This is a genomic window from Paracoccus aestuarii (assembly GCF_028553885.1).
Classification (GTDB): domain Bacteria; phylum Pseudomonadota; class Alphaproteobacteria; order Rhodobacterales; family Rhodobacteraceae; genus Paracoccus; species Paracoccus aestuarii.
The window spans coordinates 55,121-168,181 of record NZ_CP067169.1 but is presented as its reverse complement, the minus strand read 5'-3'; the positions used below and the strand labels follow the sequence as shown (position 1 = coordinate 168,181).

Annotated in this window: 98 protein-coding genes, 1 tRNA gene, 6 pseudogenes and 1 other annotated feature (1 of these 106 running past the window's edge); of the genes and pseudogenes, 48 read left to right on the top strand and 57 right to left on the bottom strand. The window is 69.1% G+C overall.

The annotated features are described in order from the left end of the window. Positions 1-15: 15 nt before the first annotated feature. Positions 16-130: a sequence feature (AL1L pseudoknot), on the bottom strand. Together JHW48_RS00825 and JHW48_RS00820 are read right to left on the bottom strand one after the other, a co-directional pair. Continuing rightward, positions 91-453: pseudogene (locus tag JHW48_RS00825) on the bottom strand (transposase); the annotation flags it as partial. Its footprint overlaps the feature before it by 40 nt. Before the next feature lie 313 nt (positions 454-766). After that, positions 767-1,454, bottom strand: a pseudogene (locus tag JHW48_RS00820) (IS3 family transposase); the annotation flags it as partial. Here JHW48_RS00820 and JHW48_RS18610 point away from each other — a divergent pair. Next, complete coding sequence (locus tag JHW48_RS18610) at positions 1,437-1,829, top strand: IS110 family transposase (protein WP_119885265.1); 393 nt, start codon at positions 1,437-1,439, stop codon at positions 1,827-1,829. The pseudogene JHW48_RS00820 and the gene JHW48_RS18610 sit on opposite strands and share 18 nt — an antisense overlap. 54 nt (positions 1,830-1,883) lie before the next feature. Beyond that, positions 1,884-2,291 carry a transposase gene (locus JHW48_RS18605; RefSeq protein ID WP_419182422.1) on the top strand — a complete coding sequence of 136 codons (408 nt, stop codon included), beginning with the start codon at positions 1,884-1,886 and terminating at the stop codon, positions 2,289-2,291. Between the two features lie 54 nt (positions 2,292-2,345). On the opposite strand, the pseudogene JHW48_RS00815 reads toward JHW48_RS18605, so the two are convergent. From JHW48_RS00815 to JHW48_RS00790, 6 genes and pseudogenes are all read right to left on the bottom strand, one after another. Next, positions 2,346-3,011, bottom strand: a pseudogene (locus tag JHW48_RS00815) (transposase); the annotation flags it as partial. Positions 3,012-3,103: 92 nt separating this feature from the next. After that, on the bottom strand, positions 3,104-3,760 hold the full coding sequence (pdeM, locus tag JHW48_RS00810; protein ID WP_119885263.1) for a ligase-associated DNA damage response endonuclease PdeM: 657 nt from the start codon (positions 3,758-3,760) through the stop codon (positions 3,104-3,106). Beyond that, the gene (locus JHW48_RS00805) at positions 3,757-6,138 is read right to left on the bottom strand and encodes a ligase-associated DNA damage response DEXH box helicase (RefSeq protein ID WP_119885262.1); all 2,382 of its coding nucleotides are present in this window, start codon (positions 6,136-6,138) and stop codon (positions 3,757-3,759) included. Before JHW48_RS00805 ends, pdeM begins: the two co-directional genes overlap by 4 nt. Further along, a complete protein-coding gene (locus JHW48_RS00800; RefSeq protein ID WP_119885261.1) occupies positions 6,135-7,685 on the bottom strand; it encodes a cisplatin damage response ATP-dependent DNA ligase in 1,551 nt (516 codons plus the stop codon). Before JHW48_RS00800 ends, JHW48_RS00805 begins: the two co-directional genes overlap by 4 nt. Beyond that, positions 7,682-8,674 (bottom strand): ligase-associated DNA damage response exonuclease, encoded by a 993-nt coding sequence (locus tag JHW48_RS00795; RefSeq protein WP_119885260.1) that lies wholly within the window; start codon positions 8,672-8,674, stop codon positions 7,682-7,684. The genes JHW48_RS00800 and JHW48_RS00795 overlap by 4 nt, the downstream gene beginning before the upstream one ends. A gap of 18 nt (positions 8,675-8,692) precedes the next feature. Further along, positions 8,693-9,412: a helix-turn-helix transcriptional regulator gene (locus JHW48_RS00790; RefSeq protein ID WP_119885259.1), complete on the bottom strand. Its 720-nt coding sequence runs from the start codon at positions 9,410-9,412 to the stop codon at positions 8,693-8,695. A 62-nt stretch (positions 9,413-9,474) separates the two neighbouring features. Between JHW48_RS00790 and JHW48_RS00785 the strand changes: the two genes are divergently transcribed. Then, positions 9,475-10,041, top strand: a complete 567-nt coding sequence (locus JHW48_RS00785) for a glutathione S-transferase family protein (protein WP_119885258.1) — start codon at positions 9,475-9,477, stop codon at positions 10,039-10,041. Here JHW48_RS00785 and JHW48_RS00780 read toward each other — a convergent pair. The 3 genes from JHW48_RS00780 to JHW48_RS00770 all read right to left on the bottom strand — a co-directional run bounded on the left by JHW48_RS00780 (position 10,038) and on the right by JHW48_RS00770 (position 12,985). Beyond that, positions 10,038-10,928, bottom strand: a complete 891-nt coding sequence (locus JHW48_RS00780) for a DMT family transporter (RefSeq protein ID WP_119885257.1) — start codon at positions 10,926-10,928, stop codon at positions 10,038-10,040. The two genes, JHW48_RS00785 and JHW48_RS00780, sit on opposite strands and share 4 nt — an antisense overlap. A 126-nt stretch (positions 10,929-11,054) precedes the next feature. Continuing rightward, a complete protein-coding gene (locus JHW48_RS00775) occupies positions 11,055-11,354 on the bottom strand; it encodes an HU family DNA-binding protein (RefSeq protein ID WP_119885256.1) in 300 nt (99 codons plus the stop codon). A 146-nt stretch (positions 11,355-11,500) separates the two neighbouring features. After that, the gene (locus JHW48_RS00770; RefSeq protein ID WP_119885255.1) at positions 11,501-12,985 is read right to left on the bottom strand and encodes an AMP nucleosidase; all 1,485 of its coding nucleotides are present in this window, start codon (positions 12,983-12,985) and stop codon (positions 11,501-11,503) included. Between the two features lie 93 nt (positions 12,986-13,078). Here JHW48_RS00770 and JHW48_RS00765 point away from each other — a divergent pair, with 93 nt between their 5' ends. From JHW48_RS00765 to JHW48_RS00755, 3 genes and pseudogenes are all read left to right on the top strand, one after another. Continuing rightward, a complete protein-coding gene (locus JHW48_RS00765; RefSeq protein WP_119885254.1) occupies positions 13,079-13,930 on the top strand; it encodes an SDR family oxidoreductase in 852 nt (283 codons plus the stop codon). Between the two features lie 49 nt (positions 13,931-13,979). Then, the gene (locus JHW48_RS00760; protein WP_119885253.1) at positions 13,980-15,203 is read left to right on the top strand and encodes a UbiH/UbiF/VisC/COQ6 family ubiquinone biosynthesis hydroxylase; all 1,224 of its coding nucleotides are present in this window, start codon (positions 13,980-13,982) and stop codon (positions 15,201-15,203) included. A gap of 55 nt (positions 15,204-15,258) precedes the next feature. Continuing rightward, positions 15,259-16,169: pseudogene (locus JHW48_RS00755) on the top strand (glutaminase). A 4-nt stretch (positions 16,170-16,173) separates the two neighbouring features. Here JHW48_RS00755 and JHW48_RS00750 read toward each other — a convergent pair. Next, complete coding sequence (locus JHW48_RS00750; protein WP_119885252.1) at positions 16,174-17,595, bottom strand: UdgX family uracil-DNA binding protein; 1,422 nt, start codon at positions 17,593-17,595, stop codon at positions 16,174-16,176. Further along, positions 17,595-18,827: a putative DNA modification/repair radical SAM protein gene (locus JHW48_RS00745; RefSeq protein ID WP_119885251.1), complete on the bottom strand. Its 1,233-nt coding sequence runs from the start codon at positions 18,825-18,827 to the stop codon at positions 17,595-17,597. The genes JHW48_RS00750 and JHW48_RS00745 overlap by 1 nt, the downstream gene beginning before the upstream one ends. 151 nt (positions 18,828-18,978) lie before the next feature. On the opposite strand from JHW48_RS00745, the gene JHW48_RS00740 reads away from it, so the two are divergent. Beyond that, on the top strand, positions 18,979-19,569 hold the full coding sequence (locus tag JHW48_RS00740; RefSeq protein ID WP_119885250.1) for a LolA family protein: 591 nt from the start codon (positions 18,979-18,981) through the stop codon (positions 19,567-19,569). 80 nt (positions 19,570-19,649) lie between these two features. Further along, positions 19,650-20,894, top strand: coding sequence for an MFS transporter (locus JHW48_RS00735; RefSeq protein WP_119885249.1), 1,245 nt, complete (start codon positions 19,650-19,652; stop codon positions 20,892-20,894). 10 nt (positions 20,895-20,904) lie between these two features. On the opposite strand, the pseudogene JHW48_RS00730 reads toward JHW48_RS00735, so the two are convergent. The 4 genes and pseudogenes from JHW48_RS00730 to JHW48_RS00715 all read right to left on the bottom strand — a co-directional run bounded on the left by JHW48_RS00730 (position 20,905) and on the right by JHW48_RS00715 (position 26,716). After that, a pseudogene (locus JHW48_RS00730) lies at positions 20,905-21,727 on the bottom strand (IS5 family transposase). Between the two features lie 1,002 nt (positions 21,728-22,729). Continuing rightward, entirely contained in the window at positions 22,730-24,625 is a 1,896-nt protein-coding gene (locus tag JHW48_RS00725; protein WP_119885248.1) for a TRAP transporter permease, read from the bottom strand. Between the two features lie 88 nt (positions 24,626-24,713). Beyond that, complete coding sequence (locus JHW48_RS00720; protein WP_119885247.1) at positions 24,714-25,712, bottom strand: TAXI family TRAP transporter solute-binding subunit; 999 nt, start codon at positions 25,710-25,712, stop codon at positions 24,714-24,716. Between the two features lie 56 nt (positions 25,713-25,768). Then, complete coding sequence (locus JHW48_RS00715; RefSeq protein ID WP_170152228.1) at positions 25,769-26,716, bottom strand: dihydrodipicolinate synthase family protein; 948 nt, start codon at positions 26,714-26,716, stop codon at positions 25,769-25,771. 147 nt (positions 26,717-26,863) lie between these two features. On the opposite strand from JHW48_RS00715, the gene JHW48_RS00710 reads away from it, so the two are divergent. Beyond that, positions 26,864-27,898, top strand: coding sequence for a LacI family DNA-binding transcriptional regulator (locus tag JHW48_RS00710; RefSeq protein ID WP_119885246.1), 1,035 nt, complete (start codon positions 26,864-26,866; stop codon positions 27,896-27,898). 13 nt (positions 27,899-27,911) lie between these two features. On the opposite strand, the gene JHW48_RS00705 is transcribed toward JHW48_RS00710, so the two are convergent. From JHW48_RS00705 to leuB, 5 genes are all read right to left on the bottom strand, one after another. Further along, positions 27,912-28,871, bottom strand: coding sequence for an IS481 family transposase (locus JHW48_RS00705; RefSeq protein ID WP_272835848.1), 960 nt, complete (start codon positions 28,869-28,871; stop codon positions 27,912-27,914). Between the two features lie 229 nt (positions 28,872-29,100). Next, the gene (argC, locus tag JHW48_RS00700; RefSeq protein WP_119886408.1) at positions 29,101-30,078 is read right to left on the bottom strand and encodes an N-acetyl-gamma-glutamyl-phosphate reductase; all 978 of its coding nucleotides are present in this window, start codon (positions 30,076-30,078) and stop codon (positions 29,101-29,103) included. 443 nt (positions 30,079-30,521) lie between these two features. Beyond that, positions 30,522-30,598: transfer RNA gene (locus JHW48_RS00695), tRNA-Pro, on the bottom strand. A 46-nt stretch (positions 30,599-30,644) separates the two neighbouring features. Then, positions 30,645-31,598, bottom strand: coding sequence for a DMT family transporter (locus JHW48_RS00690; protein WP_119886431.1), 954 nt, complete (start codon positions 31,596-31,598; stop codon positions 30,645-30,647). A 6-nt stretch (positions 31,599-31,604) separates the two neighbouring features. Next, positions 31,605-32,726: a 3-isopropylmalate dehydrogenase gene (leuB, locus tag JHW48_RS00685; RefSeq protein ID WP_119886409.1), complete on the bottom strand. Its 1,122-nt coding sequence runs from the start codon at positions 32,724-32,726 to the stop codon at positions 31,605-31,607. 159 nt (positions 32,727-32,885) lie between these two features. Between leuB and JHW48_RS00680 the strand changes: the two genes are divergently transcribed. From JHW48_RS00680 to JHW48_RS00655, 6 genes are all read left to right on the top strand, one after another. Beyond that, a complete protein-coding gene (locus JHW48_RS00680) occupies positions 32,886-33,377 on the top strand; it encodes a hypothetical protein (RefSeq protein ID WP_119886410.1) in 492 nt (163 codons plus the stop codon). Positions 33,378-33,476: 99 nt separating this feature from the next. After that, a complete protein-coding gene (locus tag JHW48_RS00675) occupies positions 33,477-34,667 on the top strand; it encodes an MFS transporter (protein ID WP_119886411.1) in 1,191 nt (396 codons plus the stop codon). Further along, positions 34,660-35,703 carry a glycosyltransferase family 4 protein gene (locus JHW48_RS00670; RefSeq protein WP_119886412.1) on the top strand — a complete coding sequence of 348 codons (1,044 nt, stop codon included), beginning with the start codon at positions 34,660-34,662 and terminating at the stop codon, positions 35,701-35,703. Before JHW48_RS00675 ends, JHW48_RS00670 begins: the two co-directional genes overlap by 8 nt. After that, positions 35,700-36,317 carry a glycosyltransferase family 29 protein gene (locus tag JHW48_RS00665; RefSeq protein WP_119886413.1) on the top strand — a complete coding sequence of 206 codons (618 nt, stop codon included), beginning with the start codon at positions 35,700-35,702 and terminating at the stop codon, positions 36,315-36,317. The genes JHW48_RS00670 and JHW48_RS00665 overlap by 4 nt, the downstream gene beginning before the upstream one ends. Positions 36,318-36,400: 83 nt before the next feature. Continuing rightward, the gene (locus JHW48_RS00660; protein ID WP_119886414.1) at positions 36,401-38,365 is read left to right on the top strand and encodes an autotransporter domain-containing protein; all 1,965 of its coding nucleotides are present in this window, start codon (positions 36,401-36,403) and stop codon (positions 38,363-38,365) included. Between the two features lie 109 nt (positions 38,366-38,474). Further along, on the top strand, positions 38,475-39,497 hold the full coding sequence (locus tag JHW48_RS00655; protein ID WP_119886415.1) for an aspartate-semialdehyde dehydrogenase: 1,023 nt from the start codon (positions 38,475-38,477) through the stop codon (positions 39,495-39,497). A 24-nt stretch (positions 39,498-39,521) separates the two neighbouring features. Here JHW48_RS00655 and JHW48_RS00650 read toward each other — a convergent pair whose 3' ends face one another. Next, positions 39,522-40,169 (bottom strand): carbonic anhydrase, encoded by a 648-nt coding sequence (locus JHW48_RS00650; protein WP_119886416.1) that lies wholly within the window; start codon positions 40,167-40,169, stop codon positions 39,522-39,524. 140 nt (positions 40,170-40,309) lie between these two features. Here JHW48_RS00650 and JHW48_RS00645 point away from each other — a divergent pair, with 140 nt between their 5' ends. The 5 genes from JHW48_RS00645 (at position 40,310) to JHW48_RS00625 (ending at position 44,332) form a co-directional block, all read left to right on the top strand. Then, a complete protein-coding gene (locus JHW48_RS00645) occupies positions 40,310-40,687 on the top strand; it encodes a hypothetical protein (RefSeq protein ID WP_119886417.1) in 378 nt (125 codons plus the stop codon). Positions 40,688-40,799: 112 nt separating this feature from the next. Then, a complete protein-coding gene (locus JHW48_RS00640) occupies positions 40,800-42,170 on the top strand; it encodes a leucyl aminopeptidase family protein (RefSeq protein WP_119886418.1) in 1,371 nt (456 codons plus the stop codon). Between the two features lie 14 nt (positions 42,171-42,184). Further along, on the top strand, positions 42,185-42,997 hold the full coding sequence (locus JHW48_RS00635; RefSeq protein WP_170152302.1) for a C40 family peptidase: 813 nt from the start codon (positions 42,185-42,187) through the stop codon (positions 42,995-42,997). A 214-nt stretch (positions 42,998-43,211) separates the two neighbouring features. Further along, positions 43,212-43,969 (top strand): IS5-like element ISPaes2 family transposase gene (locus JHW48_RS00630; RefSeq protein WP_119886420.1). Its coding sequence is split into 2 segments (ribosomal slippage): positions 43,212-43,536 and positions 43,536-43,969, totalling 759 coding nucleotides; the frame shifts between segments, so codons are not numbered across the junction. A 45-nt stretch (positions 43,970-44,014) separates the two neighbouring features. Further along, positions 44,015-44,332: a M10 family metallopeptidase C-terminal domain-containing protein gene (locus JHW48_RS00625; RefSeq protein ID WP_205961910.1), complete on the top strand. Its 318-nt coding sequence runs from the start codon at positions 44,015-44,017 to the stop codon at positions 44,330-44,332. Positions 44,333-44,353: 21 nt separating this feature from the next. Here the strand turns inward: JHW48_RS00625 and JHW48_RS00620 are convergent, their stop codons facing one another. The 4 genes from JHW48_RS00620 to rbfA all read right to left on the bottom strand — a co-directional run bounded on the left by JHW48_RS00620 (position 44,354) and on the right by rbfA (position 48,712). Further along, the gene (locus JHW48_RS00620) at positions 44,354-46,396 is read right to left on the bottom strand and encodes a TonB-dependent receptor domain-containing protein (protein ID WP_119886422.1); all 2,043 of its coding nucleotides are present in this window, start codon (positions 46,394-46,396) and stop codon (positions 44,354-44,356) included. 167 nt (positions 46,397-46,563) lie between these two features. Then, a complete protein-coding gene (gene truB, locus JHW48_RS00615) occupies positions 46,564-47,457 on the bottom strand; it encodes a tRNA pseudouridine(55) synthase TruB (protein ID WP_119886423.1) in 894 nt (297 codons plus the stop codon). 81 nt (positions 47,458-47,538) lie between these two features. Continuing rightward, a complete protein-coding gene (locus JHW48_RS00610) occupies positions 47,539-48,306 on the bottom strand; it encodes a phosphodiester glycosidase family protein (RefSeq protein ID WP_119886424.1) in 768 nt (255 codons plus the stop codon). Beyond that, complete coding sequence (rbfA, locus tag JHW48_RS00605; protein WP_119886425.1) at positions 48,293-48,712, bottom strand: 30S ribosome-binding factor RbfA; 420 nt, start codon at positions 48,710-48,712, stop codon at positions 48,293-48,295. Before rbfA ends, JHW48_RS00610 begins: the two co-directional genes overlap by 14 nt. Before the next feature lie 74 nt (positions 48,713-48,786). On the opposite strand from rbfA, the gene dapB reads away from it, so the two are divergent. Then, complete coding sequence (gene dapB, locus JHW48_RS00600) at positions 48,787-49,620, top strand: 4-hydroxy-tetrahydrodipicolinate reductase (RefSeq protein ID WP_119886426.1); 834 nt, start codon at positions 48,787-48,789, stop codon at positions 49,618-49,620. Here dapB and JHW48_RS00595 read toward each other — a convergent pair. Next, positions 49,617-50,222 carry a COG3650 family protein gene (locus JHW48_RS00595; RefSeq protein WP_119886427.1) on the bottom strand — a complete coding sequence of 202 codons (606 nt, stop codon included), beginning with the start codon at positions 50,220-50,222 and terminating at the stop codon, positions 49,617-49,619. The two genes, dapB and JHW48_RS00595, sit on opposite strands and share 4 nt — an antisense overlap. A gap of 99 nt (positions 50,223-50,321) precedes the next feature. Here JHW48_RS00595 and tsaE point away from each other — a divergent pair, with 99 nt between their 5' ends. The 5 genes from tsaE to trxA all read left to right on the top strand — a co-directional run bounded on the left by tsaE (position 50,322) and on the right by trxA (position 59,056). Further along, positions 50,322-51,707 carry a tRNA (adenosine(37)-N6)-threonylcarbamoyltransferase complex ATPase subunit type 1 TsaE gene (gene tsaE / locus JHW48_RS00590; protein WP_119886428.1) on the top strand — a complete coding sequence of 462 codons (1,386 nt, stop codon included), beginning with the start codon at positions 50,322-50,324 and terminating at the stop codon, positions 51,705-51,707. Then, complete coding sequence (locus JHW48_RS00585; protein ID WP_119886429.1) at positions 51,695-52,360, top strand: nucleotidyltransferase family protein; 666 nt, start codon at positions 51,695-51,697, stop codon at positions 52,358-52,360. Before tsaE ends, JHW48_RS00585 begins: the two co-directional genes overlap by 13 nt. A 1-nt stretch (position 52,361) precedes the next feature. Continuing rightward, positions 52,362-55,292 (top strand): double-strand break repair protein AddB, encoded by a 2,931-nt coding sequence (gene addB, locus JHW48_RS00580; protein ID WP_272835860.1) that lies wholly within the window; start codon positions 52,362-52,364, stop codon positions 55,290-55,292. Continuing rightward, positions 55,285-58,656, top strand: coding sequence for a double-strand break repair helicase AddA (addA, locus tag JHW48_RS00575; RefSeq protein WP_119887580.1), 3,372 nt, complete (start codon positions 55,285-55,287; stop codon positions 58,654-58,656). The genes addB and addA overlap by 8 nt, the downstream gene beginning before the upstream one ends. A 79-nt stretch (positions 58,657-58,735) precedes the next feature. Beyond that, positions 58,736-59,056, top strand: coding sequence for a thioredoxin (gene trxA, locus JHW48_RS00570; RefSeq protein ID WP_119887581.1), 321 nt, complete (start codon positions 58,736-58,738; stop codon positions 59,054-59,056). A gap of 33 nt (positions 59,057-59,089) precedes the next feature. Here the strand turns inward: trxA and JHW48_RS00565 are convergent, their stop codons facing one another. Continuing rightward, positions 59,090-59,992 carry a capsular polysaccharide export protein, LipB/KpsS family gene (locus JHW48_RS00565; RefSeq protein ID WP_119887582.1) on the bottom strand — a complete coding sequence of 301 codons (903 nt, stop codon included), beginning with the start codon at positions 59,990-59,992 and terminating at the stop codon, positions 59,090-59,092. Between the two features lie 98 nt (positions 59,993-60,090). On the opposite strand from JHW48_RS00565, the gene hslV reads away from it, so the two are divergent. From hslV to JHW48_RS00550, 3 genes are all read left to right on the top strand, one after another. Further along, complete coding sequence (gene hslV / locus JHW48_RS00560) at positions 60,091-60,645, top strand: ATP-dependent protease subunit HslV (protein WP_119887583.1); 555 nt, start codon at positions 60,091-60,093, stop codon at positions 60,643-60,645. 63 nt (positions 60,646-60,708) lie between these two features. Then, on the top strand, positions 60,709-62,016 hold the full coding sequence (hslU, locus tag JHW48_RS00555) for an ATP-dependent protease ATPase subunit HslU (protein ID WP_119887586.1): 1,308 nt from the start codon (positions 60,709-60,711) through the stop codon (positions 62,014-62,016). Positions 62,017-62,079: 63 nt separating this feature from the next. Continuing rightward, positions 62,080-62,259: a PLDc N-terminal domain-containing protein gene (locus tag JHW48_RS00550; RefSeq protein ID WP_119887584.1), complete on the top strand. Its 180-nt coding sequence runs from the start codon at positions 62,080-62,082 to the stop codon at positions 62,257-62,259. 6 nt (positions 62,260-62,265) lie between these two features. On the opposite strand, the gene JHW48_RS00545 is transcribed toward JHW48_RS00550, so the two are convergent. Continuing rightward, positions 62,266-62,742 carry a Smr/MutS family protein gene (locus tag JHW48_RS00545; RefSeq protein ID WP_272835677.1) on the bottom strand — a complete coding sequence of 159 codons (477 nt, stop codon included), beginning with the start codon at positions 62,740-62,742 and terminating at the stop codon, positions 62,266-62,268. A 142-nt stretch (positions 62,743-62,884) separates the two neighbouring features. Beyond that, positions 62,885-63,541: a Tim44/TimA family putative adaptor protein gene (locus JHW48_RS00540; RefSeq protein WP_119887951.1), complete on the bottom strand. Its 657-nt coding sequence runs from the start codon at positions 63,539-63,541 to the stop codon at positions 62,885-62,887. Positions 63,542-63,652: 111 nt separating this feature from the next. Between JHW48_RS00540 and JHW48_RS00535 the strand changes: the two are divergent. The 3 genes and pseudogenes from JHW48_RS00535 to JHW48_RS00525 form a co-directional block, all read left to right on the top strand. After that, a pseudogene (locus JHW48_RS00535) lies at positions 63,653-63,931 on the top strand (FxsA family protein); the annotation flags it as partial. A 293-nt stretch (positions 63,932-64,224) separates the two neighbouring features. Further along, positions 64,225-64,773: a protein-export chaperone SecB gene (secB, locus tag JHW48_RS00530; protein WP_119886362.1), complete on the top strand. Its 549-nt coding sequence runs from the start codon at positions 64,225-64,227 to the stop codon at positions 64,771-64,773. Positions 64,774-64,780: 7 nt separating this feature from the next. After that, the gene (locus JHW48_RS00525; protein ID WP_119886361.1) at positions 64,781-65,392 is read left to right on the top strand and encodes an HD domain-containing protein; all 612 of its coding nucleotides are present in this window, start codon (positions 64,781-64,783) and stop codon (positions 65,390-65,392) included. Here the strand turns inward: JHW48_RS00525 and JHW48_RS00520 are convergent. From JHW48_RS00520 to JHW48_RS00510, 3 genes are all read right to left on the bottom strand, one after another. Continuing rightward, the gene (locus JHW48_RS00520) at positions 65,382-65,693 is read right to left on the bottom strand and encodes an H-NS histone family protein (protein ID WP_119886360.1); all 312 of its coding nucleotides are present in this window, start codon (positions 65,691-65,693) and stop codon (positions 65,382-65,384) included. The genes JHW48_RS00525 and JHW48_RS00520 overlap by 11 nt on opposite strands. An 86-nt stretch (positions 65,694-65,779) precedes the next feature. Next, the gene (locus JHW48_RS00515; protein WP_119886359.1) at positions 65,780-66,331 is read right to left on the bottom strand and encodes an ActR/PrrA/RegA family redox response regulator transcription factor; all 552 of its coding nucleotides are present in this window, start codon (positions 66,329-66,331) and stop codon (positions 65,780-65,782) included. A 77-nt stretch (positions 66,332-66,408) separates the two neighbouring features. Beyond that, positions 66,409-67,035, bottom strand: a complete 627-nt coding sequence (locus JHW48_RS00510) for an SCO family protein (RefSeq protein ID WP_119886358.1) — start codon at positions 67,033-67,035, stop codon at positions 66,409-66,411. Positions 67,036-67,126: 91 nt separating this feature from the next. Between JHW48_RS00510 and JHW48_RS00505 the strand changes: the two genes are divergently transcribed. Both JHW48_RS00505 and JHW48_RS00500 read left to right on the top strand, forming a co-directional pair. Then, the gene (locus tag JHW48_RS00505) at positions 67,127-68,455 is read left to right on the top strand and encodes an ActS/PrrB/RegB family redox-sensitive histidine kinase (protein ID WP_119886364.1); all 1,329 of its coding nucleotides are present in this window, start codon (positions 67,127-67,129) and stop codon (positions 68,453-68,455) included. A 65-nt stretch (positions 68,456-68,520) separates the two neighbouring features. Continuing rightward, positions 68,521-70,134, top strand: a complete 1,614-nt coding sequence (locus JHW48_RS00500) for a PAS-domain containing protein (protein ID WP_240637854.1) — start codon at positions 68,521-68,523, stop codon at positions 70,132-70,134. A 16-nt stretch (positions 70,135-70,150) separates the two neighbouring features. On the opposite strand, the gene JHW48_RS00495 is transcribed toward JHW48_RS00500, so the two are convergent. The 7 genes from JHW48_RS00495 to JHW48_RS00465 all read right to left on the bottom strand — a co-directional run bounded on the left by JHW48_RS00495 (position 70,151) and on the right by JHW48_RS00465 (position 81,670). After that, on the bottom strand, positions 70,151-74,626 hold the full coding sequence (locus tag JHW48_RS00495) for a translocation/assembly module TamB domain-containing protein (protein WP_119886357.1): 4,476 nt from the start codon (positions 74,624-74,626) through the stop codon (positions 70,151-70,153). After that, positions 74,626-76,476, bottom strand: a complete 1,851-nt coding sequence (locus JHW48_RS00490; RefSeq protein WP_119886356.1) for an autotransporter assembly complex protein TamA — start codon at positions 76,474-76,476, stop codon at positions 74,626-74,628. Before JHW48_RS00490 ends, JHW48_RS00495 begins: the two co-directional genes overlap by 1 nt. Before the next feature lie 122 nt (positions 76,477-76,598). Then, on the bottom strand, positions 76,599-77,522 hold the full coding sequence (locus tag JHW48_RS00485; protein ID WP_119886355.1) for a glucokinase: 924 nt from the start codon (positions 77,520-77,522) through the stop codon (positions 76,599-76,601). Positions 77,523-77,535: 13 nt separating this feature from the next. After that, positions 77,536-78,642, bottom strand: a complete 1,107-nt coding sequence (locus tag JHW48_RS00480; RefSeq protein ID WP_119886354.1) for an ABC transporter ATP-binding protein — start codon at positions 78,640-78,642, stop codon at positions 77,536-77,538. Between the two features lie 4 nt (positions 78,643-78,646). Then, complete coding sequence (locus JHW48_RS00475) at positions 78,647-79,501, bottom strand: carbohydrate ABC transporter permease (protein ID WP_119886353.1); 855 nt, start codon at positions 79,499-79,501, stop codon at positions 78,647-78,649. After that, entirely contained in the window at positions 79,491-80,363 is an 873-nt protein-coding gene (locus JHW48_RS00470; RefSeq protein WP_119886352.1) for a carbohydrate ABC transporter permease, read from the bottom strand. The genes JHW48_RS00475 and JHW48_RS00470 overlap by 11 nt, the downstream gene beginning before the upstream one ends. 65 nt (positions 80,364-80,428) lie before the next feature. Next, positions 80,429-81,670: an ABC transporter substrate-binding protein gene (locus JHW48_RS00465; protein ID WP_119886351.1), complete on the bottom strand. Its 1,242-nt coding sequence runs from the start codon at positions 81,668-81,670 to the stop codon at positions 80,429-80,431. A 182-nt stretch (positions 81,671-81,852) separates the two neighbouring features. On the opposite strand from JHW48_RS00465, the gene JHW48_RS00460 reads away from it, so the two are divergent. From JHW48_RS00460 to JHW48_RS00450, 3 genes are all read left to right on the top strand, one after another. Continuing rightward, entirely contained in the window at positions 81,853-82,572 is a 720-nt protein-coding gene (locus JHW48_RS00460) for a response regulator transcription factor (protein WP_119886350.1), read from the top strand. After that, positions 82,562-83,962 carry a sensor histidine kinase gene (locus JHW48_RS00455; RefSeq protein ID WP_119886349.1) on the top strand — a complete coding sequence of 467 codons (1,401 nt, stop codon included), beginning with the start codon at positions 82,562-82,564 and terminating at the stop codon, positions 83,960-83,962. The genes JHW48_RS00460 and JHW48_RS00455 overlap by 11 nt, the downstream gene beginning before the upstream one ends. Before the next feature lie 94 nt (positions 83,963-84,056). Beyond that, on the top strand, positions 84,057-84,467 hold the full coding sequence (locus JHW48_RS00450; protein ID WP_119886348.1) for a hypothetical protein: 411 nt from the start codon (positions 84,057-84,059) through the stop codon (positions 84,465-84,467). Here JHW48_RS00450 and JHW48_RS00445 read toward each other — a convergent pair. Further along, a complete protein-coding gene (locus tag JHW48_RS00445) occupies positions 84,443-85,084 on the bottom strand; it encodes an enoyl-CoA hydratase/isomerase family protein (RefSeq protein ID WP_119886347.1) in 642 nt (213 codons plus the stop codon). The genes JHW48_RS00450 and JHW48_RS00445 overlap by 25 nt on opposite strands. Positions 85,085-85,160: 76 nt before the next feature. Here JHW48_RS00445 and JHW48_RS00440 point away from each other — a divergent pair, with 76 nt between their 5' ends. From JHW48_RS00440 to JHW48_RS00430, 3 genes are all read left to right on the top strand, one after another. Then, positions 85,161-86,738 (top strand): DUF2125 domain-containing protein, encoded by a 1,578-nt coding sequence (locus JHW48_RS00440; RefSeq protein ID WP_119886346.1) that lies wholly within the window; start codon positions 85,161-85,163, stop codon positions 86,736-86,738. Between the two features lie 72 nt (positions 86,739-86,810). Next, a complete protein-coding gene (locus tag JHW48_RS00435; protein ID WP_119886345.1) occupies positions 86,811-88,175 on the top strand; it encodes a TldD/PmbA family protein in 1,365 nt (454 codons plus the stop codon). A 68-nt stretch (positions 88,176-88,243) separates the two neighbouring features. Further along, complete coding sequence (locus JHW48_RS00430; RefSeq protein ID WP_240637855.1) at positions 88,244-88,954, top strand: 3'(2'),5'-bisphosphate nucleotidase CysQ; 711 nt, start codon at positions 88,244-88,246, stop codon at positions 88,952-88,954. A 5-nt stretch (positions 88,955-88,959) separates the two neighbouring features. Here JHW48_RS00430 and JHW48_RS00425 read toward each other — a convergent pair whose 3' ends face one another. Further along, positions 88,960-90,489 (bottom strand): AfsR/SARP family transcriptional regulator, encoded by a 1,530-nt coding sequence (locus tag JHW48_RS00425; RefSeq protein ID WP_147388095.1) that lies wholly within the window; start codon positions 90,487-90,489, stop codon positions 88,960-88,962. A 97-nt stretch (positions 90,490-90,586) separates the two neighbouring features. Here JHW48_RS00425 and JHW48_RS00420 point away from each other — a divergent pair, with 97 nt between their 5' ends. From JHW48_RS00420 to JHW48_RS00400, 5 genes are all read left to right on the top strand, one after another. Then, positions 90,587-91,594: a phosphatase PAP2 family protein gene (locus tag JHW48_RS00420; protein ID WP_272835675.1), complete on the top strand. Its 1,008-nt coding sequence runs from the start codon at positions 90,587-90,589 to the stop codon at positions 91,592-91,594. Next, on the top strand, positions 91,591-92,058 hold the full coding sequence (locus JHW48_RS00415; RefSeq protein WP_272835674.1) for a hypothetical protein: 468 nt from the start codon (positions 91,591-91,593) through the stop codon (positions 92,056-92,058). Before JHW48_RS00420 ends, JHW48_RS00415 begins: the two co-directional genes overlap by 4 nt. Positions 92,059-92,168: 110 nt before the next feature. Continuing rightward, on the top strand, positions 92,169-92,636 hold the full coding sequence (locus tag JHW48_RS00410) for a hypothetical protein (RefSeq protein WP_272835673.1): 468 nt from the start codon (positions 92,169-92,171) through the stop codon (positions 92,634-92,636). Beyond that, positions 92,603-93,373: a hypothetical protein gene (locus tag JHW48_RS00405; protein ID WP_272835672.1), complete on the top strand. Its 771-nt coding sequence runs from the start codon at positions 92,603-92,605 to the stop codon at positions 93,371-93,373. Before JHW48_RS00410 ends, JHW48_RS00405 begins: the two co-directional genes overlap by 34 nt. Before the next feature lie 83 nt (positions 93,374-93,456). Then, positions 93,457-93,792, top strand: coding sequence for a hypothetical protein (locus JHW48_RS00400; protein ID WP_119886518.1), 336 nt, complete (start codon positions 93,457-93,459; stop codon positions 93,790-93,792). A gap of 118 nt (positions 93,793-93,910) precedes the next feature. Here the strand turns inward: JHW48_RS00400 and JHW48_RS00395 are convergent, their stop codons facing one another. The 7 genes from JHW48_RS00395 to JHW48_RS00365 form a co-directional block, all read right to left on the bottom strand. Next, positions 93,911-94,546, bottom strand: a complete 636-nt coding sequence (locus tag JHW48_RS00395; RefSeq protein WP_119886517.1) for a PqiC family protein — start codon at positions 94,544-94,546, stop codon at positions 93,911-93,913. Between the two features lie 3 nt (positions 94,547-94,549). Then, positions 94,550-96,610 (bottom strand): PqiB family protein, encoded by a 2,061-nt coding sequence (locus JHW48_RS00390; protein WP_119886516.1) that lies wholly within the window; start codon positions 96,608-96,610, stop codon positions 94,550-94,552. 35 nt (positions 96,611-96,645) lie between these two features. Further along, positions 96,646-97,305 (bottom strand): paraquat-inducible protein A, encoded by a 660-nt coding sequence (locus tag JHW48_RS00385; RefSeq protein ID WP_119886515.1) that lies wholly within the window; start codon positions 97,303-97,305, stop codon positions 96,646-96,648. Then, positions 97,302-97,976 carry a paraquat-inducible protein A gene (locus JHW48_RS00380; protein ID WP_119886514.1) on the bottom strand — a complete coding sequence of 225 codons (675 nt, stop codon included), beginning with the start codon at positions 97,974-97,976 and terminating at the stop codon, positions 97,302-97,304. Before JHW48_RS00380 ends, JHW48_RS00385 begins: the two co-directional genes overlap by 4 nt. Positions 97,977-98,054: 78 nt before the next feature. Next, positions 98,055-99,851, bottom strand: a complete 1,797-nt coding sequence (locus JHW48_RS00375) for a histidine kinase dimerization/phosphoacceptor domain -containing protein (protein WP_240637867.1) — start codon at positions 99,849-99,851, stop codon at positions 98,055-98,057. 9 nt (positions 99,852-99,860) lie between these two features. Then, a complete protein-coding gene (locus JHW48_RS00370; protein WP_119886513.1) occupies positions 99,861-100,427 on the bottom strand; it encodes an RNA polymerase sigma factor in 567 nt (188 codons plus the stop codon). 49 nt (positions 100,428-100,476) lie between these two features. After that, positions 100,477-100,587: a NepR family anti-sigma factor gene (locus JHW48_RS00365; RefSeq protein ID WP_240637866.1), complete on the bottom strand. Its 111-nt coding sequence runs from the start codon at positions 100,585-100,587 to the stop codon at positions 100,477-100,479. A gap of 131 nt (positions 100,588-100,718) precedes the next feature. Here JHW48_RS00365 and JHW48_RS00360 point away from each other — a divergent pair, with 131 nt between their 5' ends. After that, a complete protein-coding gene (locus JHW48_RS00360) occupies positions 100,719-101,522 on the top strand; it encodes a response regulator (RefSeq protein WP_119886511.1) in 804 nt (267 codons plus the stop codon). Between the two features lie 36 nt (positions 101,523-101,558). On the opposite strand, the gene JHW48_RS00355 is transcribed toward JHW48_RS00360, so the two are convergent. From JHW48_RS00355 to JHW48_RS00335, 5 genes are all read right to left on the bottom strand, one after another. Next, on the bottom strand, positions 101,559-103,268 hold the full coding sequence (locus tag JHW48_RS00355) for a SulP family inorganic anion transporter (protein WP_119886510.1): 1,710 nt from the start codon (positions 103,266-103,268) through the stop codon (positions 101,559-101,561). A 24-nt stretch (positions 103,269-103,292) separates the two neighbouring features. Then, positions 103,293-104,966: a bifunctional protein tyrosine phosphatase family protein/NAD(P)/FAD-dependent oxidoreductase gene (locus JHW48_RS00350; protein WP_119886509.1), complete on the bottom strand. Its 1,674-nt coding sequence runs from the start codon at positions 104,964-104,966 to the stop codon at positions 103,293-103,295. A 21-nt stretch (positions 104,967-104,987) separates the two neighbouring features. After that, the gene (locus tag JHW48_RS00345; RefSeq protein WP_119886508.1) at positions 104,988-105,872 is read right to left on the bottom strand and encodes an MBL fold metallo-hydrolase; all 885 of its coding nucleotides are present in this window, start codon (positions 105,870-105,872) and stop codon (positions 104,988-104,990) included. Positions 105,873-105,883: 11 nt separating this feature from the next. After that, positions 105,884-106,084 (bottom strand): YgaP family membrane protein, encoded by a 201-nt coding sequence (locus tag JHW48_RS00340; protein WP_119886507.1) that lies wholly within the window; start codon positions 106,082-106,084, stop codon positions 105,884-105,886. A gap of 61 nt (positions 106,085-106,145) precedes the next feature. Continuing rightward, positions 106,146-106,862 carry a Crp/Fnr family transcriptional regulator gene (locus tag JHW48_RS00335; protein WP_240637865.1) on the bottom strand — a complete coding sequence of 239 codons (717 nt, stop codon included), beginning with the start codon at positions 106,860-106,862 and terminating at the stop codon, positions 106,146-106,148. A 107-nt stretch (positions 106,863-106,969) separates the two neighbouring features. Here JHW48_RS00335 and JHW48_RS00330 point away from each other — a divergent pair, with 107 nt between their 5' ends. After that, the gene (locus JHW48_RS00330) at positions 106,970-108,139 is read left to right on the top strand and encodes an E22 family MetX-like putative esterase (RefSeq protein WP_119886506.1); all 1,170 of its coding nucleotides are present in this window, start codon (positions 106,970-106,972) and stop codon (positions 108,137-108,139) included. An 83-nt stretch (positions 108,140-108,222) separates the two neighbouring features. Further along, complete coding sequence (locus tag JHW48_RS00325; RefSeq protein ID WP_119886505.1) at positions 108,223-109,968, top strand: choice-of-anchor I family protein; 1,746 nt, start codon at positions 108,223-108,225, stop codon at positions 109,966-109,968. A gap of 35 nt (positions 109,969-110,003) precedes the next feature. Here the strand turns inward: JHW48_RS00325 and JHW48_RS00320 are convergent, their stop codons facing one another. Both JHW48_RS00320 and JHW48_RS00315 read right to left on the bottom strand, forming a co-directional pair. After that, complete coding sequence (locus JHW48_RS00320) at positions 110,004-112,181, bottom strand: TonB-dependent receptor (RefSeq protein WP_119886504.1); 2,178 nt, start codon at positions 112,179-112,181, stop codon at positions 110,004-110,006. Between the two features lie 145 nt (positions 112,182-112,326). Further along, positions 112,327-113,061 carry the 3' portion of an alkaline phosphatase gene (locus JHW48_RS00315; protein ID WP_119886503.1) on the bottom strand. The gene runs 726 nt beyond the window's last position, so the window shows 735 of its 1,461 coding nt (coding positions 727-1,461); its start codon lies beyond the right edge, outside the window; the stop codon is at positions 112,327-112,329.

Genomic DNA, 113,061 nt, shown 5'->3' with positions numbered 1-113,061 from the left:
ATCGGCCTTCTCTATCGGGGTCGGACCGATGGCGTCGCGATGGCCAAGCCCCGTGCGCATCCCGTTGCGCGTCGATGAAACCCACCGTCACTTCGACCGACGGTCGAGCTCCGCCATCGCAAAATATGCTGACGCCTTGCGAAGGATCTCGTTCGTCGGGAAAACAGGCCGCCGGACTGTTTTCTGATCCTCCTCACCCTGGCGCAGCTCGCGGTTCTCGCATTCCAGCGCCTTCACCTTCTCGGACATCTCGCTGGAGATGCCGAGACGTTTGCCGCTATCAACCTCGGCCTTCTGGACCCAATCGTTCAGGGCCTGCGGCGCACAGCCGATCTTCGTCGAAATTGACATGACCGCCTGCCACCGAGATCCATGCTGACCCTCATTGTCCCGAACAAACCGCACCGCGCGTTCACGAACTTCTGAGGAAAATTTGTTCGTTGTCTTGCTCATGATGCTCCATCCTTGTCTGTGCAAGGCCGGGCATACTGGGACCTGAAGTTGGGACCCCGTTCCATCCCAGGGAGGACGATCCCGCTGAGTAGCATGGGGCCTATCTGCGCAGCCGCCACGTGAACCTGAACAGTTGCAAGTGGCGCTTTAGTGCCGACCCCGCAGATCAAGGACAGGACAGTGAATTTGCCCCACACCTATATCGGCGTCGACGTCGCGAAAGACTGGATCGACGTGTTCGACCCTATACGCTCCCGGCATGAAAGGATTCCAACTGGACCTGCGCCGGCTCTGTTCCGGTCAGGCGCTCATGTTAAGCGGCCCTTTGTTCGAAGGCCACGGGTGATTTGCAGCCGAGGGCTGAGTGTTTCCGGCGCGGATTGTAGAAGCCGTTGATGTATTCGAAGAGGGCGATCTCGACCTCGCGACGGGTTTGCCAGTTGCGGCGCCAGACGAGTTCGGCCTTGAGCGACTTGAAGAAGCTCTCGACGGCGGAATTGTCATAGCAGTTGCCTTTCCCGCTCATCGACACCTTGAACCCGTGCTTGCGCAGCAGCTTCTGATAGTCGTGAGCGCAGTATTGCGACCCGCGATCCGTGTGATGAATGCAACCTGGTGGTGGCCTTCGGATCGCGATCGCCATGTTCAGGGCCCGCAAGGCCAGATCCTGCTTCATGCGGTTGCTGATGGCCCAGCCCACGACCCGCCTTGAGAAGAGATCGATGATCACGGCCAGATAAACCCACCCCTCGCGCGTCCAGAGTCGCCATTGTTGCGCCATCGGTCCGAGCGACAATGGCGACGGTGATGTCACCAGCCCCCTTCTGGTTCGGCCCGCTCGCCGTGAAATCCTGCTGCAGGAGATTGGGCGCGATGTTGAAGGCGTGATCGCTGTCGGTGGTGCGCCTGAACTTTCGGCTGCGAATGCCATATCCGGTCTCCTTGATGACGACTATCGCTCTCAAAAGACCGGAACGAAACCGATGCAGGTCCAATCCGACAGCAGGTCGTTGCGCAGGTTCGCACTTGCCGCTGGCCAATCCATTGTCGTTCTCGAGGCGTCAGGTGGATATGAGCGACCGATCATCGCAGCCCTCTCGGAAGCTTGGGGCCAGGCGGCTTGCGTGAACCCTCGGCAGGCCCGAGAATTTGCTCGTGCCACAGGGCGTCTGGCCAAGAGTGACCGTGTCGATGGGCAGGCTCTGGCCGAGATGGGGAGAGCGCTCCAGCTGGTTCCAGCTCACCCTCACTCTGCCGAACGCCAGCGTTTGTCTGACCTGACCGCCCACCGCAACGACATCACCGCCATGATCGTCGCAGAGAAGAACCAGTTGAGAATCACACAGGACCAATGGATCCGACGCAGCCTCCTATAGCACATCCGGGCCTTGCAGGGCGGCCTGGCGAAAGTCGAAGCAGAGAAGGAAACCGTGATCCAAAGCCAGGACGAGCTGCGCGATCAAGCGGTGCGTCTTCGCAGCGTCAAGGGGATCGGACCTGTCGTCTCGGCCACTCTGATCGCACAACTCCCTGAACTTGGTCAGCTCGATCGACGGCGGGTCGCCGCTCTCGCGGGGTTGGCGCCACACGCGAATGATTCAGGACACCAACGCGGCAAGCGCAGCATATGGGGCGGACGTGGATCGCTACGCCGGTGCCTCTATCTCGCAGCCCTCACCGCCAGCAGGTTCGATCCAGTCTTCCGGGCCTTCAAAGAGCGGCTCATCGCCGCCGGAAAAACCACGAAAGCTGGTCATCGCGGCCTGCGCCCGCAAGCTGCTGACCGTTCTCAATGCGATGACAAAGCCAGAACGCCGTATCGGGACGCCCCCGCCTGAAACACATTTGCTACTCAGGAGTTGGAGCCTCTGGCAAACCCGGTGCGGTTCAGTTCGCATCGGGACCACCGGCAGGATGCTGCGCGCCTCCAAGGCTTTGCGAACCTTGTCGAAGTCATGGCTGCGATCGGCCAGCGGGATACAAGGCTCCGGCAGGTTGTCGTTCATGACCAGAGCAAAGCCCAGGTAGCCCGATGTCTGTCCCGGCGCGATGTCCGAACTCATTGGCAGCCCGGCAGCATTGACGTGCAGGTGGACCTTGGTCGTGAAAATGGGAGGTGGTCCAGAAAACGATCCAGTGGATCGTTTTCCCACCGGACGTTCTCGAACGGCCAGAACCCTGTCTTGGTGTCCCCCTTTGGCGCCCGCTGCCTGATGAGGGGGCGGATCACAGCGCTGTCGATCATCTGGAGCGCATCCGGCACGATACGACTTTCGTTCGGCGCTTCGAGGATCTGCTCTCACAACCCCGCCAAGGTCCAGCGCCGGAACTGGCGGTAGACACTGGAACACTTCACGAACTCTTACGGGAGGTCACGCCAGGGAGAGCCGGTCCGCGCTCGGCATGGCCTTGAACCAGTGGCGGCTCATGCCTCACTCCAGAACAACGCGGTGATTTGCGGGCTTGCGTCCGTTCGGGGCGCGCACGGCCAGAATGAAGCACTCGTAAAACGCCCATTCCTCATCCGAAATCAGGTCTCGTGCCAAGCTGGCCTTCATCGCAGATACCAGCTTGAATCACGATCAGCCCACCCCGTGAATCCCTTTCGTCAACGCCGCTTAGGGCAAGACCCCGGCCCAATGGGTGGAGATCATGGCCACATGCCCACCGGCACCGGCAGGGCGCGGGCGGTGCAGGCGATGGCGATGCCCTGCGGGACCAGCGCGGCCAAGGCGCGGTCGGTGACCTCCAGCCCGCCCGTATAGGTGCCGAAGGCGGGCAGGATCAGGTGGTCGCGCCCGACCAGGAAACAGCGCCGCCGCTGTCCGGCCAGCCGGATGCAGGGGTGGTAATGCCCCGAGATGTCGGGCCCCTGCCCCGCCAACGCCTCGTGGCGCAGGGTCAGGCCGTCGCGGATCTGATCCAGGCTTTCGCCCGGCAGGCGCGCGCAGATCCGGCCCGGATCGTGATTGCCCGCCACCCAGATCCAGCGCCGCCCGGCGGCCATCGCGGCCAGCCGGGCGCAGGTCTCGTCATCCAGCGCCTGGCCCGCCGCATCGTCGTCGAAGCCGTCGCCCAGGCTGACCACGGTGCTGGGATCGGTGGCGGCGATCTCGGCCTCCATCCGGTCCAGCGAGGCGCGGGTCTCATAGGGGGGCAGCAGGGCGCCGCCGCGCCGGGCCATGCGTTCGGCCTTGCCCAGATGCAGGTCGGCCAGGATCAGCCAGCGCCGCGCCGGCCAGAACAGCGCGCCCGAGGGCCGGGCCAGCAGCGCCTGGCCCGCGAAATCGAAGGGGTGGTCGGTCACGTCTCGCTCAATCCTGCCTCGGCCATCAGGGCCGCCGCCTCGGCCTCGGCCAGGCGTTCCCGGCCTTGGCCCGCGATGGGCACGCGCCCGACCTCCAGCAGCAGCGGCGCGGCGAAGGGGGATACGCGGTCCAGCATCCGGTGGTCGCGATGCGGCGAATGGGACAGCATCTCCTCGATCCGGCCAAAATCCACAAGGCCCCGGCGCGCCTCCTCGGCGGTGATCCGCAGCATCAGGTGGTCGGGATCGTATTTCCGCAGCGTGTCATAGAGGATGTCGCTGGAAAACGTCGCCTGCCGCCCGGATTTGCGCGTGCCCGGCATGTTGCGCTGGATCAGCCCCGCGATCACCGCGACATTGCGGAAGGTCCGCTTCATCACCGCATTGCCCGCCAGCCATTCGCCCAGCCCCTCGCGCAGGCCCTCGGGGTCCAGAAGCGCGGCGGGGTCGGTCACAGGCTCCAGCGACCAGACCAGCAGCGCGTAATCGGTGGCCAGAAAGCCCAAGGGGGCCAGGCCCGCCTCCTCCATCAGGCGGGTCATCAACAGGCCCAAGGTCTGCAGCGCGTTGCGCCCCGCGAAGCCATAGAGCGCGAAATGCCAGCGGTTCTGGTGGATGAAGCTCTCGCTGACCAGCACGCCGTCGCGGGGCAGCGTGCTGACGCGGGCCTGCATGGCCAACCAGTCGCGGGTGTCCGGGGGCAGGGCGGCATGGGCGGCCGGATCGCCGATCAGCGCTTGGACCCTGTGCGACAGCTGGGTGGATGTGGCCAGCTTGATGCCGGAGAAGACCGCGATGCGCGGCTCCTTGGCGGGCTGTTTCGTCACCTCGACCGTCATCTCGCGCAGCCCGTCATAGCGGACGGTCTGGCCGCCGATCAGGAAGGTGTCGCCGGGCAGCAGCGTCGCGGCAAAGCTTTCCTCGACCTCGCCCAGGGGGGCGCCGCCGCGGCCGCGGAAGCGGACCTTGAGCATCTCGGCCTCGACGATGGTGCCGATATTCATGCGCAGATCGCGCGCCGCACGCGGGTCGCGCAGGCGCCAGAACCCGTCACGCAGCATCAGCCGCTGCCAGCGGTCATAGGCGCGCAGCGCATAGCCCCCCGTCGCCGCGAATTCCAGGCAGGCGTCGAAATCGGTCCGCGAGAGGGCGCGATAGGGGCCCGCCTCGCGAACCTCGCGGAACAGGTCGTCGGCATCGAAGGGGGCTGCGCAGGCGGTCAGCAGGATATGCTGGCAGAGGACATCCAGCGGCCCCGGCCCGCGCGGATCGCCGTCCAGATCGCGCTCGGTCACGGCCTGAAGGGCGGCGACGCATTCGATCACCTCGAAGCGGTTGGCGGGCACGATCCGGGCCTTGGAGGGCGCGTTGTAGCGGTGGTTCGCCCGCCCGATCCGCTGGACCAGCCGCTTGACGTTGCGCGGCGCGCCGACCTGGATCACCAGGTCCACCGCGCCCCAATCGATGCCCAGATCGAGGCTGCCGGTGGCCACGACGGCGCGCAATTCGCCCGCGGCCATGGCGGCCTCGACCCGCTGGCGGGCCTCGCGCGCGAGGCTGCCGTGATGCAAGCCGATGGGCAGGTTCGCGTCATTCGCGGCCCAGAGCGCTTGGAAGAACAGCTCGGCCTGGGCGCGGGTGTTGATGAAAACGATGGTGGTGCGTGCGCCCGCGATGGCCTCCAGCACGTCGGGGACGGCGTAATGGCCGCCCGCCCCGGCCCAAGGCGGCGCGCGGCGGGTGGGCAGCATGGCGATGTCGGGATCGGGGCCGGGATCGGCATGGATCACCTGCGCGCCCCCCATGAAGCGGGCCAGCGCGTCCGGGTCCTCGACCGTGGCCGAAAGCCCCGTGGCGATCAGACCGGGGGCGAGGCTCCGCAGCCGCGCTAGGCACAGCATCAGCTGGTCGCCGCGCTTGTTTTCGGCAAGCGCGTGCAGTTCGTCCAGCACCACCCGGCGCAGGCTGCCGAAGATCTGCGGGGCCTGCGGATAGGACAGCATCAGCGCCAGCGATTCCGGCGTGGTCAGCAGGATATGCGGCGGATCGACCCGCTGGCGGGCGCGCTGCGCGGGGCGCGTGTCGCCGGTGCGGTCCTCGATGCGGATCTCCAGCCCCAGATCGGCCACGGGGCGCGACAGGTTGCGCGCGATATCCGCCGTCAGCGCCTTCAGCGGCGAGACATAGAGTGTGTGCAGCCCCGGCCCCGCATCCACCAGATCGACCAAGCTGGGCAGGAACCCGGCCAAGGTCTTGCCGCCGCCGGTGGGGGCGACCAGCAGGCTGTCGCGATCCGCCTCCAGCAGCGCCAGCTGATGGGGATGGGGCTGCCAGCCCTGACCCGCGAACCAGTCCCGGAAGGCCTGGGGCAGGGTCACGGGATCATCCCGCGCAGGGTCTCGATGCGGTCGGCCTCGGGCGCGGGCTTGTCCCACCGGATGCGGCTGATGCGGGGAAAGCGCATGGCGACGCCGGATTTATGGCGCGCGGATTCGTTCAGCCCCTCGAAGGCGACCTCCAGGACCAGCTTGGGGGCGACCGCCCGGACCGGGCCGAAGCGTTCGGTCGTGTTCTGGCGCACGAAGCGGTCCAGGTCGCGCAGCTCCTCATCGGTGAAGCCGAAATAGGCCTTGCCGACCGGCACCAGCTGGTCCCCGTCCCACAGGCCGAAGGTGAAGTCGCTGTAAAATCCCGACCGCTTGCCATGCCCGCGCTGCGCATAGAGCATCACCGCATCCACCACCATCGGATCGCGTTTCCACTTGAACCACGGCCCGCGCGGGCGGCCGCCGACATAGGCGCTGTCGCGGCGCTTCAGCATGATCCCCTCGATCACCACGCTTGGCGGGTCGGCCCGCAGGGCGGCCAGATCGTCCCAGGTTTCAAACTCCAGGACCGGCGACAGGTCCAGCCGCAGATCGCCCAGATCGGCGCCCTCCAGCACCGCGCGGCGTTCGACCAAGGGCAGGTCGCGCAGGTCGCGCCCCTGCCAGATCAGTGCGTCATAGACCCGCATCACAGCCGGGTGGCTGTCCAGCATCGCCCGGCTGACCGCCTTGCGGCCGAGGCGTTTCTGCAGATCGCCGAAGGGCGCCACTTGCGCGCCGCGCCGGATCAGCAGCTCGCCATCCAGCGCGCCGTCGAAATTCAGCGCCTCGATCACGTCGGGAAAGGCGGCGGACACGTCCTCTCCGGTGCGGGAATAGAGGCGGCGCGTGCCCTGATCGTTGATCGCCTGCACGCGGATGCCGTCCCATTTCCATTCGGCGATGTAATCCCCCGGATCAAAGTCGCGCAGCTGATCCAGATCGACGGGCGTGGACAGCATCACGGGCCGGAAGGGCGCGCGGGCCGCCTGTTCGGGCCGATCCCCGCCCGCGATCCAGTCAAACAGCGGCTGATAGGGCGGGGTCAGGCCGTGCCAGATCTCCTCGAGATCCTTGACCTCGGGGGTGCCCATCTCGGCCAAGGCCATGCGGGCCATGCGCGCCGACAGGCCCACGCGCATGTTGCCAGTGGCCAGCTTCAGGAAGGCCAGCCGCTGCGACGGCCCAAGGCGGTCCAAGGCCGCCGTGATCGCCGCAGGCAGGGCCGCGCGCCCGGTATCCCGCAGCAGGGCGACCGCATCGCGCAGGGGCATGTCCTCATCGGCCTCGGCATCCCACAAAAGCGCGATGGTCTCGGCCAGATCGCCCACGAAATCATAGGACAGCGCGAAAAGCTGCCCGTCGATCCGGTCAGTCATCAGCCCGCGCAGCAGGCCAGGCGTGACGGCGCGCAGCTTCAGATTGCCGGTCAGCGCGGCCAAGGCATAGCCGCGATCCGGGTCGGGGGTCTGTTCCAGATAGTGGCGCAGGATGCGCAGCTTGGCGTTTCTGGCAGGCGTGAAGGCCAGCCGTTCCAGCAGGGTGGCGAAAGCCCTCATTCCGGCTCGTCCTCATAGCCGACAAGGCGCAGGGGGCGGGCGGTGCGGCCCTCCAGCGCGCACCAGCGCATCAACCCGTCCTCGGTGCCATGGGTGATCCAGACCTCCTCGGGGTTCAGCTCGCGGATGGTCTGGGTGACCTGCGGCCAGTCCACATGGTCGCTGATGACCAAGGGCAGCTCCACCCCACGCTGGCGGGCCCGCGCCCGGACCGCCATCCAGCCCGAGGCGAAGCCGATCACCGGGTCGCGGAACCGCTGCACCCATGCGCTGGCAAAGGCCGAGGGCGGGGCCACGACCAGCTGCGCATCCACCTGATCGGCGGTGGCCGGGACCATCGGGCCAAGGTCGATCCCCTGTTCCACGTGGAACCGGCTCAGCCGTTCCAGCGCGCCGTGGATGGCGATGGGACCGTCGATGCCCGCCTGCCGCGCCAGCGCGATGACGCGCTGCGCCTTGCCAAGCGCATAGGCCCCGATCAGATGCGGGCGTTCGGGAAATTCCGCCATGCTGGCCTTCAGGCGTTCCATCTCCAGCAGCGGGTCGGGGTGGCGAAAGACCGGCAGGCCGAAGGTCGCCTCGGTCACAAAGATGTCGCAGGGCACCGGCTCGTAGGGCGCGCAGACGGGGTTCGGCGCGCGGCAGTAATCGCCCGAGACGACAATCTTGGGCCCGCTATCCGGCATGACCGCAATCTGGGCCGAGCCGAGGATATGGCCCGCCGGATGAAAGCTGACCCGCACATCGCCGATCCGCATGACGCCCTCGGCGGGCTGGCGGCTGGCGGTGAAATCCTCGCCATAGCGGATCGCCATGATGTCCAGCGTCTGCTGCGTCGCCATGACCGCGCCATGGCCGGACCGCGCATGATCGCCATGGCCATGCGTGATCAGCGCCCGCAGCACCGGGCGCACCGGGTCGATGAAGAAATCGCCCGGCGGGCAATAGAGGCCCGCCTCGGTCGGGTGCAGGATCTGGTCGGCGCGCATGGGTCTGGGATCACCCCCCTATGAAGCAGGCTCAACGCAGGCGGCCTGCCGGTGTTCCGCCGCCCGCGCCGCCGCGTAATCGCGCACCAGCGCCACCCGGCGCGGGCGAAAGCCGTCGCCGGTCCGCGCGGCCTCGGTGATGCCCGCCGCGTGAAAGATGCGGAAATCCATCCGCATGCGGCAATGGGCCAGCAGCATCAGGCTGCGATCGGTATAGGACAGGGCCAAGGGCCAGATCACCCGATGCGTCAGCCGCCCCTGCCGGTCGGTATAGGCGATGCGCAGCGCGGCCTCGTCCCAGCAGGCGGCGCGCAGCAGGGCCAGATCGACCTGCGGCAGGGCGCGCCGCGGCGGCGTGGTGAAGGCGCGCAGGATCGCGTGCTGGGCGTGGCGGGCCTGCCCCTGGGGCAAGGTCGCGACGATCCGGGCCAGCGCGCCCTGCCCCGCCGCGACCAGCGCCGGATCGCCGATCCCCGCCAAGGCCTCGACCGACAGGCGCAGCGCCTCGATTTCCAGGCGGGAGAAGCTTTGCGGCGGCAGGGCCGGATCCTCGGTCAGGCGATAGCCGACGCCCGCCTCGCCGTCGATCAGCGCGCCGCCCGCGCGCAGGGTCGCGATGTCGCGGTAAAGCTGGCGGCGCGACACGCCGCTCTCCTCGGCCAGCCGCGCGGCGGTGACCGGCGCGGGCAGGCGGCGCAGCGCATCCATCAGGCGCATCAGGCGGTCGGTGCGGGACATGCTGCCTCGTTCTGTCAGCAGGGTGGGCGCATGGTGGCCCCGTCGACAACAGGAGGCAAGCGATGCCGACGATCTTCCATTCCCCCGACAGCCGATCGGACGGGGTCATGACATTGCTGCGCCTGATGGGCGTGGCCGATGACTACGAGATCCGCGAGGTGACCATTCCCCGCCAGGATGGCAGCGGCGCGCGCGATCCGGCCAATCCGCATCCCGAGGGCAAGGTCCCCTATCTGGTCGACGGCGCGGATCATGTCCGCGAACGGGGAGCCATCATGCTGTGGCTGACCGACCGCCATGATTCGCCGCTCGGCCGGCCGGTCGGGCACCCGCAGCGCGGGCGCTATCTGTCCTGGCTGTTCCACTATCAGGGGGTGATGGAGCCGGTGATGATCCTGGACTGGGTCGGGATCGCCCATCCCGCGATCCAGGCCAGCCTGCGCGACATGCCCACCGCGATGGCGCAGCTGGAGGCCGCGCTGGCGCAGGGGCCGTTCCTGCTGGGGCAGGAGTTTTCGGCAGCCGACATCCTGTGTTCGGGGGTGTTCCTGTGGTTCGGCGACCAGATGGAGCTGAGCCCGGCGGTCCGGGACTGGGCGGCGCGCTGCGGGGCGCGGATGGCGGACTAGCTGGGGGGCGGGCGCTTGACCGGCGGGGCCTTGGACAGCTGGACCAGCAGGATGCCGACCATGATGATGGCGACGCCCAGCACGTCGCCCGCGCCAAGCGCCTCGCCCAGCAGCAGGGCGGCGGTGGCGACCCCGAAGAAGGGCGTCAGGAAATGGAAGGTCGCCGCCCGGACCGCCCCGATCCGGCCCACCAGCAGGAACCAGACCCAGGTCGCCAGCAGCCCCGGCACGATCACCGTATAGGCGAAGGCCCAAACCAGGCGCGGCGACCATGCGACCTGCCAGGTCTCAAGGAACGGGGCCAGGATGCCCAGGGTCACGGACCCCACCAGCATCTGCAGCCCCACGACCATCATCACGTTCCCGCCCGAACTGGCGCCCCGCACGGTCAGCGTCGCCACCGCCAGGGCCAGCGCCGCCACGAAGCACATCACGATGCCGGTCACGTCGCTGCCCCCCTGCAGGCGCGCGCCCATGATGATCGCCACCCCCGCCACGCCCAAGGCCAGACCGGCCGTGCCCATGGGCCGCAGCCGTTCCCCCATCAGGGTCCAGCCAAGGGCCGCGACCATCAGCGGCATGGTCGCGGCGATGATGGATGCCAGCCCCGCCTCGATCCATTGCATCGCCGTCCAGTTCAACCCCAGATAGAGCGCGTTCTGGCACAGGCCCAGGACCACCACCGCCCGCCACTGGGCCCGGGTCAGGCCGCGCCATGTCTCGCCCATGGCCAGCGCGATGGCCACGCCCACCAGGCCCGACAGCGCGAAGCGCAGTGACAGCGCCATCAGCGGCGGCGCCTCGGTCACGATCATCCGGGTCGAGGTGAAGGCCGATGCCCACATGACCGCAAAGGCCAGCCCCATCAGGATCGCGCGAATGTCCATGCCGGGGGCCTTTCCTGCAATATCTGCAAATTGCTAGCAGGCCGCAGAGGACCGCGAAAGAGGTAAACGAAAAGGGCCGCGCCCTGCGGCGCGACCCCCTTGCATCCGGCGCATGGCGCAGCGGATTCAGCTGTTGACGCTGTCCTTCAGCGCCTTGGCGATGGTGACCTTGACCTGCTTGTCGGCCGGCTTGGTCATCATTTCCTGGGTCTGCGGGTTGCGCACCTGGCGTTCCGGGCGGGCGCGGCAGGCGATCTTGCCGATGCCGGGCAGGGTCACGGCACCGCCGGCGGCGACTTCGCGGGTCACGATCGCCACGATCGCGTCCAGGGCGGCCGAGGCCGATTTCTTGTCCGAACCCATTTCCTCGGCGAGCGTCGCCACCAGCTGGGTCTTGGTCATCGGTTTGGCAGAAGCCGTAGCCATGGTCTGTCTCCTCTTGCCCTGTTCCACCGGGCCAAAATTAGCGCCTTTCGCGGCATATCGCCTGCTACACACGGTTTTGCGCGGCAGATCAAGCCTTTTTCGCCCCGCGCGCGAAAACCCGCGTTTGCTGGCGTTTCGGCGTCACGTCACAGGAAGGCGGTCTCGCTGAAGGACCGCAGCTTGCGGGAATGGATCTTCTCCAAGGGCATCTCGCGCAGCTTCTCCATGGCGCGGATTCCGATCAGCAGGTGGTTGGCCACCTGGGTGCGATAGAAATCCGTGGCCATGCCCGGCAGCTTCAATTCGCCATGCAGCGGCTTGTCGCTGACACAGAGCAGCGTGCCATAGGGCACCCGGAACCGGAACCCGTTGGCGGCGATGGTGGCGCTTTCCATGTCCAGCGCCACGGCGCGCGACAGCGACAGGCGGTGGACCGGGCCGGAATGATCGCGCAATTCCCAGTTGCGGTTGTCGATGGTCGCGACGGTGCCGGTGCGCATGATGCGCTTCAGCTCGTAGCCTTCCAGCTTGGTGACCTCGGCCACGGCCTCCTGCAGGGCGACCTGCACCTCGGCCAGGGCGGGAATGGGCACCCAGACCGGCAGATCGTCGTCCAGCACGTGATCCTCGCGCAGATAGGCATGGGCCAGGACGAAATCGCCCAGGGACTGGCCGTTGCGCAGCCCCGCGCAATGGCCGACCATCAGCCAGGCATGCGGGCGCAGCACCGCGATATGGTCGGTGGCGGTCTTGGCGTTGGACGGCCCCACCCCGATATTGACCAGGGTGATCCCCTGCCCGTTCGGGCGCTTGAGGTGATAGGTCGGCATCTGCGGCATCTTGGGCAGGGGCGCGATCACGCCCTCCGGCCCGTCGATCACCTGGTTGCCCGGCGCCACGAAGCCGGTATAGCCCAGGCCCGGCTCGGCCAGCACCCGCCGGGCATAGGCCTCGAATTCGTCCACATAGAACTGATAGTTGGTGAACAGCACGAAGTTCTGGAAATGCTCGGGCGCGGTGGCGGTGTAATGCGACAGCCGCGCCAGCGAATAATCCACCCGCTGCGCGGTGAAGGCCGCCAGGTGCTGGCTGCCATCGGGCATCGGCCCCGCGACGCCGTTCACGATGTCGTCGTTCATCGTGTTCAGGTCCGGCACGTCGAAGACGTCGCGCAGGCTGAAGCCCAGCACCCCCTCCTGCGGGACGGCCAGGTCGCTCTGGGCGGCGACGGCGAAATGGACCGGCATGGGCGTGTCCGACGGGCCGATGCTGACCGGCACGCCGTGATTGCGCATCAGCAGGGCGACCTGTTCCTCCAGGTAGCGGCCGAAGAGGTCGGGCCGGGTGATCGTCGCGGCATAGACCCCCGGCGCCACCACATGGCCGAAGGACAGGCGGCTGTCGAACTTGCCATGGGTCGGGACGGTCAGCCGGATCTCGGGGTAGAAGGCGCGATAGCGGGCCTCGGGCTGGGCCCCTTCCAGAACGCGCATGAAATGCCCCAGCAGGAACTGCGTCGCCTGGTCATAGAGCGCGCGCAGCCGGGCCACCGCCTCGGCGGCATCGGTGAAGCTGTGGCGGTCGGCGGCATCGGGGGTGGTGGTCGGCAGGAAGCGGGGATCGGTCGTCATCGGCATCGTCCTTCTTTGCCCAAGACCCTGCCAGCGCGGCGTGCGGCAGGCAAGCGTCTGGCGCAGCCCCGCGCGCCCCGTTACGGTGCCGTCATGAAGATGCTCGTTTTCGGTCACGGCTATTCCGCCGGCTATCTGACGCCCCTGCTGACCGCCCGCGGCTGGCAGGTCACCGGCACGACGCGCGACGACCCGGCCCGGGTCGCGGCCGCCGGGGCCGATCCGCTGATCTGGCCCGGCGCCGAGGATGCGCTGCGCGCGCATATCGCCCATGCCGACGCCATCCTGGTCAGCACCGCGCCCACCGCGGGCGGCGACCCGGTCCTGGCCGCCTTTCGCGACGATCTGGCCCGGGCGCGGCCGCGCTGGCTGGGCTATCTGTCCACGACCGGGGTCTATGGCGACCGCGACGGGGGCTGGGTGGACGAGGATTCCGCTCTGGACGGATCCGGCCCCCGCGGCCAGGCCCGCATCCGCGCCGAGGGCGACTGGCAGGATCTGGCCCGCGCCCATGACCTGCCCTTGCACATCTTCCGGCTGGCGGGGATCTACGGCCCCGGACGCGGCCCCTTCCAGAAGGTCCGCGACGGCACCGCGCGGCGCATCATCAAGCCGGGCCAGGTCTTCTCGCGCATCCATGTCGAGGATATCGCCCAGGTCCTGCTGGCCTCGATCGAGGCGCCCGCGCCCATCGGCATCTACAATGTCTGCGACGACGACCCGGCCCCGCCCCAGGACGTGATCGGCCATGCGGCCACCCTGCTGGGCCTGCCTTTGCCGCCCGAGGTGCGATTTGACCAAGCGCAGATGTCGCCCATGGCGCGGTCCTTCTATGCCGACAGCAAGCGGGTCCGGAACGACCGCATCAAGCGCGATCTGGGCGTGACCCTGCGCCACCCCGATTACCGCAGCGGGCTGGCCGCGCTGCTGGCGGCGGAATCCTGAGGCCGCGCGCCGCATTGCCTTTGCCCCGCGTCCGTGCAAGCTGCCCGGCATGACACAGGATTTCGACGTTCTGATTGCCGGGGGCGGGCTGAACGGCCCGACGCTGGCCCTGGCGCTGGCCCAGGTCGGGCTGCGCGTGGCGGTGGTTGATCCGCGCCCCGCGCGGGCGCGGTCGGGGGCGGGCTTCGACGGGCGGGCCTATTCGCTGGCCATCGCCTCGGTGCGGGTGCTGGGGGCGCTTGGGCTTTGGGACCGGCTGGCCCCCGACGCCCAGCCCATCCATCAGATCAAGGCCAGCCAAGGCCAACCCGGCGAAGGCGCGGGCCATTTCCTGCTGCATTTCGACAGCGCCGAGCTGGGCGAGGGGCCCGTGGGCCACATGCTGGAGGACCGCTTCCTGCACGCCGCCCTGACCGAGGCGATGGAGGGCGCGGTCACCACCCTGCCCGGCCTGTCGGTCACCGGCCAGGAGGTCGGCCCGGCGGGCGTCACCGCCATCCTGTCCGACGGTCAGCGGCTGACGGCGCGCCTGCTGGTCGGCGCGGACGGGCGCGGATCGGGGGTTGCCACCCGGGCGGGCATCCGGCGTCAGGGCTGGGATTACGGCCAGACCGCGCTGGTCGCGGCCATCGACCATGCCCTGCCCCATCAGGGCATCGCGCATCAGTATTTCATGGCGACGGGTCCCTTGGCGATCCTGCCTTTGCCCGGCAATCGCAGCAACATCGTCTGGTCCGAGACGACCGCCAACGCCACCGCCATCTCCACACTGGAGGACGACGCCTTCCTAGAGGTCCTGCGCCCGCGCTTCGGCGATTTCCTGGGCGATCTGTCGCTGGCCGGGCCGCGCTTCACCTATCCGCTGTCGATCTCGCTGGCCGAGACCTATGCGCTGGACCGCATCGCGCTGGTCGGCGATGCGGCGCATGGGGTCCATCCCATCGCGGGCCAGGGCCTCAACCTGGGCCTGCGCGACGTCGCCGCCCTGGCCGAAGTGCTGGTCGATGCCGCCCGCCGGGGCGAGGATATCGGCAGCCTGCTGGTCCTCGAACGCTATCAGGCCTGGCGCAGGCCGGATGCGACGGCGCTGGCCTTGGGCATGGATGCGGTGAACCGGCTGTTCGCGACCGCCGCGCCGGTCGTGGCGGGGATGCGGGGCCTGGGGATGGGCCTGGTCCAGGCGCTGCCGGGCCTGCGCCGCGGCTTCATGCGCCAGGCGGCGGGGCTGGCCGTGGCGCCCATGCCACGGCTGCTGGCGGGCCAGCCGCTTTAGGCGTTTCCCGGCGGCCCGTTTCACGGCATAGGCGGACCAGCAACAGGGGGGCGCCATGACGCTGGAACGATTTCTGCAGGATCTGGACCGCGACATCCGCAAGGCCGCCGATTGGGGTAAGGTCGCCGATTACATCCCCGAACTGGCCGGCATCGCCCCCGACCAGTTCGGCATCGCGGTCGCCCTGGCGGACGGGCAGGTCCTGACCGCGGGACAGGCCGATCAGCGCTTCTCGATCCAGTCGGTCAGCAAGGTCTTCGCGCTGGCCTGCGTCCTGGGCCGCATCGGCGAACAGCTGTGGCTGCGCGTGGGCCGCGAACCCTCGGGCGACCGCTTCGATTCCATTCTGCTGCTGGAGCAGGAGAAGGGCCGCCCCCGCAACCCCTTCATCAATGCGGGCGCCATCGTCGTCACCGACGAATTGCTGCGCGGCCGCAGCCCCCAGCTGACCCTGTCCGAGATCCTGGGCTTCATCCGCACCGCCGCCGAGGATGACGACATCCATATCGACAAGGCCGTCGCCCGGTCCGAGGCCCGGACCGGATACCGCAACGCGGCCTTGGCCCATTACCTGCGCAGCTTCGGCAACCTGCGCAATCCGCCGGACCATGTGATCGGCACCTATGTCCACAATGCGCGATCGAGATGTCCTGCATCCAGCTGGCCCGCGCGGGCCGGGTCATCGCCGGGCTGTCCTGCGCGCCGGACCTGCTGGCCCCGGTGAAACAGCGGCGCATCAACGCGCTGATGATGACCTGCGGGCAATATGACGGGTCGGGCAATTTCGCCTTCCGCGTGGGCATGCCCGCGAAATCAGGCGTGGGCGGCGGGCTGCTGGTCATCGCGCCGGGCAAGGCCTCGATCGCGATCTGGTCGCCGGGGCTGGATGGCTGGGGCAATTCCCAGATGGGGACCCTGGCCGCCGAACGGCTGTCGGAATTCACCGGCTGGTCGGTCTTCGGCTGAGGTCTCAGGCCACCATCCGCGCCGCCTGCGCCAGATCGCCGCGCAGCTCCTCCAGCGCCGCGGGCGCGCGGTCCGGCGGCAGGCGCAGGATCAGGCTGGGATGCCAGGTGATCAGGACCGGGCCGCCGTCGAATGCGGTCTCGACCCTGCCCCGGCGCGGGGTCAGGGGGGCGCGATTGCCGGTCAGCGCCTGCGCCGCCGTCGCGCCCAAGGCCAAGGTCAGGCGCGGCGTGATCAGGCGACGTTCCTGTTCCAGCCACCAGCGGCACTGATCCACATGGCTGCGGTCGGGCGACTGGTGCAAACGCCGCTTGCCGCGGGGGGTGAAGCGGAAATGCTTGACCGCATTGGTCATCCAGGCGCGGTCGGGGGACAGCCCGGCCTCGGCCATGGTGCGTTCTAGAAGCTGCCCGGCGGGCCCCACGAAAGCGCGCCCGGCCAGATCCTCCTGGTCGCCCGGCGCCTCGCCCACCATCATCAGGGATGCCGCGGGATCGCCCCGGCCCCAGACGGTCTGGGTCGCGGCATGGCACAATTCGCAGCGCGTGCAGCGCGCGGCCTGCGCGGCGGCTTGGTCCAGCGTCTGCGGCGGGCTGTTATCGGGGGCTTGGCGGATGCGGGCGGTGACCTTGGGGGCAAAGGCCGGGGCCTCGGTCGCGCCCGCCTCGCGCATGGCCTGGACGCGGCGGGGGGCGTCGGACAGCATCTCGGGGATCAGCCGCGTCTCGGGCAGGTTCTTCCAGTATTTCTTGGGCATCTCGGACCGCATCGCTTGGGTCTTGATGCGCGCCGGGTTGAAGATATTGGCGAAATAGGTCTGCCACAGGCCGTGGCTGGCATCATCGGGCAGGTCGGGGCGCGGGGCCGGATCGTCATAGGCGATGGCCCCGCCGGCAAAGCGTGCCGTGCCCTCGGGCGTCGCGATCAGCCAGTCCATGTCGGCGAAGCGCTTGGCAAAGAAGGGCGTGCCCGCCTCCAGGATGGGATGTTCGGGCTCGAACCAAGCCCCGAAGGCCCGGCGCGGCCCCTCCGAGGGCAGTTCGTGGAACCGCACGAAGGCATGCATCTTGTGGATGTCGCGCCGCACCGATTTCGCCATGCGCGTCATCCGGTCCAGCATCGGATCGGCGGGGTTCGACAGGAACCGCCGATCCGCCTGCGCCCGCATCAAGGCCGCATAGATCAGCGACCAGCGTTCGGGGTCGGAATGGCTGGCGACCTGGCGGGCAAGCTGCAGGAAATCCCGGGTGGCGGTGACCGGGTGATCGCCCGGCGGCGGCGCGGGATCGGCGCCGAACAGGTCGGGCGGCGTGTCCGGATCGGCCCAGGTCACGTCCTGGGGCGCGATGCGGGCGCTGGCAAGATCGCGCGCCGCCGCCCGCCAGGCGTCGAAACGGCCAAAGCGGGGCAGCGTGACCCGGATCATCAGAACAGCGACAATTGCTCGGGCGCGGGGGCGAAGCGCGCACGCAGGCCCGCGCTGTCGGTCAGCGCGCCGGGGGACCAGTCCGGCAGCGTCACGAAGGGCTGCGCCTTGGACATGATCGCCCCCATCCGCAGCAGGTCCTGATAGCGCACCGGCCCGCTGCGCCGCGCCGCCAGGATGCGGGTGACCGTCTTGGTGCCGAAACCCGGCACGCGCAGCAGCATCTCGCGCGGGGCGCGGGCCACATCGACCGGGAATTGCGCGCGATTGGCCAAGGCCCAGGCCAGCTTGGGGTCGATGGCCAGATCCAGATTGCCCGAGGGATGCGCCGCCCCGATCTCCTCGGCATCGAAGCCGTAAAAGCGCATCAGCCAATCCGCCTGATAGAGGCGATGTTCCCGCATCAGGGGCGGCTTGATGAGCGGCAGCGCGGCCGAGCTATCGGGGATGGGCGAGAAGGCCGAATAATAGACCCGCTTCAGCTGATACCCGGAATAGAGATTGGCCGAGGTCCGCAGGATGTCGCGATCCGTCGCCTGATCGGCCCCCACGATCATCTGCGTGGACTGGCCCGCGGGCGCAAACCGCGGCGGGCGCTTGCCGGTGAAGGTCCGGTCCTTGGCGGCCTCGCGGCCCAAGCGCACATCGGCCATGGCGGCGCGGATCGTCTCGGGGCGCTTTTCGGGGGCCAGCTGGCGCAGGCTGGCATCCTGGGGCAGCTCGATATTGATGGAGAGCCGGTCGGCATAGAGCCCCGCCTCGGCCACCAGGTCCGGGGCCGCGTCGGGAATGGTCTTGAGGTGGATGTATCCCTTGAACCCGTGATCGACCCGCAGCATCCGCGCGATGCGCACCATGTCGCCCATGGTCTGGTCAGGGCTGCGGATGATGCCCGAGGACAAAAACAACCCCTCGATCATGTTGCGGCGATAGAATTCCAGCGTCAGCCGCACCACCTCCTCGGGCGAGAACCGGGCGCGTTCGACATTGCTGCTGACGCGGTTGATGCAATAGGCGCAGTCGAAGATGCAGAAATTCGTCATAAGGATCTTCAGCAGGCTGATGCAGCGCCCGTCCGGCGTATAGGCGTGACAGATCCCGCTGCCCCCCGCCGATCCGATCCCGCCCGAACGCGAATCGCGCCGGGTTGTCCCGCTGGATGCGCAGGAGGCGTCGTATTTCGCGGCATCCGACAGGATTGCCAGCTTCTGCTGAAGGGTGCGTTGTGCCATGACGCCAAGATATGTTCGCGCCTTGTTCCATGCAAGACGGTGCGGCTGAAACAATCAGCCCGGAACCGTCACGGCGGCGCGATCATTGGGGGCCCAAGCCGTCCGCCACTCGTGATGTGCAAGATTTCCAAAGAAGGATAAGAATGGCGCCATGAACATCAGATCGCTCGCCCTCGCGCCCGTCCTCGCCCTCGCCATGGCCTTCCCCGCCCTGGCCGAGAGAATCCCGCTCAACGATATCTCGCGATATCTCAATGGCCTGACCACGGTCACGTCGGACTTTACCCAGATCAACCCGGACGGCACCGTGTCCACCGGAACGGTCTATATCCAGCGCCCGGGCCGGGTGCGGTTCGAATACAACAACGACCGCACGCTGGTCCTGGCCTCGGGCGGGAACGTCGCGGTGTTCGACGCGAAATCGAACAGCGGGCCGCAGCAATATCCGCTGTCGCAGACGCCCTTGGCGATCATCCTGGACGCGAACGTCAATCTGGGCCGTCCGGGCGTGGTGACGAACCACACCGAACAGAACAACGCCACCGTGGTCACCGCCCAGGACCCGCAGCGCCCGCAGAACGGCAATATCCAGATGGTCTTCACCGCGCCCACGGAGCTGCGCCAGTGGATCGTCACCGATGACAGCGGCCAGAAGACGACCGTGATCCTGGGCGAGATGCGCAAGGGCGGCTCGATCCCCTCCTCGCGCTTCTCGATCCAGGCCGAACTGGGCCGCCGCTGATTGCATCCCCACAATTGCGTGATTGACGTTGCCCCCGACCGGGGGCAACGCTCGGGGCCTGGTCAGCCACGGTCCCGCCCATGTCCCAAGCCCGTCTGTTCACGCCCGTCCTGATCGGCGGATCGCTGATCCTGCTGATCAACTTTGCCCTGCGGGCCAGCTTCGGGATGTTCCAGATCCCCATCGCCGAGGATTTCGGCTGGCCCCGCGCGGAATTCAGCCTGGCCATCGCCATCCAGAACCTGGCTTGGGGCATCGGCCAGCCGATCTTCGGCGCCTTGGCGGAACGGTGGGGCGACCGATGGGCGATCATCCTGGGCGCGATCCTCTACAGCGCCGGGCTGATCCTAACGGCCTTCGCCACCACCCCCGCCGGCATCCAGCTGCTGGAGGTGATGGTCGGCTTCGGCATCGCCGGCACCGGCTTCGGCGTCATCCTGGCCGTGGTGGGCCGCGCCGCCAGCGACGAGAATCGCAGCCTGGCCTTGGGCATCGCCACCGCCGCCGGTTCGGCAGGCCAGGTCTTCGGCGCCCCCCTGGCCGAGATCCTGCTGGCCTTCTACAGCTGGCAGGCGATCTTCGTGATCTTCGGCGTGATCGTGCTGGGCACGATGCTGTTCCTGCCGATGCTGGGCGACGGCCGCCCCGCCACCCGGTCCCAGCTGGAGGACAGCATGGGCACCGTCCTGGCCCGCGCCTTCCGCGACCCGTCCTATCTGATGATCTTCGCGGGGTTCTTTTCCTGCGGCTATCAGCTGGGTTTCATCACCGCGCATTTCCCCGCCATGATCACCGAGATGTGCGGCCCGATCGATCCGGGCGGCATGCTGGCGGGCCTTGGCATCACCACGACATCGGCGCTTGGCGCGGTGGCGATCAGCCTGATCGGGCTGGCCAATATCGGCGGCGCGATCCTGGCCGGGTGGCTGGGCAAGCGCTATACCAAGAAATACCTGCTGGCGGGGATCTATACCCTGCGCACCATCGCGGCGGCCGCCTTCATCCTGACGCCGATCACTCCCGCGACGGTCATCGTCTTTTCGCTGGTGATGGGGGGGCTGTGGCTGGCCACGGTGCCGCTGACCTCGGGACTGGTCGCCTATATCTACGGGCTGCGCTACATGGCGACGCTTTACGGGTTCGTCTTCCTGTCCCACCAGATCGGGTCCTTCATGGGGGTCTGGCTGGGCGGGTGGCTCTATGACACGTCGGGGGATTACCTGCTGGTCTGGTGGATCGGCGTGGGCGTCGGCGCCTTCAGCGCGTTGATCCATCTGCCCGTGCGCGAGGCGCCGCTGCGCATGCCCGCCCCGGCCGCCTCTTGATCCACCTAGGTCATGTTGACAAATGGCGGACCCAAAGGCGTATCGACGTGATATCGATGAAGCCCAGGAAGCTCTCCGCAGTCTTGTCGTAACGGGTGGCAACGCGGCGGGCGTTCTTGAGCTTGTTGAAGCACCGTTCGACAAGGTTTCGAAGACGATACAAGGACCGGTCGACGGCAATACGCTTTTTTCGCGATTTGCGCATGGGGATGACGGGCAAGACATCGCGTTTTCCCATGGACTTTCGAATGCTGTCAGCGTCATAGCCTCGGTCGGCCAGCAGAACACTTGGTATCGGCAGATTGTCGGCCATGACCAGATCGAAGCCGAGATAGTCGGAGGTTTGCCCGGCGGTGATCTCCGTCCTCATAGGCAGCCCTGCTGCATTGACGAGGAGGTGGATCTTGGTCGTGAAGCCCCCACGCGAACGGCCAAAACCCTGTCGCCTTCGCCATGGGCTTGAACCAGTGGCGCCTCATGGCTCAGCCCCCTTTAGCGCCCGCTGCCTGATGATGGGCGCGGACCACGGTGCTGTCGATCATTTGCAGTGCATGCGGGACCGCGCCGCTTTCGTTCAGGGCGTCCATGATCTGCTCCCAGAGCCCCGCCAGCGTCCAACGCCGGAACTGGCGGTAGACGCTTGACCACTTCCCGAACCCTTCCGGCAGATCGCGCCAGGGAGAGCCCGTGCGCGCGATCCAGAAAATCCTATCAAGAACAAGGCGGTGGTTGGTAGCTTTGCGTCCGTTCGGGGCGCGGACTGTCAGGATGAACCGTTCAAAGAACTTCCATTCCTCGTCCGACATCAGGTCTCGTGCCAAGCTGGCCTCCATTGCAGATACCAGCTTGAATCACGCCCACACTGCGGTGTGAATCCATTTTGTCAACAGAGCCTAGTAGATCTCTGTTTCAGGTAGTCACTGCAGCGCAGGCTACGCCCTGTAAAGCTTCCAAACTACGTCACCTTTGCTGCCGCAAAGGAAGAGTAGTGGACATTTGAGGAAGACTTCAGTGGCAATCCACAACACCGGGTGGCAGGCGTCAGATAGTTCTGCCTTCAGCGGTGAGAAAAATTTCGTGAAATCAGTGGGGCCTGTTCCCGATGCGAAGGCATGCTTGCCTTTCCTGTCACAAAGGTCTGCCTCTGATGGGCCGCAGCCCAATCTCTGGCCCGTGTTCCGAACTGGTCCGACATGTCGCGGCGCTCCTTCCTGTTCCGCCAGTGGCGAAGCCATCGGTGCTTTTCACTTTGGATGACCTCATGTCATCCGAAGGGCAAAGCAGGGTGGGCGCAGCCCGACCTGCGGCCGGGCGGCGATCAGACACACGGGGCCGGAGCGGTGAAATTGGGAGGGACCCGCGCGCTTGTGCGTGGGAGGAACCGGATATCTCCGTGGAGGCTGACGCTCAGCGGCACCAGAGCCCGTGTTCGGATCGCTGGCCGGATGGCAGGCGGAAAAAAGAAATGAAAAATCGCCAGCCGTGCCAGAGCGCAGCGGAACCGCGGCTGTCCATTGGATCAGCGATCGCGGTGCCCGCGATCACCATATCTCTGAAAAAAGCAGCTTCTCAGCTGCCAGGCAGCATCGACGCGAAAAGCCCAATGCCGACACTCGTCACTTCCGCAGAGACTGCAGGTGCAGCATCGCTTATAAGCTGGAACTTTGCGGGGAAGCTTGCTGTCTTGCACTGTGCAAGTGCTGCAAAGCAGACGTTCCGGTAACCTCCTTGGATCGCCGGAACACCAGGTGAGATTGGGGTCGCTTGCCGCATGTGCTTTGCGTTACCAGTAAAACCTAGGCGGTTCACGAGCGCTTTGAAGAATGCGCCGGCTGTCACTCTGCAGGACTGACAGCCATTCCCTTTCGCGTCTGCCGCGACAGCAATCCGATCGCTGCGACCATGCTCCAGCCGAGACCCATCGCCATCAGCCATGCGCCGCTGCCGGCAGGTAGGATCACCGAGGCGAGGCCGGCCACCCCGATGGGCAGGCGCCACGCCCAGGTCAGAGGGCGTCCGCACCAGCCGCCGAAGGCCACGGCCCATAGGGCTGTCGAGGCGAAAAGTCCGGCCGCGCTGAGGGTGACCTGGGCGAGACCGCCCTGGCCCAACACCCCTGGATCGAAGACGAAGCCGAAGGGCACGAAGAAGGCGACGAGGCTGAGCCCGAAGGCCGAGAAGCTTGTCTTGGCGGTCGAGGCCTGCCCAACGGCCGCGGCAGCGAACGAGGCCAAGGCCACGGGCGGAGTCACCATCGACAGCACGCAGTAGTAGAAGACGAAGAAATGCGCGGCCAGCGGCTGAATGCCCAGCTCCTGCAAGGCGGGCACGAACAGGACCGCACCGATGATGTAGGCCGCGACTGTGGGCAAGCCCATGCCCATGACGATGCAGCCGAACATCGCCAGCGCCAGCGAGGCATAGAGCGAGCCCTCGGACAAAGACAAAAGCGAAGCCGCGAACTTCAGCGCCAGGTTCGATTGGACCGCCACCGCGATCACCAGGCCGATGGCCGCGATCGGGACGGCCACGTCGGCAACCTGCCGGGGCGCGTCACGCAGCGCCGTAGCCAGCTCAGACCAGCCGATGCGGGTCGACGGGCGCAGGAAGGGCACGATCAGGCACGAGGCCGAGGCCGCGACGGCGGAATAGGCCGCCGAATAGCCCGTGACCAGCAGCGCGATCAGCACCAGGGGTGGCAGGATCAGGTGCAGGCGCGGAGCGATGGCCGGGGTGGCATTGACCTCTTCGCGGGTCAGGCTGCGCAGGCCGTCGCGCCGCGCCGAAAGGTCCACCACCAGAAGCAGCGCCAGGTAGAAGGCCAGCGCCGGGATCAGCCCTGCCAGCGCCAGGTTGACATAGGGCATGCCCAGCATCTCGGCCATGACGAAGGCGGCGACGCCCATAACCGGTGGCATCAACTGGCCGCCGGTCGAGGCGATGGCCTCGATCCCCGCCGCGCGATGGGGCGCAAAGCCCGTGCGCTTCATCAGCGGGATGGTGAAGACCCCGGTCGAGACGACATTGGCCACCGCGCTGCCCGAGATCGAGCCCATCAGGCTGGAGCCGATGATTGCCGCCTTGGCCGTGCCGCCGGTCGCGCGCCCGGCCAGCCGGACCGCCAGGTCGATGAACAGTTGCCCGCCGCCGACCGCCGCGTAGAAGGCCCCGAAAAGGATGAAATAGAAGATGAAGTTGACCGAGGTCGAGGTGGTGATCCCCAGGACGCCCGCCGTGGTCATGGTCGCGATCTCGACCGCGGCCTCGGCGTCGAAGCCGCGAAAGCCCAGCCATCCCGGCAGCAGGTTGCCCCAGAAGGCATAGAGGATGAAGACCAGCAGCACCCAGACCAGGATCATGCCGACGGCCCGGCGCGCGCCCTCCAGCAGCAGTAGGACCAGCGCCGCCCCGGCGGCCATGTCCACGGGAAGGACAGGCGAGACGTTCTCCATCCGCGTGGTCAGCCGGGGAAACTCGATGAGGTAATAGGCGGTGACGGCCAGCGTCGCCGCGATCAACGCGGCGTCGATGGCAAGGCGCAAGCCGCGCGGCCAGGACGGCGCCTCGAGCGGGCGATAGAGAAACAGCAGGACCAGTGCGAGGCCCAGATGGATGGGCCGTTCAAACAGCGGTTGCTGCGGGGCCAGAAGCAGCCAGATCTGGAACAGGATGAGACCGGTGCCGATGAGGAAGGCGGCCGTCTGGACGGGGTGGCGGGGTGCTGCGGACATGGGCTCCTCCCGGATGTCGCGGATGATCGCCGCTCTCCCTGCGGCGGTGGTCTTGGGCCGGCGCGGGACGGCGCCGGCCTCGGGGCCGTCACATCAGCCCGGCTTCCTGGTAGTAGCGTGCGGCGCCCGGATGAAGCGGAATGCCAGTCCGTTCGGGCAGCATTGCGGTCGCAGGATCAAACTGAGACCATGCACCGTGCGAGGCCTTCAGCGCCTCCGCATTCTCGATGATCGTCTTGGTGATCGTGTAGGCGGTGTCCTCATCCAGATCGTTGTTCGCGATGAGCACGGTGCCGAGGTTGGCGCCGCTGGTCGGCTCGGTCTGGCCCTCGAACCACGGGCCGTATTCGCCGATGGTCATGCCGTTCTGTGACAGCATTTCCTGTGCCTCCGGCGGCAGGTCGAGGAAGGCCACGCGGGTCGTCAGTCCGACCTCGGTGATCGTCGGGTGGCCTTGGATGATCGTGTCGATATAGATGTCTGCCCCGCCATTGCGTAGCTGATCGGCGATCTGGTTGGTGTCCAGCTGGATCACGTCGCCGCCACGCGCGCGGATATCGTCCATGCTGACGCCGAGGGATTCGAAGATCATTTCGGCCGCAGGCACTGCGGACGATCCGACGGGCTTGATCAGCAGGCGGAATGGAATATCGGACTGGGCGATCTCTTTGAGGTCGCGCGTGCCGGCACGCTGCAGGAATTCCTCGCGCGCGATAACGCCGATATAAACGTCGTTCAGCCCTCCCACGAGCGCCGAGATATCGGGTGCAGCCATGCCGTCATAGACGTCGCTGCCCTGCTGAGCCCAGACAGCCGACGCGACGTTGGAGAGCGCAATCTCGGCCCGGCCGCTCTGGACGACCATTGGATTGGCGATGCCGCCGCCGCGCGCGATGATCTCGGTCGAGTTGGGCCCGAGGATCGGCTCGATCATCTGCTGCAGGGTCGCTGCAAAGACGTACCAGGACGAGCCTTCGCGCATCGCGCCGATCCGCACGTCCTGCGCGGCTGCGGGCAGCGCAGCGGTTGCCAGCAGGACGGCCGACAGCGCGGCGCCGCGCATGGCGGTGGTGAACTTGTGAAACATCAGATCCTCCTCCCCTGAAAGGTGCGGCCCCCCTTATGGCCGGGGGGCCTGCGATGTTACTCGGCCGCCATCAGCTGGCGAACCGGCTCGATCCCCGCCGCGTCAAATGCGGCAAAAATCTCGGCCTCGGCGGCCTCGCCCAAATTCTTCAGCGGCTCGCGGATCGTCGCGTGATCCAGAACCCCGCGCTTCACCAGACCCAGCTTCAGCGCCACCGTGCCTTCCATGTGCGAGCCGCGATGATAGACGGCCTTGGTCACCGGCAGAAGCTGGTCATGGATCTTGCGGGCGCGGGTGTAGTCCTGCGCCTTGCCGGCGTCGATCAGGTCGACCAGCAGCTCGGGCGCGATGTTGCCGTAGCCGACCAGCAGGCCGTCCACGTCGAACATCGTCGGCAGCAGCCATTCGTCATGGCAGGACAGGATCTGCAGGTCCGGGTTCGCGGCCTTCAGCTGCGGGATCTCGGTATACCAGCGCTTCATGTTGCGCACGCCGTTCTTGGTAGCTACGACGCCTTCCTGCGTGGCGATCTCGAGCTGGGTGTCCAGATCATAGCTGGCCTTGGTCGCGTCGGGATACTGGAACAGGATGCACTGCAGCCCTGACTCCTGCCAGATCGCCTTGTAGCGGTCCTGCGGGGCGCCTTTCTGGAAGCCGAAGCGCAGCCAGCCGTGGTTGGGATAGACCAACGCGCCGGTCGCACCGGCGGCCTTGCACTTCTTGGCCTCTTCGGCGGCGACCTTGGTGCCTTCGCCGGTGATGCCCGCGATGATTGGCACCGCGCCGTCCACGGCTTCCACATAGGTGCGGATCAGGTCCAAACGCTCGGCTTCCGTCAGGAAGGTGCCCTCGCCGGCATGGCCCAGGATGACCAGCGCCTTGACACCGCGCACCGATACCAACCAGCGGGCGATGCGGGCATTGGCCTCATGATCGACGGCGCCGTCCTTGGTGAAGGCGGTCACGGGAGCGGGGCTGAGGCCGCGAAGATCCATCGGTTGCATATCTGAACTCCTCCTGATGCGTCCGGTAACGTTTGCCGTTCCCTCTATCGCTGTTTGGGAACGATTGTGGGAACGTTCCCAAAAAACCATTGCCGCAGCGATCCGTCAAGTGTTAAACTTGGGCTGCAACCGAAAAGGGGTTTCGTCGTGAACCTAGACGACCATTCTCACCAGGCCGCCCGCGCACGGGTGACGCTTCATGATGTCGCTCGAGAGGCCGGCGTGTCGAAGTCCACCGTCTCGCGGATGCTGGACGAGCGTCTGCCCAAGTCCGACAGCGCCACCGCGCAGCGGGTGCGCGAAATCGCGTTGCGCTTGGGATACATGCGTGACGTCTCGGCCGCGGCCCTTAGGCGGGGTAGCACGGGAATGATCGGCGTCATTGTACCGCGCCTGACCGACACAGTCATGGCGATGCTTTACGAGGCGCTTGCCAAGGCGGCCGCGCGGGCAGGTCAGTTCACTATCGTCGCCACAACCGATGACGAGCCCGACGCGGACCGCCGCGCCGCCGAGGCGCTGCTGCGCCGCGGGGTGGACGGTCTGATTCTGGCAACCGCCCGCGAGGGTAGCGACTTCACTTATGAACTTGCCGCACGGGGGGTGCGCTACGTCCTGGCGCTGCGGCATAATGGTAGCAGCCTTGCTGCCGTGGGGGACGATCAGCTTGGCGGCTATCTCGCCACCCGGCACCTGATTGACTTGGGCCATCGGGACATCGCGGTGCTGACTGGGCCAGGCTATGCGACCAGCGCGCGCGGACGTGTTGCAGGCTATCATCAGGCCATGCAACAGGCAGGCCTGTCGGTGCGTGCCAATCTGGTCGTTCCGTCAACCTTCAGTATCGAGTCTGGCGCCGAAGCTGCAGCTCACCTACTCGCTCTGCCGCAACGGCCGAGTGCGATCTTTGCCATCAACGACAACACTGCGATCGGCGCGCTCTCGACCCTAGTCCAACATGGAATGGCGGTTCCCGGCGAAATATCGGTGGTTGGCTACAACGACATTCCTATCGTCCGGCGGCTCCCCACGCCGCTGACCACAGTGCGTGTCCCATTCGACCAGATTGCGGCCGCCGCGCTCGATCTGTTTATGGCCGAGGATGTTACGGATGCAGACCGAGTTCGTGCGGTAGCGCCAACCTTGATCCCGCGGGCAACGACCGCACGGCTGCAAGAATAAGGTTCGTGGCAGCCTAGGTGTTCAGTCCCGGCATCTGGTGGATCGGATTGACGATGAATCTGTCTGGCTCTGAAGTCCAGACCTTGCAGATGTATTCGTAGGGTGTGACACCGCTCAGCGTCTTGAGCCTGCGTGCGAAATTGTAGGCGGCGATGAAATCGGCGAGGTGCGTGCGCAGCTGGCTGTGGCTGTCGTAGTGGTAGCGCTTGACGGTCGCGTCCTTGATCGTCCTGTTCATCCGCTCGACTTGGCCATTCGTCCACGGGTGGTTGGGCTTGGTCAGCCGATGCTCGATCCCGTTTGCCTCGCAAATCATGTCGAACCGCATTTGCCGAGAGTAAGGAGTGTTACGGTTTCGAGGCTGCTCTGCGAACTGGATGCCATTATCGGTCAGGATCGTGTGGATGCGGTAGGGCACGACGTCCAGAAGGTGCTCCAGGAACTCCCAAGCGGTTTTCCTGTTGGCCTTTTCCGCCAATTGAACGACAGCAAATTTGCTGGTGCGATCAATGGCTACGAAGAGGAAGAGCTTGCCTTCGGCCGTCTGCACCTCGGCGATGTCGATATGGAAGAAACCTATCGGGTAGCGCTTGAACTTCGCACGCTTGGGCTTGTCCCCGCCCACGTCCGGCAGTCGCGAAATGCCATTCCGCTGCAGGCATCGGTGCAGCGCCGAGCGCGTCAGATGTGGGATAGAGGGCTGAAGAGCGTAGAGGCAGTCGTCCAACGGCAGCAGCGTATGGCGCCGAAACGCGACGATTGTTGCTTCCTCGGCCTCACTCAAGACCGTGGAGCGTGGCTCCTTCGGCCCAGTCTTACGGTCCTCAACTGTCTCGCGCTTGCGCCACTTCGCGACAGTCTTTGGGTTGATGCCGAGCTCCCGGCTCAGCTGCGCGAGCGAAGCTTGCGATCGCTGTATTGCAGCTCTGACAGCGTGCGTGGTCGTGGCGCTCCCGTGACGAACTTGTCCCATAATGCTTCCTTCCATTCCTGCGAAAGGATTGCACCATCAAACCATGGGATCAAACACCTAGATCAACGTTCATTTGTCGATCTTCATGGGCATCGATACCGGTGCCCATGAAGAGCACCTTGTCCCGCAGAGCTGCCGCTTGCCCGTCGCCTTGGTCCGTCTGCTCTGCGGGACGAAGCGGACGCTCGCAAAGATGCCAGCGTCCGGGTGAGGGGGAGCCTACTATAGATCAAGGCCAGACAGGTGCGCCTTCCAGACCGGCAGTCACAGGAAGACCGCAAATCAGATTTGCGTTCTGGATTGCTTGGCCGGCAGCCCCCTTGCCGAGGTTGTCGACCACTCCGATCGCGATCACCAGGTTGCGTTCCGGATCGGCAGCATAAGAAACAAAGCAGAGGTTCGAGCCATTCGCCCATTTGCTTTGTGGCGGCATGGTCGTGACACGAACGAACGGCCGGTCAGCGTAGAAGCTCCGAGCTGCGTCCAGGCATTGCTCTGTCGTCGCGGTGCCGCGGCAGTAGATGGTAACCAGCTCCCCGCGGGTCATCGGCACGAGGTGCGGTGTAAACACCAAGCCGGCGGCGCTACCGCCGCTGAGTTGTTCGATGGTCTTGGCGATCTCGGGCATGTGGACGTGCTTCAGCAGGCCGTAGGGCTGCACGTTCTCGTTGCTTTCAGCATAGCCGAACTTGCTGGCGCCACCGCCCCGTCCTGCACCGGAGATGCCGGTCTTGGCGTCGATGATGATGTTGCTGGGCTCGATCAGCCTTTGGGTCAAAAGCGGCGCCAGCGCGTTCAGGGTCGCGGCGGGAAAGCAGCCGGGGTTGGCAATGCGGCTTCGGCCTTGGATCTGGTCCGGCCAGACGTCAGCCAGGCCATAGCTCCAGCCCTCGATATAGCGGTGGTCGCCGCCAATATCGACGATCTTCACTTCCTCAGGGACACGCGCCAGCGCCTCGGCCGAGCTGCCCGTGGGCAGCGAAGCAAAAAGCACGTCGAGCTTCGGCAGGGCCGTGGGGTCCCACTTCTCGATCACCAGTTCAGAAAGCTTATCCGGCACGCCAGGGAAGCGGTCCATCAACGGGCTGCCGGCGCTTCCCTCGCCTGCGGCATAGACCAGCTCGAAAGACGGGTGGCTGGCGATCAGGCGCAGCGCTTCGCCGCCGCCGAAACCGCTGATGCCGACGATGCCGACGCGAATGTTCATGATGGTGTCCTTTTCAGGTTCGGGAAAAACAAAAGCCCCCGGAGCCAAGGGCTGCGGAGGTTCAGTAAGGCGGGTCGTATCTGCTTGTGGGGGAGTGGGCGCTACGGTGAGCCCGTTATCATGCCACAATACGCTGATCGACGCGCAGCCCAAAGAGCCGCCGCATATGGGCGCGGCGTCGGCGTCGATCGGAGAGGATATGGCTCTTGGGCATGCCTGCAGCAATGTCGCTATCAACGTGGACGGTCAAGAAAAATGAATGCTCTTCCGAATATGAACCTTGCGAGGTTGCTGGAAGCTCTAAGGGTCCAATTACGGCTTTGGGCTCTTCGCGTCGATGCTGCGCCGATCTCTGACCGTCCGCTTTCGTCAAGCTGACAAGCTAGAGAGGCAGACCGCCTGACACAAAAGGCAGAACTATGTGCCACAGAACACCGGGAAATTGGTCGGAGCGAGAGGATTCGAACCTCCGACCCCCTGCTCCCGAAGCAGGTGCGCTACCAGGCTGCGCTACGCTCCGACCGTAGGACGGGCAGTTAGCGCGCCGCCCGTCCGAATGCAAGCCCTCAGCTGCGGGGCGGCCACAATCTTTGCAGGATCGTGGATTTTGGGGCCGTCACCGTCTCGGTCCGCAGGCGGGCGCTGGTGGCGGGGCGGTTCGCGCTGACGCCGCCGCGGCTCTCGCGCCAGACGATGTAGATGCCGGAGCCGATGATCACCGCGGCGCCCAGCAGGGTCGCGGGGTCGACGCCCTCTCCGAACAGGAACCAGCCATAGGCGGTGGCCCAGAGGATCTGCGAATACTGCATCGGCGCAACGATCGCGGCCTCGCCCGCGCGATAGGCCATGATCACCAGGAACCCGCCCATCAGGCCGAGGGCCGCGATGACGCCGGTCATGGCCAGGTGGATCAGCTCCATCGGCTGATAGCTGATCGACAGGGCCGCGCCGGTCGCGAAGAAGTTGCCCAGCATCGGCCACATCATCAGGACCATGGGTCGTTCGGCCCGGCCCAGGCGGCGGATGATGACGGCGGCCATGGCGCTGGCCACGGCGCCGGCCATCGCCGCGACATGACCCAGCTGCAGGTCCTGGCCGCCGGGGCGCAGGACGATCAGCACGCCGGACAGGCCCACCACGACCGCCGCCCAGCGGTGCAGCCCGACCCTTTCCCCCAGCAGCGGGATGGACAGGATCGTGATCAGCAGGGGCGTCGTGAACAGGATCGCATAGACCTGGGTCAGCGGCAGGGTCGAGAAGGCATAGAACCCCGCCATCCCCGCCACCACGGCACACATCGTACGCAGAATCACCCAGCCCGGATTGACCGGGCGCAGCGTCCCGGGCTGGGGGTCGCGCATCAGCACGATGCTGACCAGCGGGAATGACAGCAGGGATGCGAAGAACAGGATCTGCAGCGCCGGATAGGTGGCGCCCAGCGACTTGATCACCACGTCATGCGTCGCATAGAGGCCCATCGCCGCCAGCTGCAGCAGCGCGCCCTTGACGTTGCCGGTCAGCGCCAATCAGGCCCCCAGCGCGGCGATGATCGCATCGCCCATCTGGGCGGTGCTGACCGGAGTGCCGCCCTCGGGGCCCATCAGGTCGGCGGTGCGCACACCGTCTGCCAGCACGCGCTCCACCGCGGCCTCCAGCTGGTCTGCCGCCGCGCCCTCGCCGAAGGAATAGCGCAGCGCCATCGCGAAGCTGAGGATGCAGGCGATGGGGTTGGCCTTTCCCTGCCCCGCGATGTCGGGCGCCGATCCGTGCACGGGCTCATAGAGCGCCTTGGGACGGCCGTTGGGCATCACCGCGCCCAAGGATGCTGAGGGCAGCATCCCCAGCGACCCGGTCAGCATCGCCGCCGCATCCGACAGGATGTCGCCGAAGAGGTTGTCCGTCACGATCACGTCGAACTGGCGCGGCGCGCGCACCAGTTGCATCGCACCGTTGTCGGCATACATATGCGACAGTTCCACATCGGGATATTCGTTGTCATGCACCCACTGGACCTCCTCGCGCCAGAGGATGCCCGATTCCATCACATTGGCCTTTTCCATCGAACAGACCCGGTTGCCGCGCGCGCGGGCCAGCTCGAAGGCGGCGCGGGCGACGCGGCGGACCTCGCCGCTGGTATAGCGTTGGGTGTTGATGCCGACGCGGCCGCCCTCGTTCTGGGCGTTGTTGTCGTCGGAATGGATGCCGCGCGGCTCGCCGAAATAGACGCCCGAGGTCAGCTCGCGCACGATCAGGATGTCCAGCCCTGCCACGACCTCGCGCTTCAGCGACGAGAAATCGGCCAGGGCGTCGAAACATTGCGCCGGGCGCAGGTTGGCGAACAGGTCCATCTCCTTGCGCAGGCGCAGCAGGCCCCGTTCGGGTTTGACGCTGAAATCCAGCACATCGTATTTCGGGCCGCCCACCGCGCCCAGCAGGACCGCATCCACCGCCTGCGCCCGCGCCATGGTCGCATCGGCCAGCGGCACGCCATGCGCGTCATAGGCCGCCCCGCCCACCAGGTCATGGGCCACGTCGAACCGCATGCCCCTGTTCGCCCCGAACCAGTCGATGACCTTGACCACCTCGGCCATCACCTCGGGGCCGATCCCGTCGCCGGGCAGGATGAGAAGCGAATAGGCGTCGGACATGGTTCCTCCGGTCGGTCAAGGGATGTGCCCGCTCTGGCTAGACCCGGCCTGCCGCGGGGTCAAGCGCGGGCCCCCGCTCACGACAGTTTGCCTTGCGCGGACGGGGCTTGTGACACACCCTTCGCGCCGACTGGCCACATGGCGAAGAAGAGGCAGGCGATGAACAGCTTGACGACGACGATGATCCTGGCGGCGGCCCTGCTGCCGCAGACGGTCCTGGCGCAGGACGCGAACGGTGTGCCGGGCGACCGGCTGGTGGTGCCGGTGCCGGATGTCTCGGCCCTGTCCGACGACGAGGCGCGCGCCCTGCTGCAGGACCTGGCGCGGATGAACGTCGTCACCTCGGAATGTCCCGATTACGACGTGTCGGACCCCGAATGGCAGCTGATGACCGATACGACCGACGCGGTGACCGGGCGCTTGGGCCTGGACGCGCTGGCCTTCGACCGGGAATATTTCCGCCCCGCCTTCAACGAGCTGGACGACCCCGCCGCATGTGACAGGCTGGGCCCCGAGGCCGCCCGCCTGATCGAGCGGCTGGAGGCCATGGGCGGCAGCACCCAGCCCGTCACCCCGCCGGGCCTGGAACAGCCCGCCGATGACGGCGACACCCCCGAAACCGGGCCCGAAACCGAAACCGAACAGGGCTGATCCCGCCCCGGGCGGATTTGCACATCTTGCAGCTTTCGCGCTTCTGCCGCAGCTTGGCGGCAGGACGCCCCGCCCCCCGGCGGGGCCGCGGAGGAAATCATGCGCCTGTTCACGGCCGGACTGGTCAGCCTCGTGCTGGCCTATATGCTGTCGCAATTCTATCGCGCCTTCCTGGCGGTGATGTCGCCGGTGCTGCAATCCGAGCTGGGCGCCAGCCCGGGCGATCTGGCGCTGTCATCGGGGCTGTGGTTCGTGGCCTTCGCGCTGATGCAGCTGCCGGTGGGGGCGGCGCTGGACCGGATCGGGCCGCGCCGCACGGTGGCTTGGCTGATGGCCGTGGGGGGCGCGGGGGGGGCGGTGATCTTTGCGCTGGCCGATGCGCCGTGGCACTTGCATCTGGCGATGACGGCCTTGGGCATCGGCTGCTCGCCGGCGCTGATGGGGCCCTATTTCATCTTTGCGCGGGATTATCCGCCCGCCTCCTTCGGGATGCTGGCGGGGCTGCTGGTCGGGTTCGGGTCCCTGGGCAACATCCTGGGCGCATCGCCCCTGGTCTGGGTGATCGAGGCCGCGGGCTGGCGCGAGACGCTCTGGGGGCTGGCGGTGCTGACCTTGGCGGTGGCGGCGCTGGTCCTGGCCTTCGTGCGCGATCCGGCGCGTTTGGGGGACGACCATCCCCAAGGCTCGATCGGCCAGATCCTGCGGCTGCGCGCGCTGTGGTTCATCCTGCCGCTGTTCGCGGTGAACTATGCGGTGACGGGGGCGATCCGGGGGCTGTGGGCGGCGCCATGGCTGGAACAGGTGCATGGCGCGGATGCGGTCCAGATCGGGCGGGTGACGCTGGCCATGGGGCTGGCCATGGTCGCGGGCAGCTTTGCCGTCGGCCCCGCCGCCCGGCTGGCCGGCAGCGCGCGCCGCGCGGCGCTGGTCTTCTCGGCGGTGATGGTGGTCACGCTGCTGGTGATGATCCTGGCGCCCGCCCTGCCCTTGGCGGCGGTCACCGGACTGCTGGTGGTGCTGGGCTTCTTCGGATCGGCCTATCCGCTGCTGATGGCGCATGGGCGGTCCTTTCTGCCGCCGCATCTGGTGGGGCGGGGGGTGACATTCCTCAACATGTTCTCGATCGGCGGGGTGGGGGTGATGCAGTTCGCCTCGCGCCCGGTCTATGCCGCCGCCGAAGCCGCCTATGCCCCGGCCCAGGCCTTCGCTATGCTGTGGCTGTTCTTCCTGCTGCCCTTGGCGGTGGGGACGCTGCTTTACCTGCTGACCCCCGAGGCATCCCGTGACTGACCGCCCCGCCGCCGCGCCCCTGGTCGTGGCCCCCAACCTCAAGCGCCGCCTGTCGGGGGTGACGGCCACCGTGCTGCGGCTGATCCCGGTCCAGGCGGGGATGATCGACATCCGCGCGACCGGCCCCGGCCTGCCGCCGGGCATCCCGCACATCCCGCTGTGGCGCGCCGCCCTGATGCCGCGCGACCGCTGGCGCGTCTGGCACGCGCGGCGCAACACCGAGATGGCCCTGGGCCTGATCCTGCGCGGCCTGCTGCGGCGGCGATACCGGCTGCTGTTCACATCGGCGGCGCAGCGGCGCCATACCGGCTTCACCCGCTGGCTGATCCGCCGGCAGGACGCGCTGATCGCGACATCGCCCCAGGCGGCGGGCTATCTGGAACGGCCCGCCACGGTGATCCTGCACGGGGTCGACACGACGGTCTTCCGCCCCGCCCCCGACCGCGCAGCCCTGCGCGCCGAACTGGGGCTGGACCCGGAGGCGGTGCTGATCGGCTGCTTCGGGCGGGTGCGCGCGCAGAAAGGGGTCGATCTGCTGGTCGAGGCGGGGCTGGCGCTGCTGCCCGACCGCCCGCGCGCCCAGATCATCTTCACCGGCCGCATCACCGCCGACAACCGCGCCTTCGCCGACGAATTGCAGGCGCGCATCCGCGCCGCCGGCCTGCAGGACCGCATCCGCTTTCTGGGCGAGCTGCCTTGGGACCGGCTGGTCGCTCATTACCAGGCGCTGAACCTCTTCGCCGCCCCCGCCCGGTGGGAGGGCTTCGGCCTGACGCCCCTGGAGGCCGCCGCCTGTGCCGTCCCCACCGTGGCCGCCCGCGTCGGCGCCTATGAATCGCTGATCCTGGAGGGCGACACCGGCAGCCTGGTGCCGCGCGACGACGCGCCCGCCCTGACCGCCGCCTTGGCGCGCTGGCTGGACGACGATGCGGGCCGCGCCGCCGCGGGCCGCGCCGCGCGCGACCATGTCACGGCCAACCACGCCATCGAGGCCGAGGCCCGCGCCATCACCGCCGTCTATCGGTCGCTGCTGTGACCCGGCTGGCCTTTCTGGCCGCGCGGCTGATGCGGCGCGAGAGCCCGCTGGCCGCCCTGTCCGTCGACCAGCCCGCGCTGCTGGCCGACCTGGCCGGGTGCCATGTCGCGCTGATCGGCAATGCCCGCGCGCTGGCCCAAGGCGATCACGGCGCGGCGATCGACGCCGCCGACCGGGTGATCCGCATCAACCGCGCGCCCATGCCCGCGCCGCGCAGCCATGGCCGCCGCACCGACTGGCTGGCCTTGGCCACCCGCCTGCCCGATGCGGACCGCGCGCGTCTGGCCCCCGGGCGCATCCTGTGGATGTCGCCCAAGCGCAAGCGGCTGGACTGGACCACCGCGCGCAGCCCGGGCTTCTATCTGCATCCCTTGGACGACATCACCGCCCTGCGCGACAGGCTGGGGGCACCGCCCACCACGGGGGCGATGATGATCGAGCTCTGCCTGCGGGCGGATCTGGCCTCGCTGACGCTCTACGGGTTCGATTTCTTTGCCAGCCTGTCGCTGTCGGGCGGGCGCGGCGCCGCCCAGGTGCCGCATGATTTCGCAGCCGAGGGCGATTGGGTCGCCGACCTGCTGCGACAGGATGCCCGGCTGCGCCTGATCCGCTGATCGGGGCTTGCGTGCCCTGCACGATCTGCAATCCTGACGGCTTCCCGAAAACGGGACACCAAGCAGAAACGAGGGAGAACCCGATGACCACCTTACGCGCCATCCTGGCCACGACCGCGCTGATCGCCGCCCCCGCGGCGGCGCAGGATTTCGGCCAATACGGCTATCAGACCATGCGCGATCTGGCGCTCAGCTATCCGGGCCGCTTCACCGGCGCCCCCGAGACCGGCACCACCTTCTTCGCGGCATCCGACTACATGGCCGACCGCCTGTCGCGGGCGGGCGCGGTCCGCGTGCAGGACTTCAATGCAGGCGTCGGACCATCGCAGAATTTGGTCGTCTCCTTGCCGGGCGTTGACGGGCGCACCTTGGTCGTGGGCGCACATTTCGACACGGCAGGTACCTCGCCCGACCTCCAGGGGGTGGATGACAACGCCTCGGGTGCAGGCGTCCTTACCGAACTGGCCGCCCATATGTCCGGGTTGCAGACCCAGACGGGCCTGGAGTTCGTGGCGTTCGGTGCCGAAGAGTTCGTGTCCACGCCAGGCGATGGGGGAAGGCGCAGCCTCCAAGGCGCAAAGCACTATGTCGACAACCTGACCGACGCGCAGCGCGCCAATCTGGCGGGCATGATCAACATCGACAGCCTGATCACCGGCGATTTCATGTATGGCCATGCCGGCGTGAACTATCTGGACAATTCCGACCTGCTGTCCCTGCGCAACCGCGCGCATGAGATCGCGCGCGAGCTGGGCATCGACCTGCGCAGCAATCCCGGCCTGAACCCGGCCTATCCGATCCTGACGGGCTGCTGTTCGGATGCGGCGGTCTTCGAACAGTTCGACATCCCGATCCTGTGGCTGGAGGCCACCAACTGGGAGATCGGCGACCTGGACGGCTATGACCAGACCACCAATCCCGCCATCCCCGGCGGCCGCACCTGGCACGATGCCGAGCTGGACAGCTGGGACTTCCTGCGCGAGGCCCTGGGCGAGGAGCGGTTCGAGCAGCGCACCCGCGACTATGCCCGCATCCTGACCCGCCTGCTGGCCGAGGAGACCGGCGCAGACCTGATCGCCAGCGCCCGCGACGCGGGCCTGACCGCCGCCCAGATCGCCGATCTGGCGCTGCGCCAGGATGCCGACCTGTCCGCCCTGTCGATGCGCGCCGCGCGCGACCGGCTGGATGCCGACCTGCCGATGGGCCGGATCGTATCCGACGTGGCGGTCCAGGGCCTGCTGACCCCCGACAGCAGCGGCACCTTCGACCGCAATGGCGGGGCCGCGCTGATGGCGCGGGTCGGCGGGGCCTATGGGCTGATGGACGGCCTGTCGGTCGGCACCAGCCTGGCCTATGCCCGCAGCGGCGACCGGCTGCGCGACGGCGATATCGAGGCGACCGGCTATCAGCTGTCCGCCGACGCGGCCTGGCGCATGGGCCAGGACTGGGTGACCGGCGCGGTCAGCTGGGGCAAGTCGGACCTGTCGGGCACGCGCGACTTCGCCCTGGTCTCCGGGCTGGGGGCGGTCATCGCCCAGAGCGACCTGGACTGGTCCACCAACGCCTATACCTTGGGCGCGCGCGTCCAGGCGGGCCGCGACATGGACCTGGCGCCGGGCGTGACCTGGGGCCCGGTGGCGGGGCTGGATTACAGCCGCACCCGGATCTCAGGCTTCGGCGAGACGGGCGATGCCCGCACAGCCATCGGCTATGCCGGCCAGGCGATCGAAAGCTTCGAGGTCCAGCTGGGCGCCCGCATCGGCACCACCCTGGCCGCCGCGGGCCGCGACCTGGCCCTGTCGGCGCAGGGCAGCCTGGTCCATGACCTGGCCGAGGGCGCGCCCTCGCGCATCGACGTGACCGACAGCGGCGGGACCGCGCGCCGCGTGTCGCTGGCGGGCCAGGACCGCAGCTTCGCCCGCATCGGCCTGGCGGTCAGCACCGCCCTGTCGGACCAGGCCCAGGCCTGGGTGACGCTGGACAGCCGCGTGGGCCATGACGCCGGATCGCAGGCGACCCTGGGCGCGGGCCTGGGCCTGCGGTTCTAGCGACCCCTGGGCGCGCGGGTCCCGACCCGCGCGCCTGCACGCCCCGGCTGGCATTGCGGCCGGTTTTGCGGTAAACGCCCCGGACCGCAGAAAAAGGAGTCCCCCCGAAATGGGTTACAAAGTCGTCGTCGCCGGCGCCACGGGCAATGTGGGCCGCGAAATGCTGAACATCCTCGATGAACGCCAGTTCCCCGTGGACGAGATCGCCGTCCTGGCCTCGCGCCGCAGCCAGGGGACCGAGGTCAGCTTTGGCGACAAGACCCTGAAGATCAAGGATATCGAACAGTTCGACTGGACCGGGTGGGACATCGCGCTGTTCGCCATCGGATCGGACGCGACCAAGATCCACGCCCCCAAGGCGGCGGCGGCGGGCTGCGTGGTGATCGACAACTCCTCGCTCTATCGCTACGACCCCGACATCCCGCTGATCGTGCCGGAGGTGAACCCGGACGCGATCCACGGCTATGCCAAGAAGAACATCATCGCCAACCCCAACTGCTCGACCGCGCAGATGGTCGTGGCGCTGAAGCCCTTGCATGACCGCGCGCGCATCAAGCGCGTCGTTGTCTCGACCTATCAATCGGTCAGCGGCGCGGGCAAGGACGGCATGGACGAGCTGTGGGACCAGACCAAGGGCATGTATGTCCCCGGACAGGAAAAGCCCGCCAAGAAGTTCCAGAAGCAGATCGCCTTCAACGTCATCCCCCAGATCGACGTCTTCATGGAAGACGGCTCGACCAAGGAGGAATGGAAGATGGTGGTCGAGACCAAGAAGATCGTCGACCCCGCCATCAAGGTCAGCGCGACCTGCGTGCGCGTGCCGGTCTTTGTCGGCCATTCGGAATCGATCAACATCGAATTCGAGGATTTCCTGGACGAGGACGAGGCTCGCGACATCCTGCGCGAGGCGCCGGGCATCATGGTCGTCGACAAGCGCGAGCCCGGCGGCTACACGACGCCGGTCGAATGCGTGGGTGAATATGCCACCTATATCAGCCGCATCCGCCAGGACGGCACGGTCGAGAACGGCCTGAACCTGTGGTGCGTCAGCGACAACCTGCGCAAGGGCGCGGCGCTGAACGCGGTGCAGATCGCCGAACTGCTGGGCAACAAGGTCCTGAAGAAGGGCTGACCGGCCCGGGCGGTGCGGGGTCCCTCAGATCTGGACCCAGCGCCGCCCCCCCTCCTCGGCCTGCAGCAGCGTGCCCTCGGCGATGTCGTTGACCAGCGCATGCAGCGACAATTCCCCCGATTCGACGGCCGCCCTGACGAAGGGAAAGGTCATCAGGTTCTCGATCGAGACCAGCACCGCCTCGCGTTCCAGCGCGGCGACCTGATCCTCGGCCGGCAGGTCCTTCACCCGGTCATAGCCGGGCCGCAGGATGTCCATCCAGCGCCCGACGAAGCTGGTCTTCTCCTCCAGCTCGGGGGCGGCGCCGGAACACATGGCATGGCACCCCGCCACGCCGCCGCAGCGGGTATGACCCACCACGATCAGATGCGCGACCTTCAGCGCCTGGACCGCATATTCGATCGCGGCCGAGGTGCCGTGCTGCAGCCCGTCGGGCGCATAGGGCGGCACCAGGTTGGCGATGTTGCGATGGATGAAGAACTCGCCCGAATCGGCGCCGAAGATGCTGGTCACATGGACGCGCGAATCGCAGCATGAAATCACCATGGCCCGCGGGCGCTGGCCCTCGTTCGCCAGGCGGCGGAACCAGCTGCTGTTCTCGGCATAGGACGTGGCCTTCCAGCCGTGATAGCGCTTGGTCAGGTATTGCGGCAAAGGGGACAGGGTCTGCATCCGGAAACCTCGCTTTCTGACCGGGTGATAGGCCGGGATTGAGACAAATTCGAGCCTTTTCTGCCGCCCGTCTCAAGGGTTTCTTCACCGCTGCGGGTCATGGTCGGCCGGTGCGGGGACAGTTCCCTTCGGAGGTGCGGATGGCACATATCGCGGCCTTGGCCATATCAGAGCATGTCCGGGTGGACAGCCGCCGCGTGGCGGAAATCGTGGCGGAGCTGGGCGAGACGGCGGCCCAGCATGTGATCGGGCTGGCCCTGGAACAGCTGGCATCGGCCTTGGCATCGGTCGATGCCGCCCTGCAGGACGGGCGCATGGCCGAGGCCGTGGCCCATGCCGAACGCATGTCGCGGCTGGCCTGGCAGATCGGGCTTTTGTCGCTGGCGGGGGTGGCGATGGATCTGGGCAGCATCGCCGAACGCGGCGACATGGCGGCGCTGGCCGCGATCCGGGCGCGGCTGCTGCGGGTGGGCAACCGGTCGCTGACGGCGATCTGGGACCGCACGGCGCTGGCCTGACCAGACGGACGCGGCTTCGGCCCGCCGGGTTGCAGCCCGTGCAAGGTGTAGTAGGGTGGCGGGCGATCCGCGGGGCCGCCCGGCCGGCCCCCGTCAAGCCGAAGGACATGCCATGACGCCCGAATTCGCCCCCGCCTCCGACGCGACCCTGCCGCTCTGGGCGGTCTGGTCCGACGACCCGTTGCCCCCGGATGCCGGACCTTGGCCCGCGGCGGCGGGCTTCAAGGCGCAGGCGGGCCAGATCTGCCTGCTGCCCGGTGCCGACGGCGCGCTGCGCGGCGCGATCCTGGGCCTGGGCGACCGGGCGCGCGCCGGGCGCGACCGCTTCGCCCTGGCCCGCGCCCAATCCCTGCCCGCGGGCGACTGGCACCTGGCCGCCCTGCCCCAAGGCCTCGACCCCGACGAGGCCGCGCTCGGCTGGCTGCTGGGCCAGTACCGCTTCACCCGCTACAAGGGCACGCCCGGCCCCTCGGCCCGGCTGGTCTGCCCCGAGGGCGTGGATGCCGACCGCGGCCTGGCCATCGCCAAGGGCGAATTCACCACGCGCGACCTGATCAACACCCCCGCCAGCGACCTCGGCCCCGACAAGCTGGAGGCCGCGGCCCGCGCCCTGGCCAACGAGGTCGGCGCCAAGGTCGAGGTGATCTGCGGCGCCGCGCTGCTGAAGCAGAACTTTCCCCTGATCCACGCGGTCGGGCGCGCCGCGGCCAGCGATCCGCGGCTGATCGACATCCGCCTCGGGGATGAGGGTCCGATGGTCACCATCGTCGGCAAGGGGGTCTGCTTCGACACGGGCGGGCTGAACCTGAAGCCCGGCGGCTCGATGGGGCTGATGAAGAAGGACATGGGCGGGGCCGCCACCGCGCTCGGCCTGCTGCAGATGCTGGCCCGCAGCGGCGATGCGGCGGGGCTGCGGCTGCGCGTGCTGATCCCGGCGGTCGAGAACAGCGTCGCGGGCAATGCCATGCGCCCGGGCGACGTGCTGGCCAGCCGCAAGGGCCTGTCGGTCGAGGTGAACAACACCGATGCCGAGGGTCGCCTGGTCTTGGCCGATGCGATGGCCTATGCGGCCGAGGAACAGCCCGACCTGATGATCAGCCTGGCCACGCTGACCGGGGCCGCGCGGGTGGCGCTCGGGCCGGACCTGCCGCCTTTCTACTGCGATGACGACGCGGCGGCGCAGGCGATCCAGGCGGCGGGGATGCGGGTCGCGGACCCGGTCTGGCGCATGCCCTTCTGGGACCCCTACGAGGCGATGATCGAACCGGGCATCGCCGATCTGGACAACGCGCCCTCGGGCGGGATGGCGGGGTCGATCACCGCCGCCCTGTTCCTGCGCCGCTTTGCCGAAGGCGCCGGGCGCTACGCGCATTTCGACATCTATGGCTGGCAGCCCGCCGCCGCGCCCGGCCGCCCCAAGGGGGGCGTGGGCCAGGCCGCCCGCGCGATCATGGCCGCCCTGCCCCAGCTGACCGGCCGCTGATGGCACCCCCGCAGATGGATCGGCGCCTGACCCCCGCCACCGACCGCGTCGCGCTGGAGGATCTGCGCGGCCTGCTGGACCGCCCCGCCTGGACGGCGGGCCGCCCGGCGCGGCTGGTCCGGCCCTTGGCCGACCTCTGCAGCGATCCCGGCGGCGCGCGGGACCGCCAGGTGAATTTCGGCGCGCCCCTGACGGTGATCGAGGATCGCGGCGATCACAGCTTTGTCCGCGCGGATCGCGACGGCTATTGCGGCTGGCTGGACCGGGCGGCGATCGGGCCCGCGGATCCCGCGCCCACGCATCGGGTGACGGCCCCCGCCACCCATGTCTATCCCCGCCCCGACATGAAGACGCGCGAGGTGATGTCCCTGTCCATGGGTGCCGAACTGGCCGGCGCCGGGCCCGAGGGCCGGTTCCTGCGCCTGGCCACCGGCGGCTTCGTCCCGATCGGCCATGTCGGTCAGGACCCGGCGACCGATCCGGTCGCGGTGGCGCGTTCGCTGCTGGGCACCCCCTATCTGTGGGGCGGCAACAGCCGGTGGGGGATCGACTGTTCGGGGCTGGTCCAGGCCGCCCTGGGGGCCTGCGGGATCGCCTGTCCGGGCGACAGCGACCTGCAGCGCCAGGCCTTTCCAGAAAGCCCCGCCATCGACCGCGGCGACCTGCTGTTCTGGCCCGGCCATGTCGCGATGGCCGTGTCACCGCAGGTCATGATCCATGCCACCGCATGGACCATGTCCGTCACGTTGGAGCCCATCGCCGACGCCTTGGCCCGCATCGACGCCGCGGGCGAGGGGCCGTTCCTGGGCGCGCACCGGCCGGGCTGACCCGGCAGATGCTTTTCATGCGCAAGGATCCACGCGCGGGAATATTCAGTTAATTCCTCATTATCAGCCCATTCGGGTATTCCACTATTCCTGCTACTTTGCCCGGTAAAAAGTTTTGATAAGGCTGCGCAATTCGCAATATATCTTTCTAGGCTCCAGACCCATTGATCTTACGGTCTTTGCATGATTCAGGCTCCTCAAGGAGACCTGATCGATGAGTGATCTTTACTGGCTGAGCGACGCCCAAATGGAGCGTCTGAAACCGTTCTTTCCCAAGAGCCATGGCAAGCCCCGGGTCGATGATCGTCGCGTCCTCAGCGGCATAATTTTCATCAATCGTAATGGGTTGCGGTGGTGTGACGCGCCGAAGGAATACGGCCCGGCCAAAACCCTCTACAACCGCTGGAAGCGCTGGAGCGATAACGGGGTTTTTGCCCGGATCATGGTCGGCCTTGCCGCCGAGAGCGCCGAGCACAAGACGATCATGAATGACGCGACCTATCTCACGGCACACCGCACGGCCTCGAGCCTTGGGGTGAAAAAGGGGGGCGCGGGCGCCAGATCGGGCGCACCAAAGGCGGTATGAACACCAAGTTGCACGCTGTCGCCGATGCGAAGGGGCGGCCGATCGGGTTCTTCATGTCGGCCGGCCAGGTTAGCGATTACACCGGCGCGGCGGCGCTGCTGGGCAGCCTGCCGAAGGCTGAGTGGCCTCTGGCCGACAGGGGCTACGACGCTGACTGGTTCAGAGACGCTTTGAAAGACAAGGGGATAAAGGTTTGCATCCCCGGACGGAGGTCCCGCAAGAAGGTCGTCAAATACGACAAGCGGCGTTACAAAAGGCGTAACCGCATCGAAATCATGTTCGGACGTCTGAAGGACTGGAGGCGCGTCGCAACCCGTTATGACCGCTGCCCGGAAACGTTCTTCTCAGCGATCATGCTCGCCGCAACCGTCTTGTTCTGGCTGTGAAACTTAATGAGTCTGGAGCCTAAAGACTCGGAATGAATCCCTCACGTGATTGATGAAATAAAGCTTTCCGCCGCCGATAGCCGCCCCGGTGCGAGCCAGCGCGACCTGATCACCGATTTCAATCGTGGGCAAGGCGACCGGATCGACCTGTCCGCGATCGACGCCGATCTGCGACTGGCGGGCGACCAGGCCTTTTCCTTCCTGGGCACCCGCGCCTTCACCGGCGATGCGGGGCAGCTGCGGTTCCTGCAATCGGGCAATAAAACCATCGTGCTGGCCGATCAGGACGGTGACCGTCAGGCCGATTTCGGGTTCGAGATGTCCGGGCGGCTGATGCTGATGGCGACGGATTTCATCCTCTGACGCCGCCCGGCCGGCGGCCCTTCAGAAATCCGTGGACAGGCCCAGCCACAGGCTGCGGCCTTGGCCCACGGTGTTGTTCGCCTCCATCGTGATGTCGCGGTCCAGGATGTTGTGGATCGCGCCGTTCAGCGTGACCGACGGCGCCACCTGCCAGGACGCGCCCAGATCGGCGGTCAGGGCCGATCCGTATTCATAGGCGATGACCGCCCCCGTCTCGTCCGTGGCATAGGGCCGCCCGTTCGTGCCGACCCGCGCCCCGGCCGCGATCTCGCGCCCGTGATAGGTGACGCGGCCCCAGGCCTCCAGCCCGTCCACCGGGGTGATCCAGTCGGCGGTCAGGCTGGCCGTGTGGCGCGGCGTCCGGGTCAGCGGCAGGCCCGACAGCGCGCCGCTGCGCTGTTCGGAATCCACCAGGCTGTAGGCGGCGCGCAGGGTCACGTCCGCGCCCGCATCCCAATCGGCGGTCAGCTCGACCCCCTGCAGGCGGGCGCGGCCGATATTGCGCCAATCCCACCGGTTGAAGCCCTGGCCGCCGACCGTGATCCGGTCATCGGTCTTGAAGCTTTCGATCCGGTCGCGGAAATCGGTGCGGAACAGCGTCGCGCCCAGGCTGACGGCGCCCCCCTCGTGCAGGACGGCCAGCTCATAGCTGGTGCTTTCCTCGGGGCTGAGGCCGGGATTGGAGACGATCACCCCCGCCCCCCGCTCGGTCGTGTAGAAATAGCCGGGCACGATCGCGCGCACATCCGGCGCCCGGAACCCGGTCGAGACCCCGCCCTTGACCGTCAGCGACGGGCCGGCCTGCCAGACGGCATAGGCGCGCGGGGTGACATGGCGGCCGAATTCGCGATGCTCGATCGCGCGGGCGCCCAGGGTCAGGGCCAGGTCGGGGGTGATGCGCCATTCGTCCTCGGCAAAGATCGCCGATTGGCGCGTGCCGAAATCATGGACCGCCCCGTCGCCCAGCCCGGGATTCTGGTCGCGCACCCGCGCCCGGTCGATCTGGCCGCCGAAGGTCACGACATGGCTGCCGCGCCAGGACAGCGGCGCGGTCAGCTTGGCGTCATAGACGGTGTTGCGCACCTCGGGCGCGCGGTCGGCGGGCGACAGGCCCACCGCGCCATTGCCCGACGCGGTGCGGCGGGTGCCGGTCTCGCGCTGGACGGACAGGTCGGCGCGCAGATCGCCCCAGGTCCCGCCATAGCTCAGCCGGCGATGGTTACGGTCATGCGTCTGCAGGCTGTCATTCTGGGGGGTGCCGCGGAAATCGACGGCGGGGATGGTGCGGCCCACGCGGCCCAGATCCTCGATCCGGGTGCGCCCGCCCTCCAGCCGGATGTCATGGCCGGGGGCGGCGGTCCAGGTCAGGCGCCCGGCGATGTCGGTCAGGTCGCGGTCGCGCGCGCCGTCGATGACCCGCGCCTCGCTGCGCTGCAGGCTGCGGCCCCAGACCTGCAGGCCCAGAACATCCGCCACGACCGGCCCGCCCGCGGAAAAGGACAGCTGCCGCGTGCCGCCGTCGCGGTCGCGCTGCGGCACCGTCACCTCGGCCGAGACGCTGCCGCCCCACCGGGCGGGCACCGGGCGGGTGATGATGTTGATCACCCCGCCCATCGCGTCCGACCCATAGAGCGACGACATCGGACCGCGCACGACCTCGATGCGCTCGATCGCGGCGACGGGGGGGATGAAGCTCTGTTCGTATCCCGCGTCGCCATTGGTGCGGGACTGCCGCGTGCCTTGGCGCACGCCGTCCACCAGGATCAGCGTGTATTGGCCCGGCAGGCCGCGGATGGTGATGTCCTGTTCATTGGCGATGCCGGTCGTGGCCACGCCCTGCACATCGCGCAGCGCGTCGGACAGGCTGGTGACGTTGCGGCGGCGCAATTCGTCGCCCGACAGGACGGTGATGCTGGCGGGTGCGTCGGCGATGGATTGGGCAAAGCCGGACGCGGTGATGACGATCTCGTCCAGCAGGATGGGGGCGGCGTCCTGGGCCAAGGCAGGGCCGACGGTCGCGGCGCTGATGGCCAAGGCAAGGCTTCGGGGGGTCAGGCGGGTCATGGGATCCTCGGGGCAGTGTGCGGACAACTGCCTGGGGATGCGGACCGAGAGGGGCGGCCCGCTGCCTGGGTGGCGCAGCCTTAGGCCCCGCCTGACCCGAGGGCAACGAAGCCCGCCCGCCGCCCCCCCGCCCTGTGGCATCGCGGCCACAGGGCGGGGGCCGGGGATCAGAGGTTGAACACCCGCTCCGGCTGGACCATGCCGCCTTGGTACCGGCCGATGCAGACCGGCCCTGCCGCGTCGCGGACCCAGACAAGCTCGCCCCATTCGGCGCCGTCGGTCACCTGGCCCGGATTGCCGTTGCGGATGCGGATCGCGCCCTCGGGCGTGGCGCGCAGCATCGGCAGGTCCGACAGGCCCGTCTCCAGCGGGCGGAGGCATTCGTCCAGCCAGGCCTGCTCGGACCGGTCGATGCGATCGAAGGCCACGCCGTCCTGCGCCTCGAAGGGGCCCGACCAGGTGCGGCGCAGATGCGCCACATGGCCCAGGCATCCCAAGGCCCGCCCCAGGTCGCGCGCGATGGACCGGACATAGCCGCCCTTGCCGCAGACCATCTCCAGCCGGGCCGTGTCGGGACCGGCCTCCAGCAGGGTCAGGCTCTCGACCCAGAGCGGGCGGGCGGCCAGCTCCATCTCGACGCCCTCGCGGGCCAGGTCATAGGCGCGTTCGCCATCCACCTTGACGGCGGAAAAGGCCGGGGGGACCTGCATGATCTCGCCCGTCAGGGCGGGCAGGGCGGCGCGGATCGCATCCGCATCCGGGCGCGCATCGGCGCTGCGGATCACATCGCCCGAGGCGTCGTCGGTCGTCGTCTCGGCCCCCCAGGTGACGGTGAAGTCATAGCATTTCAGCGCGTCGGTGACGATGGGCACGGTCTTTGTCGCCTCGCCCAGGGCGACGGCCAGAACGCCCGTGGCGTCGGGGTCCAGCGTGCCGGCATGGCCCGCCTTCTTGGCGTCCAGCGCCCATCTGACCTTGGCCACCACCGCGGTCGAGGTCACCCCGGCGGGCTTGTCCACGATCAGCCAGCCATTGACCTCGCGGCCCTTCTTGCGCGCCATTGCGAACCTCCTGTGCAGTGCAAGGGGCGGGGCATAGCCCTGCGCCCCCGCCGGGTCAACACCGGGCCGGTCGACACGGGCTCAGTCGGGCGTCTGCCCCACCAGGCCGATGATCGGCCCCATGCTGCGCCCGAAATCCGCGCGATTGACCGAGGGCGCATAGAGCCGCGACACCGACCCGTCGAAATAGAGCGCATCCCGCGCCCCCAGCCCGTCGCGGAAGAACCGCCCGAATTCGTGAAACGTCACCGGCCGGTTCGAGATCGCGAACCACGCGGTCTGCCCATCCGCCGACACGCCCACGCCGTTGCGGATATAGCGGCTGGTCGAATCGACCAGGAACCGGGGATGCAGCTCGCCCTCGATGACCAGCATCGGGCCGGATTGCGTGGCCAGGCGGCATTCGGGGCGCGCATCGGCAAAGGCGCGGCTTTCGATCACGTCGAAGGGGCGCGCGCCGCCCGAACAGAAGACCCCGTTGGGCAGCATGCCGAAATTGTCGTTGCTGGCGCCGGTGACGATAGGTGACAGCTCCTCTCCGTCGATGACCAGAAGGCCCACGGCGCGGTAATCGGCATGGAACATCCCGGCATTCATCGCGAAGGCCAGCGCCTCGGACCCGTCCAGGCTGCGGCGCAGGGCGGCGAAGTTGCGCAGCGGCCGCCCGTCGGGGCCGTCCTGCCACAGGCGCAGCGCGGGTTCCTGCGCGGCCGGCACCGCGCAGAGGACATAGCCCTGCCCGTCGTGATCCACCCGGTCGCAGCGCACCGATGCCGATGCCGGCATCGCCCAGGCCACCATCATGCCCAGGGCGACGGCCAGGCGGCGCGACAGGTCAGGCCTGGGCATCGTCGTCATCCGCGCGGCCCGCCTCGACATCGCGGCGGACGCGTTCATCGGCGAACATGCGGCGGGTGTCGTCCATGCGGTCGAAGGTCTCGTCCAGCTGGAACCGCAGCTCGGGCGCGTATTTCAGCGTCATCGCCTTGGCGACCAGGTGGCGCAGCTCGGGCGCGTTGCGGCGCAGGGCGGCCAGCGCCTCGGGCGCCTCGCGGCCGCCCAGGGGCAGGACATAGGCCGTGGCCACCTTCAGGTCGGTGGACATCGACACCTCGGCCACGGTGATGGAATGCCGGTTCAGGTCGGGATCATGCACATCCGCGCGCGACAGCGTGTCGGCCAGCGTGCGGCGGATCAGCTCGCCCACGCGCAGCTGGCGCTGCTTGGGGCCTTGGGAATTGCGGTTCTGTGCCATGCGCCCCGATGTAGGGGGTCGCGGCCCGGCCCGCAACGGGTTATCACGCGGGCAAGCAATGCGGGACCATGCCAATGAGCGATTTTCAGAACACCGATCAGCCGAACCGCCCGGGAATCGTGGTCACGGGCGCATCCGGGCGGATGGGGCGGATGCTGATCGGCCAGATCCTGGCCGATCCCGCGCTGCGGCTGGTGGGCGCGCTGGAACGGCCCGGCCATGACTGGATCGGCCAGGATGTGGGCACGGCCATGGGCGGCGCGCTCGCGGGCGTCGCGGTCAGTGACGACGCGGTGGGCGCCATCGCGCAGGCGCAGGCGGTGATCGACTTCACCAGCCCCGCGGCGACCGTGGCCTTTGCCGAACTGACCGCCCAGGCCCGCGCCGTCCATGTCATCGGCACCACCGGGCTGGAGCCCGCGCATCTGGCCGCCCTGGCCGCCGCCGCCCGCCACGCCCCCATCATCCGCGCCGGCAACATGAGCCTGGGCGTCAACCTGCTGGTCGGGCTGACGCGCAAGGTCGCCGCCGCCCTGGGCACCGATTGGGACATCGAGGTCGTCGAGGCCCATCACCGCCACAAGGTCGACGCGCCCTCGGGCACCGCGCTGATGCTGGGCGAGGCCGCGGCCGAGGGGCGCGGCGCGGCGCTGGACGATCTGCGCAGCCCCGCGCGCGAGGGCATCACCGGCGCCCGCGCGCCGGGCAGCATCGGCTTTTCCGCCATCCGCGGTGGCGACGTGGTGGGCGAACATGACGTGATCTTCGCGGCGGATGGCGAACGCATCGTGCTGCGCCACCTGGCGACGGACCGCGCGATCTTCGCGCGCGGCGCGATCCGCGCGGCGGTCTGGGGCCAGGACAAGGGCCCCGGCGTATACGACATGCACGACGTGCTGGGCCTCTAGCGCCCGATCGCGCAGCAGCCGGTCAGCAGGCGCGGCGTCTCGCCGTCGATGACCACCTCGGCCCGCAGGCCGAACAGCCGGTCCGACATCCCGTCGCTGCATTGCTGCGGGGTCGAGACCAGCGTCAGCCCCTCGGCCACCACCACGCGGGTCGGGTCGCGAAAGACGCCGCGCGACAGGACCGCCCGGACCGGGCGCGCGTCATCCGCCATGTCCGGCCCGCCGAGCACCACGGCCCCGTCCCGGGGCGTGACCGACCAGAAGGGTTCCGTCCCGAAACATTGCCAGCCCGCGGGCAGGGCGCCCTCCTCCCAGACATCGACGCGGTAATCCAGGTATCGCGCGCTGATCCAGCCCGAGCCCTCGCCATGGTTGATGCGCGCCCAGCCCTGCTGTTCATGGACGACCTCGATCCCGGTCGCGTCGGGGGCCAGCGTGCCGATGATCTGTGCGCGGGCGGACGGATCGGCGCGGATGTTCAGCACGTCGTCCGGGGCCACCCGGGCCACGTCGAACAGCGTGGGCAGGATGTATTCCTGGGTGGCGGCGGCGGGCCCGGCCAAGGCCAGCCCGACGGTCAGGGCACAGATCAGACGTGGCATGGGGTCCCTCCCTCGTTGCGGTCGGACCAGCCTAGCGCGGGCGCGGGCCGGGCGCATCTCACGCTTTCGCGCCGGGCGGCAAGCGGCTAGAAGCGGGCCATGACCGTGACCCTGACCGCATCCCAGACCCTGACCGCCGCGCTGGCCCGGATGCTGGCCGCCCAGGCCCTGCCGCCCGCGGCCATCCTGCTGGACGGGCCGGTGGGGGCGGGCAAGACTCATTTCGCCCGCGCCTTCATCCGCGCCCGCCAAGGCCAGGCGGCCGAGGACGTGCCCAGCCCCACCTATACCTTGGTCCAGACCTATGACGACCCGATGGGGACCGAGATCTGGCATGCCGACCTCTATCGCCTGACCGACCCGGCCGAGCTGGCCGAGCTGGGGCTGGAGGATGCGCTGGATCACGCGATCTGCCTGATCGAATGGCCCGACCGGCTGGCCGACCGGCCCCCGGGCGCGATCCTGCTGTCGCTGATGGATCATGCGGATCCCGACCTGCGCTGGATCGTGCTGGACATGCCCGATGCCGCGCGGCTGGCGGCGCGGGCGGTCTTTGTCCATGACGCGGGCTGGGACGAGGCGCGGGTCACGCCCCTGGCGGGCGATGCCTCGGCCCGGCGCTATTTCCGGCTGGAGGGGTCGGGCGGCGCGGTGCTGATGGACGACCCTTCGGGATCGGTCCCGGCCTTCGCGGCGATGACCGGCTGGCTGCGCGATCACGGTTTCGGCGCGCCGCGGATCATGGCCGCCGATCCCGATGCCGGGTTCCTGCTGCTGGAGGATCTGGGCGACGATCTGGTGGCCCGCGTGCTGGCCGACCGCCCCGACCTGGCCCCGCGCATCCAGGACCGCATCACCGACCTGCTGGTTTCGCTGCAGGCCGCGCCCCCGCCCGCGGGGCTGGCGGTTCTGGACGGGCCGGCCATGGGCGATCTGGCGGCGCTGTTCACCCGGACCTATCCCGGGGCCGATCTGCCGGACCTGCCCGCGCTGATCGGTGATCTGCATGATCGCCTCGGCGCGGGGGTCGCACCGGTCCTGTCGCTCCGCGATTTCCATGCCGAGAACCTGATCTGGCGCGGCGAGGACCCGATCGGCCTGCTGGATTACCAGGACGCGGTGCTGGCCCATCCGGCCTATGATCCGGTCTCGGCCTGGCAGGATGCGCGGCGCGACATCGACCCCGGCGTCGAGGCCGCCCAGATCCGCCGCTTTCTGGATGCGACTGGCCATGAGGACGCGGCCTTCCGCGCCGCCTATGCGCTGATCGGGGCGCAGCGGGCGCTGCGGATCCTGGGGGTCTTCGCGCGCTTGGCGATCCGCGACGGCAAGCCGCGATACCTGGATTTCATGCCCCGGGTCTGGGGCAACCTGCAGCGCAACCTGGCCCATCCGGCGCTGGCGCCCCTGCGCGCGGCGCTGCATGACGTGCCCAGCCCCCGGGACGGGGCCATCGAAAGGATCCGCGCCGCATGCCGCCCCTGATGATCTTTGCCGCGGGTCTGGGCACGCGGATGCGGCCCCTGACCGACACGCGCCCCAAGCCCCTGATCGCGGTCGCGGGCCGCAGCCTGCTGGACCGCGCGCTGGATCTGGGCCGGGATGCCGGCTGCGGGCCGGTCGTGGTCAACACCCATTACCTGGGCACCCAGATCGCGGCGCATCTGGCCGGGACGGAGGTCGCCATCAGCCCCGAGCCTGGCCCGATCCTGGACACGGGCGGCGGGCTGCGCCAAGCGCTGCCCCTGCTGGGCGCGGGGCCGGTGATGACGCTGAACCCCGATGTGGTCTGGACCGGGCCGAACGTGCTGACGGCGCTGGCCACAGCCTGGCGCGACGGGATGGAGGGGCTGCTGGCGCTGATCCCCGTGGACCGGGCCACCGCGCGGCAGGGGCCGGGCGATTTCACCCTGCGGGACGGGCGGCTGACCCGGCGGGGCGATCACGTCTATGCCGGGGCCCAGATGATCCGCACCGACCTGCTGGAGGGGATCCCCGACCGCGCCTTTTCGCTGAACCGGTTGTGGGACATGATGATCGACCGCGGCACGCTCCATGGCATGGTCCATCCCGGCGGCTGGTGCGATGTCGGCTATCCGCAGGCGATCCCCCAGGCCGAGGCGCTGATCCGTGGCTGAGATGCGGGGCCTCTATGCGCTGCCGCCGGGGGTGGATTTCGCGGAATGCTTCGTGCGCGGGCTGATGGCGCGCATGGCCCACCGCCCGCCCGAGGACATGGCCGCGGTCACCATCTTCGTCAACGCATCGCCCACCCGGGGGGCGCTGACCCGGGCCTTCGACCGGGTGGGGCCGCTGATCCTGCCCCGGATCCGGTCGATCACCGGGATCGACCCCGGCCCCTTGGTCATGCCCGACCCGCCGGTGCCGCCCTTGGCCCGCCGCCTGCAGCTGGGCCGGCTGATCGACGGGCTGGTCCGGCTGCGCCCCGATCTGGGCGCGGGCCATGCGATTCCCGTCCTGGCCCAGTCCCTGTCCCAGCTGATGGTCGAGATGCAGACCGAGGGCCGCAGCCTGGCGGACCTGGAATCCATCGATACCGGCGATCACGCCCGCCATTGGCAGAACGCGCTGGCCTTCCTTAAGATCGCGGCCGATTTCCACCTGGACGATCCCTCGCGCGATCGCCCCGCCCGCCAGCGCCGCGCGGCCGAGATCGCGGCCGATGCCTGGCCCCGCGGGCTGGACCAGCCGCCCGGGCCGGTGATCGTTGCCGGATCGACCGGATCGCATGGCGCGACGCGGCTCTTCATGCAGGCGGTGGCGGCGCTGCCGCAGGGGGCGGTGGTGCTGCCGGGCTTCGACTTCCACCAGCCCGCGCAGGTCTGGGACGGGCTGGACCAAGGCGGCGACGACCATCCCCAGGCCCGCTTCGCGCCGCTGCGCGCGGCCGGGCCGGTCCGGCTCTGGACCGACGACGCCCCCCCGTCCGAGGCGCGCAACCGCGTCGTCTCGCTGGCGCTGCGGCCCGCGCCCGTCACCGATCAGTGGATCGCCGAGGGGCCGGACCTGCCCGATCTGGTCGAGGCGACCCGCGCCATCACCCTGATCGAGGCCGACCAGCCCGGCGACGAGGCCGAGGCCATCGCCCTGATCATGCGCGAGGCCGCCGAACATGGCCGCCTGATGACCCTGATCGCCGCCGATAGCGGGCTGATCCGCCGCGTCACCGCCGCGCTGGACCGCTGGCACATCCGCCCCGATGACAGCGCGGGCCGGCCGCTGCCGCTGACCGCGCCGGGCCTGCTGCTGCGGCAGGTGGCGGGGCTGTGGGGCCAGCCCCTGACCATCGACCGGCTGCTGATCCTGCTGAAGCATCCCCTGACCGCGACCGGATCGCCCCTGCTGGGCCGCAACGAGATGCTGCGCCAGACCCGCGAGCTGGAGTTGCATCTGCGCCGCAACGGCCCGGCCTTTCCCGATGCGGATTGCCTGGCCGAATGGGGTGCCAAGGGCGACGATCAGCGCCGCATCTGGGCCGATTGGCTGGCCGCGACCCTGGACCGCCTGACGCCCCTTGGCCGCCAGCGCGGCCCCTGCCCGCTGCCCGAACGGCTGGACATGCTGATCCGGCTGACCGAGGCCTTGGCCGCCGGTCCCGGGGGCGACGCGGCCCGATCGCTGCTGTGGCAGGACAAGGCCGGGCAGATGTCGCGCGCCGTGCTGGACCACCTGGCCGAACATGCGCCCTTGGGCCCCGATCTGGGGCCCGCCGATTTCTGCGCCCTGCTGGTCACCGAATTGCAGGCCAAGGCCGTGCGCGAGGACGTGGCGGACCATCCCTGCCTGCGCATCCGCGGCCCGCGCGAGGCGCGGCTCTATGGTCACGGCACCGTCATCCTGTCGGGCCTGAACGAGGGCGGCTGGCCCCAGCCTTTGTCCCCCGACCCCTGGCTATCGCGCCAGATGCGGGCGCAGGCGGGCCTGCCCCTGCCGGAACGCCAGATCGGGCTGGCCGCGCATGACTTCCAGCAGGCCATCGCCGCCGAGCGGGTGATCCTGACCCGCGCCCGCCGCGATGCCGAGGCCGAGACGATCCCCTCGCGCTGGCTGAACCGGATGCTGAACCTGATGGGCGGGCTGCCGGACCGCGACGGCCCGCGCGCCGTGGCTCTGATGCGCGACCGGGGCGCGCGCTGGCTGGCCATGGCCCAGGCCGTGTCGCGCCCCCCCGCGCCGGTCCCGCCCGCGGCCCGCCCCTCGCCCATCCCGCCGGGGCCGCCCTTCCGCGAATTGCCGGTGACGGATGTGGCGCTGCTGATCCGCGACCCCTATGCGATCTATGCCAAGCGGGTCTTGGGCCTGCGCCCGCTGCCGCCGCTGCGCCCCGGCCCGGATGCGCTGCGCGGCCAGACGCTGCATGCCATCGTCGAGGCGCTGCTGAACAGCCACCCCGCCCCCAACCCCCCGCCCGAACGGCTGCGCGACGATTTCCTGCGCCTGACCGATGCGGTGCTGGCCCGCGACGTGCCTTGGCCCGCCGCCCGCGCCTTCTGGGCGGCGCGGATCGCGCGCATCGCCGACCGCATCGTCGCGGACGAACTGGCCCGCCTGGCCGAGGGCCGCCCGATGGTCGTGGAAAACCGCGGCCGCGTGCCGGTGGCCGGGATGGATTTCACCCTGACCGCCAAGCCCGACCGGATCGACCTGCTGAATGACGGGCGGGTGATGGTCTATGACTACAAGTCCGGCACCCCGCCCAGTGACGCGGCCATCGCCAAGTTCGACAAGCAGCTGCTGCTGGAGGCCGCGATGGCTCGGCGCGGCGGCTTCGACGCCTTGGGGCCCGTGGATGTCGCGGGCATCCGCTACATCCAGCTGGGCGGCGAGGGCGCGACCTTTCCCCGAAAACATGACGACGCGCTGGAGGGCGAGACCTGGGACGGCTTCGTGCGGCTGGTCGCGTCCTATCTGACGGGGGATGCGGGCTTCACCGCGATGCGGGCGCCGCAATTGACGACCTATGCCGGGGATTACGACCATCTGGCGCGGTTCGGGGAATGGTCCCTGACCGATCCGGCCCGGCCGCGAAAGGTGGGCGATCATGGATGAGGCGACGCTGAACCAGATCGCCGCCGCCGACCCGCAGCGGTCGACCTGGCTGACGGCCAATGCGGGCTCGGGCAAGACGCGGGTCCTGACCGACCGGGTGGCGCGGCTTTTGCTGGCGGGCACGCCGCCCGAACGCATCCTGTGCCTGACCTATACCAAGGCCGCCGCGACCGAGATGCAGAACCGCCTGCTGGCGCGGCTTGGGCGGTGGGCGATGCTGCCCGCCCGCGACCTGCGCGCCGAACTGGCCGAGCTGGGCGAGGCGGGCGATCCCGATCTGGCCGCCGCGCGCCGCCTGTTCGCCCGCGCGATCGAGACACCGGGCGGGCTGAAGGTTCAGACCATCCACAGCTTCTGCGCCGCCGTCCTGCGCCGCTTTCCGCTGGAGGCGGGCGTGCCGATGGGATTCGCCGAACTGGACGACCGCAGCGCCCGCGCGCTGCGCGCCCAGATCATCGAGGATATGGCCGAAACCGCCCATCCCGCCATGGCCGACCTGACCGCGCTGCAATCGGGCGACGATCTGGACGGGTTTCTGGCCGGGCTGTCGATGGCCGATTACGCGGCCGAACCCGATGCGGAGGCGATCTGGGCCGCCCATGACCTGCCGCCCGGCCTGACCGGCGACCGCCTGCTGGCCCAGGTCTTCCTGGGGGCCGAGGGCGATCTGGCCGATGCGCTGATCCCGCCCCTTCGGGGCAGTTCGGCCAATGACGTCAAGCTGGCCCAGGCCCTGTCGCAGGTGCGTTGGCGCGATCCCGGCCTGGACGATCTGGACCGGCTGGCGGGCTGCCTGCTGTTCGGGGCCAAGGCGGCGGCGCCCTTCGCCGCCAAGACCGGCAAGATCCCCACCAAGGGGATGGCCGCCGGGCCCTGCGCGCCCTTCATGCCCGATCTGGACGCGCTGATGATCCGGGTCGAGGCCGCCCGCCCCCAGGCCCAGGCCCTGCGCGGCGCGACCCGCACCCTGGCGCTGCATCGGTTCGGCCATGCCTTCGCCGTCCGGATGCAGGCCGCCAAATCGGCCCAGGGCTGGCTGGATTTCGACGACCTGATCCGCCGCACCGCCGAGCTGCTGGAGGAATCCAGCATGGCCCAATGGGTGCTGTGGCGTCTGGATGGCGGCATCGACCATATCCTGGTCGACGAGGCCCAGGACACCAGCCCCGAGCAATGGCGCGTCATCCGCCGCCTGACCGACGAATTCACCAGCGGCGCGGGCGCCCATGACCGGCCCCGCACCCTGTTCGTGGTGGGCGATCCGAAACAGTCGATCTATTCCTTCCAAGGCGCCGACATCGCGGTCTTCGAGGCGATGCGCGACCGCTTCGCCCGCGATTTCGATGCGGCCGAGGCGCCCATGCAGCAGCGCGGGCTGACCCACAGCTTCCGGTCATCGCCCGCGATCCTGACGCTGGTGGATGCGGTCTTCCAGGGCGAGGCCGCGCGGGGCTTGGGCGATCCGCCCCGGCATGTGGCCTTTCGCGCGGCCCTGCCCGGCCGGGTGGACATCTGGCCGCCTTTGGCCCAGCCCGAGGACGACGCCCCCCAGGACTGGACACGCCCCGTCGACGCCCCGGGCGAGAACGACGCCGACACGCAGCTGGCCCGCCAGATCGCCGCCCGCATCCGCGCCATGCTGGGCAGCCCCCTGCCCGATCCGCGCAGCGGCGGCGCCCGGCCCTTGGCGCCCGGCGACATCCAGATCCTGGTCCAGCGGCGCGGCGCGCTGTTCGGGGCGCTGATCGGCGCGCTGAAGGCCGCGGGCCTGCCCGTGGCCGGGGCCGACCGCCTGCGCCTGGCGGGCGAGCTGGCCGTGCGCGACATCCTGGCCACCCTGTCGGTCCTGGCCACCCCCGAGGACGACCTGTCCCTGGCCGCGGCCCTGCGATCGCCGCTGTTCGGGCTGACCGAGGATGACCTCTATCGCCTGTCGGCCGGGCGGGGGCCGCGGGAATACCTGTGGCGGCGGCTGCGCGCATCGCCCCATCAGGACGCGCAGGCGGTGCTGAACGACCTGGCGGGCCAGGCGGACTATCTGCGCCCCCATGACCTGATCGCGCGGCTGCTGACCCGCCATGGCGGGCGCGCCGCCCTGCTGGCGCGCCTTGGCCCCGAGGCGGTGGACGGCATCGACGAGCTGCTGTCCCAGGCCCTGGCCTATGAACAGGTCGAGACGCCGTCCCTGACCGGCTTTCTGGTCTGGCTGGCCAGCGACGAGGTCGAGGTCAAGCGCCAGCTGCCCGGCGGCGGCGGCGGGCTGATCCGGGTGATGACGGTGCATGGCTCCAAGGGTCTGGAAAGCCCCGTGGTCATCCTGCCGGAAACCCAGAAGCGCCGCCCGAACAACCGCCAGACCCTGGTGCGGCTGGACGGGGTGCCGGTCTGGCGGGGGGCGGCGGCGGATCGCTGCGACCAGGTGGCCATGGCGGTGGCCGATCACGACCGCCGCCAGGACGAGGAACGCCGCCGGCTGCTCTATGTCGCGATGACGCGGGCGGAATGCTGGCTGATCGCCGCCGCCGCGGGCGAGACGGGCGAGGGGCTGGACAGCTGGCACGCGATGATCGCCGAGGGCGCGGGGCGCGCCGCGCTGGACCGCGCCGACCTGCCGCTGGAGGGGATGGGCACCGGGCTGCGCCTGTCCTGGGGCGACTGGCCCGCCGAGGCGGCCGAGGAACGCGCCCCGGCCCCCGATGCGGTGGAGGCGCCGGACTGGGCCCATCGCCTGCCGCCGCCCGCGCCGGAATTCCACGCCCCCGTCGCCGCCAGCGGCCTGGGCGGGGCCAAGGTGCTGGGCGCCGCGACCGATGGCGACCGCGACGCGGCGATGCTGCGCGGCACACGGCTGCATCTGCTGCTGGAACATCTGCCCGCCCATCCGCGCGCGGACTGGCCCGCCATCGCCCGCGCCATCCTGGCCGGGGCCGAGGGCGGCCTGCCCGACGGCCCGGAACAGGACGACCTGCTGGCCGAGGCCGATGCGGTCCTGTCGGCCCCCGACCTGGCCACGATCATCCACCCCCCCGAGGGCGCGCGCATCCTGTCCGAGGTCGCGCTGACCGCCCCCATCGCCGGGCTGGGCACGCTGAACGGGGTGATCGACCGGCTGATCGTGACGCCGGATCTGATCACCGCCATCGACTACAAGACCAATGCCGAACTGCCCGACAGCCCGGATCGCATCCCCGAGGGGATCCTGCGCCAGATGGCCGCCTATCGCGCGGCGCTGGCGGCGATCTGGCCCGGGCGCAGGCTGCGCATGGCGGTGCTGTGGACCGCGTCGCGCAGCGTCATGGACCTGCCCGATGCGCTGCTGGACGGGGTGATGGCGCGCCTGACGGGGGGCGGGACGGCCTCTTGACCCGGGGGCTGCGGGTCCATAGCTGTTGGACATCAATGATTGCCGGTCCCTGCCGGCCCATCCCGAAGGAGCCTTCAGCATGGCCACCGTGCACGTGAACGACGCCGAATTCGACGCCGAAGTGCGTCAGTCCGACACCCCCGTCATCGTCGATTTCTGGGCCGAATGGTGCGGCCCCTGCAAGCAGATCGGCCCCGCGCTGGAGGAGCTGTCGGACGAATATGCCGGCCGCGTCAAGATCGTGAAGGTCAATGTCGACGAGAACCCCGAACAGGCCGCGGCCCTGGGCGTGCGCGGCATCCCCGCGCTGTTCATGTTCAAGGGCGGCGAGGTCGTGTCGAACCGCATGGGCGCGGCCCCCAAGGCGGCGCTGAAAAGCTGGATCGACGAATCCGTCTGATCCCTGTGCGATGACGGCAAAGGCGGCGGCCCCTCAGACGGGCCAGCCGCCTTTTTTAATGGCCGCCAGCAGGCGCGCATCGGCATCGGGGGCCATCATGTCCAGGCTGGTGCGGCGCAGGAACCAGTCGAGGAACTTCTCGACCGGCGGGGCGTGGTCGGGGGCCAGGGCCAGCGCCCGTTCGGCGCCCAGATCGGCGGCGGACAGGGTGACGTGGTGGTAATCCGACTGGCCGAACAGCACCACCGGCTTGCCCAGGATCAGCCCGTCGAACCCGACCGAGCTGTTCTGCGTCACCACGAAGGCGCAGTCGCGCAGAAGCGCCGCGCTGTCGCCCCCGATGGTCAGGTTCGGATGGTCGCGCACCAGCCGGTCCAGCGCGCGGCGGTCGCGGTCGTCCAGAACCTCGCGCGGGTGCAGGGTGGCGATGCAGGGCCGCCCCGTCGCCGCGGCATGGCGGATCATCTGGACCGGGCTTGCGGCCTGAAAGCTGCGCTGGCGGCGGATATGGCCCTGCAGCGGGATCAGCACGTGATCGCCCCGGCGCGGTTCGGGCCCGGGCAGGACCCGCGCGCGCAGCCGGGCGGCGAAACGGCGGGCGGCCTCGTCCTCGATCCGGGCGGGGTCGAAGGCGCTGCGCGCGATGGACCAGCGCCAGCGTTCGGCCTGACGCTCCAGCCGCCAATAGGGGTAGTGATAGGCCAACCGGAAGGTCAGCGCCCGGTCATGGGTCGGACGCTCCATGTTGAAAAGCGCATGGCCCGGCCGGCCCGGCGCCTCGGCCCGGGCCTGGGGGCCGGAGCGGCGGATCTCGATCTGCCAGCCGCGCGGCTCCAGCAGGGCGCGGATGCGGTTCAGGATGCCCAGCCTGCCCGCCTGCGCGGTCTGCAGGATCGGCGGGTGCAGATAGACGGTCAGCATCAGGTCCGGGGCCATGGCCGGACGCTAGGGCGGGCGCGCGGGGTTTTCAACGGGTTGCAAGCGGGGCGGGGCATCCATATCTGCCCCGCAACGGATGACGAACGGAGCGCCCCATGGCAGATGACAGATTTCCCGGCTGGCACGGCACCACCATCCTGGCGGTGCGCCGCGGCGGCAAGGTCGTCGTGGCGGGCGACGGCCAGGTCAGCGTGGGCCCGACCGTCATGAAGGGCACAGCCCGCAAGGTGCGCCGCCTGTCGCCGGGCGGCCATGACGTGGTGGTGGGCTTTGCGGGATCGACCGCCGATGCCTTCACCCTGCTGGAGCGGCTGGAGAAGAAGCTGGAGGCCGCGCCCGGCCAGTTGCAGCGCGCATGCGTCGATCTGGCCAAGGATTGGCGCATGGACAAGTATCTGCGCAACCTGGAGGCGATGCTGATCGTGACCGACGGCACCGAGCTGCTGGTCGTGACCGGCGCGGGCGACGTGCTGGAGCCGGAGCATGACGTGGCGGCCATCGGATCCGGCGGCAATTTCGCGCTGGCCGCGGCGCGGGGCCTGCTGTCGACCGATCTGGATGCCGAGGCGATCGCCCGGCAGGCCATGCAGATCGCGGCGGATATCTGCGTCTATACCAACGGGCGTCTGACCGTCGAAACCGTCGGTTGATGGGTATTTGGGCAACGAAGAAGGGGCGCGCGGTGCAGATGCGCCGACCCCGTGGAGAACGACATGAGTGATCTGACCCCCCGCGAGATCGTGTCCGAGCTGGACCGCTTCATCATCGGGCAGAGCGACGCCAAGCGCGCCGTGGCCGTGGCCCTGCGCAACCGCTGGCGGCGCAAGCAGCTGGGCGACGACCTGCGCGACGAGGTCTATCCCAAGAACATCCTGATGATCGGCCCGACCGGCGTCGGCAAGACCGAGATCAGCCGCCGCCTGGCCAAGCTGGCCAATGCGCCCTTCATCAAGGTCGAGGCGACCAAGTTCACCGAGGTCGGCTATGTCGGTCGCGATGTGGAACAGATCATCCGCGATCTGGCGGATGCCGCGATGATCGACACGCGCGAGCGGATGCGCGAGGCGGTCAAGGCCCGCGCCCACAAGGCCGCCGAGGAGCGGGTCGTCGAGGCCTTGGCCGGCAAGGATGCCCGCGACGGCACCCGCCAGATGTTCCGCGACAAGCTGAAGCGCGGCGAGCTGGACGACACGGTGATCGAGCTCGAGGTGCAGGACAATTCCAACCCTCTGGGCGGGATCGAAATGCCGGGCCAGCCGGGCCAGTCCATGGGCGGCATGATGGACCTGTCGGGCCTGATGAAGGCCTTTGGCGGGCGCCGGGTGCGCCGCAAGGTCACCGTCGCGGAAAGCTACGAGCTGCTGATCGCCGAGGAGGCCGACAAGCTGCTGGATGATGACGCCGTCAAGGCCGCCGCCTTGGAGAATGTCCAGCAGAACGGCATCGTCTTCATCGACGAGATCGACAAGGTCTGCGCGCGCAGCGACGCGCGCGGCGGCGATGTCAGCCGCGAGGGGGTCCAGCGCGACCTGCTGCCGCTGATCGAGGGCACGACGGTCGGCACGAAATACGGGGCGGTCAAGACCGACCACATCCTGTTCATCGCCTCGGGCGCGTTCCATGTGGCGAAACCCTCGGACCTGCTGCCGGAACTGCAGGGCCGCCTGCCGATCCGGGTCGAGCTGCGCGCCCTGACGGTCGAGGATTTCACCCGCATCCTGACCGAGACCGACAATGCCCTGACGCGGCAGTACACCGCCCTGATGCAGACCGAGGGCGTGACGGTCGATTTCACCGAAGACGGCATCGCCGCGCTGGCGCGCATCGCGGCCGAGGTCAACGCATCCGTCGAGAATATCGGCGCGCGCAGGCTCTATACCGTGATCGAGCGGGTCTTCGAGGAGCTGTCCTTCAACGCCCCCGACCGCAGCGGTCAATCGGTCAGCGTGGATGCCGATTTCGTCGAACGGCACCTGGGCGATCTGTCGCGGTCCACGGACCTGTCGCGCTACGTGCTGTGACGTGGCGGAACCCCGGCCCCGGTTGCGGGGTTCGGGGGCTGACACATCAGGGGGACCGGTCCGATGGGATGGCTGTTCAGTATCATCGTCTTCGTTCTGAATGTCTGGGCCATCGCCCAGATCATCAACACGAATGCCGCCATGCAGTCCAAGCTGCTGTGGATCGCGCTGATCCTGATCCTGCCGGTGGTGGGATTCGTGATCTGGTGGTTCGCCGGGCCCAAGGCGAATGTCCGCCTCTGACCCCGGTCAGGCGAAGCGGCGCAGATAGACGTAATAGGCGCCCTCGCCTCCGTGGCGGAAATGGGCGGCGCTGACCTGCTGGACGACCGCCGACAGGGGCGCGCTGTGCAGCCAATAGGGCACCTGATGGCGCAGCGCGCCGGGACGGACCGGCAGCGGGCCGTGATCGCCCCGCCCCTTGCCCGTGATCACCAGCACCAGACGCAGACCCGATGCATGGCAGGACAGCACGAAATGCTGCAGGCGCGGCTGCGCGGCGGCCAGCGTCAGGCCGTGCAGGTCCAGCCGCGCCTCGGGGCGCAGCTTTCCTTGGCTCATCTTGCGATGGGTGCGGGCATCCATGCGCAGATCGGCACGGGCCAGATCATCGGCGGGCGATGAGGGGCGCGGCAGGGCCGGGGCGCCGCGCGGCGCAGCCTGGCCGATGCGGAAGGCGGGCAGCGGGTTGCGCGGCGCGGGGGCCGGGCTGGCCTTGGGGGCCACGGGGGCGTGGTGCCGGCATCATCGGCAAAGGCCGCCAGATCGGCGGCCTTGCCCTTTTGCCTGGGGTCCAGCGGCTGCGCGGTGCGCGCCACGCGGGACCAGATGTCGCGATCCTCGGGCGTCAGCCCCCGCCGGCGCGGCATCAGCCGGTCGCGACGAGCTGCCAGTTCGGGTCGTCCTGACCCATGTGGCGGGCGAAGGTCCACAGGTCCTTCTGCTTGCGGGACGCCTTGGGGTCGCCCTCGATCACGGTGCCGTCCGCGTCGCGGGTCGCGGCGATCAGCTCGCCCGTGAAGCGGACCGAGATCTCGGCCAGCCCCGAGACAGGGTCGAATTCCGCCGCCGCCAGCGAGGTGTCGCGGGTGCCCAGATACTGGGCCTCGACCGTCTGGTTGTTGGCGGCGCGCTGGTCGATGACCGCCTGCAGCGCCTCGGCCACGGGATCGGCCAGAAAGGGCCGCACCTCGGACAGGTCGCCATGCTCGAAGGCCATCAGGATCATCTCATAGGCCTGGCGCGCGCCGCCCAGAAAGTCGCGGACCCCGAAATCGGGCTCGACCTGCTTCATCGCGGCCAAGGCGGCGGCGGCGGGGGTGCCTTCCTCGGCATGGTCCAGAATGTCGTGATCGACCTCGTCGGCGCGGCCCTCGATCACCTCGAAGCGGGCGGGCGCCTGCTGGGGCTGGTCGACCGGGCCGGGTTCGAAACCGTCACGCGTCCCCAGCACGTTCCTCAGCCTGAGGATGAGGAAAATCGCGATCCCCGCAAGGACGATCAGCTGAAGAAGCGGGTTGGACATGCAGGCAACCTCTGGTCAATTCGGGTCGTTGGTATCGGACGGTCTTTGCAGTATGTAGGGAACGCCTCGGCGCAAGTCCAGTTTCAGCGCCGGCAGGAAGGGGAATTCGCCATGCGGCTGTTGGTCTTGTTTCTGGTGGTGCCGATCGTCGAGATCGCGCTGTTCATCCAGGTGGGCGGTCTGATCGGGCTGTGGCCGACGCTGGCCATCGTCATCCTGACCGCGGTCATCGGCACAACGCTGATGCGCGCCCAGGGGGACCGCGCCTGGCGCGAGATCCAGACCAGTTTCGGCGAGATGCGCGACCCCACCCGCCCGCTGGCTCATGGGGTCATGATCCTGGTGGCCGGGATGCTGCTGCTGACGCCGGGATTCTTCACCGATGCGGTGGGGCTGGCGCTGCTGGTGCCGAGGATCCGCGACGCGGTGATGCGTCAGGTGGCCAAGCGCGTCACCGTGACGCGGGTGGGCCCGCGGCGCGATCCGCATCGCCCGCCCTATGGCGACGGGGTGATCGACGGCGATTACGTCGTCGACGAGCCCGCGCCCCCGCCCCCCGTCGACCTGCCCCCGAGATCGACGAGACGCCCCGCCCGCCCCGCGGCACGAAAGGGTCGGGCTGGACCCGGCATTGACGGGCCTGCTATCAAGCGGGCGAACACGAAAGACCAAGAGGTAGGATCATGGCTGAAGACACCCCGCAGAACGGCACCCCGAACGGCACCCAGAATGGTGCGACCAACGGTCAGGCCGCCCAGCCCGTCCAGCCCCGGATGCAGGTCCTGGCCCAGTTCATCCGCGACCTGTCCTTTGAAAACGCCGTCGCCCAGAAGGGCGCCCCCCAGGGCGAGGTCCAGCCCGAGATCACCGTTCAGGTCAGCCTGGACGCCCGCAAGCGTGGCACCGAGACACAGTTCGAGGTGATCTCGAAATACCGCGTCACCTCGACCAACAAGGCCGACGGCGCGACGCTGTTTTTGGCCGAGCTGGATTACGGCGGGGTCTTCCAGATCGACGGCGTGCCGCAGGATCAGCTGCATGCCTTCCTGATGATCGAATGCCCGCGGATGATGTTCCCCTTCGTGCGCCGGATCATCTCGGATATGACGCGCGACGGCGGCTTCCCGGCCTTCAACATGGATCCGGTGGATTTCGTGGCGCTCTATCGCCAGGAACTGGCGCGCCGGGCGCAGGCGCAGAATCAGGTCCCCGCCGACCAGACCCCGTCCTGATCGCGCCATGGCGGCCCGTCGCCCCCGCGCATGGCAGCGGATGCTGTCGGGCCGCCGCCTGGACCTGCTGGACCCGACCCCCGTCGATATCGAGATCGGCGACATCGCCCATGGTCTGGCCTTCGTCGCGCGCTGGAACGGCCAGACGCGGGGCGACTGGCCTTATTCGGTGGCGGAACATTCGCTGCTGGTGGAACAGATCTTCGCCCGCGACAATCCCGATGCGGAGCCGCGCTGGCGGCTGGCGGCGCTGCTGCATGACGCGCCGGAATATGTCATCGGGGACATGATCTCGCCGGTGAAGGCCGCGCTCGGGGCGGAATACGGGGCGATGGACGAAAGGCTGACATCGGCGATTCACCGGCGCTTCGGCCTGCCCGCGACCCTGCCCATGGCGGTCAAGCGGCGCATCAAGGCGGCGGACCGGATCTCGGCCCGGCTGGAGGCGGTGACCATCGCGGGATTCGCGCCATCCGAGGCGGTGCGCCTGTTTCCCCTGCCCGATGACGACGCGCTGGCGGGGCTGACCATCGCGCTGCGCCCCCCGTCCGAGACGCGGCGGGCCTATCTGGACCGCCACGCCGAACTGATGGGGCTGATCGACGCGATCAGATCTTGAGGTCTTCCAGATCCTTGCCGGCATCCAGGCTTTCCACGACCCAACGCGGTTTGCGGCCGCGGCCGGTCCAGGTCATGGTCGGATCCTCGGGATTGGCGTATTTGGGCGCCACCGAGCCCGCGCGGCGCGGCTTGGCGCCGGTCAGCTCGGCCAGGTTGAAGCCATGTTCGCGGGCCGCTTCCTCGATCGCGTTCAGGGCCTCGCGGCGCTTGCGGTCCTCATAGGAATTGATCGCGCGATCCAGTTTCGTCCGCAGGTCGCGCATTTCCTTCAGGGACATGCTGTCGAAATCGATGCTCATTTTATCCGGTATTCCGTTTTATATGGGTTTATTAAAACCAATATACACCGAATAAGGCGGCAATCAATATGCCGCAAAGAACAGGATTACCGCGGCCCCCGTTTGGCGAGAATACGCTGAAGCGTGCGCCGGTGCATATGCAATCGCCTTGCAGTTTCACTGACATTGCGATCGCATTGTTCATAGACGCGCTGGATATGTTCCCACCGGACCCGATCCGCCGACATCGGGTTTTCCGGCGGGGGCGGCAGCAATTCACCGCTGGATAACAGCGCCGAGGTCACGTCATTCGCATCGGCGGGTTTTGCCAGGTAATCGGTCGCGCCCATTTTCACCGCAGCCACGGCCGTCGCGATGGCGCCATATCCGGTCAGCACGATGATGCGCGCATCGGCGCGCTTGTCGCGCAGCGCCTCGACCACATCCAGCCCGTTGCCGTCCTCCAGCCGCAGATCGACCACGGCATAGGCGGGCGCACGGCGCTCGATCAGCCGCATGGCGCCTGCCACGCTCAGCGAGGTCTCGGGCTGAAAACCGCGCTTTTCCATGGCCCTGGCCAGGCGGGTGACAAAGATCTCGTCGTCATCGACCAACAGCAGCGAGGCGTCAGGGCCGATCTGCAGGTTCATCTCGTCCATAGGGGGCCCTTTCGGAATGTTTCGTTTGCAGATGGGTCCTGACGCGCTTTCGGTCAAACCCCATGCGACAAACTGCCTTATGCGGCTTCGGCATAGCAGGCGACGGTTTCGGCCATGCGTTCGGGATCGGCCTCGCGCGAAAAGAACTCGACGGTTTTTCCGCCGGGCATGACCAGATAGGTATTGGTCATATGATCGACCAAATAGTATTCCTGATCCTCTTCGTCATGGGCCTTGTAGTAATTGCGCCAGCCGCGATTGACGGCGGCGATTTCCTCGTCCGTTCCGGTCAGCCCGATCATCGTGTCGGAAAAGAGTGAGGTGTAATCGGCCAGAACCTCGGGCGTGTCGCGGCGCGGATCGACGGTGACGAAAACCGTCTGCACGTCATGGCCGGCCTCCTGGACCAAGGCCTCGGCCTCGGCATTGCGGGCGGCGTCCAGCGGGCAGACATCGGGGCAGAAGGTATATCCGAAATACAGCAGCGACGGCTTGTCGAAGACCTCGGCCGAGGTCACGCGCCGGCCGTCGTCGCGCGTCAGGGTAAAATCCGTCCCGAAGGCGTCCATGCCCCCCGCCACCGCGCTGCTGGAGCATTGCGCGAAACGGTCGTCGCCGCCGCGCATGGTCAGAAACAGGGCGCCGCCCGCCAGGACGCCGATCGCGGCGGCCGTGCCAATCAGCAGGATTTTCCGGTCAGCCATCGCGGACCTCCTTCGCGTGTCAAATGTGCGCATTGATCGCCCATCCCCGGGCGGGTATCAAGTCCGGGCAATGTCGCAGCCGGGGGACCCGATGACCGCATCCGCCCAGCCCGATGACGCGGCCTTCCAGATCGACCTGCTGGACACGCCCAAGGCCGAACCGATCCGCATGCGCACGCTGGTCCTGCTGCGCTGGTTCGCGATCGGCGGCCAGATGGCGGCGGTGATCGTGGCCTGGACCATGGGCATCGGCTTTCCCAAGCTGCCGGTCCTGCTGCTGGTGGCGGCCTCGGTCACGATGAACCTGTGGCTGTTCCTGCGCCCGCCCAAGCGCACCTCGCCCAAGCGCGCGGTGCTGCAACTGTCCTTCGACCTGGTCCAGATCTCGACCCTGATGGCGCTGACGGGGGGGATGGCCAATCCCTTCGCGCTGCTGGTTCTGGCCCCGGTGACCATCGCCGCCGCCTCGCTGAACGCGCGGCAGGTGCTGGCCTTGGGGCTGGCGACGGTGGCGCTGATCTCGGTCGCGGCGGTCTTCGGCGTGCCGCTGCGCGACCCGGGCGGAGAGATCCTGCGGATGGAGCCGATCCTGGCCTTGGCCCATTGGGTCGCGCTGGTGATCGGGGTGGTGTTCTTCGCGGGCTATGCCCATCGGGTCACGGGCGAGCTGTCGGACACGTCGGGGGCGCTCTTTGCCACGCAGATGGCCTTGGCCCGCGAACAGCGGCTGCAGCATCTGGGCGGCGTCGTCGCCGCCGCCGCGCATGAGATGGGCACCCCCCTGGCCACCATCAAGCTGATCGCGGGCGAGCTGGCGGACGAGTTGCGCGACCGCCCCGACCTGCAGGCCGATGCCGATGCCCTGCGCGACAGCGCCGATCGCTGCGCCGCGATCCTGCGCAGCATGGGGCGCGCGGGCAAGGACGATCTGCACATGCGTGCGGCCCCCCTGCGCGCCGTGCTGGAGGATGCCGCCAGCCCCCATGCCGATCGCGGCCCCGTGGTCGAGATCCTGGGCGACGGCCCCGTCATCCGCCGCGATCCGGGCATCATCCACGCGCTGCGCAACCTGATCCAGAACGCCGTCGATTTCGCCGCCAGCCGCGTGGTGATCGAGGCGCAGGTGACCGCGGGCGCGCTGGTGGTGACGGTGCGCGACGACGGGCCGGGCTATCCGGTGGCGCTGCTGTCGCGGATCGGCGACCCCTATCTAACGCGGCGCGCCGATGCGCAGCGCGGCAGCTACGAGGGAATGGGCCTCGGCCTCTTCATCGCCAAGACCCTGCTGGAGCGGTCGGGCGCGCGGCTGACCTTCGCCAATGGCGGGCCGGGGGCGGTGGTGTCGGTGCGCTGGCCCCTGGACCGCATTCGCGCCCATGACCGCGCCGCCTTGGCGCATAACCCCACCATCGATGCCTGAATGCGTTAACCACCTGTTAAGCCTGCGGCGGGTATCGTGCGAGTGAACTGAACGGGGACGACTCGGTGGATATTCAGGGTGTGGCATTGGTTGTGACGGCGGTCCTGTGCGGGACGGCCTCGGTCATTCTGGCGGTCGCGGCGATCCGGCTGTGGGATGCGTGGCGCCCCGGCCCCCACGGCACCGGCGCCGCCGCGGGGCTGGAGGGCAAGATCCAGCCCATGGTCTTTCTGTTCCGGGCCTCGCGGCTGGTCGATGCCACGCCGCCCGCCCGCGCGTTGCTGGACCGGATCGGCGCGCCGGATGACGACTGGACGCGGCTGATGCGCTGGATCGGGCCGCGCTTTCCCGACGCGCCCGACCGGCTGGCCATGCTGGCGCGCCTTGGCCGGGTCGAACTGATCGGCGAACATGGCACCGGCAGCGCCACCCTGCGCCTGGTGGCCGAGGATCTGGGCGACCGGCTGTGGCGCGTGACCCTGACCGATCCGGGCGCCGATCATGCCGGCATCGTGGTCGACAGCATGACCCTGCAGGCGATGGAGGAGGAATTGCAGCTGCTGCGCGGCGCCTTGGACCAGACCCCGATGCTGGTTTGGCGCCTGGATGCGGATGACCGGGTGACCTGGGCCAATGCTGCCTATCTGCGCCGGGCCGAGGCACGGGCCGACGGCGCCATCGGCTGGCCCTTGCCGCGGCTGATGGATGCGCCGCGACCAGGCACGAACGGCAATATCCGCGGCCGCCGCACCGCGATCGAGGATCAGGGCATCGTGTCCTGGTATGACTGCCACGCCCATCAGATGGGCGATCAGGTGATGATGTTCGCCCTGCCCGCCGATGCGGCGGTGCGCGCCGAACGCAGCCTGCGCGATTTCGTGCAGACCCTGACCAAGACCTTCGCCGACCTGCCGATCGGGCTGGCGATCTTTGACCAGGGGCGGAACCTGCAGCTCTTCAACCCGGCGCTGATCGACCTGACGCGGCTGCCCACGGGGTTCCTGACCGCGCGGCCGTCGCTCTTCGATTTCCTGGACCAGCTGCGCGAACGCCGCATGGTGCCCGAACCCAAGGATTACCGCAGCTGGCGCCAGCATATGGCCAATCTGGAAAGCGCCGCCGCCACCGGCCACCATGTCGAGACATGGTCCCTGCCCGGCGGCCAGACCTATCGCGTCACCGGCCGCCCGCATCCCGACGGGGCCGTGGCGTTCCTCTTCGAGAACATCACCTCCGAGATGTCGCTGACGCGCAAGTTCCGGGCCGAACTGCTGCTGGGGGCGCATGTGCTGGACGGGCTGGACGACGCGCTGGCGGTGTTTTCCAACACCGGCCAGCTGGTCCTGTCGAACCAGGCCTATCGCAGCCTGTGGGGCGCGCCCCCGGCAAACCTGGCCGATGCCGTGGCCGGATGGCAGGCCGCATCCCCCGCGGGACCGGGCTTCCAGGCCCTGCGCGACGCGCTGACGGCGACGGATGCGCCCGCGGCCAGCGGCGCGATGGCCGGACCCCAGGGGGAGTTGCTGGGCTGGACGGTCACCACCCTGTCGGGCGGTCGACGGATGCTGCGCTTCCGCGCGGGATCGGCCCCAGCCATTGCCTCGGCCCAGGCCTTGGCCGCGCTGGATCAGGCGCCCGCGCTGATCCACAGCCTGCCCAATGCGATGGGCGCGGAGTGATCCCCGCGCCCGTCCTTCAGTAATCGCGTTCGAAGAACAACCCGATCGAGCTGCCCCCGTCGCTGCCCACCGATCCCCGCGCGCGCAGCGATTGGGTGATGTCCAGGTTCAGGTTGATGCTGGACCGCCCGCCCTCGCCCACCGACACGTCGGTATAGACGTTTTCCGACAGGTAGCGCCCGGCCCGCAGCTCGATATTGCCGTCATCGTCGGTGGTCAGGTCCAGATCGTCCAGCCCCGCCGATTCGCGCAGGTTGCCAATGATCCCGTCCCCGCCGCGCCCGGCCAGCACCGCGATGGCATTGGCCAGCTGCGCCGCCTGCAGCGGGCTGATGCTGTCCAGGCCCCGCCCGAAGAGCAGCTGGGACAGCACCTCCTCCTGCGGCAGTTCGGGCGAGGATTCGAAGGTGATCTCGGGCTCGCGCACCTCGCCGTCGATGACGATGCGGGTGGTGATGCCGTCGCGCACCGTCTCGGCCACAAGGCGGATCACCGGGACCAGGCTGCCCTGCAGCTCGACCAGGCCCTCGGTCAGGGTGAAGCGGTTGCCCAGCAGATCGACCCGGCCGCGGATCAGCTGCAGGTTGCCCACGGGGATGGCGTCGCGCACCGTCCCCTGGACCCGCAGCCCGCCGCCCAGTTCGGCATCGACACCCCGCCCGCGGATGAAGACGCGGTTCGGTGCGTTGATGACAAGATCCAGCCGCGGCGGATTGGCCGGCGGCGTGGCGGGCGGCCCGGCCAGGCCCGCATCGCGCGCGGCCTGGCTGGGATAGCCCTCCAGCCCGGCGCGGGCGCGGGTGGCGCGGACGGGCGGGCGCTGGCTGCCGACATGGGTGATGTCGGGGATCGGGCGCGATCCGCCCAGACCCGTCGAGGGGATGCGGAACTCGGTCTCGCCCACGTCGATCCGGCCCGACAGCAGCTGGCCCGTGGCCCCGGAACCGCTGAGCCGCAGCTGGCCGTCCAGCACCGTCTGATAGAGCGTCGGGTCACGCACCACGACCTGGTCCAGCACGATGCCGATATCGATCGCGCCATCGGCCAGTGTCACCGGCCCGGACAGGCGGATCCGCCCCCCGGCCGAGACATCCGCCCCACCATCGACCTGGATGCGCCCACCCTGGAACGCCGCGGTGACGTCGATCCCCTCCAGCCGCAGGCCCAGGCCGGGATCGGCCAGCTGGCCGTTCTGCAGGCGGACCTGGCCGGTCAGCGACTGGATCCCCGGCGGGCCCTGCAGGCGCAGGTTGATCGCCAGCGGCCCCGACACGCTGCGGGTCCGCAGCGAGGTATTGGCCAGCGCGGAATCCGCCCCGCCCACGATCCCAAGATCGGCGGTCGATCCGTCGCGCGCCGCGCTGCCTTGGATGCGCAGGTCGGTATTGCCGGGCGCTGTGGCGCGCAGATCGACCAGCACCGTGGGCCCTTGGTCGCGGATCGTGCCCGCCACCGTCACCGGCCCGGGGAATTCCGGCACCAGGATGCCCAGATTGGCCAGCCGCGCATCGACATTCACCCCCGCCGCGGGCGATCCGTCCGCCGTCACCCGCAGCTGCGGGTTGTTGACCAGCAGGCGCTGGACCGACGGCCCGTCCGGCCCGAGCGAGGCCGCCAGATCGAAGCTGGTCTGGCCCGCCAGGACCGGATCGACCTGGGGCTGGCCGATGGACAGGCCGCTGGCCGTGCCCGTCGTCTCGATCCGGCGCAGCGCGCCGTCATCGGTGATCCGCGCATCCGCCTGCACCGCGCCCGAGATCCCGTTGCCCAGGAAACGCAGATCGCCCGCATTCACCGTGGCGGTCAGATCGGTCGCCCCGGCCCCCACCCGGCCCTGCGCCCGCGCGGTCAGGCGCGGGTTCTCGACCTGGGCCTGGCTGATCGTGAAGACGCCGTCGCGTTCCGTGCCGGTCACCGTCAGGCGCGTCTCGCCCGCCAAGGCGCCGTCGACCTGGGCCTGACCGAAGGCCAGGTCGCGCCCGGTGCCCGTCACCTGCAGGTCGCGCGCGCCGTCGCCGGCCTCGCGCAGGCTGCCTTGGGCGTCCAGGCTGCCGCGCCAGCCCGCCCCGAAGGGCGCCAGCGAGGCAATCTGCACATCCCCCGTCAGGTCGGTCACGCCGGGGCCATAGACCCCCGCCACCGTCGCCTGCATCTGGTCATTGTCCAGCCGGCCGCGTTCCACCGTCACCACGCCGTCGCGTTCCGTGGCGCGCAGGTCCAGCCGGGTCGTGCCGGTCAGCGCGCCCGCCGCGGGCCCCAGGGACAGGTTTTGGCCCGTGCCGGACAGGTCGATGATGCGGGCGCCCTCCTCCTCGCGCAGGGTGGCGCGGGCGTCGAAGCCGCCGGACCAGTCGGGCCGCACCGCCGCCAGATCGGCCAGCCGGATCGTCGCCACCGCATCCAGCGCGCCGGGCACCAGATCGCCCTGAACCTGGGCCGAGACCTGCGGATTGCTGATCGCCAGGTCCTGGATGCGAAAACCTTGGGCCTCCTCGGCGGCGTTCACGACCAGGTCGGTCCGGCCCGCCAGCAGGTTGTCCAAGGCCTCGATTCCCACGCGCAGGTCCAGGGCCTGGCCGTTCAGGACCAGGCTGCGCTGGTCGCGGGGCCCGGTCAGACGGGCCTCGGCCTCCAGCGCGCCGCCCAGATCGGCGCCCGCATCCGCCAAGGACGGCATGGACAGCCGCGCGGTCACGTCGCTCAGCTCGGTGGCGATCAGGCCCTGCGCCTCGGCCGAGATGCGGGCCGCGTCGAGCGTGAATTCCTCGATCTCCAGCCCGAATTCGTCGCGCCGCGCCTCCAGCACGATGGTGGACCGCCCGCCCAGCAGGCCGTCGACCTGCGGCTGGTCCAGGGTCAGGTCGCGCCCCTCGACCCGGGCATCCAGGTCGAAGCTGCGGCCCAGTACGATGTAGTAGCCCTGCAGCGCCACATCCGCGGCCCCGGTCAGCGACCGCCCGGCCAAGGTCGACAGGCGCGACAGGTCGGTATAGCGGGCATCGGCATCCACCGACAGCGTGATGCCGCTGCCCAGGCCCGAGACCAGGAAATAGCCGTCGAAGCCGTAATCCGACCCGGTGATGGCGAAATCCTCGATCGCCAAGGCATTGCCGGGGGTGAAGGTGAAGGCGGCGCGTCCCTCGACCGTGCTGCCCACGGCCTCGGCCAGGCCGGGGTCGCGGAAGGTCATCTGGCGGGTCGCGAAATCCAGCTGGCCGGTCACCTCGGACAGGCTGCCGTCGTCCTGCACGACCTGGCCCGCCCCCGACAGATCCACCGCGCCAAGCGCGACCCCGTCCAAGGTCAGCGCGCCGACAAAGCCGTCCAGCGTCCAGCCCTCGCCCTCGGACGCGTCATAGTTCAGCGCCAGGCGCCCCGATTCCACGGTCGTGGCCTCGCCCGCAAAGGGCAGGGGCACGGGGATCACGGTCGCGCCCGCGTCGCGGCCCAAGGTGACCATCAGCTCGGCCAGTTCCGGCGCGGATTGGTCATTGGTGGACAGCGACCCCGCGATGCGCAGGGCATCGGTCCGGATGTCCAGCCGCGGGATGCTGAGCCGCCCGGTCTCGGCCCGGAACCCCTCGGCCAGCAGCTGGGTGTTGGTGCCGAAGAAGGCGCGGTCCTGGGGCCGCAGCAGGCTGGCCACGTCGCCGCCCAGCTCGAACCGGAACCCGGTGCCGGGGGTGGCGTCGGCATCGGTCGTGCCCATGGCGCTGACCTGGCCGGTGATGCGCGGTTGGCCGTCGGTGGCCAGGCTGATATCGGTGACGAAATCGCGCAGCTCGCCCTCGCCGCTGATCTGGGCGGTCAGGGCGGGGCGGTCATGGATGCCGACCAGATTGGCCAGGATGCCGTCCGCGGCCTCGTCCAGCCCCAGGTTCAGCCGCAGGACCTGCGAGACGTTGGAAAAGGCCGTGTCCAGCACGAACTGGCCGCGCGGCCCGTCCAGCCGGTCGATGGTCAGCTGGGCCTGGCCCTCGCCCCCCTCCAGGCTGAGGCCGCCATCGATGCGCAGCGCGGCCTCGACCCCGATCACGGGTTCGCCCAGCATCACCCGGTCGGCGCGGATCTGTTCGATCATCAGCGCGACGGGCAGTTCGGGCAGGGCAAAGACCGGCGCCTCGGCCTGGACGGCGGGGGCGTCGGATTGCGCCATGCGCGGCAGCAGGATCTCGCGCGCGGAGAGTTCGGCGATCTCGATCCGGCGGCGCAGCAGGGCCGAGCGGTTCCACTGGATCGCCCCGTCGCGCAGCGTCAGCCAGGTGCCGTCATCATCCGAGATGCGGATCTCGCGGAAGGTGGCGCGCGAGGAGAGGGCGCCCTCGAACCCCTCGATCACGACCTCGCGCCCGGCATCGGACAGGTTGCGTTCCAGAAGCCCGGTCAGGAAGCCGCGGTCGTCATCGACCGTGGCGCTCAGCTCGGCGACGCTCTGCGCCAGGACCGACAGCGGAAAGACCAGGGCGACGAGGATGATCCAGAACCTGCGCATCAGAATGCCTGCCCCAATCCAAGGTAAAGTTGAACGCCGCTGCCGGTATCGCCGCTGACCGGCCCGGCCACGTCGAAGCGCAGCGGCCCGATCGGCGTGTCATAGCGGATGCCGATGCCGGCGCCGGCGTGATCATCGGCCGTGCCGTCGAACCCGCCCTGAGTCCAGACGCGGCCGTAATCGGCAAAGGCCACCAGGCCGATGCGCTCGCGCAGCTGAAAGCGCAGCTCGGCCGTGGCGCTGGCGACCGACAGGCCGCCGGTCTTGATCGGGCCGTCCGGGCCCTGGATCTCGGTCACGCCGAGCGACTGGAACGGATGGCCGCGCACCGTCCCGCCGCCGCCGGAATAGAACAGATAGTTGCGCGGCGTCGTCTCGATCGCGGTGCCCAGCACGCTGCCCGCGCGGGCCCGGCCCGCCAGCGTCACCCGGTCATCGGCAAAGGAGGCATAGGCCCGCCCCTCGCCCAGCATGCGCAGCCCGGAGCTGGTCTCGGAGAGGCCGGTGAAGGGGGTCACGTCCGCCGACAGCCAGTATCCGCGCCGCGCGTTGTTGGGTTCGTCGCGCTGGTCCCAGATCACGTCCATCGGCAGGGCCAGGACCTTGAAATCGGTTTGGCCATTGGCATCGAACACGCGCGAGAACCGGTATTGCACCGCCCCGTTCGCGGTCAGCCGGTCGCTGAAGATATGGTTCGCGCCGATCCCGATCGTGGCCAGGTCCTCGCTGTAATCCTCCTCGCGCATGCGGGCCAGTTCGGTTTCCACATAGGCGGTGGTGTCGGGGGTCAGCGTCGCGGGCCGGTCCAGGCGGATCGTCAATTCGTCGTCGCGGCCACTGGTCTGGGACCCGATATCCTTGATCCGGCCGTCGATGCGCAGCCGTTCGCCGCCGCCCAGCAGGTTGCGGTGCATCCAGTAGGCCGAACCCTGGAACCCGTCCGTGCTGGAGATCTCGAACCCGAAGCCGACGCGGCGGGGGGCCTGTTCGATCACCGTCAGGTCCACGTCCAGCGTGTCGCCGGGGCCGATATCGTCGGCCTCCTGCAGGGTGATGGCGGAAAAGACGCCGCTGCGGCGCAGGCGGGCGCGGACGCGGTCCAGCTCCTCGGGGTCGAAGCGCCGGCCCTCGGGAAAGCCCGCGATCTTGCGCAGGCGGCGTTCGTTCAGGCGCTGGTTGCCGCTGACCGACATCTGCCCGAAGGTCAGCGACGGGCCGGGGCTCAGCGCGATGCGGCTGTCCACGCGGGAGGCGTCGTGATCGGCCGTGATCTGCTGGTCGGCGATATCGGCCTTGGCATGGCCCACGGCGCGCCAGCCATCCACCCCCGCGATGGCCGCGCGGCGCATGACGCCCGTGCCCGCGACCTGATCCGCGGCATAGCCCGCGGGAATGTCGCTGCCCGGCGCGACCGGCGCGATCTGGGCGCGCGAGAACCGGAAGACCGGGCCGGGATCGACCGCGACCACCACGCGGGCGACCTGGTCGGGACCGTCCAGGGGGGCGACCTCGGCAGCCTCGACCCCGTCCAGGGTGATGCTGACCGAGGCGTCGTAATAGCCCTCGTCATAAAGCAGCCCCAGCACCCGGGCGTAATCGCCCCGCGCGGCGGCCAGGATGTCCTGTCCGGTGATGCGGTCCTCGGCCAGGGCGCCGGTGATCAGCAGGGTCTGGCGCAGCTGGCGCGACAGCCCGTCGGGATCGCCCGCGACACGGACATCCAGCGCGACCGGCCCTTCGTCCTGGGACCGCCCGAACAGGCCCGAAAAGGGCGACGAGCTTTGTGCATGGGCCATGGCCCCGCCCAAGGCCGTCGACGCCACCAGCATCGCCCCAAGATATCGCCGCATCTGCACCCTGCCCCGCCCGTTCTTGTTTGTTCGGGCAATAGGAGCAGGATCGAGCCCGCGAATCCACCCGTCATCGGGGAATTTCGCTCACCATCGCGGCACGGTGACCGCTTGGGCAGAGATCAGCCGAGCGCCGCCAGACAGCCCTGCAGCGCCGCCATGTCGTCGCGGATCAGGAAAACCGGCGTGTTTTCCGGGATGTGGCGCATGTGATCCTCGCACAGGAAGGCCGGCTCGAAGATGCCCATCCGGTCGGCGATGCTGCGGCCCACGCTGCCGGCCAGAAACAGCCCCTCCAGCGGCATGAAGCGCAGCGACAGTTCCCGACAGAGCAGCCCGACCAGTTCCGCGAACAGATCATAGGTCGCCACCGCCTGCGCATCGCCGGATTCGGCGGCGCGGGCGATATCCTCGCTGCGGACCGCGTCGGTGCCGGTCAGGGCCGCGTGCAGACGCGATAGCCCGCGCCCGGCAAAGGTCTCCTCGGTGGAAAAGAAGCCGACCGCCTTGTCGCCGACACGGTCCTGCAGGCGGGCCATGATGTTGGCGGGCAGGTGGGTGTGACCCTCCTCGGCCTCCAGCACGGTGATGGCGCCGCCGGGCAGCACCCGCACCGCGCAGACGTTGAAGCCCGTGCCCAGCCCCACGACCAGTGCCTGGCCGTTGCGGGCCCGGCCTTGGGGCGCCGCGCGCAGCGTCGTCAGCTGATCGCCCGACAGCGCGGGCGTGGAATAGCCCAGGGCCGACAGGTCGTTGATCAGCCGCACCTGGTCGGCATCGGTCAGCCGCGCCAGCGCGTCCTCGTCAAAGGACCAGTCGCGGTTGGTCAGCCGCGCGCGCCCGCCGCTGACCGGCCCCGCCACCGCGATGCACATGGACGAGATGTTGGGCTGATGCTGTTCGGCCATGAACTGGCGCACCACGTCGTCGAAGCTGGCAAAGTCGTCACCCTTGAACCGCGTGACCGTGCCGGCATCGATGGACCCGTTGCGCGCAATCGCCAGACGCGCATTGGTGCCGCCCACATCGCCCAGAAGCATCGCCATCCCGTCATTCCCCTCAGTTCAGTCGCTGCCCATCCTTAGGCGAGAAATACGACACTTTCGAGAGGTCGAATGCCAGCGGGAAGGGCTGGCGCGCCTGGACCGCGCTTTCGGCACGCAGACGCGCGGTGACCGCCTTGCCGCCCAGCTGCGTCACCGCGAAGGTGTCCGCGCCCGCGGGCTCGACGATGTCGATCATCACCTCGCCGCCCGCACCCTGCGCGGTGCCGGGCAGATGGGCGTTGCCGGTCGCCTCGTGGATGTCCTCGGGGCGCACGCCCAGCACGATCTCGGCAGGCAGGTCGCGGGCCACGGGGTCGGTGATGACCAAGGGGGCGGCGCCGTCACGCGCGATCTCGATCCGGGTCTGGCCGCTATCCGCGCGCACGCGGGCCGGGATCAGGTTCATCGCCGGGCTGCCCATGAAATCGGCCACGAACATGTTGGCGGGCTTGTTGTAGATCTCGGCCGGGGTGCCGATCTGCTGGATCACGCCGCCCTTCATCACCACGATCTTGGTGGCCAGGGTCATCGCCTCGATCTGGTCATGGGTGACATAGACGATCGAGGCGTTCAGGTCCTGATGCAGCTTCTTGATCTCGGTCCGCATCGACACGCGCAGTTTCGCGTCAAGGTTGGACAGCGGCTCGTCGAACAGGAACAGTGCCGGGTCGCGGACCAGGGCGCGGCCCATGGCGACGCGCTGGCGCTGGCCGCCCGACAGCTGGCCGGGCTTGCGATGCAAAAGCGGCTCGATCTGCAATTGCCGCGCGACCTCGGCCAGCTTCTTCTCCTGGGTGGGCTTGTCGACGCCGCGGACCTTCATGCCGAAGGTGATGTTCTTGGCCACCGACATGGTCGGGTAGAGCGCATAGGACTGGAACACCATGGCGATGTCGCGGTCCTTGGGGGACACGCCCGTCACGTCGCGATCGGCGATGCGGATGGCGCCGCCGGTGATCGGCTCCAGCCCTGCGATGCAGTTCAGCAGCGTCGATTTCCCGCAGCCCGAGGGCCCGACCAGGACCAGGAAGTCGCCCGGCTCGATCGCGATGTTGATGTCATGCAGGATATGGGTGTCTCCATAGGCTTTCTGCAGATGGTCGATTTCGAGGATCGGCATGGGATCACCCTTTCACGGAACCGGCGGTCAGGCCGCGGATGAAGTATTTCCCGGCGACGACATAGACCAGCAGCGTGGGCAGGGCCGCGATGATCGCAGCCGCCATGTCCACGTTGTAGGCCTTCACGCCGGTGGTGGAGTTGACGATGTTGTTCAGCGCCACGGTCACGGGCTGGCTGCCCGCCCCGCTGAACGACACGCCGAACAGGAAGTCGTTCCAGATCTGCGTGAACTGCCAGATGACCGAGACGGTGATGATCGGCAGCGAGATCGGCAGGAAGATCGACCAGAAGATGCGGAAGAACCCCGCCCCGTCGACCTTGGCCGCGCGGACCAGCTCCTGCGGGATGGTGACATAGTAGTTGCGGAAGAACAGCGTCGTGAAGCCGATGCCGTAGATCACATGGACGAAGATCAGCCCCGGAATGGTGCCCGCCAGCCCCATCAGGCCCAGCATCTGCGCCATGGGCAGCAGCACGACCTGGAACGGGATGAAGCAGCCGAACAGGATCATCGCAAAGAACAGGTTCGCGCCCTTGAAGCGCCATTGCGCGAAGACATAGCCGTTCAGCGCCCCCACCACGGTCGAGATCATCACCGCCGGCACCGCCATCAGCACCGAATTCCAGAAGAACGGGCGCAGGCCTTCGCACTGGGTGCCCGCGCAGGCGGTGGACCAGGCCTCGATCCAGGGGGCGAAGGTGATCTGGCGCGGCAGGGCCAGCAGGCTGCCGGTGCGGATCTCCTCCAGGCTTTTCAGCGAGGTGGTCAGCATGACGAAAAGCGGCATCAGATAGAACAGGGCGAACAGGATCAGCATCCCGTAAAGCCCGATGCGCAGGACGGTGTTACTTGTCATTGCGGGGCCTCAATTCGCTGTAGAGATAGGGGACCACGATGGCGAAGATGACGCCCATCATGACCATCGCGCTGGAGGCCGCCTGGCCCAGATCGCCGCGCGAGAACGCCATCGCATACATGTAGGTCGCGGGCAGGTCGGTCGCATAGCCGGGGCCGCCGCCGGTCAGCGCGATGACCAGATCGAAGGCCTTGATGGCCAGATGCGCCAGCACGATGAAGGCCGACAGGAAGATCGGCGCCATGGTCGGGATGATGATCGCGGAATAGATGCGATGCGTGGGGATGCCGTCCACTTGGGCGGCGCGGATGATCTCGGTGTCCACGGACCGCAGGCCCGCGAGGAACAGCGCCATGACAAAGCCCGAGGCCTGCCAGACCGCCGCCAGCACGATGGTATAGATCGCCATCTCCGGGCGGATCAGCCAGTCGAAGGTGAAGCTTTCCCAGCCCCAGCCCCGGATCGCCTCCTGGATGCCCAGGCCCGGGTTCAGGATCCATTTCCAGGCCGTGCCCGTCACGATCAGCGACAGCGCCATGGGATAGAGATAGATGGTGCGCAGCACGCCCTCGGCGCGGATCTTCTGGTCCAGAAAAATCGCCAGGAACAGCCCGATCGCCATCGAGATCACGATGAAGAGGCCGCCGAAGATGAACAGGTTGTTCATCGCCACGTCCCAACGCGGGGCGGCGAACAGCCGCTCATACTGCGAGAATCCGTCCAGCTCGTAGCGCGGCATCAGCCGCGATCGCGTCAGGCTGATCCAGGCCGTCCAGGCGATGAAGCCGTAGACGAAGACCATGATCGCCACGAAGGACGGCGCCAAGACCAGCTTGGGCACGTTGCGTTCAAGCCATTCCATTTCCGGTAACCCCCAAAGAAAGACCCCGCGCCCGCGATCCGGGGCGCGGGGTCGTCAGGCCGTGATCACATCGCGTTGGCGACGGCGTCGGCCAGCTGCTGCACGGCGTCATCCGACGACATGTCGCTGTTGAAATGCGCGGTCACCACATCGGTGATCGCACCCGCCTGCGCGCCGCGCAGCGCCATGCCATGGGCATAGCTGGGCAGCAGCGAGCCGCTTTCCGCATCCGCCGTCATGTCGGCATTGGACTGTTTCGCGCAATCGTCGAAATCGTCCAGCGCCACGTCGGTGCGCGCCGGGATCGAGCCCTTGTTCAGGTTGAACGTGTGCTGGAATTCCGGCCCCATGATCAGGCTGGCCAGCAGGGCCTGGCCGTCCTGGGCGTCCTGGCCGCTCAGCTCGAAGAAGGCGAAGCTGTCGACATTGTAGAGGAACCCCTCGCCCGGGGTCGGCGCGCAGACGAAATCGACGCCCGGCTCCTTGCCGGCGGCCAGGAATTCGCCCTTGGCCCAGTCACCCATCACCTGGAAGGCGGCCTCGCCGTTCATGACCATGGCGGTGGCCAGGTTCCAGTCGCGCCCCGAGAAGTTCGGGTCCACATGGCCGCGGATCACGCGCATCTGGTCGAAGACGGCCTTCATGGTGTCCGAGGTCAGCGCCTCGGGGTCCAGATCGACCAGCGCCTGCTGGAAGAATTCCGGACCGCCCAGGCCCAGCACGACGGTCTCGAAGACGGTCGCGTCCTGCCAGGACTGGCCGCCATGGGCCAGGGGCGTGACGCCCGCCGCCTGCAGCGTCTCGGCGGCGGCGTTGAATTCCTCCCAGGTGGTGGGCATCTCGATGCCATGCTCGTCCAGGATCTGCTTGTTGCCCCAGATCCAGTTGACGCGGTGCACGTTGACGGGCGCGGCGCACCACTGGCCCTCGCATTTCATGTGCTCGGCGATCTGTGCGGGCAGCACATCGTCCCAGCCATTCTCCTCGGCGACGGTGCCGATATCGGCCAAGCCCGTCTCCTCGTACCATTCCTGGATCGCGGGGCCCTTCAGCTGGACGGCGGTGGGGGCGTTGCCGGACAGGACGCGGGCGCGCAGGGCGGTCATCGCGGCATCGCCGCCGCCGCCGGCCACGGGCATGTCGGTCCAGGTGCCGCCTTCGGCCGCGAACTGTTCCTGCAGGACGGCGACCGAACGGGCCTCGCCGCCCGAGGTCCACCAGTGCAGCACCTCGGCCGTCGGGTTCGCCATGGCGGGCGCGGCCAGCATCACGGCGGTCGAAGCCGCCAGAACGGATTTCATGTTCATGGATCCTCCCAGATCATTCCCGCGCGGATTCGATGATCCGCGTGTGTCCGACACAATGCCAAAGCCCCCGCCATGCGCGCAACGCAGTCCAGCCATGCAAAACCCAGTTTTCCGGGGCATTCGTTACAAACTGTTACGCAACCCCCGCCCCGGTGCTAGAACCCCCGGGGAAGGAGCCGCCGATGAGCCTGCACCGCATCCTGCTGGTCGAAGACGATGCCGACATGGCCGCCATGCTGGCCGCCTATCTGCAGCGCCACGGGCTGCACGTGACCTGCGCCGACAGCCGCGCATCCGCCTTGGCGGCGCTGGCATCGGGGCGGGTGGACCTGATCCTGCTGGACGTGTCCCTGGGCGCGGATGACGGCGTGGCGATCTGCGCCGAGATCCGCCGCGCCATGGACGTGCCCATCATCATGGTCAGCGCGCTGTCGGCCGACCATCAGCGCATGGCCGGATACGAGGTCGGCGCGGACGACTACATCGCCAAGCCCTTCAACCCCGACCTGGCCTTGGCCCGCATCCGCGCGGTGCTGCGCCGGGCGGGTCGCGCCCCCAGCCTGTCGCATCGCCGCCGCGACGGGGTGATGCGCTTCGGCGGCTGGCGCTATGACGCGCGCCATGACGAGGTGACCGCCCCCGGCGGCTGGCAGGTCAGCCTGTCGGCGCGGGAAACCGCCTTGCTGCGGGTCTTTCTGGCCAATCCGCTGGTCCCCCTGACCCGGGACGAGATCGCGGCCGTGATGGATGACGGCGATTCGCCCGCGGGCGCCGCATCGGGCGGGCGCGCAATCGACATGCTGGTGACGCGCCTGCGGCAAAAGACCGACCCCGCGCTGATCCGCACCGAACGCGGCACCGGCTATGTCTGGACGGCCGAGGTCGCGCGCGATGCGCCGTAGCCTGCGGATGCTGGCCAGCCTGTGGGTGGTCCTGGCGATGCTGGCGGGCGGGGCGGCGGTCTGGCTGTGGATGTCCAGCAACGCCGCCTGGCGCGCCCATCTGGACCAGGCCTATATCGCGGGCCTGGCGCTGCATGACAGCGTGGAGAACGGCAGCATGCTGCCCCCCGGCATCCGCATGATCCCCCAGGCCGCGGCGCCCGACCTGCCATCGGGCTGGCGCCAGACGCTGCTGACCCTGACCGGGGGCGGGCGGCCGGACCTGACCCGGGGCCGGCGCATCCAGATCCGCATCCTGTCGCCCGACATCCAGTATCCCGTCGCCGGGGTCCAGAGCTTCGGCGGCGGCAGCCAGGCGGCGGGAATGGCGTCGGTCACCCGCGCGCTGGCGCAATATTGCAGCCAGCCGCGGCTCTACGTCCAGTCGGGGGACGGGCCATGGCTGGCGGTTGACGGATCGCAGGTCTGGGGCTGCGACGCGGCGCCCGCGGACAGGCGGCTCTGGGCGGCGGGGCTGGCAGTGGCGGCGCTGGCCCTGCTGCTGGGCTGGGTGGCCGAGGTCTCGGGCGCCTTCGCGACCTTTGCCGCCGCGCTGCGCGATCACCGGGCGCGCAACGCCGCCCTGCCCGTCGGCGGCGCGGCCGAGCTGCGCCAGACCGCCGAGGCGGTGAACGCCTATGTCGCCCAGGACCGCGCCGCGCTGGAGAACCGCGCCCTGGTCCTGTCGGGGGTCAGCCATGACCTGGGCACCCCCGCCACCCGCCTGCGCCTTCGCTGCGCGATGATCGAGGACGACGCCCTGCGCGGCCGCCTGGAACGCGACATCGACGAGATGACGACCATGATCGACGGCGTGCTGACCTATACCCGCGCCGAGATCGGAGCCGAACCCTTCCGCCGCCTGTCCCTGACATCGCTGGTCGAGGCGGTGGTCGCCGATTACCAGGATGTGGGCCTGCCGGTGACGCAGCGCCCGTCCCCGCCCGCACCCGCCCGTGCGGGGACGCTGTTCTCGCGCACCTCCAGCAGGCCGATGGCGGACGGGGCGGCGCTGCTGATGCGCGGCCAGCCCACCGCGCTCAGGCGGGCGCTGACCAACCTGATCGACAATGCCCTGAAATACGGGCGCGAGGCGCAGGTCGTCACCGGGGCCAGCGCCGACGAGGCCTGGATCGCCGTCACCGATCGCGGATCGGTCCTGACCCGCGACGACATGGAGCGTCTGACCGGGGCCTTTCAGCGCGGTCCCAATGCAGGGACCGCCGGGGGGGTCGGGCTGGGCCTGGCGATCGTGTCCACCATCGCCGCCCAGCATGGCGGACGGCTGGAATTCCACCGCGCGGAATCAGGGCTGGAGGCGCGGCTGATCCTGGCCCGGAACTGGGCCTAGGCGCCCCGCGCAACGCAGCGTCCCGGCACGAACAGGGAACCCCACGGGCGAAATCCGCGTTTTTCCCTGCAATTCGCAAGGAAGGACCACGACCATGACCCGCGCAGACCGCATCGTTCGCCTTGGCCTGGCCGGCGCCGTCGCGCTGCTGGGAACCCTGCCCGCCGCCGCGCAGCCCGTCCAGGCCTGGAGTGCGATGGAGGGCGTCGAACCCGCCACCCTGCTGCAGGACATCCGCGACATGCCCCTGTCCGAGGTGGCCATCGACGACCAGCCCTATTGCGCCGACGATTTCGAGATCGCCTTCACCCTCAGCCATGATTTCGGCGAGGAGCCGATCGAGACCGCCGGCGCCCAAGGCACCGAACTGTGGGGGTCGGACCTACTGGGCACCTGGACCTTGGTCGCGCCCCGCGACAACGAGACCAGCTGCATCATCGCCAGCGGCGTCGGCTATTCCGACGACGAGGGCGTGGATACCTATTTCACTGTAGCAGGCCTCTGACCGCCGCGCGTCATTTCCTTGATCGCCGCCACATGATCCGCCGATGCCGCCAGTGCATCGGCGGTCAGCGTCTGCGCGGTCTCCATCAGGTCGGGCTGAGCGACGATGCGGTCCACCAGGCCCCATGACAGGGCCTCGGGCGCCTCGATCCGCGCGCCCGCCATCAGGATCATCCGCGCCCGCGCCGGACCGACCAGCGCCGCCAGCCGCGCCGGATCGGCGGGCTGCGGCAGGAACCCCAAACGCATCACCGGATAGAAGAACCGCGCCTCCGGCACCGCCAGGCGCAGGTCGCAGGCCAGCGCCATGCCGAAGGCCCCGCCCGCCAGCGTGCCGTTCAGCGCCGCGACCGTCAGCGCGGGCAGGCGGTCGATCGCCGATGACAGCGCGTCCCATTCGGGGGCCGTGGCCAGACCCGCCCGCGCCTCGTCCAGATCGGCCCCGGCGGAAAAGACCCTCCCTGTCCCCGTCAGGATCAGCGCCCGGCTGCGCAGGCGCGCCGCATCGGCCAGCGCGTCGATCAGATCGCGCAGCATCGCCCCGGTCAGGGAATTGGCCTTGTCGGGCCGGTCGATGGTCAGCAGGGTCAGCCCGTCGTCATGGCGGCAGCGGATCACGATATGTTCCCTTTCCCTTTTCCCGCCACTATGTCAGGACTTTGGGCGAATGCGAGGTTTGCGAAAGGTATCCGTGATGAACCGTCCCCATGCAACCACGGCCTTGGCCAGTTCCGCACTGGCCCTGATCCTGGCGGCGGGCCCCGCCCTGGCCGATGTCACCCCCGCCGAAGTCTGGCAGAACCTGCGCAGCAGCTATGAGCAGATGGGCTATCAGGTCGATGTCGGCGCCGAGGATGCCTCGGACCAGGCGCTCAGCCTGACCGACGTGGTCCTGCGCAGCCAGGCCGATGGCCAGGACGCCCCCGACATGGCCTTCACCATGCCCCGCATCGACCTGATGCCGGTGGGCGACGGCACGGTGCGTTCGGTGATCGAGGGCCAGATGCTGCTGGAGATGCGCAACCGCGACGCCGAGGGCGGCCCGGCCGGGTTTGCCCTGACCATGGACGCGCCCGGCAACGAGACCCTGTCCTCGGGCACGCCCCAGGACATGCGCCACGACTATGTCATGCCCAGCATGACCCTGCAGGGCCGCGCCCTGGACGACGAGAACGAGGTGCCGCTGAACGCGACCCTGACCAATGTCACCGGATCGCAGAGCGTCACCACCGGCGATGACGGGGCCAGCGCCCAGACCTATACCGGCCGTGCCGACCAGCTGACCATGAACATCGCCGCCGCCGGCCCCTCGGATGTCGAGGGCGAGGACGGCGAGGCTGACGGCGAGGCTGGGGGCACGGACCGCTTCACCGCCGAATTCACCATCGCCGATCTGGAGATCGAGGGTCAGGGCAACAGCCCCGCGGGCCAGACCGATTTCAACAACCGCCCCTCCGAGGCGCTGCAGGCGGGTTTCGCCGCGGGCGGCACGGTGGGCATGGGCGCGACCAGCGGCAGCTTCACCGCGACCAGCCGGATGGCCGATGGCGAACAGCGGGACAGCGCCGGCAGCTTCGAGGCCGCATCGGGCAGCCTGGCCATCGGCATCGGTGCCGAGGGCCTGTCCTACGAGGGCGGCCTGACCGACATCCGGACGCGCATCACCTCCAGCGACATGCCCTTTCCCATCGCCTATGCCGCGCGCGAGAACCGCTTTCTGCTGAGCATGCCGGTCCTGGCCGGGGACGAGGCCCAGCCCTTCGCGCTGCGCTATGTCCTGGACGGGCTGATGCTGGATGACGAGGTCTGGGCGGCGCTGGACCCCGAAACCGCCCTGCCCCGCGACCCGGCCAGCCTGACCGTCGATCTGTCGGGCGAGGCGCTGGTCACGCGCAACTTCCTCGACACCGAACCCGAGGCCGATGCCGATCCGCAGGAGGCCCCGCCCGTGCCGCTGCTGCCGCGCAGCCTGACGATCAACGACCTGTCGCTGGCCGCCCTGGGCGCCAGTGCGGATCTGTCGGGCGCGCTGACCTTCGGCGACGATCCCAGCCAGCCGGTGGGCAGCCTGACGGGCAATTTCGCGGGCATCAACGGCCTTCTGGACCGGCTGGTCCAGATGGGCGTCCTGCCCCAGGACCAGCTGATGGGGCCGCGCATGATGATGGCGATGTTCGCCCGTCCCGTGGATGGCGACCCCGACCGCCTGCAGACCGAGATCGAGTTCCGCGAGGGCGGCTCGATCTTCGCCAACGGCCAGCAGATCCAGTGATCGGCTGACATGACGCGGGGCCGGGGCGATCGCCGCCCCGGCCCCGATCCTTCATACCCACGGAACATCGCGATGCCAGACGCCCAGAACGACCCCGACCGCCTGCCGCGCCTGGCCGAGGCGCTGGTCGCCGCCGCCCGCAAGGCCGGGGCCGACCAGGCCGACGCGCTGGCCATCGACGGCCGCTCGGTCAGCCTGGATGTGCGCGGCGGCGCCTTGGAACAGGCCGAACGCGCCGAGGGGATCGAGATCGGCCTGCGCGTCCTTCTGGGCGGGCGGCAGGCGGCGGTGTCATCGTCGGATCACGGCGCGGAGGCGATCGCCCAGATGGCCGAACGCGCCGTCGCCATGGCGCGCGAGGCGCCGGTGGACGACACCCTGGGCCTGGCCGATCCCGGCCAGCTGTCGGACCGGCGCGACGCCCAAGGGCTCGACATCGCCGAACCCGGCCCCGAACCCGACCCCGCCGCGCTGGAGGCCATGGCGCTGGAGGCCGAGGCCGCCGCCCTGTCCGTCGCGGGCATCACCCAGGTCGAGGCCGCCCAGGCCGCCTATAGCCGCCGTCGCATGTGGCTGGCCGCCTCGAACGGGTTTTCGGGCGGCTATGCGCGCACCGGCCATTCCCTGTCCGTCATCGCCATCACCGGCGAGGGCCTGGGGATGGAGCGCGACTATGCCGGGGAAAGCCGCGTCTTTGCTGCCGATCTGCCCGACCCGCGCCAGATCGGCCTGCTGGCCGCGGAACGCACGCTGGAACGGGCGGGCGCGCGCCGCCCGCCGACCGGGGCCTTTCCGATCCTGTTCGACCGCCGCGTCTCGGCATCGCTGATCGGGCATCTGCTGGCGGCGGTGAACGGATCGGCGGTGGCGCGCGGGGCCAGCTGGCTGCGGCGCGAGCTGGGCCAGCCGGTCCTGCCAGCGGGCCTGTCCCTGACCGAGGATCCGCTGCGCCCGCGCTACCCCTCGTCGCGCCTCTTCGATGCCGAGGGCCTGCCGACCCGGCGCCGCGCCATCGTCGCGGACGGCGTTCTTCAGGGCTGGACGCTGGATCTGGCCACGGCGCGCAAGCTGGGCATGGACAGCACCGGATCGGCGGCGCGCGGCCTGGCGGCGGCGCCATCGCCCAGCCATGGCAACACCATCCTGACCCCCGGCACGGCCAGCCGCGACGACCTGATCGCGCGGATGGGGCGCGGGCTGGTGGTCACCTCGATGCTGGGGGCATCCATCAACGGCACGACCGGGGATTATTCGCGCGGCGCCGCGGGCTTCTGGGTCGAGAACGGGCGCATCGCCTGGCCGGTCAACGAATGCACCATCGCGGGCAATCTGCGCGACATGCTGATGACCATCATCCCCGCCGATGACGCCCTGCCATGGCGCGGGACCGAGGTGCCCAGCCTGCTGGTCGACGGCATGACCGTGGCGGGGGCCTGAGCGTGGAGGGGCCCGAGGCGGATCTGTCCCTGCTGGCCCAAGCGGCCGAGGATGCGGGCCGGATCGCCATGGGCTTCTGGCGCCGCGACCCGCGCAGCTGGGACAAGGGCGGCGATGCCGGCCCCGTGACCGAGGCCGACTTGGCCGTCAACGACGCCCTGCAGGCACGGCTGATGGCCGCCCGTCCCGGCTATGGCTGGCTGTCCGAGGAAAGCGAGGCCGACCCCGCCCGCCAGGATGCGCGCCGCTGCTTCATCATCGACCCGATCGACGGCACCCGCGCCTTCATCGACGGGCAGGAGGGGTTCTCGCATTCCCTGGCGGTGGCCCAAGGCGACCGCATCATCGCCGCCGTGGTGCATCTGCCGGTGCCCGGCCTGACCTATGCCGCCCATGCCGACGGCCCCGCGACGCTGAACGGACAGCCGATCCGGCCGTCGGATGCGGGGATCGCGGGGGCGCGGGTGCTGACCTATCGCGCGGTGGCGGATCCGGGCCATTGGCGCGGCGCGGTGCCCCCCTTTCGGCGCGAATTCCGGTCATCGCTGGCTTGGCGGCTGTGCCTGGCGGCCGAGGGGCGGTTCGACGCCGCCCTGTCCCTGCGCGCCGCTTGGGAATGGGACATCGCCGCGGGCAGCCTGATCGCGGAACGCGCGGGCGCGCGGGTCACCGACCGGCGCGGCCAGGCGATGCGGTTCAACAGCGACCGCGCGCAGGTCGACGGGCTGATCGTCGCGGGGCCGCGGCTGCATGGCGCGCTGCTGGACGCGCTGGTCTGAGCGCATCAGATCAGCCGCGACCGCGCCACCTGCAGCAGGCCCAGCCTGCGCAGGCTGTCCACGGGATAGCCCTCGCTGCCCATCAGGTCCAAGGTGAAGTCCGGCTCCAGCCGGCGCAGGGCCATCAGGGCGCGCAACGCCCCTTCCTCGTCCCGGCGCGCAAAGCGCAGCGCGGCCAGGAACCGCAGCGCGGGCCGGTTGTCGGGGGCCAGCCGGTGGACCGCGTCCAGATGCCGGGTCGCGGCATCCAGATCGCCCGCCCGCATCATCGCCACCCCGATCCCCAGATGCCAATTGGCGGGGTTCAGCCCGGACAAGGGCTGGGCCAGGCCCATCTGCGCCTCGGCCGCGGATTCCGCCATCCGCCCCACCCCGGCCAGCGCCCGCGACCATGCCAGCCGCGCCATGGGATTGGCCGGATCGACCAGCACCGCCTGCTGCGCCAGGCCGAGCGCCGCGGCGTCGTGGTCCAACCAGGCCTCGATCACCGAATGGACCGCCAAGGCGGTGGCGTGAAAGGGCGCGGCCCGGCGCGCGCGGGCCGACAGGTCGGCGGCCTCGGCGATGGCCTCGGCCGGGTCGGGGGTCAGGCGCTCATAGGCATGGGTGGTGCGGATCCAGGCGCGCAGCGACAGGCTGACCGCGGGCGCGATCCGGTCGTCCAACCGCCGCAGCATCCGGTCGGCCCGCGCCAGCCGGTCGGGGGTGAAGCTGAACACATCGGCCAAGGACAGCATGCCCCCCGCCAGGCCCCGCCCCTGATCCAGCGCCTGCACCATCGCCAGGCAGCAGCGCCCGACCATCTGGTCCATCCGAGCGCCCATCTGGTCCAGCGGCGATGCCAGGCGCTGCGTGGCCAGGACCCGCGCGCTGCGCGCATGGGTCAGCGTCACCACCACTGACAGCGTCTGCGCGTCGATCCGGGCCATCGCGCCGATGCGGATCGACGCGCGGGCGGGGGGCTGGGTCGTCTCCCATACGGTGACGGGCATCAGGTCGGCGGCCCGGCCCGCGGCCTCGGCCAGGATCATCCGCGCCATCAGCGCCGCCTGATCGCCGCCCGGCACCGGATCGGCCAGCCACAGGTCGGGCAGGGCATCGTCGGGTTCGGGCTGGCGCGCCTCGGCGGCCAGGCGGGCATCGCGCAGCCAATCCTCGAATTCCGGGTCGGGGATGTCCAGATCGGCGGCGAAATCGGGCCTCTGGCCGTCCGGCCCCACCGCGCCGTCCAGATCGACGGCGATCAGGTCCGGGTCCAGCCCCACCCATCCCGGGCCCGAGATCAGCGCCTCGCGATGGGTGCCCAAGGCCAGCCGGATCTCGCGCAGCAGCTGGCGCAGGCTGGCATTGCCCTGAACCGGGTCGCGGTCGCTGAACAGCAGGTCCTGCAGCCGCCCCCGCGCCATGCGCATCCCCCGTGCGGTGCCCAGGACCGCCAGCGCCCCCCGCGCCCGCATCCCCCGCGGGGTCAGCCGGGCGCCCTTGGGGCCTGCGACTGCAACCGGTCCGATCAGGTGCAGGGTCAGCGGTGCCATGTGTTCCGTCCCATCCGGGGAAAAGTCATGCGACATCACGTTAACGTGTGTTAACATGGATTCCTGTTCCCGTTGCATCTTTTTCCCGGTGGGCCCCATGTCGCTCTATCACGCGAAGCATGCGAAATCCGACGATCACGACGATCCCTCCGCCACGCTGCTGGCGGTGGCGCTGATCCGCAGCCGCGAGGCGATCGTGGGGACCGAGGTCCTGACCGCCACCGCCCCGCCGACCCAGCCCGCCCCCGGCATCGCCCGCCTGCCCGCCGAGCTGCGCCTGCCCGTCCTGCGGCAGGAGCTGACCGAGGGCCTGACCGTCACCGCATCCGCCGGCCAGGCCGAACTGGCCTGCCAAGGCGGGCCCTTGGTCACGATCACGGCGCCCGAGGCGCAGGCGTTGTCGGACGCGGTCGAAATGGTCGGCCATTACGCCGAACTGCGCGCCGACCGCTTGGCCGAGATCGAGGTCCAGCGCGGCCCGCTGATCCCCTTCTTCGCCGCCATCCACCCGCTGGAGCCCGCCCGAGACGCCGCCACCCTGGAGGCCCTGGCCTGCGCGCTGGAGGTCGCGACGCCGCTGATAATGCGCCTGAAGCTGGCCCTGGCCTGCCCCCGCCCGGCCGAGCTGTCGCCCGGCATCCAGCCGATGATCGCCAGCCCCGGCCATCCCGCCTATCCCAGTGGCCATGCGACCCAGGCCTTTTGCCTGGCGGCGCTGCTGACGCGGCTGATCAATCCTGCGGCCCCGTTCCGGGCGCGCGACCCGCTGTTCCTGCTGGCCGCGCGGATCGCGGTGAACCGCACCGTGGCTGGCGTGCATTACCCGGTGGACAGCGCGGCGGGCGCGGTCCTGGGCCTGCAGATCGCGGAATGGCTCTGGGCGCGGGGCCAGCAGGGGGCCAGCCTGCAGGGGGCCGGCTTCGACGGCGAAAAATGGATGGACGGCACCCGGCCGCGCGATTTCCACCCCGGCACGCTAGAGGTGCTGATGGGCTGGGGCGACCTGGCGGCCAGCCGCGGCGACCCGTTCACCCCGCCCCAGGCCCCGCTCTGGTCCGATCTGCTGGGCCGCGCGCGGGAGGAGCGCGAGGCGGCCCTCCGATGACCGGATTCGCGCCCCCGACCCCCGTGCCGGACGGGGTGCCGCCCCTGATCGGGGCCTGGAGCCTGCGCCACGGCCTGCCCCTGCCGCCCCCGGCCCCCGATCCGCAGGACCTGGCAAACAGCCTCTTCGCCGACCCGCCCGCGCTGACCGCGCCCGGGCCCATCTGCGCGGTCGCGGGCGATGCGATCCGCCCCTGCCCTTGGGCCGCGCCGCCGCAGGCGGCGCTGATGCCCGATGCCGCCCTGCCCGACCCGCGGGACGGCTGCATCCTGGCGGTGATCGACGACGCGATCCCCTTTGCCCATCAGCGGCTGCGCCTGCCCGACGGGCTGTCGCGGCTGGCGGCGCTCTGGGTTCAGGACGCGGCCTGGTCGGCGCCGCCCGACCTGCCCTGCGGTGCGCAGCTGGATGGCGTGGCGGCCAGCGCCTGGCTGGCCCGGCTGGAGGCCGGGGCGCTGGCCTGATGATCGCAGATCTACCGTCAGGCGGGGCTGGTACGGATGGACCGCCCGAACAGCCAGGGGGCGGGGCTGGCCGGGGGCATGGGGCGGCGGTCACCCTGCTGGCGGCGGGCATGGACCCGGGCGACCCGGATGCGCGGCGCCACCCGCTGATCGGCGTGGCCTTGGCCGCCGCCGTCATCGCCGACAGCGCGGGCACCTCTGCCGAACCCGCGATCACCGCCGCCTTGGGATTCGTCGTCACCCGCGCGCGGATGCTGAATCGCCGGATCGCGGCGGTGCATGGCCTGCCGCCGGGCAGCGTGCGCCTGCCCTTGGTCATCAATCTCAGCCTGGGGCTGACGGCGGGGCCGCGCGACGGATCGACCCGGATCGAGCGGCTGATGGATGCGATCTGCGACCGCAAGGCGGCGGATCTGGGGCCGGTCCATATCGTCCTGCCCACGGGCAATCACCGGGCGGCGCGGATGCGCGCAAGCCTGGCCCCGGGCGGTCACCTGGGCTGGCAGATGCCGCCCTGCGACACGACCCCCACCGTCATCGAGGCTTGGGGCCCGCCCGCATCCCGCCCCCCTGCCTGATCCTGACCCCGCCGGGCGGGCCGGACTGCCCCACGCGGTTCGACCGGCCGGGCCAGTCCTGCCTGCTGATCGACGATCACGGCCGCCGCCTGGCCCAGGCCGTCTGGCAGCGCCATGACGGGGGCGACTGCGTGACCCTGATCGCCGCCCCCACCCAGCCCGGCCCGGCGGGCGGCGATTGGGCCCCGCCCGGCCGCTGGCGCATCGCGCTGGACGGGCCGCCCGGCCCCTGCTGGGCGCTGTCGGTCCAGCGCGACGAGGTGCTGCGCGGCTATCCGCGCGAGGCCCGGCAGAGCTGGCTGGATGACGGGTGCTATCGCGACCAGGACGATCGCGGCTGGCCGATCCTGCGCGACCCGCCGGGCGGGCCGACCCGGGTCCAGCGGGGCGACACGGTCAATGCCTATGCCACGGGCCGCCGCGTGCTGCGGGCCGGGGCGGTGGCGCGGCGGGGCGGCGGGCCGATGCCCTATGCCTCGCTGATCGGGGCGGATCTGGGGGGCGACGTGCTGGTGCCGGTGGACCGGTCGTCCTGCCATCCCGGCATGATCGTGCGCGGGCGCGCCAGCGGGGGCTTCGCGATCATGTCGGGCAGTTCCATGGCCGCGCCCTGGGCCAGCCGCTGGCTGGCGGGCCAACTGGCACGGGGCGCCCGGCCCGCCGACCGGCAGGCGGTGGCGGCGCTGGCCGGGCCGGGTCCCTGCCCCGTCCTACCCGCACCGCCGCAGCGCGGCTGACGGCGCTTTCACGCCGCTTTCACGCGGTGATGCGAATCAGGTCATGCCACAGGGCGCAGGCGCCCGTCACCAAGGGGGATGCGATGATGAAGGACAAGGCCGCCACCGAATTTCAGGACATGCTGGCCGCGCTGCGGATGCTGGGGGCCGACCCGGTGCCGCCGCCGCGCCGCCCGGATCCCGCAGCCTTGCGCCGGCTGGAGCGTGAAAACGCCCTGCTGATCGACCATGCCGAGATGCTGGCCTGCGCCCTGGGCGCCTGCCCCAACTGCTGGGGCATGATCCCCGATTGCGAAGATTGCGGCGGCATCGGCAAGCCCGGTGCCTTCGATCCCGACCGGATCTGCTTTGACCATTTCGTGCTGCCCGTCATCACCCGCGTGCTGGGCCGCGCCGAAGGACTGCCGCAGCGTCCCTGACGCCGCCGCGAAGCCACATCCGCAGTGCAGGGTGTTTCACCAGTGTCTCCCCCGCCTTGTTCCTGCCCGGCGGATGGGGCCGGCGGAGGGTCCGTGACCCCCGCCGGCCTGCCGCTGTTCAGAACAGCGGCGGCAGATCGAAGCTGTCGGTCGCGGGGCGCGTCGTCGCGATGGTACTGCCCGGCCCGGACAGGGTCGCGATCTGCTGGGCCAGGATCGCCACCGCCTGGCTGGCCGCCGCCGCCGTGGTGGCGGGGTTCTGCGCGCCCATCGGCACCCGGATGTCGAAGCTGCGCGCATGGTTGGCACCGCCCCCCGTCAGCCCGTCATCGGCCACGAAATACCGCCCCGACAGGCGATAGGCGCCGTCGGCCTGGGCCAGGGCGCGTTCGACCCGCACCTCGATCCGCCGCGCGGGGGGCTGGGCCAGGGGCCAGGGCTCGCCGATGACCGTCGCGCCGGACACGTCGCTGATCGCGCGGGCCAGTGCCACGGTAAAGGCCCGCGACGGGCTGTCGGCCCACAGGTTGTCCGGGTTCGATCGCACCGCGCCATCCGCGGTCTGGAACGCGACCTCCTGATCCGAGGCGTATTCGGGCAGGGACACGTCCTTCAGCTCGGCCGTGCCGATGCGGTTGGGCACCTGGATCCCGGCCACGGGCGGGTCCAGCAGAAAGCGGCCGGTGCGTTCGGGGTTCGAACAGGCGGCCAGCAGGGCCAGCGAGATCAGGGCGGGAAGGGCGGGCAGGGTCATGGCTTATCGTCCCAGAATGAAGGCGCGGGGGTTGCGTTCGATCAGCCGGGCGACCGATCCGATGGATTGGGTGGCGCGGCGCAGCTCGCGCAGCGCGCCGATCAGCTCGCTGTTGAAGGTCGACCGGTCGCCATAGCTGGCGAACAGCGTGTCCGCCCGGCCCGCCGTCGCCTGCAGCCGCTGGATCAGCGCCGGCAGCTGCTGGACCGACACGGCGATCTGGTCGGCGGCATTGCTGGCCGAATTCAGCGCGTTGTTCAGGCTGCCCGCGGCATTGCCGTCGCGCAGGTCGGTCAGCAGGCCGGTGGCGGCCTCCAGCGTGTTGGACAGGTTGCGCGGCAGCTGTTCGGCATCCTCGCTGCCCAGCATGGATCGCAGATCGGCCAGGATGCCCTCGGCCTGGGCGCTGATCTCGGCAAAGCCGAATTCCTCGATCGAGGCTGCGGCGGAATCGATGCGCTCCACCAGTTCGGGGACATCGGCCGCGGCCTCGGAGACGGCGGTGAAGGCGGCCGAGGCCTCGTCCAGCATCCGCGCCAGGGTCTGGCCGCTTTCCGCTTGGCGCAGATCGCCGGTGATGGCGCTGATATCGGCCAGGGCCAGGCTGCCATCCTCGATCGCGCGGCGCAGGGCGCCCGGGATGGCGCGGGTGTCCTGGGCGCTGGCCAGGTTGGTGATGCTGTCCAGCATGTCGCGGGCCGAGGTCAGCACCTCCTCGATGGGCAGGTTGCCGATGCGGTTCACCAGGCCCTGGGCGCTGCCGGTGAAATCGTCCAGGTCCCCCTCGACCGAGGGCAGCAGCGGATTGGCCCCGCCAAGGTCGATCGCATCGGGTTCGGCATCGGGGATCTGGACCAGCTCGACGATCAGCGTCGTGCCCAGAAAACCCGAGCTGGCGACGCGGGCGCGCAGGCCCTCGGCGACCTCCTCGGTCAGCAGCGCCAGCGCATCGGCCGCTGTCGATCCCTGGCCGAGGCCAAGGCGACGCGGCGATATCAGCATGGTGACCAGCTGGCGCGGGACAGTGTTGCCGGCATCGTCCTGGGTCAGGTTCACGGCCAGATCGGTGACGCGGCCCACGCGCAGGCCCTGGAACTGGACATCCGCGCCCTGTTCCAGCCCCTGCAGGCTGTCGTCGATCAGCATGCCGACGCGCAGCAGGGATGCGTCGTCATCCTCGAACCGGGCGGCGCGGGCGCTGCCCTCATCGGGCTGCAGGGCGAATTCCTGGCCCGGCTGGACCGGGCTGCCGCCGCTGACGAAGGTGTCGAAGGCCACGCCCCCCTGCAGCACGGATGACAGCGAATTCACGTTGAACGCGATCCCCTGGGCGCCCAGGGACAGCGAGAATCCCGACGTGTCCCAGAAGACCGTGGCCGATGTCAGCCGCGCGTCATGGGGCGATTCGACGAAGGCGTCGACGACGACCTCCTCGCCGCCCTCGTTCAGGCGGATGTTCTCCAGCCGGCCGACCTCGACGCCGCGGAACAGGACCGGCGCGCCCTCGGTCAGGCCGTCGGCGCTGTCCATGGTCAGCTGGACCCAGGTGCCGGGCTGATCGCCCCGGATCAGCGGCGGGCGGTCCAGCCCGACGAAGCGGGTGGCGGGTTCCGACACATCGGCATCCCAATAGCCCTCGATGAAGGCGCCCGACAGGACCGTGTCCAGACGCGTCACCCCTTGGGCGCTGACCTGGGGGCGGACGATCCAGAAGGACGCCTCGTCGTCGATATATTGCGCGACCTCGCCATTGACGCGGATCGACACGATCACGCGGGCCAGGTCGTCGGTGAAGCGCACCGTCTCGACGCGGCCCACGGTGATCTCGCGGAAACGCAGGGTGGTGTCGCCGGGGGTGATGCCGGTGGCGTCGGCGAATTCGACCTCGATCACCGAACCGCGGTCGCGATAGGCGTTCCAAGCGATGGCCAGCGTCACGATCAGCGCGATGATCGGCACGATCCAGATGACATTCACGCCGGCCTGGGCCGCGCGGGCCGCCGTCTTGCGCACGGGGCTGGCCGGGGCAAGGGGTGCAGCCTGGGGCGGGGGAATATCGGTCATGGGCGGTCTTTCTCGGGGCGCGCGGCGGTCATGCGTCAGGTCCGGCGGCTGCGCAGGGGCAGGCCGCGCCAGATCAGTCGCGCGTCAAAGCTTTGCGCGGAAAGCATCGTGAAGGCAACCGACAGGGCGAAGGACACCGCCGCCGGGCCGGGATGGATCGAGGCCACGAAGCCCAGCTGAACCAGCGCCGACAGGATGGCCACGACGAAGACGTCGATCATCGACCAGCGGCCGATGAATTCGACCACCTCATAGACCTTCAGCCGCGTATGCGCCTGGTCCACATTGGCCGGGCGCCCGGCGACGATGGCCAGCCAGGCGATGGCCACGAACTTGCCCATCGGCACCACGATCGAGGCGACGAAGACGATGATCGCGATGTCCCAGCTGCCGTAATGGATCAGCTCCATCACGCCGCCCAGGATGGTGGCCTCGGAATTGCCCGCCAGGCCCGCGAAGGTGCGCGTGCTCATCATCGGAAAGACATTGGCGGGGATATAGGCGATCAGCCCGGCCAGCCACCAGGCCCAGACCTTCTGCAGCCCGCGCCGGTCGGGCGGGACCAGATGCGCGCCGCAGCGGTGGCATTGGTCATGGTCCTGCGGCCAGACCCGGCCGCAGCGCTGGCATCCCAGCAGGCCCGCACGATGGGCGGTCAGGATCGGCCCGGCGGGTTCATCGGACGGGGCGCTCATGCGGCATCGGTCCGGGGGGAAAAGGTCGTGGGCATGCCCGCATCCTCGATCGCGTCCCAGATCGAGGTCTGGCACATGAAGGCGCGGCTGGCGAGGTTCACGAAGATCAGCGCGCAGAAGGCCCAGAAGGCCGGCCCCAGATGCACCGAGGCCAGGCCCGCCACCTTGACCAGCGCGACCGCCGTGCCGATCACGAAGATCTCGGCCATGGACCAGGGGCGCAGGATCTCGGACCAGCGGAAGGCGCGGGCGGCATGGCGATGGGGCGGGCGCCCTTGGGCCAGCGGCACCAGCGTATAGAGCAGCAGGAAGGACCGCGCGATGGGCAGGCCCACGATCATCGCCAGCACCGCGATCACCAAGGGCAGCAACACCCCGTCCGCAAAGGCCAGCGCCACGTCGAAGAGCGAGCTGGCATTGCCGAAGCCCATCGTCGACACCTCCAGGAAGGGAAAGAAGATCGCCCCCACCAGCAGCACCATCGAGGTGAAGGACAGCGCGATCAGCTGGGCGAAGGCGCCTTGGCGGGGCTTGGCCAGCACCGTGGCGCAGCGGATGCAGCGGGCGGTCTCGCCCGGCTCCATCGCCTCCTCCAGGTGCAGCGCGTCGCAAAGCGGGCAGGCGATCAGCCCGCGCCCCGTCGCCAGATCAAAGCCGGTATCGTGTTCCATGCCCCGAAGATAGAGCAGCCCGCAGCCCGCGCAAGCGCGCAGGCACGGGGCCACGCGGAATTGCGCGGGCTCGCGGCCCTAATGCCGCGATCCGGCGCGGGCGGCCGAGGTCAGCACCACCTGGCGCGGATTGTTCCCCGATGTCGGGTGATGCGGCTGATCCAGCGTGAAGAGCAGCGTCAAGCGGTAGCGGCCGTCGCGCGATTCCGCCTCGACCGTGCCTTCCAGCTGCATCGAGAAGGCCTCGATCAGCTGGCTGCCGAGGCCGGTGCCGCCCGCGCCCTCCGACCCGTCGGCGGTGGAATTCTCGACCTCCAGCAGGCCGTGGCCGGGGCGGGGCTGGGACAGGGCCACGCGGACCCAGGCACGGTCCTCGCCCGGCGGGGTCTGGGCGTATTTCACGGCATTGGTGAAGGCCTCGGTCGTCAGCAGGGTCAGCGGCACCGCCTGGTCGGGCAGCATGGTCAGGGGCTGGATGTCGCATTCCACCCGCAGGTCGCGCCCCGCGCCTTGGGACGCCGTTGACAGCTGGGCGATGATGTCCTGGATCAGCTGGTCGGCATTCACCTGGTCCAGCTGTTCGGCCTGATAGAGGTTGCGGTAGATCGTGGCCAGCGCCGCCACCCGGTCCTGGACCGATCGCAGCACGCGCTTGGCATCGGGGTCGTCGATCAGCCGCCCCTGCATGTTGATGATCGAGGCGATCAGCTGCAGGTTGTTCTTGACTCGGTGATGGACCTCCTTCAGCAGGACGGTCTTTTCGGCGACGGCCTGTTCCATCGCCTCCTCGTCGCGGATCAGGATGCGGGCCATGTTGTGGAAGGTCTGGCTGACATCGGCGATCTCGGTGGGGGCGTCCTCCAGGACCGGGGGGGCGGCCTCGCGGCTGCCGATGGCGAAACGGCGCATCTGGCCACGCAGCACGGTGATGTGGCGCAGGACCAGCCGGAAGACCGCGAAATAGGCCACCGCCAGCGACACGATCCACAGCGCCACCGGCAGCAGCACCGCGCCGAAACGCGACAGCTGGAACAGGCCCACGCCCGCGATGCTGGGGCTCCAGCTGCCCAAGGCATAGACGAGGCCCGGCACCACCGGCACCACGGTGAAGACCCGCATCTGGCCGTTGTTGGCGCGCGACCGGAACGTCGCCTCGCCCTGGCCGGGCAGGCTGGCCAGGGGCACGTCGCGGGGCAGCAGCAGCGCGGGGTCGTCGCCCTGCACGCTTTCCGCGATCAGCACATGGCCGCGATTGTTGAAGGTCAGGATGCGCGCACCCTCGGTCCCCAGGTCCATCGCATGGGTGGACCGCATCAGCTCCTGCGTCAGGGACAGGGCGGTCATGCCCAGAAGGTCGCTGCCGCGATAAAGGGGCTGCAGGACCACGACGACGGGTTCGCCGCTGATCGGGCCGTTCTGCAGCGCGGTCACGGTGGTGCTGGGCTGCTGCAGGAAGGCCAGCAGTTCGGGATTGCCCGACAGGTCGTATTCCGGCGCCTCGGCCGGGGCGGAGCTGCACTCGACGGCCCCGTCCAGCGGCACGAAGGCCGCGTGGCGATAGGTGCCGCTGCGCTGGACGAAATTGCGCAGCAGTTCGGAACACAGTTCAGGTCGTTCGACGCTTTCCAGGATGGCGGGGCCCAAGGCGTCGGCGGAGCCCAGCGCGCTTTGCAGCAGGGCGCGTTCGCCGGCGGCTGCGGATGCGGTGCGGCCCAGCAGCGCGATCTCGGCGCTGCGTTCGGCCTCGCGCGACAGATGCAGATTCTGGACCAGCGAGATCAGCCCGATGGGCAGGATGGCGACGGAAAGCAGCGCCCCCAGCCGAAAGCCCAGGCGCCGCGTGAATTCCATCCGGCTGGTGAAGGGCCGCAGCACAACCCCGGCTCAGCGCGAGCTGGAGTTGTTCTGCGCCATCACCGCCAAGGTCGCCTGATCGGTCATGTTCAACTCCTCGCCCTGTTCCAGATGCAACAGTTCGGCCAGCTTGCGCCGTCCGCGATTGGCGCGGGACTTGACGGTGCCGACGGCCACGCCGGTCATGTCCGCCGCCTCCTCGTAGGAGAAGCCGGAGGCACCGACCAGGATCAGCGCCTCGCGCTGTTCGTCGGGCAGCTTTTCGAAGGCGGCGCGGAAATCGCGCAGCGCCAGACGGCCGTCATGGTCGGGGCGCGTGGCCTGGCGTGCGGCATGGATGCCGTCGCTGTCGCTGACCTCGCGCTTGGTCTTGCGGCGCGACGAATAGAAGGTGTTGCGCAGGATCGTGAACAGCCAGGCCCGCAGATTCGTGCCCGCCTGAAACTTGTCCATGTTCGTCCAGGCCTTGACGATGGTATCCTGCACCAGGTCGTCCGCGGCCGCCCCCTCGCGGGTCAGCGACAGCGCGAAGGCGCGCAGCGCGGGCAGGTGATCGACCAGCTGGTCGCGCGGATGGACCGTCTGAGATTTGTTCATGTTCGTGCCGATTCAGGAAAGACGGGGGAATGCCGGGTCGGGATGCGGATCATTCCTGGTCCTTCAGCTTCTTCAGCAGGTCCAGAAACCGGTCGGGAATATCGTCGGTGGCGTCCTGTTCGTAGACACGCTTGAGGTTCTCGTCGATCTGTTTTTCCACTGCCGCTCTCCGACGGTCATCTCGTTTCGGTGTCATATTGGTGTTAGTCCCGACAAACTTGTGCGCACGACATGCAACCGATAGGGGGTTCCGATGGTTCCTTGCAAGACGCGAATTAAGAGGACTTTGTGATGACTGCTGCCGATCTGGCCCAATCCATCGGGCGCGAACTTCCGTTCCTGCGCCGCTACGCGCGCGCATTGACCGGCAGCCAGCGCGCCGGCGACAATTATGCCGCAGCCACGCTGGAGGCGATCCTGACCGATCGCAGCGTGCTGGACGGCGAGGATGACCTGCGCATCGCGCTGTTCAAGACTTTCCATGCCATCTGGCAGAGCAGCGGCCAGCCGGTCGAGGATGCCGATATCGGCGCCCGCGAACGCCGCGCCCAGGATCATCTGCGCGGGCTGACGCCCAATTCCCGCGAGGCGCTGCTGCTGCGCACCATCGAGGAGCTGCGGTCCGACCAGATCGCTCGCGTCATGCAGATCGACGCCGCCGAGGCCGACGAGCTGGTGCAGATCGCCCTGAACGAGATGGGCCAGGCCCTGCGCGGCAAGGTCATGGTGATCGAGGACGAGATGATCATCGCCATGGACCTCAAGGGCATCGTCCAGGCGATGGGCCATGAGGTCACGGGCGTCGCGCGCACCCATACCGCCGCCATTGACCTGGCGGGCAAGCACCGCCCCGACCTGATCCTGGCCGACATCCAGCTGGCCGACGGATCCTCCGGCGTGGATGCGGTGAACGAGCTGCTGTCCAGCATGGGCGACATCCCGGTGATCTTCATCACCGCCTTCCCCGAACGGCTGCTGACCGGCGACCGGCCCGAGCCCGCCTTCCTGATCTCCAAGCCCTATAGCGAGGAGCAGGTGCGGTCGGCCGTCAGCCAGGCGATGTTCTTCGCCTCGACCGAGGGCCTGCAGGCCTGATCGTCCCGCCCGCCGGCACCAAGGCCGGCGGGCGGATCACCCGCGCAGCGCCTGCCAGGCGTCGTGCTGGGACAGAAACACCCGCCCCGTCAGATGCGCCAGGAAATCCGTGCCGCGCAGCCGGTCCATGACCGGGCCCTTGACCTCGGACAGGTGCAGCGCGATGCCCATCGTGTCCAGCCGGTGGGCGATGGCCTCCAGGCTCTCCAGCGCGCTCAGGTCGATCTCGTTCACCGCCGAACACATCAGGATGACATGGCGCAGGTCGCAGTCGGGCGTCACCCGGTCGGCCAGGTAGTCCTCCAGGAATCGCGCATTGGCGAAATAGAGGCTCTCGTCGATGCGCAGGGTCAGGACGGCCGGATCGGTCTGGACCTCGTGGCGCAGGATGTTGCGGAAATGCTGGGTGCCGGGGACCAGGCCCACCTCGGCCACATGCGGGCGCGAGGTCTTGTAGAGATGCAGCGCCACCGACAGGATCACGCCCGTCGACACGCCGACCTCGACCCCCATGACCAGCGTGGCCAGGATCGTCGCCGCCACGGCCAGGAAATCGGCCCGTGAATAGGCCCATGCCCGGCGCAGGATCCCCAGATCGACCAGCGACAGCACCGCCACGATGATCGTCGCCGCCAGCGTGGCGATGGGCAGATAGAAGATCAGCGGCGTCAGCGCGATGGCTGCCACCGCCAGCCCCACGGCGGTAAAAGCCCCCGCCGCCGCCGTCGCCGCGCCCGCGTCGAAATTCACGACGGATCGCGCAAAGCCGCCGGTGACCGGCATCCCGCCGGTGAAGGCCGCACCCATGTTGGCGGCGCCCAACCCGATCAGCTCCTGATCCGGATCGATGCGCTGGCGGCGCTTGGCGGCCAGAGTCTGCGCGACCGAGACCGATTCGACGAAGCCGATGATCGAGATCAGCGCCGCCGGCACGATCAGCAGCCCGATCAGATCCGGCGAGAACGAGGGCAGCGTCAGCGGCGGCAGGCCCTGCGGCACCGCGCCCACGATCCGCACGCCCTGCGCATCGAGGCCCAGCCCCCAGACCGCGACCGTGGTTGCCACCACGGCCAGGACCGGCCCGGCCTTGGTCACGATATCGGCCGCCCGCGCGCCGATCCCCATGCGGCGCAGCAGCGGCTTCAGCCCGCGCCGCACCCAGAACAGAAAGCCCGTCGCGGACAGCCCGATGACCAGCGTGATCCAGTTGACCTGCGGCAGGGCGCGGATCAGGGCGGTCAGCATCTCGGGCAGGGTATGGCCGCCCGCGCTGACGCCCAGGATATGGCTGGCCTGGCTGGTGGCGATCAGGATGCCCGATGCGGTGATGAAGCCCGCGATGACCGGATGCGACAGGAAATTGGCGATGAAGCCCAGCCTCAGCACCCCCATCAGGATCAGGATGGCACCCGACAGAAAGGCCAGCGTCAGGGCCGCGACGCCGTAACCCATGCTGCCCTGTTCCGCGATGGCGCCGATGGCGGCCGCCGTCATCAGCGACACGACCGCCACCGGCCCCACGGCCAGCGCCCGGCTGGTCCCGAAGACCGCATAGAGGATGATCGGCACGATGGAGGCATAAAGCCCCGCCTCGGGCGGCAGCCCCGCCAGCAGCGCATAGGCCAGCGATTGCGGGATCAGCATGATCGTCACGATCACCGCCGCCAGCAGATCGTCGGACAGGCTCTGGCGGCCGTAGTGACGGCCCCAGGTCAGGATCGGGAAATAGTCGCGCAGGGTCTTCAATTCAGGGGTCCGTTCAAGGTTGTCTCACTCTGCCGCGATGGGGTCGGGCTTGGCCAGCCATTCCCGCCCGCGCAGCATGCCGCGCCAATAGACCGGCGGCAGGATGCGTTCCTTCAGCAGCCAGGCCCGCCGCGACGGCTTCGTGCCGTCCAGCAGCGCGCGCGGAAAGCTGGGCAGCAGCTTGCCGCCATAGCCGAACTCGGCCAGCACGATCTTGCCGCGTTCCACCGTCAAGGGGCAGGAGCCATAGCCGTCATATTGCGACACGGCCGCGCGCCCGTCGATATCGGCGACCAGATTGTCGGCCACGACCGGCGCCTGCACCCGGGCGGCGGCGGCGGTCTTGGCATTGGGCGCGTTCATCACATCGCCCAGCGACCAGATGTTCTGATGCGTCTTGTGGCGCAGGGTGGCGGGGTCCACATCGACCCAGCCCGCCGCGTCGGCCAGAGGCGAGACACGGATGAAATCCGGCGCGGTCTCCGGCGGGGTCACATGGATCATGTCGAAATCGACCTGAACCTCGCGTGCGGGCTGGTCGGGTTCGGTCACGGTGAACCAGGCCTTGCGTGCCGGGCCGTCGATGCGGGTCAGGTTGTGGTGGAAATTCAGCGTCGCATCGTATTTGCGCACATACTCCATCAGCGCGGGGACATAGTCCTTGACCCCGAACAGCACCCCGCCCGCATTCATGAACTGGATGTCCATGTCCTTCAGCACGCCCGCCCGGTGCCAGGCATCGCCGGACAGATACATGGCCTTCTGCGGCGCGCCCGCGCATTTGATGGGCATGGGGGGCTGGGTGAAGACCGCCCGCCCGCCGCGCATCGCCTGCACCAGCTGCCAGGTATAGGGCGCCAGGTCATAGCGGTAATTCGAGGTGACGCCGTTCAGGCCCAAGGTCTCGGACAGGCCCTCGATCCGGTCCCAGTCCAGCTTCAGCCCCGGGCAGACCACCAGCCGACGATAGCCGATGACGCGGCACCCCTCCAGGATGACGGCATTGGCGTCGGGATCAAAGCCCGCGACGGCGGCCTTGATCCAGGTGACCCCCTTGGGGATCAGGGATGCGGTGGTGCGCGCGGTCTCCTGCGGTTGGAAGACGCCTGCGCCGACCAAGGTCCAGCCGGGCTGATAGTAATGCGCCTCGGCCGGGTCGATGATGGCGATGTCGAGGCCGGGCCTGCGCGACAGGAGGCTGGCCGCGACCGAGATGCCCGCAGCCCCCGCGCCGACGATCACGATGTCATGGCTGACATCCGCGCCCGCGGTCGGCACATGCCCACCATTGGCGATGCGCCGCGCGACGCCGGACAGGTCATAGCCCGCGCCCTTGGCCGCCTGAAGGATATGCGGCAGCGGGTGCTGTTCGGCCTGCGACAAAGCCCACATCGTGGCGGACCGCATCCCCGACCGGCAATAGGCCAGGACCGGCCCCGGCAATTCGCGCAGCGCCGCGTCGAAGGCCGCCACGTCCGCATCCCCGATCACCCCGCCGGTGACGGGCACATAGCGCAGCTCCATCCCCTCGGCGCGGGCGGCGGCCTCGATCTCGGCATGGCCGGGCTGGTCGGCGCCCTCGCCATCGGGGCGGTTCACGATGATCGCGCGAAACCCCTGGGCGCGAAGCGCGGGCAGGTCGGCGGCGGTGATCTGCGGTGCGACGGCCAAGGCCCGTGTCAGGTATTTCGGTTCCATCCTATCCTCCCTTTCGGCCGGTCAGAGACCGTTGACCGGCACTTTCAGCATCGGGCGCCCGTCATGATCGACCGGCATCTCGCCCGCGCGCATGTTCACCTGCAGCGACGGGATGATCAGCTTGGGCATGGCCAGCGTCGCATCGCGTTCGGTGCGGAAGCGGATGAAATCCTCGCGCGTGGCGCCATTGCCCACATGGATGTTATGGGCGCGTTCATCGGCGACCGTCGTCTCCCACTGGATCTCGCGGCCGTTCGGGCCGTAATCGTGGCACATGAACAGACGCGTCTGATCCGGCAAAGCCAGCACCTTCTGGATGCTGTCATAGAGCTCGCCCGCATCGCCGCCGGGGAAATCGGCGCGGGCCGATCCGCCGTCGGGCATGAAAAGCGTGTCGCCCACGAAGGCCGCATCGCCCATCACATGGACCATGCAGGCGGGCGTATGGCCGGGCGTGGCGATGGCCACCACGGGCATCGCGCCCACGTGATAGACGTCGCCATCCTTGAACAGGGCGTCGAACTGGCTGCCGTCGCGCTGGAACTCGGTGCCTTCGTTGAAGATCTTGCCGAAGGTGTCCTGCACGACCATGATCTTGTCGCCGATGCCGATCCTGCCGCCCAGCGCCTGCTGGATATAGGGCGCGGCGGACAGGTGGTCGGCATGGACATGGGTCTCGATGATCCAGTCCAGGCGCAGCCCGCGATCCCGGATGAAGGCGATGATCGCGTCGGCATGGTCATAGGTGATGCGGCCGGCGGCATAGTCGATATCCATGACGGAATCGACCACCGCGCAGGCGTCCGAGGCCGGGTCCTGGACGACATAGCTGATCGTGTTGGTCGCCGGATCGAAGAAGCCGGTGACTTCGGGGCGGATGTCCATATGGACCGGGTATTGCGTCATGGCGATGTCCTTCAGCGGCGGCAGGTGCGCAGGCCGAACAGGGTATAAAGCGGGCAGAACCGGATGCCGGCGGTGAGGATCATCACCGCGCCTGCGATCAGGGCGGCGATGCGCAGGCCACCCTCCAGCCCGGCCAGAAGGGCCAGGGCGATCAGGATGGCGCCCAAGGCCAGGCGCAGGGCGCGGTCGGTGGAGCCGATATTGGGTTGCATGGTCTGTCCTCCTGCGGGATGTCGGGTCCATCTGGCAGAAGGCGGGCGGGCCTGTCGGTGACTAAGTCACCATGCCGCGCCAATTGGCATCCTGGGCAGCCAGGCCCGTCAGGGCCGCGCGGTCGGTCAGGTCGATCACGCCGCGGGTCAGCACGATCCAGCCGCGGCGCTGGAATTCCGCCAGCTGGCGCGAGACGACCTCGCGCGCGGTGCCCAGCTCGGCGGCCAGCTGCTGATGGGTCAGGCGCAGCTGATCCGCGCCGCGCGACAGCTCGACCAGCTTCTGGGCCAGGCGGATGTCCAGGCGCTGAAAGGCGATCTCCTCGATCACCAGGAACAGGTCGATCATCCGCCGCGCATAGGCGGTGAAGATGAAGGTGCGGAACGCGACCGAGGACGCCACCAGGTCGTCGAAGACCCCGCGCGGGATGGCGGCGGCGCGCAGGTCGGTCTCGGCGATGCCCTCGGCGGAATAATCGTCATAGGCCAGCAGGCAGGCCGTGGTCATCACGCAGCTTTCCCCGGCCTCGACACGATAAAGCACGATCTCGCGCCCCTGTTCGGACAGCTGCTGGACCCGCACCCGCCCGTCCAGCAGCAGCAGCAGGCTGTCGGGCGTGGTGCCGGGGCCGAAGATCACGCTGCCCGCGGGGACCGACACCACGGCGCTTTCGGCCCGCAGGCGCGCGCGCAGCCCGTCCTCCAGCCGCGACAGGCCCGGAAATCGGGCGGTCCAGTCCTCGGTCATCGTCATCCCCCGGTCGTGCCGGCGCATCATGGGGCGATGCGGCGCGGGGTTCAACAGGCCCCGTCGCCGTTGCGGGAAACCATTTCCGGTTGCACATTGCGCAAGGGGCACGCGCCCCGGCATGTAAGGGAGGTTCCATGCGTCACGTCATCCTTGCCACGGTCCTGATGGCCAGCCCGGCCTGGGCCGATATCGGCATCGTCGAGAAACAGTCCTTCACCTTGGAGGATTTCCAGACCCGCGGCGGCGCGGTCATTCCCGAAATGACCCTGGGCTTCGAGACCTACGGCACGCTGAACGAGGCGCGCGACAATGCCGTGCTGATCACCCATCATTTCAGCGGCAACAGCCATGCCGCGGGCCGCTATGCCGAAGACGACGCCGCACCGGGCTATTGGGATGCGATCATCGGGCCGGGCAAGCCCATCGACACGGATCGCTGGTTCGTCGTCTCGGCCGACACGCCGGTGAACCTGAACGCCAACGACCCCAATGTCATCACCACCGGCCCGGCCTCGATCAACCCCGATACGGGCCGGCCTTGGGGCATGGATTTCCCCATCCTGACCATCGGCGACTTCGTCGACAGCCAGCTGGGCCTGATGGAGCAGCTGGGAATCGAGCGCTGGCATGCGGTGATGGGCCCGTCCATGGGCGGGCTGCAGGCGCAGGAATGGGCGGCGCGCTATCCCGACCGGCTGACGCGGGTGGCGCCGGTGATCGCGGCGGGCTGGGCCGATGCCTGGCTGACCGCCTGGCTGGAGGTCTGGGCCGCGCCGATCCGGCTGGACCCGAACTGGCAGGGCGGCGCCTATTACGACGGCGCGCCGCCTTTGGACGGTCTGGCGCAGTCGCTGTCCATCGTGACGCTGCATGCCAACAGCGAGGATTGGGCCGACACGACCTTCGGCCGCACATGGGCCGACGAGGCGCAGGATCCCGGCGCGTCCTGGGACGGCGATTTCGCGGTGACGCGGACGCTTGCGGACGGGGGGGCTGAGCGGGCGGCGATGGCGGATGCGAACCATTTCCTCTATCTGGTGCGCGCCAATCAGCAATTCGTCGCTGGCCATCCCGACGAGGGGGTCGAACAGGGGCTGCGCGACATCGACGTGCCGGTCCTGATGATCCACAGCCCGACGGACCTGGTCTTCACCGCCGATGCCGTGCAGCGCACCGCCCGGATCATCGGCGAGGACGGCACCCCGGTCGAGCTGGTCGCGCTGTCGGGCGCGCGCGGCCATCTGGACGGCATCGCCAATATCGCCGAGGCGGGCGACGCGATCCGCGACTTCCTGGAGCGCTGAGTCACGCGATCGTCGCGGAACCGACGCGGCACTGTCATGGGGGCGGGCCACAAGCGCCCGACCGACACGCAAGGACATCCCCCATGACGCTCCGCATCACCCCCCGCATGACATCGCGCATCCTGACGCTGCTTCTGGCCGGAACCGCCCTGGCGGGCCCGGCCGCCGCCCAGAACGACCCCGACCTGGCGGGCCCCCATGTCCTGTCGGCCGAAGGTGCAGCCATCGCGCTGAACCCGATCGGCCGCTACCAGACGGGCATCTATCAGGAAAGCGCGGCCGAGATCGTCACCTATGACCCCGCGACGCGCCGCGCCTTTGTCGTGAACGCGGCCTCGGGCCAGGTCGACGCGCTGGACCTCAGCGATCCGGCGGCGCCCGTGCTGGCCTTCACCATCGACGTCTCGGACCTGGGCGCGGCTGCCAACAGCGTGGCCACGCGCGGCGGCATCGTCGCCATCGCGGTCGAGGGCGCGGTCCGCACCGATCCGGGCGCGGTGGCCTTCTACGACACGGACGGCAACCGCCTGTCGGTGGTGACAGCGGGCGCGCTGCCCGATGCGCTGACCTTCTCGCCCGACGGGCGGTGGGTGCTGGTCGCCAACGAGGGCGAGCCCGCCGATGATTTCGCCATTGATCCCGAAGGATCGGTCACCATCATCGACCTGTCGAACGGCGCCGAGGCGCTGACCGATGCCGATGTGCGCCATGCCGATTTCACCGCCTTCAACGGCCAGGAGGACGCGCTGCGCGACCGCGGCATCCGCATCTTCGGCCCCGGCGCCACGGCCGCCCAGGACATGGAGCCCGAATGGGTCGAGGTCGCGTCCGACAACCGCACCGCCTATGTGTCGCTGCAGGAAAACAACGCCATCGCCCGCATCGACATCGAATCCGCCACCGTCACCGACATCTGGCCCCTGGGCTTCAAGGACTGGTCGGCGGATGGCGCATGGTCGGGCGCGGGCTTCGACGCCTCGCGCGCAGGCGATGTCGACATCCGCCACTGGCCGGTCATGGGCGTGTTCATGCCCGACACGATCCGCCTGCTGGAGACCGGCGGCCAGACCTTCATCCTGACCGCGAACGAGGGCGATGCCCGCGAATACGACCAGGACGGCTGCTGGTCCGAGGAATTCGCCGTCAAGGACCTGCGCCTGGACCCCGAGGCCTTTCCCGATGCCGGGGCGCTGCAGGCCCCGGAGGCGATGGGCGATCTGCTGGTGACATCCACCTTGGGCTTCACGGGCTGCGATCCGTCGCGGCCCACGGCCGAGGTGCAGGCGATGGGCCATGACGACATCCGCGCCTATGTGGCGGCGGAATGCGTCTATGATGCGCTTTATACCTTTGGCGGGCGGTCGGCCTCGCTGTTTCGCGTGACCGATGACGGGCTGGACCTGGTCTGGGATTCCGGCAGCCAGATGGAGGAGACGATCCTGGCGCTGTTCCCCGACCATTTCAACGCCGACCACCGCCATCGCGACATCCAGCTGAAGCGGCGGTCGGTCAACAAGGGCCCCGAACCCGAAGGCATCGCCATGGGCCGGATCGACGGTCGCGATTACGCCTTCGTCGGGCTGGAGCGGATGGGCGGCGTCATGGTCTATGACGTGACCGACCCCGAGGGGACCGCCTTCGTCACCTATCTCAACACGCGCGACCTGTCCGTGGCCCAGACCGCCGAAGGCGCGACCGAGACCGACCTGGGCGCCGAGGGGCTCTATTTCGTGCCCGCCGAGGATGCGCCCGACGGCCGCCCGCTGCTGCTGGTGGGCAACGAGGTCAGCGGCACCACCGCGGTCTTTGCGGTGGACAGCCTGCGCTGATCCACGGTCCCGCCCGGCGGCCGGCGCCGCCGGCGTCAGAACCTCATGGATGCCGACAGGGCATAGGTCCGGGGCGCGCCCGCCGACAGGAAGCCGCGCGCCGAGCTGGCCCAGTAACTCTCGTTCAGGACATTCTCGACATTGGCGCGCAGCTCGACTTCGCGGCCCTGGGCCTGCAGGGAATAGCGCGTGCCCAAGTCCAGCCGGGTCCAGCCCGCGACCTTCTGCGTGTTGGCCTGGTCGTACCAGGTCGAACCGCCATGCATCAGCCGCCCGTTCAGCGTCAGCCCCTGAACCGCCGGCAGGTCGTATTCGGCATAGAGGCTGGCCGCCGCCCGCGCCACGCCCGGCACGTCATTGCCGTCGAAGGCCCCGGCCTGGGTGCGGCGCAGCTCGGCATCCATCAGCGTCACGCCGCCCAGGATGCGGAACCCCTCGGCGGGCTGACCCGCGGCCGACAGCTCCAACCCGCGATTGCGCTGCTGGCCGGACAGGCTGAACAGCCCCGTGCCGGGATCGGTGATGCCGTTCGGCTGGCGGATCTCGAACAGGCTGGCGCCAAGCGTCACCGTCCCCAGATCATAGCGCGCGCCCAGCTCGCGCTGGCGGTTGACGACGGCGGGAAAGATCTCGCCCGCGTTCAGCGCCACGGCGGGGGCGGTCGGCCCCTCGGTCAGCGCCTCGACATAATTGCCATAGACGGTCACCCCCGGCGCGACCTGCCAGGATGCCGCCAGGGCGGGGGTGAAGGCACTGTCCTCGGCCAGATAGTTCTGTTCGCCCACCGGAAAGTCGGGATTGCCGGGGCGGGTGTTGAAGCCGCGGGTGCGGATCTGCTGCCAGCGGCCGCCGAAGGTCAGCTGGACCCGATCCTCGTCCAGGGACATCGTGTCCGCAAGCGCCACCGACCGGCTGCGCAGATCGGCGAAGGGGATCAGCCCATCCGCGCGGGGCAGGCCCGACAGGTCGGGCGCCGCGTCCAGGAAGCGCGGATCGTAGATATTCGTGCCCGCGACCGGAAAGCCCAGCAGGCGTGGGTTGAATTCGCCCCGGTTGTTGCGGTTCAGCGACCAGGCCGCCGACAGGCTGATGCGGTGATCGACGGCGCCCGTGCGCAGCCGGCTGCGCAGGCCGATCTCGGCGGCGCGGCCCTCGATCTCCTGCGGGTTGAAGCCCAGCTCGTTGACGGCCTCGCCGTCCTCGCCGGTGATGGTGTAGTTCGAGGTCAGGAAATCCTCGCGGTAGCGGCTGGCGCCAAAGGCGCCATAGACGGTGGTCGCGGCGCCCAGGTCGTATTCGACGCGGCTGGCCAGCATGCGGTGGTCGCTGTCATGGAATTCGAACGGGTTGGCGGTGTTGATGCGCCCGTCCGGCGCGTCGGGGATGGCCAGACCGGGGGCCGCGGCGTTGAAGAGCGATGTCGGCGCGTCCAGGTCCTGTTTGGACGCGTTCAGGTCCAGCGTCGCGCGCAGCCGGTCGCCGCGATAGTCCAGGCCCAGGGTCGCCACGCCGACCTCGGCGCTGTTGCGGTCCAGCGCGGTGTCGCCGCCGCGCCAGGACAGGTTGGCGCGGGCCCCGAATTCGCGGCGCGGGCCGAAGCGGCGGCCCAGATCGGCATGGGTCCAGACCTGGCTGTCGGATGCGATACCGGTGGTGATGCGGGTCAGGTCCGCATCCTCGGCCCGCTTGGGGATCAGGGTGATCGTGCCGCCCACGCGCCCCACACCGCCATTGGCCAGCGCCGTCGGCCCCATCAGCAGGTCGACGCGCGCGATCCCCTCCAGCGCGCTGCGGCGCGGATTGGCGATATAGGGCAGCCCGTCGAACAGCGTGTCCAGGTTCGGCACCGAGAAGCCGCGGATGAAGAAGGAATCGCGTTCGCTGAAGGTCGGCGCGTCCTGACGGACCGAGGGGTCGTTGCGGGTCACGTCGGCCAGGGACCGGGCCTGCTGGTCGCGGATCAGATCCTCGGTATAGGCCTCGGCGCGGAAGGGCGCGGTGGCCAGGTCCTGATCGCCGAGGGCGCCGATCCGGGCGCGGCCGGCGGTCTGGCCGCCGGGGCGGGGGCTGGCGGGGGAGCCGATCGTGGCGGTATCGGCGGCGGCGTCCAGGGTGATGCCGTCCAGCAGGACCGGCCCCTGCTGGGCCAAGGCTGCGGTGGGGATCAGGGCGATCAGCGACAGGCCGATCGTCAGATGGGAAAAGCGGGTCATCAGCGGCTCCGGGCAGGACTGCGGGGGGCGGCTGGCGCGGCGGGGCCGGGGCTGGCTGGTCCCGGTCCCCTTATCCGATCAGAATGGTCGGAAAAAGGGGGCGCCCGCCGTTCCCGGCGGGCGCTGTGGCGAAAAAGGCGCGTCCCTACTGGGCGGCGGCCTGGTCGACGCCCTGATCGGCCTCGGCCTCCAGGCCCATCGCGGCCATGGCGGCGCGGAAGACCTCGGTATTGTCGGTCCAGCGCTGCGCCTCCTCGGACACGCCCAGCACGGCCAGCTCGGACGCGGGCTGCGACACTTCGGCGAAATACTCCGCCCCCGCACCGCGGGCATAGAGCGGGATCAGCTCGCGCGTGTGGGTGTCGCTGTGCCAGCGCACGACGGGCAGGGCGCCCGCCCCCTGGTTCAGGATCGGCTGATAGGCCTCGCTGTCCGAACCCGGCCCCTGCAGCAGCCCGTTGCCATGATCCGAGGTGACGACGATCATCGTCTCGTCCCAGGAGGAATTGGCCTCGACCCATTCCACGGCGGCCTCGACGGCCTCGTTGAAGTCGATCTGCTCCTCGATGATGCGGGGCAGGTTGTTGCCATGCGCGGCCCAATCGACCGCGCCGCCCTCGACTATCAGGAAGAACCCCTCCTCGTTCCGGCCCAGCACGTTCAGCGCGCCGCGCGTCATCACCGGCAGCGAGGGCGAGGTTTCCAGCCAGTTCCGCGCCGTCACGCCCTCGCGGTTGTATTGCAGCGTTGCGGCGTTCTGCACGAGGCCCATGATGCGGTCGCCGGTCACGTCCAGATCGCCATCGGCCAGGGCGCGGAAATCATCCGCCGTCTCGATCAGCTGCCAGCCGGTCTGGCCCGCGGCCATGCGGTCGTAATG

Coding starts and splice junctions, on each gene's coding strand:
- JHW48_RS00645 (WP_119886417.1), top strand. CDS start 40,310: ATGGCACATATCGCGGCCTTGGCCATATCAGAGCATGTCCGGGTGGAC.
- JHW48_RS00465 (WP_119886351.1), bottom strand. CDS start 81,670: ATGAACATGAAATCCGTTCTGGCGGCTTCGACCGCCGTGATGCTGGCC.
- JHW48_RS00705 (WP_272835848.1), bottom strand. CDS start 28,871: ATGGGACAAGTTCGTCACGGGAGCGCCACGACCACGCACGCTGTCAGA.
- JHW48_RS00585 (WP_119886429.1), top strand. CDS start 51,695: ATGCCGCCCCTGATGATCTTTGCCGCGGGTCTGGGCACGCGGATGCGG.
- JHW48_RS00725 (WP_119885248.1), bottom strand. CDS start 24,625: ATGTCCGCAGCACCCCGCCACCCCGTCCAGACGGCCGCCTTCCTCATC.
- JHW48_RS00400 (WP_119886518.1), top strand. CDS start 93,457: ATGATGAAGGACAAGGCCGCCACCGAATTTCAGGACATGCTGGCCGCG.
- JHW48_RS00775 (WP_119885256.1), bottom strand. CDS start 11,354: ATGGCTACGGCTTCTGCCAAACCGATGACCAAGACCCAGCTGGTGGCG.
- truB (WP_119886423.1), bottom strand. CDS start 47,457: ATGGCGCGCAAGAAGGGCCGCGAGGTCAATGGCTGGCTGATCGTGGAC.
- leuB (WP_119886409.1), bottom strand. CDS start 32,726: ATGTCCGACGCCTATTCGCTTCTCATCCTGCCCGGCGACGGGATCGGC.
- JHW48_RS00675 (WP_119886411.1), top strand. CDS start 33,477: ATGCGCCTGTTCACGGCCGGACTGGTCAGCCTCGTGCTGGCCTATATG.
- JHW48_RS00390 (WP_119886516.1), bottom strand. CDS start 96,610: ATGACCGATATTCCCCCGCCCCAGGCTGCACCCCTTGCCCCGGCCAGC.
- JHW48_RS00425 (WP_147388095.1), bottom strand. CDS start 90,489: ATGGCACCGCTGACCCTGCACCTGATCGGACCGGTTGCAGTCGCAGGC.
- JHW48_RS00470 (WP_119886352.1), bottom strand. CDS start 80,363: ATGGAATGGCTTGAACGCAACGTGCCCAAGCTGGTCTTGGCGCCGTCC.
- JHW48_RS00340 (WP_119886507.1), bottom strand. CDS start 106,084: ATGCAACCCAATATCGGCTCCACCGACCGCGCCCTGCGCCTGGCCTTG.
- JHW48_RS00450 (WP_119886348.1), top strand. CDS start 84,057: ATGACCCGCGCAGACCGCATCGTTCGCCTTGGCCTGGCCGGCGCCGTC.
- JHW48_RS00660 (WP_119886414.1), top strand. CDS start 36,401: ATGACCACCTTACGCGCCATCCTGGCCACGACCGCGCTGATCGCCGCC.
- JHW48_RS00490 (WP_119886356.1), bottom strand. CDS start 76,476: ATGCGGCGATATCTTGGGGCGATGCTGGTGGCGTCGACGGCCTTGGGC.
- JHW48_RS00800 (WP_119885261.1), bottom strand. CDS start 7,685: ATGAGGGCTTTCGCCACCCTGCTGGAACGGCTGGCCTTCACGCCTGCC.
- JHW48_RS00525 (WP_119886361.1), top strand. CDS start 64,781: ATGGCGGCCCGTCGCCCCCGCGCATGGCAGCGGATGCTGTCGGGCCGC.
- JHW48_RS00795 (WP_119885260.1), bottom strand. CDS start 8,674: ATGCGCGCCGACCAGATCCTGCACCCGACCGAGGCGGGCCTCTATTGC.
- JHW48_RS00790 (WP_119885259.1), bottom strand. CDS start 9,412: ATGTCCCGCACCGACCGCCTGATGCGCCTGATGGATGCGCTGCGCCGC.
- JHW48_RS00495 (WP_119886357.1), bottom strand. CDS start 74,626: ATGCGCAGGTTCTGGATCATCCTCGTCGCCCTGGTCTTTCCGCTGTCG.
- rbfA (WP_119886425.1), bottom strand. CDS start 48,712: ATGGCACAGAACCGCAATTCCCAAGGCCCCAAGCAGCGCCAGCTGCGC.
- JHW48_RS00475 (WP_119886353.1), bottom strand. CDS start 79,501: ATGACAAGTAACACCGTCCTGCGCATCGGGCTTTACGGGATGCTGATC.
- JHW48_RS00550 (WP_119887584.1), top strand. CDS start 62,080: ATGGGATGGCTGTTCAGTATCATCGTCTTCGTTCTGAATGTCTGGGCC.
- JHW48_RS00335 (WP_240637865.1), bottom strand. CDS start 106,862: ATGATGCGCCGGCACGACCGGGGGATGACGATGACCGAGGACTGGACC.
- JHW48_RS00395 (WP_119886517.1), bottom strand. CDS start 94,546: ATGACCCTGCCCGCCCTTCCCGCCCTGATCTCGCTGGCCCTGCTGGCC.
- JHW48_RS00455 (WP_119886349.1), top strand. CDS start 82,562: ATGCGCCGTAGCCTGCGGATGCTGGCCAGCCTGTGGGTGGTCCTGGCG.
- addA (WP_119887580.1), top strand. CDS start 55,285: ATGGATGAGGCGACGCTGAACCAGATCGCCGCCGCCGACCCGCAGCGG.
- JHW48_RS00440 (WP_119886346.1), top strand. CDS start 85,161: ATGAACCGTCCCCATGCAACCACGGCCTTGGCCAGTTCCGCACTGGCC.
- JHW48_RS00370 (WP_119886513.1), bottom strand. CDS start 100,427: ATGAACAAATCTCAGACGGTCCATCCGCGCGACCAGCTGGTCGATCAC.
- JHW48_RS00480 (WP_119886354.1), bottom strand. CDS start 78,642: ATGCCGATCCTCGAAATCGACCATCTGCAGAAAGCCTATGGAGACACC.
- JHW48_RS00360 (WP_119886511.1), top strand. CDS start 100,719: ATGACTGCTGCCGATCTGGCCCAATCCATCGGGCGCGAACTTCCGTTC.
- JHW48_RS00595 (WP_119886427.1), bottom strand. CDS start 50,222: ATGCCACGTCTGATCTGTGCCCTGACCGTCGGGCTGGCCTTGGCCGGG.
- JHW48_RS00515 (WP_119886359.1), bottom strand. CDS start 66,331: ATGGACGAGATGAACCTGCAGATCGGCCCTGACGCCTCGCTGCTGTTG.
- JHW48_RS00325 (WP_119886505.1), top strand. CDS start 108,223: ATGACGCTCCGCATCACCCCCCGCATGACATCGCGCATCCTGACGCTG.
- JHW48_RS00760 (WP_119885253.1), top strand. CDS start 13,980: ATGACACAGGATTTCGACGTTCTGATTGCCGGGGGCGGGCTGAACGGC.
- hslU (WP_119887586.1), top strand. CDS start 60,709: ATGAGTGATCTGACCCCCCGCGAGATCGTGTCCGAGCTGGACCGCTTC.
- JHW48_RS00420 (WP_272835675.1), top strand. CDS start 90,587: ATGTCGCTCTATCACGCGAAGCATGCGAAATCCGACGATCACGACGAT.
- argC (WP_119886408.1), bottom strand. CDS start 30,078: ATGAACATTCGCGTCGGCATCGTCGGCATCAGCGGTTTCGGCGGCGGC.
- JHW48_RS00430 (WP_240637855.1), top strand. CDS start 88,244: ATGGGCTTCTGGCGCCGCGACCCGCGCAGCTGGGACAAGGGCGGCGAT.
- JHW48_RS00655 (WP_119886415.1), top strand. CDS start 38,475: ATGGGTTACAAAGTCGTCGTCGCCGGCGCCACGGGCAATGTGGGCCGC.
- JHW48_RS00380 (WP_119886514.1), bottom strand. CDS start 97,976: ATGGAACACGATACCGGCTTTGATCTGGCGACGGGGCGCGGGCTGATC.
- JHW48_RS00740 (WP_119885250.1), top strand. CDS start 18,979: ATGAACATCAGATCGCTCGCCCTCGCGCCCGTCCTCGCCCTCGCCATG.
- JHW48_RS00540 (WP_119887951.1), bottom strand. CDS start 63,541: ATGTCCAACCCGCTTCTTCAGCTGATCGTCCTTGCGGGGATCGCGATT.
- JHW48_RS00410 (WP_272835673.1), top strand. CDS start 92,169: ATGGACCCGGGCGACCCGGATGCGCGGCGCCACCCGCTGATCGGCGTG.
- JHW48_RS00350 (WP_119886509.1), bottom strand. CDS start 104,966: ATGGAACCGAAATACCTGACACGGGCCTTGGCCGTCGCACCGCAGATC.
- JHW48_RS00785 (WP_119885258.1), top strand. CDS start 9,475: ATGCCGACGATCTTCCATTCCCCCGACAGCCGATCGGACGGGGTCATG.
- JHW48_RS00385 (WP_119886515.1), bottom strand. CDS start 97,305: ATGAGCGCCCCGTCCGATGAACCCGCCGGGCCGATCCTGACCGCCCAT.
- JHW48_RS00415 (WP_272835674.1), top strand. CDS start 91,591: ATGACCGGATTCGCGCCCCCGACCCCCGTGCCGGACGGGGTGCCGCCC.
- JHW48_RS00610 (WP_119886424.1), bottom strand. CDS start 48,306: ATGCCCAGGCCTGACCTGTCGCGCCGCCTGGCCGTCGCCCTGGGCATG.
- secB (WP_119886362.1), top strand. CDS start 64,225: ATGGCTGAAGACACCCCGCAGAACGGCACCCCGAACGGCACCCAGAAT.
- JHW48_RS00680 (WP_119886410.1), top strand. CDS start 32,886: ATGAACAGCTTGACGACGACGATGATCCTGGCGGCGGCCCTGCTGCCG.
- JHW48_RS00770 (WP_119885255.1), bottom strand. CDS start 12,985: ATGACGACCGATCCCCGCTTCCTGCCGACCACCACCCCCGATGCCGCC.
- JHW48_RS00435 (WP_119886345.1), top strand. CDS start 86,811: ATGCCAGACGCCCAGAACGACCCCGACCGCCTGCCGCGCCTGGCCGAG.
- JHW48_RS00510 (WP_119886358.1), bottom strand. CDS start 67,035: ATGGCTGACCGGAAAATCCTGCTGATTGGCACGGCCGCCGCGATCGGC.
- tsaE (WP_119886428.1), top strand. CDS start 50,322: ATGACCGTGACCCTGACCGCATCCCAGACCCTGACCGCCGCGCTGGCC.
- JHW48_RS00330 (WP_119886506.1), top strand. CDS start 106,970: ATGCGTCACGTCATCCTTGCCACGGTCCTGATGGCCAGCCCGGCCTGG.
- trxA (WP_119887581.1), top strand. CDS start 58,736: ATGGCCACCGTGCACGTGAACGACGCCGAATTCGACGCCGAAGTGCGT.
- JHW48_RS00765 (WP_119885254.1), top strand. CDS start 13,079: ATGAAGATGCTCGTTTTCGGTCACGGCTATTCCGCCGGCTATCTGACG.
- JHW48_RS00635 (WP_170152302.1), top strand. CDS start 42,185: ATGGATCGGCGCCTGACCCCCGCCACCGACCGCGTCGCGCTGGAGGAT.
- JHW48_RS00745 (WP_119885251.1), bottom strand. CDS start 18,827: ATGGCACAACGCACCCTTCAGCAGAAGCTGGCAATCCTGTCGGATGCC.
- JHW48_RS00345 (WP_119886508.1), bottom strand. CDS start 105,872: ATGACGCAATACCCGGTCCATATGGACATCCGCCCCGAAGTCACCGGC.
- hslV (WP_119887583.1), top strand. CDS start 60,091: ATGGCAGATGACAGATTTCCCGGCTGGCACGGCACCACCATCCTGGCG.
- JHW48_RS00620 (WP_119886422.1), bottom strand. CDS start 46,396: ATGACCCGCCTGACCCCCCGAAGCCTTGCCTTGGCCATCAGCGCCGCG.
- JHW48_RS00460 (WP_119886350.1), top strand. CDS start 81,853: ATGAGCCTGCACCGCATCCTGCTGGTCGAAGACGATGCCGACATGGCC.
- JHW48_RS00320 (WP_119886504.1), bottom strand. CDS start 112,181: ATGACCCGCTTTTCCCATCTGACGATCGGCCTGTCGCTGATCGCCCTG.
- dapB (WP_119886426.1), top strand. CDS start 48,787: ATGAGCGATTTTCAGAACACCGATCAGCCGAACCGCCCGGGAATCGTG.
- JHW48_RS00640 (WP_119886418.1), top strand. CDS start 40,800: ATGACGCCCGAATTCGCCCCCGCCTCCGACGCGACCCTGCCGCTCTGG.
- JHW48_RS00720 (WP_119885247.1), bottom strand. CDS start 25,712: ATGTTTCACAAGTTCACCACCGCCATGCGCGGCGCCGCGCTGTCGGCC.
- JHW48_RS00780 (WP_119885257.1), bottom strand. CDS start 10,928: ATGGACATTCGCGCGATCCTGATGGGGCTGGCCTTTGCGGTCATGTGG.
- JHW48_RS00735 (WP_119885249.1), top strand. CDS start 19,650: ATGTCCCAAGCCCGTCTGTTCACGCCCGTCCTGATCGGCGGATCGCTG.
- JHW48_RS00650 (WP_119886416.1), bottom strand. CDS start 40,169: ATGCAGACCCTGTCCCCTTTGCCGCAATACCTGACCAAGCGCTATCAC.
- JHW48_RS18610 (WP_119885265.1), top strand. CDS start 1,437: ATGCAGGTCCAATCCGACAGCAGGTCGTTGCGCAGGTTCGCACTTGCC.
- JHW48_RS00505 (WP_119886364.1), top strand. CDS start 67,127: ATGACCGCATCCGCCCAGCCCGATGACGCGGCCTTCCAGATCGACCTG.
- JHW48_RS00750 (WP_119885252.1), bottom strand. CDS start 17,595: ATGATCCGGGTCACGCTGCCCCGCTTTGGCCGTTTCGACGCCTGGCGG.
- JHW48_RS00565 (WP_119887582.1), bottom strand. CDS start 59,992: ATGGCCCCGGACCTGATGCTGACCGTCTATCTGCACCCGCCGATCCTG.
- JHW48_RS00715 (WP_170152228.1), bottom strand. CDS start 26,716: ATGCAACCGATGGATCTTCGCGGCCTCAGCCCCGCTCCCGTGACCGCC.
- JHW48_RS00485 (WP_119886355.1), bottom strand. CDS start 77,522: ATGGCGATGCTTCTGGGCGATGTGGGCGGCACCAATGCGCGTCTGGCG.
- addB (WP_272835860.1), top strand. CDS start 52,362: ATGCGGGGCCTCTATGCGCTGCCGCCGGGGGTGGATTTCGCGGAATGC.
- JHW48_RS00520 (WP_119886360.1), bottom strand. CDS start 65,693: ATGAGCATCGATTTCGACAGCATGTCCCTGAAGGAAATGCGCGACCTG.